The sequence below is a fragment of the Cyclobacterium jeungdonense genome, from assembly GCF_010994275.1.
GTDB lineage: Bacteria > Bacteroidota > Bacteroidia > Cytophagales > Cyclobacteriaceae > Cyclobacterium > Cyclobacterium jeungdonense.
The window spans coordinates 1-115343 of sequence record NZ_WMCD01000009.1 but is presented as its reverse complement, the minus strand read 5'-3'; the positions used below and the strand labels follow the sequence as shown (position 1 = coordinate 115343).

The window sequence follows — 115343 nt, the reverse complement described above, 5'->3', positions numbered from 1 at the left end:
CTCTTGGAGCTGGAAAAGGAGGCGCTGACTTTGATCCAAAAGGTAAATCAGACGGAGAAGTAATGCGATTCTGTCAGGCGTGGATGATGGAAGGATACCGACACATTGGTCATTTTACCGATGTCCCTGCGGGAGATATCGGTGTGGGCGAAAGGGAAATCGGTTATCTTTTTGGAACGTATAAAAAGATCCAAAATGAATTCCAGGGAGTATTAACAGGTAAAGGCCTGGATTGGGGGGGGTCCTATCTGCGCCCGGAAGCTACCGGATACGGTTTGATTCATTTTGCTCATTTTATGTTGACTGAGGCAGATGATTATTTAGAGGGGAAAGTTTGTCTCGTTTCGGGGGCTGGGAATGTTTCTCAGTTTGCCATAGAAAAACTACTCCAGGAAGGGGCTAAAGTTGTGGCATTTTCAGATTCTACGGGCTTTATTCATGATCCTGAAGGAATGAATGAAGACAAGTTAGCCTATTTAAAGGCGCTCAAAAACGGTCAGAAAAAAAGTATTTCGGGTTTTGCCGAAGCGTATCCGTCTGCCAGTTTTACTTCCAATGGGGACAAAAACCTTTGGTCCATTCCGGCTGATTGTGCTTTCCCCTGCGCGACACAGAACGAGCTTGAAGAGGCTGATGCCAAAACGCTCCGTAAAAACGGGCTCATTTTATTGGCAGAGGGAGCCAACATGCCCTGTACTCCAAAAGCAATCAATTACCTGCAAGAATCAAAAGTTCTTTACGGACCAGGAAAAGCTTCCAATGCAGGGGGGGTTGCTGTATCGGGATTAGAGATGAGCCAAAACAGGATGGGCAGGTACTGGACCAAAAATGATCTGGAAATACAACTCCGAACCATCATGAAAGACATTCATGATAAATGCCTGGAAACGATAGCCAGACACGACCTCCACGAACAGGATTACCTGAATGCCGCCAATATCGGTGCTTTCGAAAAAGTTGCAAAATCAATGAACGCTCAGGGGACCGTCTGATTAGGAACCATGGCCGCCTACCGGAAGATCATACACGTGGATATGGATGCGTTTTTCGCCTCGGTAGAGCAATTAGATCGGCCAGATTTTCGAGGTAAACCGCTTGCTGTAGGAGGCAATAGGGAAAGAGGGGTGGTAGCAGCGGCCAGTTACGAAGCCAGGAAATTTGGTGTTAGATCGGCCATGCCCTCGAGGCTGGCGGCAAAAAAATGTCCCAACCTTATATTTGTTCCGCCGCGATTTGAAAGGTACAAGGAAATTTCTCGTTGTATCCGAAAAATTTTTTTAGAATTCACAGATCTGGTCGAACCCCTCTCTCTGGATGAGGCCTTTTTGGATGTTACCCATAACCATTTCGGCCTCCCATCAGCTACCTTGATAGCGAAAGCAATACGGCATAGAATCTATTTCGAAACTGGACTCACGGCATCTGCTGGGATCTCCTATAATAAATTTCTGGCCAAGGTTGCTTCAGATCTCAATAAACCCAATGGGCAGGCAGTAATCCCCCCTGAAAAGGCGGAGGCTTTTTTAGAAAATCTTCCGATAGAAAAATTCTTTGGTATCGGAAAAGTGACAGCAGAAAAAATGAAGAACCTGGGTATTCATTGCGGACTGGACCTCAAGCAATACTCGTTGGAATTCCTTACCCGAAGGTTTGGCAAATCGGGTCTGCATTACTACGATATTGTCAGGGGAATTCATCCCAGTGAAGTAAAGCCCGACCGAATCCGGAAATCCTTAGGTGTAGAAACTACCTTTGAAAAAGACCTGCTTACACTAGAAGAAGTGGTGGCTACCTTAACGGAAAAAATCCTACCTGAATTTTTCCGAAGGATCCACCAAAACCAGACAAAAGGAAGGACGCTTACCTTAAAAATCAAATACGATGACTTTTCTGTACATACGCGAAGCAGGACTTTTGCAGAAGCAATTCCTTTGGATCAAATGGACGGACTGGCGGTAGGACTCGCCCGCCAAGAGTATCTGGCCGGGCCGGTTCGCCTGTTGGGTATCAGTCTTTCCAATTTGATTCGTCCGGATGATCCCGGAGAGCAATTACGAATTGCATATTAACCTGATTCCGAACTCGTTCGGCATCAATCTTGCAGTAATAATTCGAAAAAAACGACATGCAAATGAATACCTATCAAAAATACCTGGACTTCGGATTAAAATATGGCATTCCTATGTCCATCATCCTGGCAACCCTATCCATGAAAAAAGCAAAGGGAGTGGGAAATTTGATTGTTTTCGCTTTGGTCACACCTACCTTACTGGGGTACCTATACAGCCTTAAAAAAGCCAAGGATTCCCTAAATAACCACCCGGAAATGTGACAAAATCATGTTTTCTTTTTTAGTTAAATTGACGGTTCAAATCCGAGTTTATATGCTTTAGCTTTTATCTTTGGTCAACGATTCATTAACAACCATCAAACGACCTAAAACATGAATTCCGAATTGACACCGTTAATACCCGCTAGTACTTTGCTGGAACTACTAGATCAGCCATCCCTTGTGGTAATTGATGCTGGTTTTGGCAAAGAAAAATACCTGCAAAAGCACCTTTTGGGAGCCCTCTTTGTAGATTTAAATCGTGATTTGTCTTCTATTAAGGAAGATCCGGCCGAAGGAGGCAGGCATCCCCTGCCTGATCCTGCTGAATTTGGTAAGACCCTTGGCAAATTAGGAATCAGCCCGGAAAGCCGGGTGGTTATTTACGACGACAAACAGGGGGCCATGTCGGCAGCACGGCTTTGGTGGATGCTAAGAGCAATGGGCCATCAAAACGTTCAGGTATTGGATGGCGGAATGCAGGCCGCCGAAGCTGCAGGCTATCCCATGGGTTCTGGCGAGGAATCAAACTCTCCAACGGTTCCCTACCCCGCAAGTGAATGGCAATTACCTTTGGCAGATTTGGACGAGGTTGCCAAAAAAGTTAATGACCCTGCCTACAGGGTAATAGATGTCCGAGAGTCGGCCCGTTATTTGGGCGAAACGGAACCCATTGACCTGATTGCAGGGCATATACCCGGAGCGATCAACGTGCCTTTTGGAGAAAACCTGGATTCAAAAGGTTATTTTTTACCAGCAGAAACATTGAAAAAGAACTATTCGGAGGTGCTGGCCGCAGGTCCGGCGGAAAACACCCTTGTTCACTGTGGTTCGGGAGTAACAGCCTGCCATACACTACTTGCTCTGGCTCATGCAGGGCTTGAAATCCCCAAATTATACGTTGGTTCCTGGAGTGAATGGTCCCGAAATAACCGGCCTGTGGCAAAGGGCAATGAATAAGTTAGACCTCCGGTTGGTTAATATCATGCAATACAAAATGCCTCTGCGAGAAGGTGGCTCATTACCCGCCTTAGCCCTGGCAGATGATGGGTTTACTTATGTGGTGAAATTTCGGGGTGCCGGGCAGCGTGAAAAGGCCCTATTAGCAGAATTGCTGGGAGGCGAAATTGCCCGTTTGCTGGGATTTAAAGTACCGGAATTGGTCCTTGCCAGGCTAGACCCTGCCTTTGGTCAGACGGAAGGAGATGAAGAAATTCAGGATTTGTTAAAAAGTAGCCAGGGTCTGAACCTGGGGCTCCACTTTTTATCCGCCGCAGTCAATTTTGATCCGGCGGCAGTATCAGTTTCTACAGAACTGGCCTCCGCCATCGTTTGGCTGGATGCTTACATCACGAATGTAGACCGCTCGTTCCGCAATACCAACATGCTGATGTGGCACCGCGAACTGTGGCTAATTGATCATGGAGCATCGTTTATCTTTCACCACACTTGGGACAATTGGGAAAAGCATGCCAAAGGTCCTTTCCCTTCAATCAAAGACCATGTATTATTGCCAGGTGCAGAAAAGCTGGAAGAAGTGGATTCAACTTTCAAACAGATCCTTTCACCGGAATCACTTTGGCGAATCGTTAACTCGCTGCCGGAAGAGTGGCTGGAAGCCATGGGTGAACCAGGCACTGTAGAAATATGGAAACAAGTCTATCTGGATTTTCTATTGCTCCGACTTAAGCATTCTAAAACCTTTGTAAACCAAGCCCAAGATGCCAGAAAAGCACTTGTATGAATTTGCGATCGTCCGGGTAGTTCCCCGGGTAGAGAAGGAGGAATTTATCAATGTTGGTGTAATCCTGTGCTCCATACAGCAACAATTTTTAAAATGTGCCACCATCCTTAACGAATCAAAACTGAAAGCGCTGGATCCCGAAGCCGATCCGGAGACGATCCGAGATCACCTGGACGCGTTTATTCACGTGTGCCAGGGTAAAAAAGGACTCAGCCCTATCGCCTCTCAAAGTATTGCATCCCGTTTTCGCTGGCTAACAGCAGTCAGAAGTTCCATTATTCAAACCTCCCGACCACATCCCGGCCTTTCTCACAACCTGGAAGAAACATTTGAAAACCTATTTAGGGCATACGTTGGCTAAACCAGTAGATAGACTGAATTAGATTACATAGACTTATAGGCTAAAAATAACTATGAAATCGAGCACAACGAGAACGTCACTCGTAGAGATGATTATAAAGCACTGGCCGTTAGGCAGGCTTATGGCCACCAAAAAACAATGATAATCCTATGAAACATATGCCAAATTTTCTGCTCTGCGTATCAGTTTCCATCCTTGCAATATCCTTATGCAGTTCACCTGCAAAAGGCCAAAACCCTCTATTGAATTACTTAGAAACCATTGACCCTGAATGTGCTATTTCCTATTTGATTCAGGATGAAACCGGCAAACTACTGGCCCAAAGGCAGCCTAATAAGAAAGTCCCTTCGGCTAGTATAATTAAAATACCCATACTCCTTACTTTGCTGGAAGCAGTAGATAAAGGAGAACTGGCATTGGATAGTGTCCATGTGTTAAAAAGTCAGGATAAGGTAGGTGGTGCCGGGGAATTGCAGTTTGTGCCGGATGGGACAGAGCTTACCTTTCGGTTTCTAGCCAGGGAAATGATCCGCATCAGTGACAACAGTGCCACCAATATTCTGATAGAACAATTGGGTATGAATCGTATTCAGGATTGGCTTTCGATTCGTGGCTTTACGGATACCCAATTGAACCGCAAAATGATGGATTTTGATGCCATAGAAAGAGGGCATCAAAACTATACCAGCCCCACGGAAATCAACCGAATCCTACTGATGCTTGTTCAAAAAGACAAGCTTCCGGCTAACTCCATCGCAGAAGCCCTTGTCATCCTGAAATCCTGCGAAGATAACGAAACCCTCACCGCTTTTTTGCCTACAAAGCTGGAGGTGGCGCATAAAACCGGAACGCTGGATTATGTTAGAGGGGATGCCGGGATCATTTTTGGGAGGCGGCCATTGATCCTTTCTGTTTTTGTAGAAAACTTCGATGACATTTCGGAGGCAGAGAAAATCATCGCCGAAATCGGAAAACTAGCCTATGAAACGTATGGAAAGTGATTGATTTTCAAAGCGATTGCATTTCCAGGCATGTTATTTGTTCTTTTCAGGATGGTATTCAAAAATTGAAAAGATGAAATCGAGCATGACGCAAGCGACCCACGGAGGGATGATTATCAACCATGCGAGATTCCATGTGACCGCTGAGAAACAATTATAAACAGATGAAAAACGAATCGATCATTCAAACGCTAAATGCCTGCGCAGCAGCCTGTAATCATTGTGCCGATGCCTGCTTGGGGGAGGATCATGTAGACCGTATGGTAACTTGTATCCGCACCGACAGGGTATGCGCTGAAATTTGTTCGGCTACAGCCAAAGTTCTTTCCATGTCTTACGGGCCCATTGACGAATTACTGCAATTTTGTGCGCGGGTGTGCGGAAGCTGTGCTGAGGAATGCGAACAACACAATCACGATCATTGCCAGGCCTGCGCGAAAGCATGTACTGAGTGTCGTGAAGCCTGCCTTCAAATTTTAACCGCATAAGGGCACTTGCTACCGCTACTTACCTGAAAAATTGTGTTAAATCTTCCAAGGTTTGATTGTCTAGGGCTAGCTGTGCTTTAGGCTGTCCGATATAACGGCGAAAGGTAGATTATTGCCTTTTTTGGGTTCAAAAGTAATCATGATACCCTCCCAGTTTAAATTCTATTCACATGTCTTAATATGGGGGACAGATCGCTCTTGTAGGCGATTGGCTACTAAAATGGCTGACGGGACTGGGTTTCTTTTGGCTCAGTATGAATTTTAGGAATCGCTAGTGTTGCCGTTCCGGAAAGTTGGCTATATACCTGACTTTGGCCATCTTGAAAACCACTCCTTGGTTTAATCCAAATAAAACATCTTTCTTCAAAAATGCTTTTCCACCTGGCCTAAAAAAGGAATTGAGGACTGAGCCCCGAATTTGGTTACTGACAATGCTGCTGCCCGGTTAGCGAAAATAACGGCATTCTTCCAGTCCATTCCTGTACACAGCCCGGCGGTTACTGCCCCAATGAACGTGTCTCCCGCAGCGGTACTATCTACAGCATTGACTTCCGGAGCGGGCAGGCTTCCGGTGAAATCAGGAGAGGAAAGAAAGGCCCCGGCAGCCCCCAGGGTAATCACCACTACTTCCACGCCTTTTTCGTGAAAAAAGGCTGCTGCATGTACCGCTGTATCCTCATTCGTTACCCTAATTCCAGTTAAAAACCTGGTTTCCGCCTGATTGGGAATAATGGCATGGAGATCGGCATACATTTTCACAGGTAAGTGATAAGCAGGTGCCGGATTTAAAATCAATTTTTTTCCGGTACTACCGTATTTTTCAACAATGAAAGTTACTGTTTCCAGAGGAATTTCTAATTGCATCAGGATAAAATCTGCCGATTCCAAGAGTCCTGCATGTTCCGATACCTGCGCTGTGCTCAGGGCATTATTGGCTCCGCTTGCCACGAGAATCGTGTTTTCACCAGCAGCATCCACTGTGATTTGAGCCACACCGGAAGGTAACTCCTTATCCTGGACTACTCCCTGAACATTCAGTCCTTCTTTTTTAAAATTTTCCAAACTTTGATCACCAAATAAATCACGTCCCAATCTGGCAACTAAAGCAACATCTCCCCCTAATCTAATGGCTGCTATGGCCTGGTTGGCCCCTTTTCCTCCAGGAAAAATCCTGAAATCTTTTCCCAGGAGCGTCTCTCCCGGGACCGGAAACCGGTCTACCTGGATAATCATATCGGTATTGGAACTCCCAACCACCACAATTTTTTGATTTTGCCCCATACGATGGATTCGTCAGTCAGAAAATGGATGTAAAAATAACAAAGGCAGCCCGGCTGTTGGAATCAAATGGCCTCACATTTCCTGCATCCGGCCATGCCCCAAATTGGCAAAGCGCATTCAGGATTAAAGCTAAAACAAATCTTCATAAATCCCAGTTTAAAAATGGTCCAATTCCTTAAGCCCATAAAAAAAGCCCGAAAATTTCGGGCTTTAGTCGGTTACTTGGACTTTTTAATTCAACTCCTGGGCAGCGGGCATTAATTCTTTATACAAATTACGGGCAGCGGGAAAAAGAATGTTATTTTCCAAATGTATGTGTACATGAAGATCCTTTTCAAACTCATCCAGCATAGCGAATGCTACTTTATATGTTTGGCAAGCATCTGCAGGTGGGGTATACCCCTGACTGAGGGTTGAAATGGCTACAAAGCGTTCGCCTTCTGCTGCGTGATCATCTTCCATCATGGAAATGGGATTGTCTATATGACCAAAATGGGGTTTCGGTAAATCGATCCCCTCGTTTTTCGCTTTTTCCATGGATTGAATAAAAGGAAAAAGGATCAGTTCTTCTTTTTTCATATGCACTGTCAGGGCGGCTGCCGCTGCTGAAAATAACTGATTAATTTTAGCCAGCTCCGGATGTCGATCGCCATGTACTTTTTCTATCTTTTCAAGATATAACGTTAAGGAAGGTAACGTTTCTTCCACGAAACGATGATGCTTTTCCAAAATATGGTTGATGAGTTCTACTGGTTTCATTTGGGAAAACCGGAGATCTTTTGAACTGCTGTCCAAACCTTCGAGTTTCCGCAACAAATCTGCCTCATTCAAACCTTTTTTCTGACAGGCTTCAGAAATACTAATGCCTCCGCCGCAACAAAAATCCAACCCATACTCCGTAAAAATTTTTGCCGTTCTGAAATCCCGGGCTACGATTGCTCCTATTTTTTCTGCTTTTAACTGCTCCATTGTGTGTCGATTTTAAGCCTACGTTTGTTTTCCTATTTGACAAATGTAATGAAAATTCTAATAAAAGACAATTTTATCTTTTATTAGAATTCCTTTTTTTCTCCCTTGGATCGCTTCCGGAAATTTACCCACAGCGAAAGCAGTAACGCCATAAGTGTGAATAGCAGGGTGGAAACTTCTATGAGTTTAGGGGGCGGCTGTAACCCCAAAAGCCGGTTAAAAAGATAGTTGATATACGAGTTTGGTAAATCGCCCACACCGCGCAATCGAAGAATCTCCCAATGCCAGTCGGTAAAGGGGCAATATCCCCATCCATACCAGATCCCAAGAAAAAACCAGGAGGCCAGGGTCAGGGAAATCGTGTACAGGTGCCATTTTCTCGTAAAACTACTTATCCACCCCAGCAAATTGAATAGAATTAAGGCGGTGTGAAATATCAAAAACGCGTAATCAGCAACTGCCAACCAGTTCATAAACAGAAGCATCATCATGTAATCAGAGTTTTTAAATGAAAAAACCTTTTAACGTTTACTAGTAGCGATCAGAAATTCATCCGATTAATTTACGCATTCATCGCCAACTTAAGCGGTTCTGTCCAGATTGATTTTCACCAATCGAAAACGAAGGGTTGTTTTGCAGGTAGCAGAAATGACCCTGCCCGTATGGCGCAGAACTTTGCCGGGGTAAGTGGAGCTAATGATTCCCGGAACGACATCATCATTCGGGGCAATTCTCCCACTGGCGTTTTGTGGAGATTGGAAGGTGTCGCCATTCCTAATCCAAACCATTTTGGGGCCATGGGTACTACCGGAGGTCGCCCAACAGGTAGAACTCCGGAATCGGTCTCTCCTTTGAACAAAACAACAGGAATACCTTTAGTCTGGGCTATGAACTGCACAGCCAATTACAGCCACTACCCATTTATTTTCTGGATATTCACCTGGCGGATGGTTCAGGATTTGAAATTTTTGATCAGGTTCATGTTACCTGTCCTGTGATCTTCACAACGGCATAGGATGAGTATGCACTAAAAGCGTTTCAGGTAAACGGCATTGCCAACTTGCTAAAGCCCATAAGTTCAGAAGCATTGGCAGGAAGCTTACAAAAGTTAAAATCGATTCAGGCATCTGGAAAAAAACATAGTCAGTTGGATGCGTTGCTACAGGAAATCCGGAAAAGGGAAGCTCCCTACCGAAAGCGCTCCCTGGTGTCCTATGGTGCCACCATCAAATCAATTCCTATTCCGGAAGTGGCCTGTTTTTTTGCAGAGAATAAGGCCGTGTATATGGTAGAAAAATCGGGCAGTAAATACGTGCTGGACGAGACGCTGGACCAGTTGCAGGAAGGGGTAGACCCGGAGCAATTTTTTCGGGTAAAACGAAGTTTTATGGTACAGGTGGATGCCATCCGTTAGATGCACTCCTATTCCTGCAGCCGGATTAAACTGGACTTGCATCCAGTTTGTAGCAAAGAATGCATCAGCAGCTCCGAGAAAACGGCGGAATTTAAGAACTGGCTGGGAAACCAAATTGAAAAGTCTTTCCTCAATTTAACGACAAACGAACGAGCGCTGAAAGCCAATAGCCAATGCCTGTTACGTCTGGGGAATACCATTTTCCCGAAGAAACGCCAGCCACATATCGGCCTTCTCTCCTTTTAAAACCCGTGGAAACTTATTTTGTCCCCCTTCTTTTCCCTGAGACTTGAGCCAGTCGTAAAATAGAGTGGAAGGCAATTTGGTTACCGTCACTTTTTTAAGTGCATGTTGTCTTTCTACCGCATAGTCATCATTGAGGACTTTCAATTTTTCATCAATTTTTTCCATCAGTTCCGTTTCATCTACCTCCTCATCGATACCCACAAACCAATGGTGCATAAATAACGATTCGGCGGGAAGGCCCAACACGGTAAACTCGCAGATATCCACATTCAATTCTTCGGAAACCAGCTCTACGGCATGGTTCATATTATCCATGGACAAATGCTCTCCACAGAGATTCAGAAAATGTTTGGTCCGCCCGGTGATCCGAATTTCACTCTCCCCTTTTGAATCAAACCGGATCACATCTCCTATCAAATACCGCCAGGCACCTGCGCAGGTACTGATAAGCAAGGCATAATCGACTCCTTCTTGTATTTGATCGATTTTTAAGGCTATCGCATTGGGGTGGACTTCCCCATTTGCACCAAAATTGGAATCAGTAAAGGGAATAAATTCATAAAATATCCCATTGTTCAACACCAGCCGCATGGACTTCCTGCCTGGAGTGGTCTGGAAAGCTAAAAACCCTTCGGAAGCAAGGTAGGTTTCTAAGTAAATCAGGGGTTTTTTCAGTAATTTCTCGAACCTCTTTCGGTAGGGCTCGAATGAAACCCCTCCGTGGACAAAAATCTGCAGGTTGGGCCAAATGTCATGTATACTGTCCAGCTTGTGGGTGGCAATAATTTTTTCTAAAAGAATTTGTAACCAGGCAGGAACCCCTACGATTATCCCAATATCCCACTTGGGGGCCATTTTGACAATTTGATCAATCTTGTCGCCCCAGTTTTTGTTTTTAGAAATCTTCTTACCCGGCTTGTAAAAACGCTGAAACCAAACGGGCAACCTTCCCGTGGTAATTCCGCTTAGGTCACCGGAAAAGAAAGTGCCATTGAACTCCAAATCTGTACTTCCTCCCAACATCAATATGCCTTTGGTAAACAAATCATCTGAAAGCTCATATTTTGACAACGTAAGAAGTTGTCGAACCCCTGTTTTACGAATGGCTATTACCATGTCTTTGGTAATGGGAATGTATTTTGAGGAGGCTCCGGAAGTACCGGAAGTCAGGGCAAAATAACGGATCGCACCCGGCCAGGTAATGTGCTTACTTCCTTCTTTCGATCGGTACCACCATTCCTTATAGATCTTTTCATAATCGTAAATGGGTACCCTGGAAGAAAATGCGGTGTAAAAATCTTCATTTCCTTTTTTGAATTCTTTGAGAAGGGCATCGAACTGATATTTCTTCCCAAATTCGGTATTTCTGGCCTTAATCATCAGCTTTTTCAACTCCTGCTTTTGAAGTTCCCGGGGAGAGCTATACTCCTGTTCCAGGGACTCTCTCAATCTAATACCCCTTTTTAGCAATGTACCCAGGATAGCCATATCTTCTTTTTAACGGTTTGATCAAACTAAGGGTAATTTGTAATCAAAACAACTTTGCTTAAATGTGCTTCCTCCGTTCGCAAATTACCTATTAGGTCAGATCTCCCCGTTTCAGCGCCTTTACCGCATGGTCCACTGCCCTGGCCGTAAAGGCCATATACGTAAGGCTGGGGTTTTGGGTGCCGGTAGAAGTCATGGAAGCCCCATCTGTGACATAAACATTTGGGCAGGTATGCATTTGGTGAAAGCGACCCAGAAGGGAGGTTTCTGAGTCATTTCCCATGCGCACCCCACCCATCTCGTGGATATCCAATCCCGGAGCCTGTCTGCTATCGTTTTGACGGATATTTTTGCATCCCGCACTTTCCAGCATTTCGGCACCCTGATCCAAAAAGTCCCGCAAGGATCTTTCATCGTTATCATCGTAACCCACGTCCACGCGCAATTGGGGCATCCCCCACTCGTCTTTTTGGGTTTCATCCAGGTAAACCCTATTGGTCAGTTTTGGAATGGTCTCTCCCTGCATCATCATGTATACGCCCCAGGGTCCAGCTTCCGAGTTAGCCTCCTTAAAATCCGGGCCGAAATCCTCGTTTCGAGCTCCTCCCCAGCCTCCCCTGCCGGCAGAGTAGAAACTCATGTAACCGCGTAGAAAGTCCATCTCCTGCTTTTTGACATTTCTGAAATTCGGAAGCATAACGGCAGTCGGCCTCCGTCCGTAGTAGTAAGAGTCCAGATGGCCCTCCATGCTGGCTGAAAGTGACCCGCGGTAGTTATGAAAGGCAATGTGGGTACCCAACAAGCCATTGTCATTGCCCAAACCATTCGGAAAGCGGTCAGATTTGGAATTCAATAAAATCAGATTCGAGTTTAATGCGGAGGCATTTACAAAAATTACCTTGGCGAAGTATTCTGTTGTTACCTTGCTAAGCGCATCAACAACCCGCACTCCGGTCACCTTTCTCCTGGCATCGTCGTAAATCAACGAATGTACCACCGAATGGGGTCTGAGCGTAAGGTTTCCCGTAGCAGCGGCAGCGGGCAAGGTAGAGGCATTGGAGCTAAAATAGGCACCAAAGGGACATCCTCGCTGGCAAAGGCTTCTAGCCATGCATTGTCCCCTACCCTGAGCTGTGTGATGAGCTTGGGGTTCTGTCAGGTGCGCACAGCGTCCAATGACAAACCTTCTGTCAGGATAGGCCTCCAGGATTCGCTCCTGAACCAGCTTTTCCACTTTATTCATTTCCCAGGGAGGTAAAAATTCTCCGTCAGGCAAGGTTTCCAACCCGTCTTTATTGCCACTTACTCCAATAAATTTTTCCACATAGCTGTACCAGGGTGCTACATCCTCGTAGCGTATGGGCCAATCCACCGCAAAACCATCTCTTCCGGGCCCTTCAAAGTCAAAAGGACTCCAGCGCTGTACCTGCCTGGCCCATAAAAGGGATTTTCCACCTACCTGATACCCTCTGATCCAATCAAACGGTTTATCCTGAATATAGGGGTGCTCCTTATCCTTTACAAAAAAATGGTCGGCGTCGTCTTTGAAAGCATAGCAACGGGAAACCACCGGGTTTTCTTTCCTAAGCTCCAGGGGTAATTGTCCCCGAAGCGGAAATTCCCAGGGAGGGGTATGCATGGTAGGATAATCTTCCCTATGGGTCACTTGCCTTCCCCTCTCCAAAACCAATGTCTTTAATCCTTTTTCACAAAGTTCCTTTGCTGCCCAACCTCCACTGATTCCGGAGCCAATGACGATGGCATCGTATGCATGCTCTTTCATATTCTTTTATCTATTCGTACCTCAGCGATTCAATCGGATCCAGGCGGCTGGCCTTGTATGCAGGCAAAAGGCCGGAAAACAGCCCCACGACAATACAGACTACAAAGGCAAAAATAATCCACACCCAGGGAATCAGAAAACCTCCTGGCCCTACGGTATTTCCCACGAGGTTCCCAATACCAATACCCATCAGGACTCCTAAGATCCCTCCGAGCACACAAATCACGATTGCCTCAATCAAAAATTGTTGCCGGATTCTTTTAGGGGTCGCTCCCATTGCCTTTCGAATACCAATCTCCCGCGTCCTTTCGGTAACAGAAACCAGCATGATATTCATCAGCCCGATGGCTGCCCCCAATAGGGTAATAAAACCGATTCCAAATCCACCTATTCTAAGAAAACCGGCTATTTCTTCCAGGCTTTCACCTAAAGTCTGGGACTTTACCACCTCAAAGGAATCCTCCATACCAATGCCGTCCTCCCGGATAGAACGCATGATTCCAGTAGCCTGGCCCATTTCGTATTCCAGCTTTAGAGGATCTTGACCAGCTACCGTGACCGTATACCGAAAGGTTCCCCTTCGATCGAGGTTTCTGGCGTTCAGGATGGGGATTACGATTGCCCTGTCTGGACCGGTATCTCCTCCTACACCTCCTTGTCGTTCCATGATACCGATAATGGTATATCTCCTGCCATAAAAGGTGATGTGCTTTTTGATGGGGTTTTCTCCCTCATCAAAAAGGGTTTTCTGAATTTCGGTGCCAATAATACAAACATTGTTTCCGTACTCAACCTCCACATTACTAAAATTCCTTCCTTCCTCCAGTGCTATCCCTTTGATCAGGAAATAATTTTCATCCCCTCCAATAATCCGGCTGTTTGGGTTGGTTTTTTTGGACCCTCTTGAGACTTCGGCTGACCCAGTGACAGTGGTAGTGATGGTAGAAATACCATTTTTATTATACTTTTCTTTGAATGCCACGGCCTCACGGTAGGAAATAGAAGGGTAATTTTTCGGTGCCACCCCGGAGCTTGTTGCCCTTCCGCCAGAAAAACCCCTGCTCCTGACATCAAAATTATTAGCACCAAATCCGGAAAGACTCTCCTCAATTTGGGCCTTCATGGCATCTATGGCCGTCAACATGCCCACCAGTGAGGTGATGCCGATAGCGATTATCAGGCCTGTCAAAATAGTCCGCAACAGGTTCATTCTGACGGACCGGAAGGCTTCCCGGATATTTTCTATCAAATTCATGTTTTCTCTGTATATGTCCAAAAGAATTTCCCTGGACTAACTATTTTGATAATATTAATCATAAAATAAGTTTGGCCAAAGAATTTCAGAAATTTTAACGTTATCCATTTTATATTTAATGCATGCGGTCCCCTCTGATTTCCAGCGAATTCATAACCTCTTTCTCAAAATCCAGCCATTCTTTCCAGCGCTGTTCTACTTTTTCCGGATCCTGATAGGTCTTGGCCAACTGGATAAAATTCACATAATGCCCTGCTTCTGAAACCATCAGATCATAATAGAATTGTTTCAACTCCTCGTCCTGTAAATTTTTGGAAAGCAATTTAAATCGTTCACAGGACCTGGCTTCGATTAGGGCGTTCATCAGAAGGTGTTCGGTAAGCTGATAGGTTCTGCTACCCCCTTTGTGAATAAACCGTTGCAATTGTACCACATATTCATCTTTCCGAGGGTGTCCGAACCGATAACCTCGCTTCCGGATTTGTTGCATTACGGCTTCGAAATGCGCCCATTCTTCGGCTACTACAGGGCTGAGTACATCCACCATGGTATCAAACTCTGGAAATTTGATAATCAGGGAGATGCAGGAAGAGGCTGCCTTTTGCTCACAATAGGCATGATCCACCAAAATAGCCTCCAGACTGATTTTTGCAATATCTACCCAACGGGGATCGGTAGGCAATTGCAGGTGCAACATTTTTTTTTTCGTAGATTCTTTCCAGTCCATAGTAATGGTTAATCAAAGAAATACCAACTAATTCCCAAATCCAGCATGTTCTTCAATCCGGTGTACCCAGGGGTAACGAAATACCCGTCATTTTCCATAAACCCGGCATTCAGGTGGTTGTACCTGAATAAAACGCGTGTGCGATTAATCCTGAAATTAAAAAAAGCATCGGCCACCGGATAGGCATACACATTGAAATCGTTTTGCAGGTAAAATTGCTGGGTAGCTGGCATGTAGGCAGGGGCATAGTAATCCGACCGGTACCTCCCCTCCAAACCGATTTGCACGTAAATATTCTCGTCAAATAAAGGACCGTCAAAGTAAATACGGGAGTTGATAAACAATTCGGGAATTCTGAATTTATCAGCGGCTCCTCCCGTGATGAGGGTATAGCGGGCTTCGGATACCCAATGAAATTTTTTCCCAATAACAAAATGGCTGTTCAATCCGGGAATAACCATAAATGCCTGTGATGCTGCCTGTTCGGGAACTTGTTCCTCGTTATAAAACACGTAATTATTAATCCGGTTAATCGTAAGATTGGGTCTTAGACTACTTTCCCCTAATTTAACCTTGATCGTCCCCTGAATCTGATCCACCCCAATATTGGAGAAGTTATTGTCCCAGCGGTAATGATTGCCCCGGTATTTTTCCTGGGCCAGCGTAGGTTTGTAAAGGGCTTTGGTATACCGGACATCCAGGTAGGGGGAGATAAACAAACCAGTCAGCCGGTAGCCATCCGGGATCAGGTACTCGCCTTCTGCTTCAAAAACCCAGTTTTCATTTATCTCCCCCCTGAGAGCTCCTCCCAGGTACAACTCGGTAAAGGAGTTGTTGGTAGAAAAAAAGCGACTGGCCATTCTACCCGTTCTGAATTTCAAATAGGCATTGTAGTACACGGGGCCTAAATCCCCCTTAAACCCAAATTCATTTTTCCATTCCGAAAAATGGTTGTGGTTATTGGTCGTATCAGGTTTACTAAAGAGCAGACTGCTGTCCGAGGAATTAAAACGGTTTTCATTAAAAAAATCGGCATCTGATGTTTCCAGATTAGAAAAAAAGGTCACCTCTTGCTTTTTTTTATCGAATACATGGTAGGCCTGCCAGCCTTTCACTATCTCGTATTGCTGATAAAGATGGTATTCCTGCCGTAAATCCTTCGCTCTTGAATTCCGCAGCCAGACTTTGGAATCCTCATAGGTAAAATAAAGCGAAGTCGTATCCACTTCAGGCGGAATGATCCCCCCCTGTTCGTTTACATTGTGCTCCATCCGGGTAAAATTAGCCAGCAACCTGTATTTGCCATTAGGAGAGGAATAATTCGTATGTATCTCGTAGGAGTCGTTAACCACGTTGTTGTCATCCCTTCGGGTCGGGTTGAGCGTTTTCCGTGCCCGAATCGTGCGATAGGCAATGCCTACATTCCAATTCGGACGGATGTTTCTCACAAATTCAACGTCCAGTTGGTTACGATTGCCACCACCGAAAAATGCAGCAATATGCGTATGCGGCGATTTGGTGTCAAAATAGCGAATACTGTCCGCAGAATTATGGTATAGATCGTATACCTCAAACCCGGAGGTTCTTCCAATTTGTTGCGGCACATCGTAAAAAACCGGTCTGGCGGCAGTTCCCAGATTACCAAGATCCTGGTATTTGTACCAAGTGTCGGCCACGGGTTCATAATTGTGGAAGCCTGTAAGGGAAGTATCCAGTTCTATTTTTTTAAACCGGTTGTTTCGGACAAATTTTTCATAAAAGTAAAGGGACGTATTGGGACCGTAAACCATTTTTGTAGAATCGTCCAACAATCCTCTCCTGGACCCCTCTCCTTCCTGCTGATCTTGCTGATCTTGCTGTGCAAATGCAGCAGGACCCCATGCCAGCATAGCTATCAACAGTGCCCAAAAAAACCCTTTATTTCGCGTCACCACCAAATTGTTTTTCGTTTATCAAATGCGCTACCTGATGTAGCAATTGTTCCTTGTCCTGCGGATCCATCAGTACCTCAACAGGCTTGACAAAGATAGGCAGTTCATCCAATACTGACCGGAATTTTCCGTCCTTCATTTTTACCGCATCTTTTTCCGTAGTCAAAATAGCAGGATGGTATCTTCGGTATTTATCATAAACGGTCCGGAAACTGTCAAAGTCTTTCAGGCTGTATCGGTGGTGATCAGGAAATGATATAACTTCCAATACGGTGTGGTTTTTGGAAAGTTCTTCCACCAGGGGAATGGGGTCAACGATACCAGTAACTACAATCAGGTGATTTGGCAAATCCTTCATCTTGGAGCTTAATGCATAAGCCCTTCCGTATGTTAAACCAGCAAAATATATTGGCACTCCCGGTCGCGTAAATTCACGCACCCTGGAAACATAACTTTCCATTTGTTCTGGAGATAATGGTAAGGGACATTTTGTGACCACTACCACATCTGCCCGTGCCGCATTCGTACGACTTTCCCTTAGCCTTCCCAGGGGTAGCAACCGGTCTGTAAAAAAAGGCCTGGAATAGGTGGTCAGCAGAATTCGCATGCCCGGCTCCAGGTATCGATGCTGATAGGCATCATCCAGTAGGATGGCCTGAATATCCCCGCATTCTGCCAGGATCATAGGTATGGCCAAAATTCGCTCTTCGCCTACGGCAACTTTTACTTTCTCCTTAAATTTTGAGTACATCTGAGCGGGCTCATCTCCTATGTCTTGGGGACTAGTCCTATCATCTGCCATAATAAATCCACGGGTTTTTCGCCCGTACCCTCTGCTAAGGACGGCTAATCGATAGTTGGAAGAAAGGTGACGTAATAGAAATTCAACGAAAGGAGTCTTTCCTGTACCGCCTACGGCCAGGTTTCCCACCACTACTGTAGGAACTTCAAAAACCTGACTTTTTTTTAGCCCCAGGTCAAACATCCTGTTTCTGAATGCAGTAGCCGCGCCATAGATACAGGCAAAGGGATACAGCAATATTTCAGAAAAGCGCATTGTGAATTTTTTTGTAATTTTGATTGAAAAACAAAAGCAAATATATGGTTTATTTGATTAAGCATGTCATATCTCATTTGGAATCCATTGCTCCGCCTGTTTATCAGGAGAACTACGACAATTCCGGACTGATAACAGGTGACCGGGAGGCCGAAGTGGCCGGAATTTTGTGTAGCCTGGACGTCACTGAAGCGGTGGTAGAGGAAGCCATAACGAACGGTTGTAACCTAATTGTAGCGCATCATCCGATTGTTTTTAGGGGATTAAAAAGCCTTACTGGCAAAAACTATGTAGAGAGAACGGTCATACTGGCCATAAAAAATGACATTGCCATTTACGCCATCCATACCAACCTGGATGCAGTTTATCAGGGGGTAAATCAAAAAATTGCCCAAAAAATCGGGATGCAGCAAACACAGATCTTGGCACCGAAAAAAGGGCTCTTGACTAAACTCACGACATTTGTTCCTAAAGAAAGCGCAAATGAGGTCCTAAACGCACTGTACCAGGCCGGAGCGGGGACAATTGGGGAATATGCCCATTGTAGTTTTCAGATTCCGGGAAAAGGTACGTTTTTACCCCTTGACGGAGCCGATCCTCACCTGGGTGTCCGGGGCGAGGAAGCAAGGGTGGATGAGCTCCGGGTGGAGCTTATGTTTCCGGAACACCTCCGGACAGGTATTGTCCGTGCCCTGAGGGAAGCCCACCCCTACGAGGAAGTAGCTTATTACCTACATTCCCTTGAAAATGAGCACCAGGAAGTAGGTTCTGGTATGGTAGGCATGCTTCCGGAACCTATGGATGGAAAATCCTTTTTGCTCCAACTGAAAGCATCCATGGGGCTGGAAGTTCTCAAACATACTGCCATTTTAGATAAAAAAGTGCAGCGGATAGCCATTTGCGGAGGGGCAGGAATATTTTTGCTGGGATCTGCCATGCAAGCAAGTGCCGATGTATTTATTACGGCTGATGTTAAGTATCACGAATTTTTCGATGCCGACCGAAAGCTCCTCTTGGTGGATATCGGACATTACGAAAGCGAAATTTACACAAAAGAACTATTAAAAGATTTATTGTCGCAAAAATTTAGTAATATTGCAACCTATTTGACAAATATAGTTACAAATCCGATAAGTTACCTTTAGTACATGGAAAGTCCAGTCGCACAAAAACTAGAAGCCATCCTCAATCTTCAGAATATTGATTCCCGTCTAGATGCTATTTTCAAGGTCAGGGGAGCCCTTCCAGAGGAAGTCCAGGATTTAGAAGATGAAATTGTAGGCTACGAAACCCGACTGAACAAATTCAATACCGATATTGAAGCGAAGGAGGCCGAGATCAAAAAAAATAAAGATGCCATTAAGGAATCTGAAAAACTGATCAAAAAGTACCAGGAACAACAGATGAACGTGCGAAATAATCGGGAGTACGATGCCATCACGAAAGAATTGGAACTGCAGGATCTGGAAATTCAAGTTTCCAAAAAGAAAATTGCAGAAGCTCAGGTACGAATTGAAGAAAAGCAACAAGATATCGCTGATCTAAAAGAAATTCTGGACGACCGGCAAAATGATCTGGACCAAAAGAAAGGAGAATTAGATACCATCGTAGCTGAAAGCGAATCCGATGAAAAAAAGCTAAAAGCCGAACGGGACAAAGCCGCTAAGAAAGTAGAAGATCGCCTCATCAAATCTTATGATAAAATCAGAAACAATGCTAAAAATGGATTGGCAGTTGTTTTGGTAAAAAGAGGAGCATGCGGTGGCTGCTTCAATATCGTTCCTCCACAAAGGCAAGCAGAAATTCGCGAGAGGAAAAAAATCATCGTCTGCGAGCACTGTGGCCGTATTCTGGCAGGGGTGGAAGATGAAATCGTAGAAGAACCGACTCCAAAAAGAAAGCGAAGCAAAGCTTAAAATCACGTTATTACCAAAACCGGAAACTCTCCGGTTTTTTCTTTTTTTAGTTGGATCCAAAACTTTTGTTGTTTCGTATATGTTTATTCCATATATTTCCAACTAATGAAACAACTAGTCTATTCCATATTATTTGTTTGTCTTACGCACCTTTCCACTGCCAAGGAGGGACCGAATAAGACATTTCTTATTATTTTTGATGAGAACGAACTGGAATTGTATCAATCCAGTGCCAAAAAGATGGAGTTGAGTTTTCTCGATGCCTTTAAAACCAAGGTGTATGTGGGAAATTCGGAACATGCCTTGTTCGTTACCGTCCCTTTTTCGGATTGGACGGTTTGCGAGATGGGAAAATCGCTTGTTCGACTATCTGACAAAAGCGAAATTCCATTGGAATTGGTCGCTTTCCGCATTATTGACATGAATGAATGTCAGGAAAATTTTCAGGCACTGCTATCCGAATCCAACGAGCAGGGATCGCAAAAAAAAGTGGCTACCATCAAGCTCAGCTTATAGGGGCTGTCTTTTTTAATGGGGAAGGGTGGTATTTGTCCAATACCATGTTTCCATCTTCCTCCACATGCAATTCGTAGCAGCATAGGTTTTCGTGCCTGAACACATCCATATACCTAAGATCATATCCCAACAACAACGTCATTAAAATACGAATCGCCCTGCCATGCATGCAGATGAGCAGGTTATTTCCCCCTGTCGACATAATGTGATCCATGGCCCGTTTTAATCGCGCCACAACGTCAATAGGCGACTCCCCGCCACCTATTTTATGATCCAGCTCCCCTGAGGACCATTTCTTAAGCATGTTGAGGTAATATTGGTTTTCATCGTGATCCATAGGCAATCCTTCGTAATCTCCCCAAGAGATCTCATTCAGATCGGAAAGTTCCTCCTGATAAATATCCGGAGTCAAAAATTTTTCAATGGACTGCCTGGTTCGTATCAGGGAGGAGTAAAAAACCCGGTCAAACGGAATATGCTTGAAATTTTGAAAGAATAGTTCTGCTTGCTTTTTCCCTGTTTCATTTATTGGGGCGTTTATTCCACTTCCCTGTACCACCCCTTTAAGGTTGTAATCGGTTTGTCCGTGGCGGACCACGTAAATTTTTTTACTGCTCAAGATTCTCTATTTTTGATTTTGGATTCAAAGAAAAAAATTTTATCCCATAAATCATGCTATTTAAGAAAAAACCCGACCTGGATTTTTTAAATCAAATGGGAAAGGACAATATGACCGGATTTCTGGGCATTACCTACACGGCCGCAGGTGACGATTTTCTGGAAGCAGAAATGCCAGTTGAAGCCAAAACCAAACAGCCATTTGGCCTGTTACATGGAGGAGCAAACATGGTATTAGCCGAAAGTCTGGGATCAGTAGCCGCCCTGCTAACCCTGGATGAAGAAGGTGCCTATCCTGTGGGGCTTGAAATCAATGCTAACCACCTGAAATCTGTAAAAGGGGGGAAAGTTACGGGAAGGGTGTCTCCCCTGCACATTGGCAAAAGAACACAGGTATGGGAAATTAAAATTAAAGATCAAGATAATAACCTTACCTGTATCAGCCGCATCACCCTTGCCATTATCCGAAAGTAAATCCGATGGATACACTAAAAGTAGCAAACAATACCGCCCGGGAGCTATTCCTGGAATCCTTTCTGGCTAAAGCCTTTAGCGAGGGTTGCCCGTTCGCTGTCTGGAAAAAACCAGGGCAATCACTGGTGGAGATGATTATGGATAGAGACCCAAAAGCATTTACCTCTCCTGAAGTGGATTTGGACGAATTGCCGGAGGGGTTTATGATTCACCCTTTCCTGAATTCGGAAGTATACGAACCGGTGTACATTAAGGCCTCTCGCTACGAACGGATTTTTCTCGGTGAGTCTTCCACCACTGACGAAGGTGATTGGAGTTCTAATGAAACTATCCTGGAGGGCTCCGCGACTACTGTTAGAAATAAAATTGCCGCACTCCCGGTGGGTCCAAATGGTTCTCCTTCCAAGAAAGCGGACTTTCTGGCTACCGTTGCAAACGCCATTGATCATATTCAATCCGGTGATTTTTACAAAGTGGTGCCCGCCCGTCTGAAAAAATTACGGCTTTCCCCAGAATTTGATTTGGCCCGGGTTTTTCTGGAATTATGTGATGCCTATCCCAGCGCATTTGTTAATTGTTTCTTCAGTGAAACCAGCGGATGCTGGATCGGTGCGAGTCCTGAAACCCTTATTCGGACCAAGGGCGATCTTTTTTACACCATGGCACTGGCAGGTACCCAAAAAGCCCAGGGGGATAACCCTTTAAAAAACGCCGCCTGGACACAAAAGGAAATCGAAGAACAAGCTTTGGTAAGCCGTTATATTGTCAATTGCTTTAAAAAAATCCGGCTTAGGGAATACCAGGAGTTGGGGCCAAAAACTTCGGTAGCGGGCGGTTTACTTCATTTAAAATCCGAATTTCTGGTGGATATGAAGGCGACCAACTTTCCACAACTAGGTTCCGTCATGTTGGGGCTATTACATCCTACTTCTGCTGTCTGCGGCATGCCCAAAGAAAAAGCCCTGGATTTTATAAAAGCAGAGGAAGGTTTTGACCGTTCTTATTTTTCCGGGTTTATTGGTCCGGTAAATCTAAATGGAGAAACCAGCCTCTTCGTAAATCTTCGCTGCGCCAAATTGGAAAACAACGAAGCCCTTCTTTATGCGGGCGCAGGTATTACGGAAGATTCTGTGCCGGAGAAGGAATGGGAAGAGACAGAGCTAAAATGTGACATTATCGGAAAATTCATCCAAACCACGAAGTCCCATTGATACTTCCTCAATTAACTCATTTAGCTTCTATCTGTGCCAAAAGTGGCGTAACGCAGGCGGTATTATCCCCTGGTTCCAGATGTGCTCCGATTTCTCTGGCATTTATCCGTCACCCTGAAATCCACTGCCGGACCATTCCCGACGAGCGATCTGCTGCCTTTATAGCGATGGGAATGGCCCAGCAACTTCAGAAACCGGTGGTATTGGTTTGCACCAGTGGTTCGGCCTCCTTAAATTATGGCCCAGCCATCGCCGAAGCTTTTTACCAACAAATTCCATTACTTGTGCTGACAGCAGACCGTCCGCCAGAATGGGTAGACCAATGGGACGGACAAACCATTCGGCAGGAAAAACTCTATGGGCAACATGTAAAAGAAAGCTTTACCTTTCCGGACGAAGCACAGCTACCGGACCAGTTATGGCATGCCAAACGCATCGTAAAAGAGGCCCTGGTACTGTCCAAAAGTTTCCCCATGGGTCCGGTACATATAAACATTCCGGTGAGGGAGCCTTTCTATCCCTTGCCTGAGGAGAAATATGCTTTTGAAGTGACCGACCTCGAACCACCGCTGGAAATACAAACAGGCCTCAGCACCTTTGGGGAGGAGGCCATACAGAAGATCCGGGCACAATTGGGAAAATACCGGAAAATCCTACTTCTTCCCGGCCAGCAGCGGCCAAATCGGGCAATCAAAACCTTACTGGCTGAAATTATTCGTAAACGACAGGCCGTCCTGGTGACGGATGTGATCAGTAACCAGGTACAGGAAGGAGCCATTATCCACCACGATTTTTTTATTAAAGACCCCGAAACCCAAAAAGAAATGGCTCCAGAACTTATCATTAGTTTTGGAAAATCCATCCTATCAAAGGCAATGAAGCAGTTTCTGCGAAAGAGCCAGGCCACTCACTGGCATGTTCAACCCGCTGGTAGGGTGCCGGATCCCTTTCAAAAATTGGGTCAGATCATCCGTGTTCATCCGGAGTATTTCCTGGAGCATTTCACCAACGAACAAGGACCGGCAGATCCGGCTTTTATTCAAAGCTGGAGTCAAAAAAACGAAGCCCTGCGAAACAGTATTCATGGCCTGCTGGAGAAACAAGCTTTCGGGGAACTGCTAGCACTGAAACGGGTGTTAGTCAAACTACCCTCCTTCGGGAAGGTACATTTAGCCAATAGCCTGGCCGTGCGGAATGTGAATAGATTGGGACTGCCTGAAAAGGACCTGGAAATTATCTGTAACAGGGGTACCAGCGGCATAGACGGCTCCACAAGCACGGCAGTTGGCTGCACGTTCACCACCAAAGAAAACGTGACCCTGATTACTGGTGACATGGCGTTTTTTTACGACAGAAATGCCTTTTGGCATCAGTATCAACTTACAAACTTGCGTGTGGTGCTCTTTAATAACCACGGAGGAGGCATCTTCCGAATGATCGAAGGCCCGGCCGAACAACCGGAGTTAGAGGAGTATTTTGAAACTCACCAAAAGCTTAGTGCAAAACACCTGGCTGCCGAAATGGGATTTGAATACCGGTTAGTCCAGAATGCCGCTGCTTTGGAAGATTGCCTGGAAACTTTTTTCCAAAAATCCCTACATCCAAAAATCGTAGAAATAGAAAGTAGCAGTGAAAGCAATACCCGTACACTAAAAATACTCAAGGAATCCATACAAAAATATCTGATCGATCATGATTTGTGAACAATTATTTTGAAAAATAAAAGTTAGGTAATAAAATACAGATTGTTTTTTTCTAAATTTAAGCCACTGAATAAAATCTCTGAATCATGACTAAACAATATACGGATAAGGAAAAAGCCCCTTTGGGAAATATAGAAGAATGGGAAGACGATTTAAAAGTTCGTTACCCCAAGCCTAAGGCTGAACAAGCCAAAAGCAAAGAGGACTACCGAAACTACCACGATTCGGAACGGGTAGACACGGTACGGGAATTTTACCGTTTAAACCACCACTATCAAACGTATGATTTTGTTACCCAAAAGCAGCAGGATTACCTGAAGTTTGACAAAAAGGAAATGCCCTTTTGGGAGGCGATTGATTACCTTAATACCCTGGTAGATGACTCTGACCCGGATATCAACCTGGACCAGCTACAGCACTTGTTGCAAACTTCGGAAGCCATACGCGCCGATGGGCATCCGGATTGGTTTGTTCTGACTGGATTTATCCACGATATGGGAAAGGTATTGTGCCTCTTCGGAGAGCCCCAATGGGCCGTGGTGGGTGACACCTTCCCAGTGGGCTGTCGCCATTCGGACAAAATTGTGTACCCGGAGTTTTTTGAGAAAAACCCTGACTTCTCAGACGAACGGTTCAATACCCAGTATGGGATTTACGAACCTAATACGGGATTGGAAAACGTCAAAATGTCCTGGGGACATGACGAATACCTGTTCCACATGGTAAAGGATTACTTACCGGAACCGGCGCTTTACATGATCCGGTACCACTCCTTTTATGCCCAGCACCGGGAAGGTGCCTACGATCACCTGCTAAATGATCACGACAAGGAGATGTTTAAGTGGGTGGATAAATTCAATCCCTACGACCTGTATTCTAAAGTGTCCGTACCACCGGATGCAAAAGCACTAAGGCCCTATTACGAAGACCTTGTCGCTAAGTATTTGCCGGCAACCCTTAAATTTTGATTTCCATTTTTCCATAAAAATCAATTCATTGCTGTCCGGAGCGGATCCCGGGCAGCAATTTAATTTTCACCCATGCTTACAGCCCTAACCTTTGTCGGATTCACCTTATTCGTGGCTATTTTTTCCTGGTATAAATTACGAAAAGACGATATTCGCTCCAAAGATGGGTATTTTTTGGGTGGTCGTTCGCTCACGGGAGGCGTTATCGCGGGTTCCATGATTTTAACCAATATATCTACCGAACACCTCATAGGGCTGAATGGCTCTGCCTATAAAAACGGAATGATCATCATCGCCTGGGAAGTGACCAGTGCGATTGCATTGGTGATCGCGGCATTGTATTTTCTACCCATATACTTAAAGATGGGGTTGACCACCATCCCCCAATACCTGGAAAATCGCTATGACAGCAGCACCAAAACATTGGTAGCATTTTTACTGATGGTATCGTTTGTGGTTACCCTGCTGCCCATCGTACTATACACTGGAGCCATCAACCTGGAAAGCATTTTTAATGTTTCCGAGGTTTTGGGAGTTAGTTTATCCGAAGGCATCTGGATCACCGTCATTACCATCGGGGTCATCGGATCGGTTTATGCCATTTTTGGAGGATTGAAAGCCGTCGCCTTATCGGATTCGATCAATGCCATTGGCCTGGTTATCGGAGGGCTGATGGTTCCCATTTTTGCACTATGGGATATCGGAGAAGGCAATATTATAAGGGGCATGAGCAAGGTGTACGAGTATGCCCCGGAAAAATTCAATGTGATCGGTGAAGCAGACTCGGTGCTTCCCTTTGGAACCATTTTCACCGGATTGATGATAAATCAACTCTATTTCTGGGGGATGAACCAAACCATCATCCAACGGGCGTTTGGAGCAAAAAACATGGCGGAAGCCCAAAAAGGCCTACTATTAACGGGAATGTTCAAGATTTTCATCCCCCTGATCATCGTGTTGCCAGGAATCATTGCCTACTATTACTACAGCGATACGTATTATGACAATCAGGATTTTATTTATCCGGTATTGCTAACCAGAGTATTGCCGGTAGGTCTTTTGGGTTTCTTTGCTGCAGTAGTATTGGGTGCCATATTAAGTACATTTAATAGCGTTCTAAATTCCGCTGCAACCATTTTTAGCCTCGACATTTATAAAAAACTGATACATCCGGACTGCACGGACAAGCGACTGGTCAGGGTGGGGCGCTTGAGTTCCCTGGTCCTGGCCTTATTTGCCATAGGCATCGCTCCCCTGGTGGGAAACGCCCCGGAAGGGCTTTACCAGCTCATGCAGCAACTCAATGGCATTTTCTTTATTCCAATTGCCTCCGTTTTGATTGCCGGTTTTTTTATTCCAAAAGTAACGGCTAGAGGGGCTAAAATTGGTCTGATCACGGGGCTGAGCTTTTACCTGCTGACCAGTTTCATTTTGGATACGGGCATTCACTTTATCCATATCTGGGCAATTGAATTTGTAATGAACCTGGTATTGATGATAGGCATCAGTCATTATTTCCCGGGAAAGCCCAATACCTATGTCAGCAGACCTCCGGTGCTGGAAATGAAACCCTGGAAGTATGCCAAACCTGTTTCTGCCGTTCTGTGCCTGGTGACGTTGTTGATTTATATCTGGCTTGGGAGTTAAACTCCACATCTCTGTCATTTAGAATTCCTGAAAGTAAAATCAGATACAATCCTTGATTCCCAAAAAATGGAGATCAAAAGTAAATGGTGTCTAAACAAATTGCGGATTACCACTAAGCCGCCTCTTCACCTTCTCCAGGTGGCGAGGACCTACATTTTATTCTTTTAATTGCTTCTTTCCCTATTTGAACGGTGCTTTTTTTGTTCGTTTTCTTTTTATTTTTACACCATGAATGCTGTGAGAAAGAACCTTCCTACTTTTTTCTTCAGGTATATTTTTACCAATCTTTTGACCATGTTTCTCCTGGGGCTCTCCATGGCTGAAGGAACGGAGAGATACGATGAGACACGGTCTGTTGAAGTTTCCGTTACCGCTATCGAATTCGAAAATGTTGATTTCCCCGCTGCGGTAAGTAGAGTCTCGTTGGGTTCCAGCCAATCCAGGGAAATGTCTCTTCCTCTATATTATCTGAGAAAAGAACCTTTAGATTTGTTTCATAGCATAAATGCCGTCCAATGTAAAGGTTGTTTTGCCTCGGAGGTTTTGGACCAAATCAGAAAAATCGTTTCTCTGGTTATTTGTAGTAATGCCCCCTGATAATACCCCTCTCATTTCTTTCTGGGGCGATTATTTTCAGTCCCCTTTTCCCTTCTAAAGGGAGCCAAAAATTAAATCCGTAAACGTTTCAGATTGGCGGTAGCTAATGGGTACCGCATTCTATACTGTCCGTTTTTGCGTTGTTGTCATTCAATTATTTATCTAATTTACTTTCAGAAATGGATCAAAAAACATCCTGGATTCGGTATTCGATTAAGAATAGCACCTTATTGATCTCGCTGTATAAAATAGCAGGATTCTTTTTAATTGGAAGCGCTTTCGTTTCGTGTAATGAAGGAAGTGGAAAAAACAAAGTGAATGCAGAAGTATTGGAAGTTCCGGTTTTCACCCTCATGCCCAAAGACATTGAGGTGCCTCAGACCTACGTTTGCGATCTTCAGGCAATCCAATTCGTCGAAGTCCGGTCCAAATTGGAGGGGTTTGTAGAAGAGATTTTTGTGGACGAAGGCCAGGAGGTAAAAAAAGGCCAGCCACTGTTTCAATTATCCTCGGCCGAATACAACGAACTGGTGAATTCGGCCACTGCCAAACTCATGCAGGCCAAGGCGGAAGAAAAAGCGGCTAGCTTGGAGGTGGAAAGACTGAAAGTATTGGTGGACAAGAAAATTTATTCCAATTCGGAACTGGAGCTGGCCCAATCCAAAAAAGAAATGGCCACCTCTGCCATACTGGAAGCTGAATCCATCTTGAAAAATGCTAAGGTAGGTCTTTCCTACACGACAATTAAGGCCCCATTTGATGGGATAGTAGACCGGATCCCCTATAAAACAGGAAGTTTGGTAAAAAGCGGTGACCTACTGACGAATATCACCGATATCAGCGAAATTTTTGCCTATTACCGGATCACGGAAAACGAATACCTGGAATATATGCGAGGAGAATTGGACAAGGATGCTGACTCAGAGCAAATGAACGAGCAGGTCCGGGAAACCCTTCAGGACGAACAAGAGGAAATTTCCCTTATTCTCTCAGACGGGGTAGAATATCCCTATAAAGGGAAATTAGAAACTATGGAAGCTGACTTTGAAAAAGGTACGGGTTCCATTGCGCTGCGAGTCCGTTTTCCGAATCCCGATGGCTTGATCAAGCATGGAGCTAGTGGGAAAGTTCAAATGAGCAATGAGCTAAAGGATGTGTACCTGATACCTCAGAAATCGACCTTTGAAATTCAGGAATACAATTATGTCTACCTGGTAGATAAGGAAAACAAGGTGAATGTAAGGAGCTTCCGTCCAATGAGAAGACACGGTCTTTTTTATGTCGCTCAGGATTTTAATACCAATGACAAGGTGGTGTTGGAAGGAATTCAACTCCTCAAGGATGAGGCGACGGTAAAGCCCAATCCAATTGGTGAAGAAGAAGTTTATCGTTCCTTAAACCTACCCCTTTAACAGGTTAAAACCCCATTAATTCATGTTTGATTTATTTATTAAACGACCCATACTTTCTACGGTGATCTCCATTTTGATTACCCTGATAGGATTATTGGCGCTTTTTGGATTGCCTGTCACCCAATTTCCGGAAATAGTCCCTCCTTCCGTGACCGTCACTTCCCAATACCGTGGCGCAAATGCAGAGGTAGTGACCAAAGCTGTGACCACTCCTTTGGAAAGGGCGATAAACGGAGTGCCAGGTATGACCTATATGTCATCTGTTAATACCAATGACGGAGTATCCGTGATAACGGTCTTTTTCAGTGTAGGCACTGATCCGGATCAGGCAGCGGTAAATGTGCAGAACCGGGTAGCCACCGTAGTGGATGAATTACCCGAAGAAGTAATACGCGCGGGTGTAATGACCGAGAAAGAGGTGAATTCCATGTTGCTTTACCTCAACCTCATGACTTCTGACAGCACCCAGAATGAAAAGTTTGTTTACAATTTTGCCGACATCAATATTCTGCCAGAACTAAAAAGGATTGACGGGGTAGGTAGGGCAGAAATCATGGGAAACCGGGATTATGCCATGCGTATCTGGCTCAACCCGGATCGTATGGTTGCTTATAACCTTACTCCACAGGATGTCAGTGAGGCCATACAAAGTCAGAATGTGGAAGCAGCACCGGGTAAATCCGGGATCAGTTCTGACCGGGACCCGCAATCGTTACAATATGTTCTTAAATATACCGGGAAATTTAATACCAAAGAAGAGTATGAGAATATCACCTTGAAATCCTTGCCGGATGGCTCCCTGCTGAAGATTCAGGATGTAGCTGAAGTCGAATTCGATTCAGAAGACTACAACATGGTTTCCATGACCGATGGCAGACCTTCTGCCTCTATTATGATCAAACAGCGTCCTGGATCCAACGCCCGGGAAGTCATCCAAAATATCAAGGATAAGATGGAAGAACTTCAGGAATCCTCTTTTCCACCGGGGATGACGTTTAACATTTCTTATGATGTCTCCCGATTTCTGGATGCCTCCATTTCAGAAGTGGTGAAAACACTGATTGAGGCCTTTCTTTTGGTGTCCTTTGTGGTATTTATTTTCCTTCAGGATTGGAGGTCTACTCTTATTCCTGCCATTGCAGTCCCCGTTTCCCTGATTGGCACCTTTTTCTTTATGGGACTTCTCGGGTTTTCCATCAACATGCTAACCTTATTTGCCATGGTATTAGCGATAGGAATCGTGGTAGACAATGCCATCGTAGTGGTGGAAGCCGTGCACGTAAAAATGCATCAAAATGGCATGAATGCCAAAGAAGCTACTTTTGCTGCCATGCATGAAATCGGAGGTGCCATCATCGCTATCACGTTGGTGATGTCGGCGGTTTTTGTTCCCGTGAGTTTTCTTTCCGGACCGGTTGGGATATTCTACCGGCAATTTTCCCTCACCCTGGCCATCGCCATTGTTATTTCCGGGATCAACGCACTTACCCTTTCCCCGGCATTGTGTAGCCTGCTTCTAAAACCAGTACACCACGAAAAAAGCAAAAGCCTGCTGAGTCGTTTTTTCACCGGATTCAATGAAAAATACGATGCCTTTTCGGGCAAATATGCTGGTCTTATTAGTAAAACAGCCGGAAGAAAGGCGCTTACTTTTAGTATTTTGATCCTGTTTTTTGGTGTTACCTATGGCATGACCTTTATTCTGCCTACCGGATTTATTCCAAACGAAGATCAGGGGATGATTTATGTAAACGTGACCACTCCTCCGGGTTCGACCATGGACCGTACCCAACAGATCATGGATGATGTGCAGGCCTCCATCCTGCCCTTTGAAGAGGTAGAAACCATCTCCACACTGGCAGGATACAGCTTGCTCACAGAAACGGCCGGTGCCTCCTATGGAATGGGCATGATCAATCTGGTCGGCTGGGATGACCGGGAAGCGGATGTCAATGAATTGATCCAAAAGTACCAGGATAGAACAGCTCATATAACCGGTGCTTCTATCCAATTTTTTGCCCCACCTCCCGTTCCTGGCTTTGGTAATGCCTCTGGATTTGAATTGCAAATGCAGGACAAAACCGGAGGGGACCTGGAATTTACCGCCCAGACAGTAGACGATTTTCTGACGGCTATCAGACAAAGGCCGGAAATACAGGATGCCTTTACCAATTTTGACCCCTCATTCCCTCAGTATATCCTCAGGGTAGACCATGATAAGGCCGCCAAACTGGGGGTGGACATCCGTTCTTCCATGCAGACGCTACAGAGCTTTATCGGAAGTTATTACAGCTCCAATTTCATCCAGTTTGGGCAAATGTATAAGGTAATGTTACAGGCATCTCCTGAATACCGAACCAATCCGGAATCGTTGCTTAAAATGTATACTAAAAACAAACAGGGTGAAATGGTTCCCTACTCCAATTTTGTAAACCTTGAGCGGGTATATGGCCCGGAGCAACTCACCCGGTACAACATGTTTATATCCGCCATGGTCAACGGAGACGCTGCACCGGGCTATTCCAGCGGAGATGCCATCCGGGCGGTGGAAGAAACAGCCCTTTCCATTCTTCCCAGAGGCTTTTCGATCGATTGGTCCGGGATGACCAGGGAGCAAATCGCCTCTGGTAATCAGGCCGTGTACATATTTCTGATCTGCCTGCTATTCGTTTACCTGCTCCTTGCTGCCCAGTACGAAAGCTACCTGCTTCCCCTGCCTGTCATCCTGTCGTTACCCGCCGGGGTATTTGGATCCTTCCTATTGCTCTACCTTACCGGATTGGAAAACAATATTTATGCGCAGGTCTCACTAATCATGCTGATCGGACTATTGGGGAAAAATGCGATCCTTATTATCGAGATTGCCGTCCAATCCCGCCAGAAAGGGATGGGAATTTTAGCCTCAGCAAAACATGCTGCCGTCGAAAGACTGCGTCCTATTCTGATGACTTCCTTTGCCTTTATCAGTGGTCTGATTCCGCTTGCGCTGGCCTCTGGAGCCGGAGCAATAGGTAACCGTACCATAGGAACAGCAGCAGCGGGAGGTATGTTTATCGGTACCTTTGTCGGGATCATTCTCATACCGGGCCTATTTGTGGTATTTGAATCCTTTGCCACCTACCTCAAAAAGCAGACCGATCCGGTACCCTCCGATGCCAAGATCCCATCTAGTAGCCTAAAAACTTCGTAAAGACAATGCCTCAGTTCAAATACACTCTATTGTCAAGATACCGGGTACTTTTTGCAATGCTTGGCTTGAGCCTCTTTTCTTGCAAGGTACCATTGCATACAGCAACGGAACACAATCGCCCTCCTGAATATTACCCGGGAACCGCAGCTAGCACCGCAGACAGTTCCAACCTGGCACTGATCCAATGGGATCTCTTTTTTACCGATCCTCAATTGAAAGGACTTATAAATAAGGGCCTGGAAAATAATCAGGACGTAGCCAAAACCCTGTCTCAGCTACGAATAGCAAGAGCAGCCATGAGCAGGGCTAAACTGGGGCAACTTCCTGAAGTCAATCTACAGACAGGTGCCGAAATCAGAAAGTTTGGTGACTACACCATGGATGGGGTAGGAAACGATGATACGAATCGCTCCCCAACCGTTCCGGAAGATAAGCGTATACCTGTTCCCTATTCCGATTTTTTGGTGGGTGCCTCTTTTAGCTGGGAATTGGATATCTGGGGCAAACTCAACATGAAAAAAAAGCAGGCCCAAGCCAGGTACATGGCTTCAGAAGAAATGGCTAATCTTACAAAAACCTGGTTGATCGCAGAAATTGCCAGTACCTATTATTTGATAGTGGGCCTGGACGAGGAGATCGAAACCCTCATTTCAAATATTTCCTTTCAGGAACAAGCCTTTGAGCTGGGGAAAAGCTTAAAAAATTCAGGCCAGGAAAGCCAGCTATCCATTGACCAATTTGAAGCATTAATGCTTAACTCCAAAGGACTGCTCATTCGAAAACGGAGGGAACTCAGACAAGCTGAGCTAAACCTCGCTTACCTCACCGGAAACTATCCGGAATCCATTCCCAGACAGTCGCTTTCTGAAGTAGACATTTTTCCGGAAGTACTTAAATTAGGCCTGCCATCAGATCTGCTGAGAATGAGACCCGATATTCGGGCAGCCGAGCAAACCCTTAAAGCCAATAACCTGGAAGTGGGAATCGCCCGAACGGCCTTTTTCCCAACTTTTAACCTGTACGGCATGGCCGGATTCAATGCGTTTGACTTTAGTAAGCTATTCCTGAACCCAGCATCTATGGCCCACCAGCTAGGAGGAGGCCTGTTGGCGCCGGTATTCAACAGAAACAGGATCAAAGCCGCTTATGAAAGTGCCAGGGCCCGGCAAAAAATAGCCTTATATGACTACGAACAAACCGTTCTCAATGGGTATTTGGAAGTGTTGGCGTTGGTCAATAATTATACCACCTATCAGGAAGAACTCGAGTTAAAAACAAATGAAGTATTGGTACAGCGTAGATCTGTGGACAATGCCAATACCATGTTTAAGGTAGGTTATGCCGACTACCTGGATGTGATCAACAGCCAGTCCAACGCCTTATCATCAGAGCTGGACTATATCAACCTGAAGGTACAACAACTGCAAAGCATCGCCAGCCTCTACCGGGCCCTGGGTGGAGGTTGGCAGCAATAAGCCTGCTCCGGCAAGAGGCAGGCGGTATGGCTACCGAAAAAAGTGTTGCTGCACCTACAGGGAAATGGGTCCTGCCGGATAATGCTGGTAGGAATTTTTTTTGGTTTTTTCCTATGGAAGGGCATAAAATCAATTTAATTCCTGCCTAAAGTTCGAGAAGGTAAACGCCTCATTTTTTAATGGAAAATAGACAATAGCGGCAAACTCCTTTGTCTGAACAAGGTTTTGATAGCAGAAAGGATCCTTTTCCGATGATATTAAAGAATTAATTAGTAGTATTAAGTGCTGACTAAAAGGTGATTTTGTGGGGGATATCCCACTGGATTTGGTAAGATATGCCTGATTTTGTCAGGGTTATAATATGTAATAGGGCATTTGAAAAAACGATTACGAAAAGACAGAGACTGAAATGAAAATATTCATTTGCTACAGAAGCATAGATAAAATTGAAGGCGACAAAACTATCGCAACTCTGTTGAAAAATTCAGAAAATTCTGTTGCTGTCCTAAAACAGACTGAACACCTAAAGAACCTTGGAGTAGCGAATGGAAAGCCAGATGTAGAACTAAAATTAAGGGTTGTGACGGAGTAATAGTTTTAATTACAAAACACCTTAAAAATGCAGACGGTGCAATTTGGGAAATTAAATGTGCAAAAGAAGAAAACATTCCAATTTTAGGAGTTTATATGACAGGTTGTGGCTTACTTGATTCACCAAACGAAATGAATGGTATAAAAAAAGTGACTTGGACTTGGTCTAATATTGCAGACTTTGTTAATGGACTATAAAAAAGCGCCCTATAATCGTGTAGACGGCCCCGCCAGATTCCTCTGACGGAAAGCGCCTCACACACCACCGAGGGTACGGGTCTCGTACTCGGAGGTTCACTGGATTGTAGGTTGCGATTTGAGGTAATAGGAAATCGAGCATCCAAAAATTGTCTCTCGAAGGCCGTCCTGCAAACTATGCGAGATTCAATGTGGCCAATGAGAAAAATTATAGACCCATTAAAGCATGGATTCATACCCCTTTCTTCTCAGGCGTGACAAAGTAATAGTCGGGCTCAGAATCGGATTCTGAGCCCGACGCTGTCAGGACAGGCTACCAGTATGCTTCGGCGCAGGCCATACACCCTCCGGAATAATTTGGTATCTTCGATACCAGGTACGCATGCTGGACTCACACATTGCATTGGCAATATGGCTGGGTGACGAATTTTTTCTCAGCTTTTTGTTCGCTAATCGGCTTCAGTTCCAGCGGACAAATAAAGCCAATCAGTAGAATAACCAATGAGCTTTCGTATCCTTAATCGGCAGTGGCACCCGGCCGACATACCTCAGAATACCGCCACATCACCTATGCTTTAACGTTACCCACCATACAAAAATCAAAGCCCTACTAAAAGTTCTCAATTTGAGAATATTTATATAACTTTGCATTTGTCAGGAAGTAATGGAAAGAATTTTCGCTAAAAGTACCTTACGGAAGTTTTGGGAAAAACACCCGGAATCAGAGCAGTATTTAAAAACTTGGTACGATACTGCGATTGGTTCAAAGTGGCTTACACCCAATGATGTAAAACAATCCTACGCCAATGCCAGCATTTTAAAAGACGGAAGGATTGTTTTTAACATAAAAGGAAATTCGTTCATGTTGGTAGCAAAATTCAATTTTGAGAAACAGTGGGTTTTTATCCGATTTATTGGGACTCATATTGAATATGATAGGATTGATGCAGACACGGTTTAATTGAAAAGCCATGGAACTAAGACCAATAAAATCAGAATCAGATTACCAAAAAGCACTTGAAAGGCTAGGGAGAATTTTTGACGCTCCTACAGGCACCTTGGAAAGTGATGAAGCCGATATCCTAGGATTGATGGTGGATGATTATGAAAAGAAACATTATCCGATTGATGCGCCTGACCCTATTGAAGCCATAAAAATAAGGATGGAAGAGCTGCAATTAAAACAAAAAGACCTGGTAAATGAAATTGGGGGAAAAAGCAGGGTCTCTGAAATACTCAACAGGAAAAGAAAATTAACAGTAGAAATGATTAGGAATTTAACCATCAAACTAAATCTTTCACCTGGGCTATTGATTTCAGATTATCGATTATCAAGGTAAACGACTTTTCTTTGCAGTTTTGAACATCAATGCCCCGGTTCGGAAACCCACAGCTTCCATTCAGAAATTCAAGGGTTCGATTCCTACCCTCAACCCTTCATTGATTTAATTCACCTTTGCACCTTTTAGGTGAAATCGTGCACTTAAAAGGTGCAAAAAGCAGCCAAAAACCTGCCAGGGTTCACTTCATAATCGAAACGTTGCGCATAAAAAACTGACAGGCCGGGTTCAGAACTGCAAAATTCGAGCTCAGAAGTACCCATTTTTTTGGAAAATGGAAAAATTTCGGAAAAATTGTCAGTACTGATTTTTTTTGAAAAGGAGAGTAGTTCGTTTTAAGTAAAAATCTTCGGTTTTGAGCTTTAAAAGCCGACTTCCGAACCGAAATATTCCCTATTTTATATTCAAGCCTGTCAGTTTTTAGTCCAGTCTTCCATGTATTACCCCCGCCGATGAGGTTCGGAGCAGGCTTTAGTGGCTTTGGAAGTACCTGTTTCGACTGTCTTTGAAGCTAATATATCGCAAAACGTAGCCGGCAATTACAACTGCACCCAATTCAGTAAATAGAAATGCACTATTGAGGCTTGAGTAGGTGTTTTTTGAATTTTCATGTATTTTTAGAACGATGATGGAACTGATTCAAAATAAACTTGATGAGATAACAACAGCCTGCAAACAACATCAGGTTAAGGCCATTTCTCTATTTGGATCAGCTGCAAAAAACACTATAAATGAGGGCAGTGATATCGATTTTCTCGTTGAATTTTCTAAGGATATTAACGTCTTGGAATATGCCGACAACTACTTTTCATTGTTTGAGCAGCTACAGCAGATATTAAATAATAAGGTAGATCTTGTCACCAGTAAGTCACTTAAAAATCCAATTTTAAAAGAAGAGATTTACCGGACAAAACTAGATTTATATGCAGCCTAAACTTCTCAAATACATTTTGGAGATCGAAAGTGTTATAGAGGAGATCGAATTCATTAAGAACCCGGAAAGGGTGAAATATATTTCCCTACCCAGCTAAAAGGGATTCCGTTTTCTGAATCCGGATCACAAATAAGCCGGCTCCTGCTGGCTGAGGCAATGAAAGGATCCCAAGCCCCAAATCAAATCCCAGGAATCCACTCCCACCACCTCCCGCTCCGGAAAACAGCCGCTGAGTATATCCAGCGCCTTTTCATCATTTTTATCCCTGTAGGTGGGCACAATCACATGCTTATTGGCTATGTAAAAATTGGCATAACTGGCAGGTAAGCGGGTGTCTTCGTAAATCACAGGAGAAGGCATGGGTAATTCTACAATCTCCAATGAACGCCCATCCAAAAGCCGGAACGATTTCAACAGCTTCAGATTATCTTGCAATACGGCATAATTCTCATCCTTTTTATTAGACTCGACGACCGTTAGCACCTTATTTTCACTAACAAAGCGCGTAATATCGTCTACATGTCCATCCGTATCGTCACCTACAATGCCATCTTTTAACCAGAAAATCTGGTTCAACCCGTAATAATCTTTCAGGTAGGTTTCGATTTCTTCCTTGCTCAAATGTGGGTTTCGGTTGGGATTTAGCAAGCAGGCCTCCGTGGTAATAACCGCCCCCTTGCCATTAAAATCAACCGAACCACCTTCCATGATAATCCCAGGACGAAAACAGGGAAGCCCTAAGTGAAGCGCTACCTTCTCGGGAATTAAATTGTCCAGGTCGTAAGGAGGGTACTTATCTCCCCAGGCATTATATCCCCAGTCCACGATGGCCTTGCTCATGCCTGGATTGGAGGGAATCAGAAAAGCTGGCCCGTGGTCACGGCACCAGGCATCGTTGGTAGGGAAATGATGAAACAGAATGCGATCCATTGGCACTCCGGCCCGGTCAAGATGGTCTTCCGCAAATCGTTGCATATTTTGATCCGTAACCAGGATGTTTACTCGTTCACTTTTAGCCAGGTAGGCCACAAATTTCGCGTAGGCTGGATAAATGAGTTGAATTTTACCTGGCCAGGAAGCTTCCTTATGGGGCCAGCTAAGCCAGGTGGCCCCGTGTGGGTGAAACTCCGCAGGAAAGAAGTATCCCAGATCGGCAGGCCGAAGAGGGTCTTTATCGGAGATGTTCTTAAAAAAGTATTTCGGATCAATCTTCATCCAGAAAGCGCTTGAGAATGGGGTCATAACTATCGATGCGCCTGTCCCTGAGGAACGGCCAGTGCGTCCGGTACCGATCCGATTGGGTCAGGCTTACTTCCACCACCTCAACGTTTTCCTCCAAATGCGGTGCCTGGTAAATTACCTTTCCAAAAGCATTGGTGACAAAAGAGCCTCCCCAAAATTGCAATTCACCTTCAATTCCTGTTCGGTTCACGGCCACCACGGGAACCCCGTTTGCCACGGCATGTGATTTCTGAATGGTTTGCCAGGCTTGGTATTGTTCCTCGTTGGTATCAGCATCCTGGGATTCATGCCAGCCTATAGCGGTGGGATAGAATAAAATTTCAGCCCCCATCAGGCTGGTGATTCGTGCCGCTTCCGGATACCATTGGTCCCAGCAAATCAATACACCTAATTTCCCAAATCTGGTTGAAAAGACTTTATACCCCAAATCTCCGGGAGTGAAATAAAATTTTTCGTAAAAGCCCGGATCATCCGGAATATGCATTTTCCGGTATTTACCAAGGTACTTTCCATCTGCGTCTATTACGGCAGTGGTATTGTGATAGATCCCTTCCGCTCGTTTTTCAAAAAGAGAGACAACCAGCACCACTTCCAGTTCCTTAGCAAGTGCGGAAAAGGTCTCCGTAGAGGGTCCCGGAATTTTTTCCGCCAGAGCAAAATTTTCATAGTTCTCTAAATCACAGAAATACAGGGATCGGAAGAGCTCTTGTAAACAGACGACCTGTGCTCCTTCACTGGCCGCTTTCCTAATGGCCAGCTTGGTTTTTTCCAGGTTTTGATCGGTATCGGCACTGCAACTCAACTGCACCAAACCAATTTTTACACGCTTTTCTTTCATGTGTTTATAATTGTCTTTTAGCGGCCACATGGAATCTCGCATGGCTTATAATCATCCCAGTGTGTGACGGGTACGTCATGCTCGATTTCATCTGTTTATAATTTGCTTTTATTGGTTATAGCCTGTCCCGATACTAAATCGGGAGATTCTCGCATGATTTTTAATCATCCCACTGTGTGACGTTCTCTTCATGTCTGTCTGCAGGCAGGCTCGATTTCAAGGGATTACGAGTAGTTAGTGTACGCGACAATCTTCTTGATATTCTATTGTAACCTCATCAGGGGGCTAACTGTTGCAGTTTGGCCTTATGAATTACAGGGTTGGCATACATGGAAAGGAAATTCTTTACTGCCATTGGATTGTCCATTTCCACTCCCTTTTGAATCCGCTGCTGAAATTCCTCTTTTTCTTTCGGCGAGTAGCGATGCTTGTGCTCGTCCGATTGGTTCAGCAAGTCGAGGGCAATGTAATTGGTAGGCCATAGCCGGTAATTTCGTACGATCACCCTGTCTAGTTCTTCCACCAGTGACTGGAGTTGTTTATTGACACTGCTTTCATTTTCAAAAATAGCATCAATTTCTTCATCCAGAACTTTTCCAACGGATATATGAATTCGCTTTTTTTGTCCCATAATTCCACTCATAAGGGTTCTGAAATCCTCATTTTTTTGCTTTACATAGGTTTCTTCCCTGGCTTTGGCCAGCAGTTCCGGCATTTTCAATACATCGGTAGGATCATTTTCGTAAGATATGGATACCGGTACAATTTTAAGTTTTAAAAAATAATCTTTTAACGAAAGGTTTTCGCATCCTTTTGAAAGCATTTTTAGGATCCCTTTCTGAGTGAGGTCGAGCCCGTCTTTTGTTCTTCCTTCTCTTTGTGCAATCCAAACCGATCTGTTTTGGGAGAAAATCGCTTCCCGGATATACTCAGAATTCAGCTTGGAAAATTCCAACATGGCTTTATTACTTAAACCCCTGTACACGACAAAATTACGGGTGAGCCTTGCAAGGGACTTCAAAAAAGGCTTTTTCACCAAATTATCTCCGATAGCCGAGGTGGTCATCAATAAACCATGTTCGTACAAGGTGGCATTTAAAAGGGAAGTGTCCAGAATAATATCCCGGTGATTGGAAATAAACAAATAGGCCGTATTCGGTTCAAGCTTTTCGAAGCCCGAAGTGGTAAGACCATCAGAAGTGAGGTCCAGAACTTTTCGAACAGAATGATAAATAAAGTTGATTTGAAAATCCCTGATGGAATGTGTTTTTAAAAGTTGCTCAGTCCATTCCCTTTCTTCTTTATCTGGAAAAGTAAAATTCATCATCGCCTTCATCATGGGATGATCGGCGACTTCCTTCAACGCATTGTTGACTTCACTATCATAAAAAGGTCTTATAGAATCGAATTTAGACATATAGTATCTTTTAATAAGGTGCAAATTACGAAAAATGCCCCAAAGGTTCCTTCCTTTCGTCAAACAATAGTCCTGAAACCAAAAAAGCCCCGAACAAAGGGGCCTTTTTTGATTCATTTTCAGATGATTTTCTGTTAGCTTACTAAAAAGATAACGGATTGGGAATTAAAGTTCCTTTACTTGGATATCCTTCCATGAAATTTTTAATCCTCCTCCACTATGTATTTGCAAGGCAATCTGCCCCTCTCCCTCTCCAATTTTTTCATCGGTGTAATCCACCATTTTCTTACCGTTCAGCCAGGTTCTTACCCGGTCTCCCTTAACCCTAATTTTAATATCATTCCACTCTCCGAACTTTAGGTACTTGTCCAATTCAGGGTCTGGCTTGATTAGCCAACCTCTTCCATAAGACTCGTATATTCCTCCGGTATCATTGCCGGGAGGAGCTACTTCCACCTGCCAGCCAGACACTTTTGTTCCTTCGAAGGTGGAACGGAAAAAGATTCCACTATTTCCGTCTTGATCTTGTTTGAATTGCGCCGTTAATTCGAAATCATCGTAATTTTCCTTCGTTCCCAGGTACCCGTATTCGGCATCAGGTCCGCTTTCGGATACTAAAATCCCATCTTCTACGTACCATTTTTCCGTCCCGTAAATCGTCCATCCCGAAAGATCTTCGCCGTTAAAAAGGTCTTTTTGACCGTAAGAGGTAAAAACCAGCCCTAATGCCATGGCTAAAAGCAGACCCGATTTTTTTGCAAGTGTATTCATCATTCTTCTATTTTAGTTTTAAGTAAAAGCTATTTTTTTACACCAATTTCATTTCCACAGGATCCCAGGCTATAAATTCGTCCTGGAAGTAGCTGTCATTACATAGGAGCGCCGGTGCAGCCGCTCTAAAAGCGAAAACGGGATCTTCTGTTACCGTTCCATTTTCACGAATGGCGGTGAAAAAATTTCCAAAGTGGTCATAATGAGCTCCTTTGTATCCAGGCTCTACTTTATATACCATTTCATTAGGAGGCAATATGCGTTTGCGATCAGAAGCCCTGCCACTCATTTGTGCCTGTGCCTCCATAAACGGGTCGTCACTGGAAGCCTGCTGGTTGGTCTTGACCACTACTTCGTCCCACTTGACATCCATTGAGCCTTTGCTCCCAACGATTTTCAGATAGGTCGACCCACTGGTACCATCTACAAAATTACATCGTAGGGATAAATTGAACCCCGGATGCTCCTTGCTGTCGGGATATTGAAACATCCCCAACAAAACATCCGGAACCTCTCTTCCGTCTTTCCAGTATCTTAATCCACCCATGGCAGAAACTTTATTCGGTCCAAGCGAATTGGTAATGAAATGTAAGCTGGTAAACAAATGAACGAACAAATCTCCGGACATGCCGGTACCGTAATCCAGGTAATTCCTCCAACGGAAAAATCGAAGCGGATCAAATTCCCTGTCTGTTGTATTTGAAATATAACGTTCCCAATCTACCGTCTCTTTAGAGGCATCCGCGGGCACATGATATTGCCAGGCTCCCTCAGGAGAATGCCGGGCCCAGAATCCCTCTGCGTAATTGATGTCTCCGATTGCTCCCGCTGCCAGCAACTCTTTTGCTTTTTCATTTCCCAGGCTGGAAATACCCTGGCTACCCACCATGAAAACCTTACCTGAATTTTTCCAGGCATCGATTACCTCTTTTCCTTCCTCTACGGAATGAACCATGGGTTTCTCGCAGTATACGTGCTTTCCGGAATTAAGTGCATCCACACTTATTTGTTTGTGCCAATGATCGGGTGTCCCAATCAGTACGGCATCAATATCGTTTCTCTTTAAAATCTCTTTATGGTCCTTCGTGAGAAACAGGTGTTGCCCCCACTTTTCCTTGGCCGATTCTAATCGACCATCATACAAGTCACAAACTGCTACCACCTCCACATTTTCATGCTGAAGTGCCGTGTTCATGTCCTGGGTTCCCATAATTCCCGCACCTATCAGCGCGATTTTCAACTCTTTGTCCGCAGATTTTTGGGACAAGCGGTTCATCTGCATCACATTTTTCGGATGCGGTGCTCCAAATGCCGTCGGTGCAATAGCAGAGGCGGCGCCAGCCATTCCTAATCTCTTTAAAAACTTCCTTCGATTGTTTTCCATTTTTTTACGTTTGATCTGATCGCTAATAAATCTTAGGTTATGCAGTTACCAGTAATCTCCTTATCTGAATAAATCATTGCGGCGGGCAAGTCAGTAATAGCCTCTCAACAAACTTATGATTGATGCACAATCTCCTGCGCTGTCTATCTTGAAAAACATGCGGGTTACCTTCCGTTTTTCATAGGTTTATAATTGTCTTTAAGCGGCCATATGGAATCTCGCATGCTTTATAATCACCCCATTGTGTGACGTTCTCGTCATGCTCGATTTCGTGTGACCTTCACGATTTAACGTCAAGCTTACCCAAACTGTAACTTACAATTTTTATCAATTAGTCAAACTTACTAAATTTTTTAGATTATCTTTTCTAAAAATTCATTTGTCAGGGACAAAAAGTAACCTCTAGACCTGAATTCGGGGTTTTAAAGTACTAAAAAAAACTGTCATCGGTAGTGCAAGCGAATCAGTCTGAAATGGAGCGTGAGTATAAGGAATTTGAAAAACGGACAATTGAGGACCGCAGATGAGGATGTATGTGGACAGACTGTCTCGGGTGCTGCGAGGGCAATAGGCCGCAGTGACATTAATGTCATCATCGGTGGAAATTGGAATAGATTTGAGCAACGGAAGCCCTGAGAATTTCCACCGTTGAGAAACTGCCACAGCCTTCCTTTTCCCAGTGTACCTGTACAAAAGGGTTTTCAGTGACCATACGGACGGTTTTTTCACAGAAATAACCGTCAGGTTATAGGGAATATTTGATCTTCAGATTAGTTGAAAGCACTTGTTCACTTAAGGCCAGCGCTGGTTTTGATTGGGATCTTGCGAATTTTGCTGGTAGGAATCATTTTCATCCATCATTCGCTGGCGAGGCCATTGAGGGGTTAGTTCTTTCTCTTCTAAACTCACCAATTCCCCATTTTCAAAGGTAGCAAGCATGTAGAATCGCTCACCTTTGTTAACGCGATAGACTTTTTTATCTTCATTGAGCTGGCTAATCACGGCTTCCTTATTTTGTCGAAGAAATTTACTTTCCGACATGCCCAATTGGTAAGGAATTCTCGGTTGGAATATGGCGCATGAGCCAAGTAAAAATATTAAACTTATGGTGCCTATCGATTTTGTCAACATATTCAAAACAAATTTTGGAAAAACGTGCGTTCGCTCTCCATTGTAAGGAATTGATTGCAATAATATTGCCAAAAAAAATTAGGTTTGATCCTAAGGAAATTTGCTACGCACGAAGAAAAAACTTTTGTTGATGAAATAAATTTATCTACCTTTGTATTGAGCGGCACGACCAGCTCCTGCTAAATCCCCCAGGTCCGGAAGGAAGCAAGGGTAGGCGGTTGTAGCGGTGCGATGCCGCTTATTTTTTTATCTTTTTATTAAACGCTCCCCTTCTTTTTGTTACTTTTGAAGTATTATCCATTTTGTCATAAAACCAAACCTAATTTTCGCACATGAAATTCTTTATTGATACCGCAAATTTAACTGAGATTAAAGAAGCCTATGATTTGGGCGTATTGGACGGTGTAACCACCAACCCCTCCCTTATGGCAAAAGAAGGAATCAGTGGAGACGAAAAAGTCAAAAATCATTACAAAGCCATTTGTGATATTGTGGATGGCAACGTAAGTGCGGAAGTAATAGCGACTGATTTCGATGAGATCGTCAGGGAAGGCAAAGAATTGGCTAAAATCGATGACAAAATCGTCGTAAAAGTCCCTATGATTAAGGAAGGAATCAAAGCCATTAAATATTTTTCCAGCGAAGGCATCCGTACAAATTGCACGTTGGTTTTTTCGGCAGGGCAGGCTATTCTTGCTGCCAAAGCGGGAGCCAGTTACCTTTCGCCTTTTATTGGCAGACTAGATGATATTTCGTTTGACGGATTGGACCTCATTGGGCAAATTGTCCATATTTACCAAAATTATGGTTTTGAAACTGAGGTGTTGGCGGCTTCTATTCGACATACCATGCACTTGGTAAAATGTGCCGAACTAGGCGCTGACGTGGTTACCTGTCCGCTAAAAGTCATCACCGGATTGCTGAATCATCCGCTAACAGACAAAGGACTGGCGCAGTTTCTGGCAGACCATGCCAAGGCCAATTCGTAATAGTTTAGAAGGTAATCGTTGACCTGAGATATTTGCCTTTTTTCATAAATTAATTGTTTCGGACATGTACATTATAAAAGTAAAAGGGAAAGCAAAAATCCCGGACTACATACAGATCCGGGATGAAAATTTTGTGTTGGTGGCCTATTTCAGAGCCGATAGACCGTTGAAAAAAATTGAAAAATTCGGCCTTGAGGGAAAAGAAGCCGAATTGGAGCAATTGATAAAGGAGCTTCCTTTTGGCAAACTCAAAAAACTCAGCCTCTAATATGGTCTTTTCGAATGAGCCGGTGGTCAAAGTACAGGGTGCCTGTATTTTTCAGGGAATCAATACCATTTTGAAGGATGTTAACTTCTCCATAGAAAAAGACGAATTTGTATTTCTGATTGGCAGAACGGGCAGCGGAAAGAGTTCCCTGCTTAAAACCCTGTATGCCGACCTCCCCTTAATTATGGGGGAGGCGAGAGTGGCTGGTTTTTCCATCGAAAAAATCAAAAAGAAAGAAGTCCCCTTTTTACGCCGTAAATTGGGCATTGTATTTCAGGACTTTCAATTGTTTCCAGATCGCACTGTGTCTGAAAACCTGTATTTTGTCCTTCGTGCTACAGGCTGGAAAGACAAACTCAAAATGAAAAACAGAATGATTGAAGTGCTGATGGGAGTGGGATTAGGAGGAGCTGCTACGAAAATGCCCCATCAGCTTTCGGGTGGAGAACAACAGCGGGTGGTTATTGCCCGGGCATTGTTAAATGAACCATCCATTCTTTTGGCAGACGAACCCACCGGAAACCTGGATCCGGAAGTGTCGGATGGAATTTTTAATCTGTTTCAGGAAATCAATAAGAAAGGGACTGCCATCCTTATGGCCACACACAATTACGACCTGTTAAAAAAACATCCCTACCGAATCCTGAAATGTGAAAAAGGACAGGTTTTAGATAGCAAATTAACCACGATTTCCTTAGGCGGGAGCGGCCTTTAAATAAAAGGTTTTACCCCTTCTTAATTTTCCCTTTCTCCCTGCCAGGTATGGGTGTATTTGATCAAGAACTACCAATAAATACGCTATAAACATCCGATAACGGAAAGCGAACAGAAAAAGCGTGGGGATAACGAAACTTTGTTTCCGGATTTTGAGTAAATAAAGTAAACTAAACGGTGAATAATCATGGAAATCGAACACTTTTTTCAGTGTCCCTTTTGCTTTTCGGAAATATCCATGTTGCTTGACCCCAGCGTTTCGGATCAGGAGTACATTGAAGATTGTGAAGTTTGTTGCAATCCCATTCAGATCAGTTATGGGATGGAAAATGGCGAACTTCACTGGTTTAATGCATCTGGTGTGGAACAATAAAATTTTCTGATTTTTTGCCTTGAATTTCGTTTTCTTAGACCTATTTTAGAAGTAAAATAACGGTTTAGCTATGATAAAAAAATTACTGTTTGGTCTCATTTTTTATACGGGAATGCAAGCTCAAACTGCCAATGGGCAGGTAGTGGAAGAAATAAAAACAGCGGGTCAGATTTACGTGTACGCTCAGTTACATGGGGATCATGAAATCCTGTTGGATTTTACCTATCCATCCTTAATTGAAAAAGCAGGAGGTCGGGAAGCAATGAAGGAATTATTAAGGCAGATTCAGGAAACCAAGAAAAAACAGGGGCAGCGACTGGCCTCCTTGCAATTTGGGGAAGAAATACGGACTGTTCAGGTAAAGGATGAAGTTCATGCGATCGTGCCTGTAAAGCAAGTCACCAAAGTACCAGGGGGAACCCTGACCACGGAAAGCAATCTGATCGCAATAGGCACCGAAAACCGTGAAAACTGGTACTTTCTTGAGACCACTTCCCTGGAGGAAAATAACATTCAGAAAGTTCTGCCAAATTGGGATTTCCGGCTGGCATTGCCTTATAAAAAGCCGCCGGTTTTTAAAGAAGACAAACGATAAAATGGATTCCGGCAATCTTTAATCGGTCTTTTTCCTTTTGCTTGTCAGGGCATTCCATTCTTCTTCCTTTACTTCCCGAAAGCCATTGAACTGCCCAGCCCCCTGGAGCCACTCTCCCCCATCAATGGTGATTACCTCGCCATTGACAAACGCGGAAAAGGGAGATATCAGGTAAGCCGCTAAGTTAGCTAATTCCTGGTGATCGCCTACCCGTCCCAATGGCACCCTTTTGGCTGGATTAAACTTTTCGGCCATATGGCCTGGCAACAAACGTTCCCAAGCCCCCTCCGTGGGGAAAGGTCCAGGGGCTATGGCATTGCTTCGGATACCGAGGGGGCCCCATTCCACTGCAAGGGAGCGTGTCATCGCCAACACGCCGGCTTTAGCAGCGGCACTGGGAACCACGAAAGCAGAACCGGTAGATGCGTAAGTAGTTACAATGTTTAAAAACACCCCCGACTTTTGATCCTTTATCCAGTCCTGCCCTGCTATCAGCGTCATATTTGAGGTGCCTTTGAGTACAATGTCCAAAATCGTATGAAAGGCATTGGGAGAGAGTCGCTGGGTGGGGCTGATAAAATTCGCAGCAGCGTTGTTTACTACTGCATCAACTTTTCCAAAGTGTGACTTAGCCTTACCATACATTTCCGACACCGCATTATGATCCCGTATATCGCAAGCCAGCGGTAAAACCAGTCCCCCGGTCTCCTTCTCCAATGCATCAGCGGTAGCTTCCAACACAGCTAATTTTCGGCTGCTTATGACCAATTTTGCCCCAAGTGATAAAAAATAACGGGACATGGAAGCACCCAGTCCGGTGCCGCCCCCGGTTACTAAAATCACCTGATTGTCCAGGGCTCCATGTACCAACATTCCTTCCTTATAGTTCATTTTTCGAATTCTTAAAACCTTACATCCCTTAAAATACATATTTTTACACGCTTTAAATCTGGGGAGTGGATATTAATTTAACTTTGAGTAATTTCGTCGTTGAAACACTTCACGCGTTAAAATCAGTTTGAATGAAAAATAAGGTGTCTTTTTTACTCCTATGGGTCTTAATATCCTGCTTACCCGAAGTAAGTAAAGACCTCCAAATCAATCAATCATTTGAAGGAGAGGAGGCTTACTGGGCTTCCAAAAGCCTGGACGAACACCTTTACCTGGTTTTTCAGGATTGGGAGTCATTCCTCGATACTTCCATTACGGATTCTCTCCCGGGATGTCCAACGATCACCCTCGATTCAGCCACCTTTTCCGTGAATCTAAACTACGGGCAACCGCTGTGTGAAGACGAATTTTCCATCAGAAAAGGAGAAATCACCATCCAATACGGGCAACCTGTCCTCGGAATAGGGGATTCCCTTCGATTGAATTATAATGATTACGAAATGGAAGGTTCCGGGGTAACGGGCCAACGGCTTTTTCAGCTAACCGCTAAACAGCCCGAAAGTGTAACGATGAAAGAACTAACTGACTCCCTGCGATTGATTCATTCAGAGGGGTCCTCTACACGACTAAACCCTGCCTATACGCATCAAGGTAAGGTCCAATCGGGGAGAGTGAGCCAAATCACCAGTCAGGGAACCATGGAGGGGCGAAACTGGAGTGGAAACGATTTCACAGTGATTGTAAATCCTGAAAAAAAGATTTCCGAAGTATGCCTCTCCAAAACACTACTCCGGCCAGCTTCAGGGACAGAAACATGGACCATAAACAGGACCGGGGAAAGTCCTGTGTCTCATGAACTGGTTTACTCCGTTACCGAAGGCTGTGAATCAAAGACCACTATTCGGCTGGCAGAAGGGGTGGTTATGGAAAAGAAACCTTGATAGGTCGTACAAAGGTTTTGGGTGAATCCCTTTATCTCTCGCCAAATGGCCGTCGATTTTACCGAGATACAATACACTATTTTATAGCTTTTCCTCCTAATGGCTCCGTATTTTCAATAATCTAACGCTTCGGCTACTGTTTGTGATTTACCTACATGCACTAAAGCATCTCCCGCATTGACTACCGGTTGATTATTGATGCCTATAACATGTCCGGAAAAGGAACTCTTGACGGGAACTTTTACCTGCCCATAGGGGTCGGATATTTTAGCCAATACCTGACCCTTTTTTACTTCATCCCCTGCGGAAACGGAAGCATTGAAAATTCCGGATATTCTAGCCCTCACCCAGCTGCTTTCCTGAATTTTCAAGGTTCTCACCAAGGGGAATTCACCATCAATCATTTCGAGGTGTTTCAATATTCTTCCAGTACCGATGATTCCTTCCTGAATCACCTGCTCATCAAGCCGCATGGATTCCCCGCCTTCAAATACCAGCAGGTGCTTATTATTCTTAAAAGCTTCTTTTCTAAAAGACCGGTCAATATGGGGTGAATTAACAGTGAAATTGGCACCAAAAACTTCAGCCAAATTCAATCCTATGGTATCTTTAAAATCTACCCGTACCTGAGGGTAATTGGAAAGCATCCTGCCTCCTGTATGAAAATCAATACCGTAATCTATCTGTGGTATGATTTCATTAGTCAGAATATTGGCAATCTGAGAAGCAAGGGAGCCTTTGCTACTTCCAGGAAAGCTTCTATTCAGATCCCTGCCATCCGGGAATGTTCGGGAATTGCTCAAAAAACCATACACATTTACCAATGGAATAAAGATCAGCGTACCCTTCTTCGGTTCAAAAATGTTTTCTTCCAGCATTCTTTTTACAGTCACGATCCCATTGATTTCATCTCCATGTACGCCTCCGCTGATCAGTACGACCGGACCAGGGTTACTTGAACTTCTGATAAAAACCGGAAGATCAATCAAGGTATGGGTGGGCAGCCTGGCAATGGCAATTTCTATGTTTAATGATTGGCCGGGTCTTATCCGAATGCCATTGATCACCATTTCTTTCATAAATACTCCTTTTGCTTTTTTTTTCCAAAACAGCTCACGGTAAAAGAACTCGGAGAAAACGAGCTGTCTTTTTTTCTATTTGATCAAATAATCCTTATTTCGTGTCATAATTAAAAAGATGAAGATACAAGAAAATATTTCTTTACGTCGGTACAATACTTTTGGAATCGACAAAAAAGCCCGATTATTTTTTGAAGCCAATCGTTCCGATGAGGTCATTCAGGCTATTTCACATGCCCGATCCCTGGGCAAAAAATTGTTTGTTCTCGGTGGTGGTAGTAACATTCTCCTGGTGCAAGACATCGATGCCTTGGTTATCAAAATCAACATTCAAGGCATCGAAAAAATAGAAGAAGATGCGGATTTCGTTTTGCTAAAAGCTGGTGCAGGTGTAGTTTGGCACGATTTGGTCACCTATTCTTTGGCCTCAGGATTGAGTGGGCTGGAGAACCTGTCCTTAATACCGGGAACCGTCGGAGCAGCCCCCATGCAAAACATCGGTGCCTATGGGGTAGAAATCGAATCGGTATTTGACCATTTGGATGCCATCGAAATTGCCAGTCGCCAGACCAAAAGATTCTATAAAGAGGATTGCGCATTTGGCTATCGGGAAAGTATCTTTAAAAACAAATGGAAGGGAAAATATATCATTACCCATGTGGCCCTTAAGCTATGGAAGAAGCCACGGCCCACCATCGACTACGGTGATATCCAACGTACCTTGCAGGAGCTTGGGAACCTCATTCCTAGCCCCGAAAATATCAGCAAAGCAGTGATAGGGATCCGGCAAAGGAAATTGCCAGATCCTAAAAAAATTGGTAATGCCGGTAGTTTTTTCAAAAATCCGACGGTCCCGATTGCAGACTTTGAGCGTCTACGGGAAAAATTTCCCAAAATTCCAGGGTATGCCTCGGGGAAATTTGTAAAAATACCCGCGGCCTGGCTGATTGAACAGGCCGGATGGAAAGGAAAGCGTTTTGGCAACATTGGAGTACATGAACACCAACCTCTGGTCTTGGTAAATCATGGCAATGGGGAGGGCTCCGATATAATTGCCCTGAGCAAAAAAATCCAATCCGATATTTATGATAAGTTTGGTGTAATTTTGGAAAGGGAAGTTAATCTAATCTCCACCGAGCAATGGATCGAACCTTAATAGCGTTTTATCGAAAAAAGGCACTTGCAATTTTTATTTTTCGATTATTTCTTCTTCCGTCTAAGCCAGGTGAGCATTCCAGGAAATCGTACTTTCACCACGACGCCATTTGCTAAGTCAGCTCGGCTTCAATCGGATTTAAATCAGAGAATCGGTAATTCGGATAGATTTGGGATACTTTTCTGCCAACACACCAAATTTCTCAAGAAAAGAGATGCCTTCGTCTATTCCCAATCCCTTGTAGGCCGCATACGAATACAAATAAATGACTTTGCGAATACCCATAGAATAAATAATCCTTGCACAAGGCAAACAGGGCGCTAAAGTTACATATAGGGTAGATCCTTCCACAGTTGCCTTATTTTTTACCGCATATAGGATCGCATTTTGCTCTGCATGTAGTGCCAATGAGCAACTGCCTTTGCTATCGCGGCTACAGCCTTCGTCGGGAAACTCTTCATCACAATTATGGGTGCCCGATGGCGGCCCATTGTAGCCAATCGAAATGATCCGTGTATCCTTGGTCAAAACCGCGCCAACGTGCTTTTTGATACAATGAGAGCGCTGAGCAAGGCTTACGGCCAGCTCCATAAAAATATCATCAAAATCAGGTTTACTCATGGGATTTTGGGATTTCGGTGTGCTTTCAAATAAGACTTGCGGATACCTACAAAAGTAAAGCAGGGAGTCGGATACCCGCAACAAAGATCTGGCATAAAATTAGCTATTTATATCTTTTAATTCAGAAATTTCATTGGATTAAGAAAAAAAGAGCAAATAAAAGTTTAAAGTGAATTAATTTATTTACTTTTGTACCTTCTATTTTGCTTTTCAAAACCACGTTTATGTATTTCAATGATTAAGATAGTTCTTATAGATGACGATCCAATTAGTATATTTGTAACAGAAAAACTGATACAAAGGAACATCATGCAGCCTTGCAAGGTTTTTTCATTTGATAATGCTATGGACGCATTAAAAGATATCTATCACATAAGCCCCGATTATTTATTCCTTGATCTCAATATGCCTGAAATGACAGGATGGGATTTTTTAGAAATATTTAACCCCGTCAAATCCGATCCGGAAATATACATTCTAAGCAGTTCCGTGGACGAGCGGGATATTATTAAAGCCAATCAATACGAGCAGGTTAAAAAATACCTTTCCAAGCCGTTGATAAAGCAATATATCAATCTTATTTTTGGTAAATACAAAGAGAACCTCTCTTAAATCAGAGCATATAATCTCACTTTTTGGAAACTACTTTTGTGAAAATCGGTTATTAAATAAACCAAAGACACATGGCAAAAGCAAATCCAAATTTAATTCTGGCCTTGAGGAAAACCATCACGAAATTGAAAATGGGAGCGCCTTATCAATGGGGTCACATGGGAGCCTGCAACTGTGGCAATTTGGCACAAGAGATTACCAGAATTACAAAAGGAGATATCCACCGCTTTGCAATGCAGCGGAGTGGTGATTGGAGCGAACAATTAAACGATTATTGTCCTGACAGTGGCCTACCAATGGATTTGATGATCTCAGAATTGCTTGATATCGGGCTAGAAAGAGATGATTTAATGCATTTGGAAAGGTTATCCGATCCCGAAATTCTGAAACATATTCCGTTCGAGGAGCGGGAAAACCTGGCAAAAAACAGAAAAGAAGATCTATTATGCTATCTTAAAACCTGGGTTTCTCTTTTGGAGAATCAATGGGCTGCTTATCAACTAGCTACACTTGCTCCCGTCCGAGAAAAATTAATTCCCGTTGAGGTATTGAGTTACTAATAAAATTTTCATTACTTAGCGCAAAAAACAGCACTCTTTAACATTTAAAGCTTATGAATGAAGATTTTGATGATGATTTCGATGAAGACGATTTCAGTGAGGAATTCAACGATTCAATTGATGAAGAAGATGAAGACACTGGTTTAGAAGACGACATCTTTATGGACTTCGAAGACGATGACTTCGATGATATTGGAGACGATTTAGCAGATGATTTTGAATTCGACGAGGATGACGAGGATGATATTGATTGAATATTCGAATTAAGTGTATTTCGTATCAATATGAATAGCCACCAATAGTTGATTTATTCCTTTTTATTTATTCGCTTTGTTATCCTCATTTTGGATGCTAAATTGCAGCTTTAAACACTGTCATAACCAAAAGTAGTATGTTATTAGAGATATTCAGTTCACCAATTGCTCCCGGAGCACAGGTTTTTTGGTTGATTGTTGCCATTTTGGTAGGTCTGGGAGCAGGCATTTCGGCCATTGATTTCAGAAGTACTGTATTCAAAAAACAAGATAAAGAAGATTAATAAAAGGCCGGTTGTCACAAACCGGCCTTTTTTACTTCTGGTGGATCAGTGCACCTTACCCATCAGACTTCGAATAGGTTTAGAAATCAACATCAACACGAAACCGGCGCCCATAACGGTATAGACAATCAGCATGTATTGATCCGGCATTTCGGCCAGAGCCTCAGAGGTGCCTCCACTTGCGCTTCCGGCAATTCTTCCTGCAATCAGATTACCCATTGCTATGGATAGAAACCACATTCCCATCATTTGGCCGGCAAACTTTTTAGGAGCCAACTTGGTCGTTAAACTCAATCCAACCGGACTTAGACTGAGTTCGCCGAAAGTATGGAAAAGGTACGTTATAACCAACCAAGAGGGGGCAGCTAAATTTCCAGATGCAGCGATTTTAGCAGCAAAATACATAACCAAAAACCCGATACCTAGAAAGATAAGTCCGATTGAAAATTTTAGAGGAGAACTTGGTTCCAGTTTTTTCCTTGCCAGGGCCACCCACATGGCTCCAAAGAACGGAGCAAAAATAATGATAAATATACTGTTTACTGATTGGAAATAACCGGCTGGAATCTCCCAACCCCAAACCATCCTATCTGTAAATCTTTCCGCGAAAAGGTTTAGCGAGGAGCCCGCCTGCTCAAACCCTGACCAGAAAATGGCTGAAAAGACGAAAAGGATCATGATCACAACAACCTTCTTTTTCTGGCCGGAATCCAAGCCGCCAAAAATCAAAACGTAACCAAAAAACAGCAGCGCAACTATCGCGATCAGGGTATTAGACACCCCCGCTAAAGCTACCGGATCTAAGGGGATTACCTGAAAAAAGAACAACGCCAGTACTATAACTACCAGCCCCAAAATTACCCAAACGCGTTTCAATAATCGCTGATAGGCTTGTTTCTCCTGCTTACTGCTATTCACTACAGGCTCTCCCACTCCCTGCAGGTATTTTTTTGTCCATTTATACTGAATCAACCCCATCAACATCCCAAAACCGGCAAGCCCAAAGCCCAGGTGCCAATCATAAATGGCCAATGTACTGCAAGCAATAGGGGCCATAAAAGCACCCAAATTAATTCCCATGTAAAATATAGAAAACCCAGCATCCCGTTTGGAGCTATTTTCGGGATAGAGTTGGCCTACGATGGAGCTGATGTTCGGTTTCAACAGTCCGGTACCAAAAACAATCAAAATCAATCCCAGAAAGAACGAAGGCAGGTCCCAACCTGCTAGCTGACCTTCGGGAGCCGATGTTCCGGAAAGCAAGCTAAAGACCCCTGGCAGGGCCATGGTGAAATGACCAATAGTAATGATGATTCCACCGTACCAGACGGATTTTTTCAGCCCAATCAGCCTGTCTGCCACCCATCCACCAGGAAGAGCTAGCAAGTATACTGCCATGGAGTACAGGCCATAGACAGCACCAGACGTTTGATCATCAAAACCCAACCCACCCGAAGCAATCGGCGCAGTCATAAATAAGATGAGCAAAGCACGCATCCCATAATAACTGAACCGTTCCCACATTTCGGTAAAAAACAAGGTCATCAATCCCTTGGGATGCCCAAATAATTGGGGTCCTTCGTATTCCAGAATATCCTCCGGAGCGTTGTGTTTTCCTATAAACTGGTCCTCTTTTTTCAAGTCTGATTGATTTAAGGTGGTTTTTTCTTAAAAAGGCATGTACAGTAAATACAAGTATAGCATGATCCTAGCATAAAATCAGTATTATTGCAAAAAAACAAACGATAACTTGATGAAGACCGGAGAAATTCAAACCGAAAAAGGCACCATGAAAATCACCTTTTACGAGGAAGATGCCCCCAAAAATGTAGCAAACTTTATTCAACTGGCCGAAAAAGGCTTTTACGATGGATTGACTTTTCACCGGGTAATCCCGGATTTTATGGTCCAGGGAGGGTGTCCCAAAGGAAATGGGACCGGGGGCCCTGGTTACCATGTTGATTGTGAACTAGATGGAGAACTACAATATCATGACCGGGGTGTATTGTCCATGGCACATGCCGGCCGAAATACCGGAGGATCTCAATTTTTCATTTGTCATAACCGAAGCAATACCCAGCACCTGGATCGAAATCATACCTGTTTTGGTAAAGTTACCGATGGGCTGGAAATCCTCGATCAGATTCGTGCAGGCGATAAAATCAAAAAAATCATTATCCATGAATAACTAGGGTTAGACCGAGTCAAAAAAGAGCTCCTGCTACCGTAGCCGTCATTAGGCAGGCGATGGTAGCGGCAAGGAGCGCACGCATACCCAGCCTGGACAGATTCCCCTGCTGTTCAGGCGCTATGCTTCCTATCCCACCAACCTGAATGGCGATTGAGCTGAAATTAGAAAATCCGCATAAAGCATAGGTAGCAATGACGATAGACTTTGCAGATAAATTTCCTGCCGCTTTCATTTCAGCCAATCCCAAATAAGCTACAAACTCGTTAATCACCGTTTTTTGGTCCAATAAAGAACCGACAGCCAAGGTATCTTTCCATTCCACTCCGATAACCCAGGCAAACAACCGAAAGACCTGCCCTAACAAATATTCCAACGAAAATCCAGTAAAGGTGCCGTTTGTAGAGGAAACCACCAGGGAGTTTAGGCCGGTGTAATCTCCGATAATTCCCGAAAGAAAATAATTCAATGCCGCTATCACGGCTATAAAAGCCAAAAGCATGGCACCGACGTTTAATGCCAGTTTTAACCCTTCCGTAGCACCTCTTGACATCGCATCAATTAGATTTACGTCGGTGATTTGTCCACTGATATGCAATTGATCGTTGATCACTTCCTTATTTTCTTCCGGTATCATGATCTTAGAAATGACAATAGCAGCCGGAGCGTTCATAATGCTTGCTCCCAGTAAATAGGTGGCAAAACGGGTCTTCTCTACCGGGTCATCTCCTCCCAAAAAAGCTACATAACCTGCCAAAACCCCGCCAGCGATGGTGGCCATACCTCCAGTCATCAAACACATCAATTCGGATCTGGACATGGTAGGAATAAATGGCCGTACCAGCAATGGAGCTTCCGTTTGACCCAGAAAAATATTTCCAGCTGCCGAAAGGCTTTCTGCACCTGATAATCGCATGGTTCGTGCCATCACCCAGGCGATCCCAAAGACTACTTTTTGCAAGACCCCCAAGTAATACAGGCCTGCAGACACCGTGGAAAAGAAAATGATTGTTGGTAACACCTGAAATGCAAAAATGAAACCAAAAGAACTGGTAGCCAACTCACCAAATAAAAATTCGGCACCCTGTTCTGAAAAACTCAAAAAGGTAACAAATCCCTCGCTAATCTTGCTGAAAATACGCGCCACAAATGCAACCTTTGTAATCAGTATACCGAAGACTGCCTGCAAGGCAATTCCTATACCTACTAATCGCCAATCAATCTTTTTATAATTAGCTGAAAAAAGACTGGCCATGAGCACCAGTACCACTATTCCCAAGACACCTCTAGCGTAATCCATATCTGGACTTTAATTAGCAGAAAAAATGCTCCGGAATCACGGCGTCCATTCCAAAAGTCCAATACCCGTTGCTACGATCCGCAAAAACCAACGGGGATTGGCGCCAGCAAATAGCACTATTTCGATTAATTTCTTCTATTAATCTCATCCCTTAGTCGCGCTGCCCTTTCATAATCCTCATTGCTTATGGCTTTTTCCAATAATTGATTTAGTTTATCCAGACTAAAGTCCTTTAGAGAAGCTTCCTGGGATTTGCCCTTTTCCTTACGCGGATCTTTACTGGAAGCGCCTCCACCAGAGGCCTCCTGTTCCCTTTTTTCATCTTCCTCGGTAAATTCTATCGCCGCTTCGGACATCACCGTACTGGCACAATATATCGGGGCATCAAACCTGACTGCTATGGCTATGGCATCAGATGGCCGGGCATCAATTTCCACTTTTTTAAGGGAGCTTTTACACATGATTTTTGCATAAAAAACACCTTCTCTCATGTCTGAGATCAAAATATGATCTACAGAAAATTGAAAATTGGACGCAAATGATTTGAATAAATCATGGGTCATCGGCCGGTTGGGAATGATTTTTTCAATTTCTATGGCGATAGCCTGTGCTTCAAACATCCCAATAACTATTGGTAATTTTCGCCTTCCCTCCGATTCCCCCAAAACCAAAGTAAATGATCCCGATTGGGTGCTATTGGAAGATAAACCCAAGATTTCTAACTCAACAGTATTATCCACGGTCTATTATTTTAATGCTTTAATCGCTTCAGTTAATTTTGGGACGACATCAAATGCGTCCCCAACAATACCATAATCAGCCACTTTAAAGAAAGGTGCTTCCGGATCCTTATTAATAACCACCATGTACCTGGAAGCGTTCACCCCTGCCAAGTGCTGTATCGCGCCAGAAATTGCTACGGCAAGGTACAACGAGGGGGCTACTTTCACTCCGGTCTGCCCCACGTGCTCGTGATGGGGTCTCCATCCCAAATCCGAGACTGGCTTTGAACAACCTTTTGCAGCTCCCATGGCGTCCGCCAGGTCCTCTATCAGCCCCCAGTTTTCAGGGCCATTGAGCCCCCTTCCACCAGAAACTACAATATCAGCTTCCGGCAGCAATACTTCACCAGTTGCTTTTTCAGTACCGGTTATTTTAGCCGAGAAAGCCTCACTGGGAAGATCGATCGTAACCTTTTCAACAGGAGCCGGCGATCCGTCTGTTTTCACAGGCTGGACATTTTTCTTTATCGCCAGTATTTTATTTTCTGTATGGATGCTGGTATCCACAAAGGCTTTTCCAGTGAATATGCTTCTTCTGACAACAAACCCCTCGGTCAAATCCGGCAAACCCACCACGTTGGTAACCAGGCCAGCCTCCAATTTTACCGCTAAGCGGGCCGCCACGGCATCACCGAGAGAGGACTTTGCTAAAACCAGCGTTTTCGCCTTCACCTTGTCGAAAACCTGAGATACTACTTCTGCATGGGCCTGAATCACTCCTGCGTTCAAACGATCATCAGTTACCTGAACAACTCCGGTAGCTCCCGCTTTACCCAGAAGCTCTGATTCTCCTTCCACGGATTCTCCAAGACTTACAACCTGCACGTTATCACCGGTAATTCCCCCCAGAGCCGCTGCATAAGAAACTGCCTCCAAAGAGGAATTTTTGATTCGGCCCTGATCTTTCTCTATATATACTAATATTGACATTTTCTTTCGTTAATTAAAGTATTTTGGCTTCATTTTTTAACAAATCAACCAACTCTTCTACCGTGTCTACCAACTTCACTGCTCCTTTTGCAGGAGGTAACTCGTATTTGGTCGCTTCGGTCTTGCTTTCCGACCCTACCGGATCAATTGCCGTTAATGGTTTGCTTCTGGCTGTCATGATCCCTCGCATATTCGGGATTTTCCATTCCGCAATGGGTTCCTGACAACCCGCAACAAACGGAAGGTCTACAGTAATAAACTCCTTACCCCCTTCAATTTCCCGTGAAATAGTGGCTGTGTTTCCTTCTACATCCAATTTCATAACCGGAGATACAGAAGGGATACCCAACAGTTCTCCCACCATACCATGGACCATTCCTCCGTTGTAATCAATGGATTCCCTTCCCATAAGAATCAGATCGAAGGCTTCATCTTTTGCAAATCGGGCTATCTGATTGGCCACAAATGCCGCATCCTGTGGAAAGGCGTTTACACGAATGGCTTCATCGGCCCCAATGGCCAGTGCCTTCCTCAACGTAGGCTCCGTCTCAGATTCTCCCACGTTTAATACTGTGATCGTACCTCCGGTTTGCTCCTTCAGCTCAACTGCTCTCGCAAGGGCATAATCGTCGTAGGGACCAATAATAAATTGAACACCCGTTTTATCGAATTGGGTGTTATTATCGGTGAATTTAATCTTTGAAGTGGTATCCGGCACATGCGTGATACAAACCAATATTTTCATCTGTTTAATTTGTTTTAAGCAGTCAGATGGAATCTCGCATGCTTTATAATCATCCCACTGTGTGACATTTTCGTCATGCTCGATTTCATGTATTATTTTTAATTAAATTTGTTAACTAGGAACCAAACGCAAAACTATGAATCATCATGACCGAGTCCGGGAACTGCAGTTGTACATGGAAAAAGAACCCGAGAACCCATTTAATATTTACGCTTTGGCATTGGAATATCAAAACCAAGACAAAGAAAAGGCTTCTTTTTATTTTAACAAACTATTACGTGAACATAAAAGCTATCTTCCTTCCTATTATCACGCAGCCCGGTTGTTTTCGGACTTAGGAATGCTCGAAAAGGCGGAAAGCACCTATTTGGAAGGAATCGAACTTGCTAAAAACCAAAGCAATGCTCAGGCCCTTAAAGAACTACAAAATGCTTATTTAAACTTTCAATTTGAAAACGATTAACAGCAGATTTCTACCATAGGGAATGGGTAAAACCCTTTATTAACCTAAAGCACCCAGCCGGAAACTAATCCTCCGAAGGCGGGTTGATCTGAAGCACCAACTTACCCATTTGGTCGCTATTTTTCATTTTTTCAAATGCCAGCAGGGCACTGCTCAGAGGGAAAACGGCATCCACGGTAGGTATAAGCCTATGATGACTGACCCAAGCTAGCATCTCCTGAAAATCCTTGTCTGACCCCATGGTAGTCCCTTTTAGCGTCACTTGTTTCCAAAATAATTTTCTGGCATTCAGCTCCTGAATATTTCCCAACGTAGCTCCGTAAAACACGATTCGTCCGCCCGGTCGCACCACATCCATCAGATCGTTTACCGTAGGTCCCATCGCACTGTCAATGATCAAATCAAAACCATTTGTATTGGCCATTGCCTCATCTGTCCAGGACTCAGAATGGTACAAATAACCCGCCTCGGCTCCCATAGCCACCGCTTTTTCCAGCTTCCAGGTGGCACCACTGGTAACGAAAACCCTGGCACCTTTAGACAGGGCAAATTGAGCAGCCATTTGGGCTACTCCCCCTCCAAATCCGGTAACCAATACCTTATCGTCTTTTTTCACCTGCCCCTGAACCATCGTCGCTCTGAAGGCTGTCACACCACACAAGGGTAGCGCTGCAGCCTTGAGGTAATCCAGATGCTCAGGTTTCTGGTGAACCCTATCTGCCGGTACACAGCAATATTCCGCAAAAGTGCCGTGTTCAGGCATTCCCAAAATGCTAAAATCCGAGCCCTGAGCAGCGGGATCTTCTCCCCAGTTTTTTGCAGGATTGATTAGAACCTCTTTCCCGAGCCAGGATTTATCCACCTGTTTTCCCACTTCAACCACCTCTCCTGCTCCATCCGAACCTAAGATGATGCCGTCCTTTAAATTGGGGTACTTTTGCTCTCGGCACCATTGATCCCGGTGATTTAATGCCGCAGCACTGATCTTCACTTTCACCTCCCAGGCTTCAGGTATGGGCTCTCGAAGCTCTACTAAGGCTATTCCATCTTTATGACTACTATCCAGTACAATGCATTTCATGAGTTTGGTATCTACGGTTAAGGAATTTTTCGCAATGATTTGCTAAAACGGGGCTTTGTCGTCACCTTCTGGAAAAGGGTTATCTCTCTGGGCGTCTCCGTTTGCCTTGCTACCCATTCTCACCATGCCGGCATCATCAAAGCCCTGCCCTCCTGCACTACTAGGAAACCTGCTTCCGTATAGTGCATCCTGAGGCTGGTAGGGAACGTTCATGTCCAGGTCGGTAAATTTGGTGTATTTTCCAATGAATCTGAGCTTGACGCTTTCCAGGGAGCCATTCCGGTGCTTGGCAATGATTACTTCCCCTACTCCGGAGGTACTGTTGCCATCCTCATCTTCCGTAATCCCATAATACTCCGGGCGGTATAAAAACATAACTATATCTGCATCCTGCTCTATGGCTCCGGATTCCCGGAGATCGGAAAGCTGAGGCCGCTTGTCGCCACCCCGTGTTTCTACGGCTCTTGACAGCTGCGACAATGCAATTACGGGCACATTCAACTCCTTGGCGATTTTCTTTAGCGCTCTAGATATACTTGAAATCTCTTGTTCCCGGTTACCTCCCTGATTTCCCTTGCTATCTCCCGACATCAGCTGTAAATAGTCGATGACAATAAGTTGTATGTCATTCTGGGCCTTAAGGCGTCTGCATTTTGCTCGTAGCTCCAGAATGGAAAGTGCAGGTGTATCGTCCACAAACAAGGGTGCTGCCGTAAGTTTACCTGTTTTATGTATCAATTGCTGCCATTCGTAATCGGCCAGGTTTCCTTTTTTTATTTTTTCCGAATCGAGTTCTGCCTCTGAACTTATCAGTCGGTTTACCAACTGAAGGGAAGACATCTCCAGGGAAAAAATGGCCACCGGTCGGTCATGGTCTACGGCGGCATTTCGTAAAACAGAAAGTACAAATGCCGTCTTCCCCATGGCAGGCCTGGCCGCAATGATCACCAAATCAGACTTCTGCCAACCGGAGGTAACCCTATCAAGGCCTGTAAATCCGGAAGGAACTCCAGTAAGCCCGTCTTTTTGTCCCTTTTTGCTTTCCAACTCCACGATGGCCTCGCGCATGATGGAACGCATGTCCATGTAATTTTTCTTGATGTTATTTTCAGAGATTTCAAAAAGAGACTGCTCCATCTTGTCAAGCAGTTCGAATACGTCTGTAGTATCCTCAAAAGCTTCTTTTTGAATTTCTGATGATATACGTATCATATCCCGCTTCATGGCCTGCTCGGTGATGATCCGGGCGTGATATTCAATATTGGAGGCAGACGAAACCTTAGAGGTAAGTTCGGTAATAAAATAAGCGCCCCCTACCAGTTCCAGTTTTCCATTTTTGCGAAGTTGGTTGGTGACTGTCAATAAATCGATAGGTTCTCCGGCATTGAACAAATCCAAAATTGCCTCATAAACCAATTTATGGGCGTCTTTATAAAAACTATCCGAAGAAAGTATATCCACCACTGCGGTAAGCGCATCCTTTTCCAGCATCAGGGCCCCCAGTACCGCTTCCTCCAGATCTATGGCCTGTGGTGGCAATTTTCCCAGGGCTCCGAAAGACTCAGACGGCCGTCTCCTCAATCCCATTTTTCGCTCCGATTTACTACTGTCGTTTTCAGCCATATTTGCAAAAGTACCCCTTTCAGGACAAAGTTTTTGAACAAGTTATGCACTTTATTATCCACAAATCGCTAACCGCTATGTAGACAACTATTTGGTACCAACATTTATTCCAAAGTCTCTCTAATTTTATTAAAAAATAAAATACAGGTGCACCACCAAAACCGATTGGATATTTAAAGCCATAAAATTCCCTATATTTGTGTCTTGAAAATTATTTTTAAAGAATGAGGAAAATAAGAGATGCAAACTAACTTGTTTTCGTTTCCTGCCTCTCTTCACTCCCATGTGATCCTTCTTTTATACCAAATGCGCAGCCAACCATGGAATTGAATTTAAAATCACCCATTGCTTTTTTCGATCTAGAAGCCACCGGAATCAACGTGTCTACAGATAGGATTGTAGAAATCTCGATTCTGAAAGTATTCCCTGGGGGACAAGAAGAAATCAAAACAATGAAAATTAATCCCACTGTCCCGATCCCACTTGAATCTTCCCTTATTCATGGGATATACGATAAGGACGTGGCCGATTCGCCAACCTTCAAAGACGTCGCCCGAGAATTGCATCAATTTTTTGAAGGTGCTGATTTGGCGGGCTTCAACGTGCTTAAATACGATATCCCTTTGCTGGTAGAGGAATTTTTACGGGCAGGAATAGATTTTGACATTGAAAAAAAGAACCTATTGGATGCCCAAAAAATCTTTTTCATGATGGAAAAAAGAAATCTGGCTTCAGCGTACAAATTCTACTGCGGGAAAGTTTTGGAAAATGCCCATAGTGCCGAAGCCGATACTCTGGCAACCTATGAGGTTTTCAAGGCCCAAATCGACCGATATGCAGGTGAAGAAATGGAGGATCTGCAGGGCAATACCGTGGGTACCATGGAAAATGACATGAAAAAAATCCACAACATGATCAACGAGAAAATGGTGGATTTAGCGGGCCGATTCGTTTTCAATGATAAGGGAGAAGAGTGTTTTAACTTTGGCAAACAAAAGGGCAAACCCGTCGCTCAAGTTTTAAAAGAAGAGCCGGGTTATTATGACTGGATGATGAAAGGAGACTTTCCACTGGATACCAAGAGAAAACTGACCCAGGTAAAGCTTAGGGGATTCAATCAATGATTCTGATTTCCGCTGTCCCCTATTGCCCAAGCAACGACTTCATAGGCGAGGGATATAGTGAACAGAGGTAGTCCAGGTCCTCCTTTGCCAGTAATCGGATACCCTGAGTATTTTCAAGGGCTTGCTGAGGGGTTTTGATACCGGGAATGACCGATGAAACACCTTCAAAACTCAAAATGAAACTCATAGCCAACACCGTTTTTGACAGTCCATACTTGTCGCATAAGTGCCAAACACCGCTTTCCAGCGTATCGAGAGCGGTCGCCAGCAATGCCGGTGGTAACCTAAAAACCCGATGATCGTCTTTCGGAAAGCGAGTAGATTTTGAAAATTTCCCCGTTAACAACCCAAATTGTAGCGGCATTCTTGCCAGTATACCATAACCCAGCTTTTGGGATTTTTCCACAATTGGCAGGGCCTCCTGATTCATAATATTCAACACTAATTGCATGCCGTCCGCCATCTTATGTAAAAACAAGTATTCGGCTTCTGCCTGTGGCGAAAAGGTATTTAACGATACTCCCCAATAGCGAATCTTGCCACTTTCTCTGAGTTTTTCCATAGCCTCCACACATTCCCCTTTTTCCAAATCTGCAACTTTGGCCGTATGTAGCTGGTAGTAATCAATTACCTCCCGATTTAACCTGCGTAAGCTCCCCTCACAAGATCGAATTATGTGTGCTGCGGAATAATCCGTATAAATGGCTCCGTTGGTATCCAGCCGATGTCCCAGTTTACTTGCCAGAATCACATCCTTTCGATTGCCCAAGACCTTTCCCAACAGACTTTCGGAATGACCCAAACCATAAAAATCTGCCGTATCGAAAAAATTTACCCCCAAATCCAGGGCCTTTGCCAACGCTTTTTCCGAAACGCCATCGTCTACACTTCCCCAACCGATTGGGATGTCTCCGGCCATGGAAGGCCCGCCGATTCCCCAAGCTCCAAATCCAATTTCACTGACCCGTAGTGAGGTGTTTCCAAATTTCCTATACTGCATAATTACCGGTGTAGTGTCGTTTTAAATAATGCTGAAATTTCCAATTGCAAGGTATGAATCTAACCAAAAATCGGCATAAGGCTTACATTCCGTTCATTCTTAATTGGACAACCTCTATACAAATATAAAATTTGTTGGTATTTTTGGTGGGAAACCTGACTCGCAAAGGCTTAAAAAGGTTTGATTTCGACCCAATCTCATCCCATCGAAGTAAAATGATTCAAATTTTACCTGCAGGTATTGACCAGATTCCTCTGGTGCAAAAAATGGCAACAGAAACCTGGCCATCTGCTTTTGGAAAGATCCTCAGCCAGGAACAACTGGCTTACATGATGCGAGAAATGTACAGTACTTCCGCTCTTAAGGAACAGATGGAGAAAAAAGGTCATCGCTTTTTAATTGGCTATGAAGAAAGAAAAGCACTTGGTTTTACCTCGTTTGAAACCAATTACCTTGAAAAACCTCACTTGAAAATTCATAAATTATATATTTTACCTGAGGCACAAGGCAAAGGCCTGGGGAGCAGGTTTTTGAAGGCACTTGAAACAAGGGGCCAAAAGGAAGCTATGAAAAGCCTGGAGCTTAACGTTAATAAATACAATAAACAAGCATTGGATTTTTACTACAAAATGGGATTTAAAAAGTTCAGGGAGGAGGTTATTCCAATTGGAAATGGTTTTGTGATGGATGATTTTTCACTGATAAAACCCATCTGAAAGTTCCCTATCCATGGTTATTCGGCAGATCAATGTCCCTGGCTTTTGCGTTGATGTCTTTAATTACTTCATCCAGTTCATCTGCTGAAAACAGAATATGATCCAACAGCTCTTTTTTATCAGCGGGAAGATCTTTCATTTCAATTCCCAATAAATTCACCAGTCCCATCAACCGCGCAAGCGGTGCTCTTACCACATGGGATTGGACCCATGCAATGTCCTTCAAACGTTCGTTTTGTTGTTCTATGGTTTCTATATATGCTTTTTTTAGTGTAACATCGTTGGCCAAAACCAGTTTGGCAGGCCAGCCATCAAAATTGATCAGGTTTGAACTAATTTCTACTGTAATTACCTCTCCTCCTTTTTTAGTGTGCAGGAAAGTACCTGAGTTCCGCAGTCCAATGACCGACCGCCCTTCCTCCAGGGATTTGTAAAGCTTTCTCTTTTCTGTTTCAGGCCGGATATCCTCTATGGTCATGGATAGAAATTCCTCCCGGGAATACCCGTAGGACTGAATAGCAGCCTCATTGACATCCAAAAAACCAAGGGATACTTTGTCATATACCCACATTGGCAGAGGACTAAGGTGAAAAAGCTCCTTGTATCTGAGTTCAGATTCCTCTAAGCGATTGAAAACTTTCTTTCTTTCAATACTGTAAATAATACTTCGGGATAGGATATCCGGATGAAGTTCATCTTTGATAAGGTAGTCGGACATACCCAAAGCAATGGATTTGACTGCAAAATTTCTATCCGCATAGCCGGTCAAAACTACGACCGGGATTTTTCCGGCCAGACCAAGGATTTCTTTGATTAATTGTTCGCCACTTTTATCAGGAAGGGACAAATCCAGTAAAATGAGTTGGTAATCCTCCATCTTTTTTTCGGAGGCACTTTTGAAAGTAGCCGCCTTTTCAATGATAACGGATGGGAATTTTTCTTCTATGGCCTCTGATACCAACAAAAAATCACCTTCATTATCTTCTATAACCAAGATTTTAAGGCTTTCATAAGCAGGTGACATGGACTCAGGATTTTGAGGGAAGCTGAGCCAGGGAAAACCAGAATTTTTCAATCTTCACAAGAATATCCTGATAACTTTCCGAGCCTACAGGCTTGGTAATGTAACTATTGGCATGGTTTAAATAAGATTCCAAAATATCGTTATGACTTGATGAAGTAGTCAACATGATCACCGGAAGCTGTTTTAGTCCTTCCGAGTTTTTGATAAAACGCAGCACTTCCTGTCCATTTTTTTTGGGTAAATTAATATCCAGTAAAATAAGGTCAGGAACCTCGGTTTGATTTCCATGGATGCAGGTCTTTAGAAATTCTACGGCCTCCTGACCATCTTTGGCGCAGGTGATTTGAAGCGGTAGGTTTAGGTCCTCCAATGCCTCGGAAATTAACAAGATATCCCCTTCATTATCTTCAATTAAAAAAAGTTTTCGCATATTCATTTTTTAAAGTTTTTGTTGGTCTTTTTAGGTACCCAGAAAGTGCCCCCTCATCGTACAGGAATAAAATACAATTCTAGTTTAATTCCAAAGAATACCACGTGAATTTTAAAACATTATACTAAAGAAGTTGAGTAAAAACAGGTGATATTTAGGAATGTGGGAAAAATCCTACAATTTTTAGTCCACTTTTTCAGGTATTGTAAAATAAAACGTACTACCCTTTCCTACCTCTGATTCCAACCAAATGGTGCCCCCATGATGCTCTATTATTTTTTTGCATAGGGACAAGCCAATACCGGTTCCGGGAAACGCATCCTTGCCATGCAAACGCTGAAACAATAAAAATATTTTTTCATGATAAGCTTTGTCTATTCCCAGTCCATTATCCTGTACATAAATCACGGTCTCTCCATCTTTCTTTTGACTACTGATCACTATTCTAGCCTTTTGTGAAGGAGGCTGGTATTTGATTCCATTGAGAATCAGATGCTCAAAAACCTGAATCAACGTCCTTTTATCACCCCAGATTCGGGGCAAATTTCCAAATTCGATTATAGCAGAAGTCTGTTGTATAAATTCGCTGTTCACACGCAAGGCATCTGTTACTAACTGAGAGGTTTCAAGCCATCGAAATTGGGCATTAGTTTCGTTTTTCCCGATGGCACCATATTCCTGCAAATCAAGAATCTGCTGCCTCATTTGTATGGCTCCATTTAGGGCAAATAGAACGTATCGACTGGCTTTATCATCCAGTTCTGATCCGTAGGACTTGTACAGTTTATCCATGAATCCAATCACCATGCGCAAAGGCTCCTGTAGGTGGTGGGATGCAATAAAAGCATATTGCTCTAACTCCGCATTAGTTGCTTCCAGGTGCTTTTTACTTGCTTCCAACGATCGGTTTAATTCCTTTAGCGAACTATTGTAAGCATATTGGGTGGAAATATCTCTCATGGCCCCAACCATCCGAAGCGGCTTACCTTCCGGGTCCCGGACAACCAAGCCCTTGTCCTCGACTCTCAGGTAGCTTCCATCCGCCTTCCGAAACCGGTACGCCTGGGTCCAGGTTTTCTTTCTACTATCAATTATACGTTCGATACTACCAGTAACCCCAGCATAATCATCGGGGTGAATGTAATCGGACCAGGAACTACCATCCATTTCTTCTTGCTGGTACGGGTGTCCAAAAAGTGTTTGGTAACCTTGACTCCAAACCACAGTGCCTTTTCGTAAATCGGCATCCCATATCGCTTCAGAAGTCGCTTCCGTTACGTATTGAAAACGTTGGTTACTTTGCTTAAGAGATTGAATAGAAAGGTAGTTTTCCAAAATGATGGCAAGGATTTTACCAGACCTGTTGATAAAATTCAATTCCTGAGATTCGGGAGACTTTACCTTTTTATAGTAGATGGCAAATGTCGCCAATACTTTTCCTGAAGCGGACAAAATGGGAGTGGACCAGCAGGCTTTATATCCATGCGAAATTATGGTTGACTTATAAGGTTCCCAGCGATAATCGGTCGAAATGTCCTCCACAATTACCGCTGTCTTAAAGAATGCTGCAGTACCACAAGAACCAGCTTTGGGACCGATGCTGGCCCCTTCAATTTCCCGAAGATAATCCTCAGGAAGGCCTTTGGCTGACCAGCAGTATACCTTACCATCACTCACTTTCATAATGGAACAGACCGTTTCTGGGAAAATCTGTTCCAAACCTCGGATAAACTCATCCAAAACCTCTTCCAACCGGTAATAGGGCAGGGCATTTTTTTCCAAAACATTTCGCTCCAATTGGTCAAGTTCCTTAAAAATCATCTCCCTGCTAATATCTTCCGCAATACAAGCTAAGTGCTTGTTTTCCAAGCGAAGCAAAAAGACATTCAGCCATACCCGTCTACCATCCTTCCGCAAAACTTTCAGCACAACAGGAGAAAACCTGGACGAAGCAGCAGTAATCAAGCTTGAAAATCCGGTATTGCTCTCGTTCTTTTCAAAAACGTCATCCCAGGTGAAGCCAGAAAAATCTTCCTCACTACATCCAGTGAAATGTAAAAAATTAGAATTCCCTTTTTTCCAATTTCCCTCCGGATCGATAAATGCAATTCCGAATGTGGCCTCCTCAAAAACAGATAGCAGATTTAGGAGGTACCCTTTATCTTGTATCATTTTGTGAACATTTACTTATATTTTAAGGCAACATAAAACGTACTACCTTCTCCTTGTACGGACGTAGCCCAAATTTCTCCTCCCACATCTTCCACGATTTTTTTACATATGGCCAGCCCCATTCCGGTTCCTCTCCTGATAAAGCCGTGGTCGTATCGCTGCAAAATATAAAATATACTCTGAAGATACTCCTGAGATATCCCTCTCCCATTATCTTTTATCGCCAGGGTAAACCTATCCTCAGTCCGGGAGGCACTTATGGAAATTCTCAAATCCCTTTCAGGGTCTCCAAACTTAATGGCATTATTAAGTAAGTGATCAAACAACTGAGTAAAACGTCTATAGTCCCCTTTCACAATGGGAAGTACTTCTTTTCTAAGGTCAATATTTCCCTCTTGGATTTTTTTTGAGTTCAGGTGAATAACCTTTTCAAGAACCTCATTCAAATCTACATCTTCCATGGGAATACCTTTTTCGGAAAGCTGAGAAAAGGAAACCAAATCATGAATAACATTCTTTATTCTTATAAAATTATCCAGTGTCAATCGCAAAAAAGCAATTGACTTTTCTGGTAAGGTTTCTTCATTTTTTCTAATAAATAATTCTAAAAAGCCTTGACTCTGTCTTACTGGCTCTGCCAGGTCATTGGATGCAACCAGGATAAACTGGTCCAGTTGGTTTTTTGAATGCTCCGATTTCAGTCGCTCCTCTTCCAATTTGAAATTTGCTAACTCCAACTCTTTTACTTTTTTATCCAAAAAACGGTAATGCCTGTCAATCAATAAATATAAAAATAATCCCGTTAGCACCACATAAAAAACCCCTTTAGCAGTTTGCAAATAGCCTAATTGGGCGATATCTATACCACGCCAAAAAAAAAGGATCAGTCTATCACTTCCAAAAATCCATAGAACACCGACCAACACATAAATAATTGAAATTTTTTTACTCACTTCCATCTTAATGATTGGTTACCTCCAAACAAAATTCTCATCCCTCTTCTGAACCCCTGGTAAACCTACAAAACACTTTTCAATCGGATTCTGAGTTGTATCTATAATTAATCCAAAGTAAGCAAGTATTTTTCTTTTATTTATATTAAAGGAAGATAAAATTCCGGTAACTTGTTATCATGAAACAAGGAATTTCTAAACCATGCTTATTTTGAATAGAATTGCTGCAAGTTCCATTTTTAGCTTTCTGGTGATAAGTGTTTCCTGCCATACCCAGGTGGAAAAAATAGTCCCGGAAAGAAATAACATCACTTTATCCGTTTACGCTTCCGGGAAGGTGGTTAGCAAAGATCAATACGAGGTAAAACCAAATACCGCAGGCTATATTAGGGAAATCCATGTTAGCGAAGGGGATTTGGTTCAAAAAGGAACGGTATTGTTTTCGCTGTCAAACGAAACCACTCTCCTGAACGAAGAAATAGCATCCCTATCAAGATCCTTTTCGGAAAGACAAAACAACCTGGAAAGACTTCAAGAGCTGGAAGTTCAGATTGAACTGGCCAAATCCGAAATGGTGCATGATTCGATTTTGGTGGAGAGACAAATAAGACTTAGGGAAAGTGGAATAGGCACGGACCTGGAACTGGAGCAACGCCTCTTGTCCTATGCCCAACGTAAAACAGCGTATACTGGATTGAAACTCAAAAAGGAAACCCTTGACAGGGAATTGGACCATAACGAAAATACGGCTAAAAAAAATCTGGAAAAAGCTTCCGCTTTGGCAAATGATCTGGAAATTAAAAGCAATATTGACGGGAAGGTGTATTCCTTGCTTAAGGAAAAAGGGGAATTGGTCAACTCCCAAAATGCCCTGGCCATAGTTGGCAATTCGGACGAATTTTTGTTGGAATTACTGGTAGACGAGTATGATATTTCTCAGATTCAACCAGGCCAGGAGGCAAAGATAAGCCTGGACAGTTACCAGGATCAGGTATTTGATGCCAGGATTACCAAAATAAATCCCATGATGGATTCCGGGAATAAAAGTTTTTTAGTGGAGGCTTCTTTTGTCACTAAACCTCCAACTTTATACCCCAACCTAACTCTTGAAGCCAACATTATAATAGAGGTAAAGGAAAACGCGCTTTTGATCCCCAGTTCCTATATTTTTCAGGGTAATCAGGTTATCTCGGCCGAGGGTGATACCCTGCAAGTTACAATTGGGATAAAAAATTACAGCGAAACTGAAATCATCAGCGGAATAGACGGAACCACCGAACTGATAAAACCATGAAGTACGGTTTGTTATTACATATTGCGCGTTCTCTCATGCTGGCAAGATTCAAGCAGACAATGGTCGCGGCAGTTGGCGTAACGTTTAGCATTACCATGTTTATAGCCCTGCTTGGGTTTATGAATGGACTTAACCAGATGTTGGATGGGCTGGTGCTTAATCGTACACCCCATATTCGGTTTTACAATGAAATCAAACCTAACCCGGATCAACCCATAGACCAATCGGAAAAATATAAAGATTACGCCAACACCATCCGGTCGATCAAACCAAATAGCAGCCGACTTCGCATATATAACAGTAGTGCCATCATCCAAACCTTAAAGGAAGATCCCAGGGTTTTGGGTGTCGCAGCAAAGGTTTCTACTCAGGTTTTTTTTAATGTTGGCTCAAGTGACATTACTGGTACGGTAAGCGGGATTGAAGTAGAGGCTGAGAACGCGTTATTCGCATTCTCAGATTATGTCACTGCCGGTACACCTATGGATCTGACTCAAACTAACAATAGTATCATTCTGGGGAAAGGAGCAGCTGAACGGATGCTGGCTGAAATCGGCGATGTGATACAAGCTACTACTTCCAGGGGAGACCGAGTACAATTAAAAGTAGTGGGGTATTACCAATCCGGACTAGGGGAATTGGATAACATCCAAAGTTATGCTTCCCTACAAACGGTCCAGAAAATGCTGGGAGAGCCCCCTTCATACATAACTGACATACAAGTAAAACTTCATGAATTGGATCTCGCTCCTTCCATGGCCAATGATTACGCAGCGCTTTTTAAAATCAACGCCGATGATATTCAAACGGTCAACGCGCAGTTTGAGACAGGAACAGAGATAAGGAATCTGATCAGTTATGCAGTTGGGATTACGCTATTAATTGTATCAGGATTTGGAATTTACAATATTTTAAACATGATGATTTATGAAAAAATGGATACCATTGCCATCTTAAAAGCGATTGGATTTTCTGGAAGAGATGTAAATATTATTTTTATTAACATCGCTTTGATTATTGGTATAGCAGGAGGTACCCTGGGCTTGGTACTTGGCTATTTTGCAGGGGTAGGCATTGACCAATTACCTTTTGAGACTGAGGCATTGCCCACCATTAAAACCTTTCCTGTGGACTTTAATCCGCGTTATTACCTTATCGGAGGAATATTTAGTTTAGTAACAACCTACTTTGCTGGCTATTTCCCCGCCAAAAAGGCAAGCGGCGTTGACCCGGTAGATATCATCAGAGGAAAATAAAATGAACGATAGGACGGTACTGGAGGCACAGAATATAGATAAATATTTCTACAGCCCGGTAAAAACACAAGTACTCAAAAAAATATCTTTTTCGATCAATCGGGGGGATTTTGTTTCAGTAATGGGCAAATCTGGCTGCGGGAAATCGACGCTCCTTTATATCTTATCCACCATGGATACCAGCTACCAGGGAAAGCTATTGATAGACCAGGAAATAATAACAGGTAAACCTGCAGGCTATCTTTCCCGAATCCGAAATGAAAAAATTGGCTTCGTTTTTCAATTTCATTATTTGCTCACCGAATTCTCAGTATTGGAAAACGTCATGGTACCCGGCTTGAAATTGGGTAAATTGAACCGGGAGCAGCTCGAGGAAAAGGCCATGGAAAAGCTTCGGATTTTTGGAATGGAAGAACATGCTCTTAAAAAGGCAAATCAGCTTTCAGGTGGTCAAAAACAGCGCGTAGCCATAGCAAGAGCCCTGATTAATGACCCGCTGATCATTATGGGGGACGAACCCTCGGGTAACCTTGACAAAAAAAACAGCGATATCGTCTTCGGGATTTTTAAAGAGTTGGCGACAGATTTTAACCAAACCTTACTTATCGTTACCCACGATCCGGAATTTGCCGAGAAAACTGATCGGACCATCGTGATGGAGGATGGACGCATTCTTTCCTAATAACACCATTACATTTTGATAATAATCACACATTTATGTGACATTCGTCATGCAGAATGGAATGGTTTATATATACATTAGTAGTGAGTTAGATGCAGTTTCAATATTAAAAAAAGCGCACTATGAAAACTCCAGCCAAAATTAAAAACAACTTCTGGCCCAGAGTATTTTCGGATTTTTTTGAATCAGAAAATTTGCCAGATTGGAGCAAGCGGTTTTACGATTGGGATGAAAAATACCAAATCCCTTCTGTAAATGTTAAAGAAAATGAAAAGGACTTTCAGTTGGAAGTAGCAGCCCCCGGTTTTGATAAAAGTGATTTCAAAATCGATTATAGCAAGGGAATACTGACACTAATGGCCGAAAAGGAAGAAAAAAAAGAAGATGAGAAGGGAGAGATGAAACGAAAAGAATTTTCCTACGCTGCCATCAAAAGGTCATTCAATCTCCCCGAAATAATTGATGAAGAGAGAATCAATGCGAAATACGAAAACGGGATTTTGCATATTCACTTACCCAAGGTAAGCGAGGTTGAGGCTCCACCTGCAAAGAAAATTAAAGTTGGTTAGGTCTAGTAAAAAGGCTCCGATCGTCTGATCGGGGCTTTTTTTATTTCAAAAATCCCTCTCACTCCAAACTATTTTATTTGTAGATTAATCCTGAAGCCGCACCCAATGGTAACCTGGAAAACCCAATTTTATCGGCGCAAACTTTTTCCCGTAAACAGCGAAATCAGACCTCAGAAAGGTAAAAATTACGTCGAAAACCCGGCTCCTCACAAGGCATCTGTACCTTTTTTCAGGTAAAAGTAGGATATGGCGGCAGCTCCGGTATCTGCCAGCGGAAAGGCATACCAGATTCCCTCCAATCCAAAAAATAAGGGCATAATTATTACCAACGGAATCAGGAAAATCCCCTGCTTACTCAATGCCAATAACAAAGCAGCTTTCGGTTTGCCTATGGCCTGAAAATAAGCACTTCCTATCAAACTGAATGCAAGTAAGGGTGTGGCTAAAAAAGATTTTCGCATAGCAGGAATGCTCTGCATAATGAGATCTTCATCTTCAGTAAATACCTGCACCAAAGAACCCGTAAAGCTCATAATCAGGACAAAGATGAGTAACGCGATTAGACTTGAAGACCTCAAGGCCAGGCGTATGGTCTGGTGAACCCTATCGTTCAATTTGGCTCCGTAATTATACCCGGCGATGGGCACAAAGCCCTGAGTGATCCCCAACACTGGAAAATTGGCAAACATCATCACCCGATTAATTACTCCAAAAACAGATAGCCCCATTTCTCCTCCGTACTTAAAAAGCTCGTTATTCAAAACGATCGCCAGTATGCTTACCGTTCCCTGCCTGGCAAGTGTAACTGCCCCTAAAGCTGTAATTTCCCGGGCAATTTCCAGATCCGGTTTAAACCAGGAGCTTTTCACTTTCATTATGGATTTTCCAAACAAAAAAAACCACAAGGTATAGACTGCACTGGCAATGTAGGATATCGTAGTGGCCCAGGCAGCTCCTTTCAATCCCATATCGAGCCAAACGATAAAAATAGGATCTAGAATTATATTGAAAACAGCGGGTACAATCAAGGTGTACATGGCTACTTTAGGGTAACCTTCCGCCCGAATTACATTATTGCTCATCATCGCCCAGGCTAAAAAGGGGATTCCAATCAAGATAATGGAAAAATACTCTTTGGAAGGCTCCAATACCGCTCCCTTTCCACCAAAAAGTTGCAAGATTTCATCTGAAAATAAATAACCCAGCCCCACAAAAAGTAAGGCCAGTGTTAGTGTCATCCCTATTTGATTTCCAAAAGTGGAAAAAGCCCTGGCGTCATTACCATCACCAAAAGCCCTGGAAATCACGGATGCGCCACCTACTCCAATGGACATGCCTATACTTGAAATTAAAAAAGTAATTGGCAACACCACCGTAATGGTAGCAATACCAAGTGAACCTACAAAACGACCTACGAAAATCGTGTCTACGATCCCATATATAGATAAAACCAAAATACCAACTGCAGCGGGCACCGCCTGCTGTAGCAATAATTTACCCACAGGTGCCTGACCAAAAGTATGGTTGTTTTTTTCCATAGAATGTGGATTCCCTTAAAACAAGGAATTCCTGAAAATGATTTATCCCGGCAAAGTACCGATTTTATCCCAATGGATAAACTTCATTTATACAAAGTAACTAAAAAGTTTTGGTGAACTGAATTTTAACTTTTAGCTGTAAATCCCGGATAACTTTGAAGATTTCTTTGATGGTAACGGCTTGAACCTTCGTCAAAGTGGTTATTTTAATGTAATTTACCGGATCTCTTTCTTCCCGGATTACCGCTATGGCCTGCTTTTCCAGTCGCAATCCCATCAGATAATAATACCCCTGATATAGTTCCTCCGATTCTTTTTTAGTGAATACTCCCTTTTCTGTTAAAAGCTTTAGCCTTTTCCCTGTATTGGTTTCAAACACACGGTTTGCAAGGGCATATAGGCGAATGGTATCCACCATCGGTGTCATGGCCTTTTTAATATCGAAAACCTGTTCCTCTTCGACTTTGAACGTACGGATATTTCGAAACCAGGTTAGTTGGGTATCGTATTGCAGGGCATTTTGAGCCATATTATAAAAAAAACGCTCAAGGGGGTGTTGCAATTGCTCGTCCATAAAATCCTTCAAATTTTCCAGCAATGAAAAATCCCCATAAATGGGACGGCAATCAAAGAATGTCCCGTAACTCATCACTGTTTCCATGCTGGATTCCTGAAACCAACTGGCGTAATTGGATTTCCAATGAGACAGCGAGTGAGTCCATTTAGGATTGCTTGCCATAAACCCCCCTTTGCAATAATTAAATCCTATAAAGTCGAGACGCTCCGAAACTCCCTGGGCAAAATCCAAAAAAAACTCCCGGACCAACTCCCGATGCTCATTGGCTTTGTCCTCGTAAATAATGGCATTATCCTGATCCGTTTTTAGCGTTTGCTCTTTCCTTCCCTCGCTTCCCAATACGAAAAAAACAAAATTGGCAGGAGGAGTGCCTTTTTCCTTAATAACCTGTTCGATGACACGCAAAGCAATCGAATCGGCAATAGCTGAAATAATTTGATTAATGATTTCAGCCCGTACACCACGCTGAATCAATTGATAAACGATCCGGGGCACTTGTTTCCATTTTTCCTTAAGTTCCTCCTTGCCCAAAGCCAATTTGACAGACTGAATAAAAACAAATGGTGATTGGGATTGGACGGTCAGGATTTTATTCCGGCTAATCACCCCTACGTAAGCTTCGCCCTCCTTGACCAGCAAGTACCTGGTTTTCGTTCGAAACATGAGTAGTAACGCCTCGTATACCAAGGTGTCTCTGGAAATAGATACCAGAGTTGGATCCATGATTGTGCGTACAGGGCTCTCAGGAGAAACTCCGGAGGCCAATACATTGTCTCGCAGGGTAATGTCAGTAATCACTCCGTAAATCAGTCTTTTACTGTCTCCCACAAAAAGACAACTTGACTTTTCATCCCGCATGGTTCGGGCTGCTTCAGAAACCGGAGTGTCCGGTAAACTTAAAAGGATCTCCTTTAAGGGTATTTCTCCAATGGTTTTGACATAAAAGTCATCAATAGGTGTCAGTGGCTCCTCAGACATGAAAACTATTTTTTTGTAAAGATGATCAATACACCTGAGTAAAAGAAAACTAATTGTGAATTAGAGTTTGTAATTAAAAAAAACCACCTTACATTTGCACAAGCTTTTGAAAAGCACTCCGAAACAGGCTGAAAAGCCTGTTTCTATTTGTGGGGATTTTAGGTCGGGAAGGTTTCAGGTTAACCACGGGATGGATTTAGGATAAAAGTTAATTGTAATAAAGGTCCTGTAGCTCAACTGGATAGAGCAACTGCCTTCTAAGCAGTAGGTTTCAGGTTCGAGTCCTGACAGGATCACAGAGATTTATCACCGTACCTCTTATTGGTCCTTCTTGGATCTATAAAAGCCATTGATTCCGTAGCTCAGCTGGTAGAGCAATACACTTTTAATGTATGGGTCCTGGGTTCGAGCCCCAGCGGGATCACAAATAAACTAAAACCTTGCCCTTCGGAGCAGGGTTTTTCAGTATCAATACTCGCCTGAGCGAAAAGTTTATCCCGATGTTTTTCTTTTGAAAGAGGCGGTCCTAAAAGTCGTAACAGCCTTGCTTAGTTTTATACCATTTTTTTATTTTCCCAATCGAAAGTATGATTGAATATAAAAAAAGCAGCTGCAAAAGATTGCAGCTGCTTTTTTTATATTTCTGAATTGATCCCTATGATTTCAGAAACTGTCTTAAGACATAATGAAGGATGCCGCCGTTTTTATAGTATTCAACCTCGATGGCCGAGTCTAATCTGGCGATAACTTCAAAATTGACCACGCTTCCATCCTCCTTTTTTGCACTTGCATTCAGTACTTTTAAAGGAGTCAAACCATCTTTGATCCCAAGGATGGATATTTCCTCTTTTCCGGTTAATCCCAATGAGGCTGCCGATTGCCCTTTGGCATACTGCATGGGAAGCACGCCCATCCCTACCAGGTTGGACCGGTGTATCCTTTCATAACTTTCAGCAATCACCCCTTTTATCCCAAGTAGGGTGGTTCCTTTTGCAGCCCAATCCCGGGAAGATCCACTTCCATACTCTTTACCAGCCAGCACTAGCAGAGGAACCTTGTCCATTTGGTACTGCTGGGAGGCATCGTACACCGTCATCTCTTCACCCGAAGGCATGTGCAGGGTGTGCCCGCCCTCTTTGGTTACGAGTTGATTTTTGATTCGTACGTTGGCAAATGTTCCCCTGACCATCACTTCGTCATTTCCTCTTCTGGAGCCATAGGAGTTAAACATGGTTTGCTCTACTCCTTTTCCTATCAGGTATTTACCGGCAGGAGAAGTGGGGGAAAAAGAACCTGCAGGGGAAATATGGTCCGTGGTAATGGAATCTCCTAATTTGAGAAGAACCCTGCCTCCTAAAATATCGTCGGCCTCATGCACTTCCTCCGAGATTCCCTGGAAAAAAGGAGCTTCTTTGATATAGGTAGATTTATCTGACCATTGATACACTTTGTCTTTTGGCGCTTGAAGTGTTCTCCACTGTTCATTCCCCTCAAATATCTCACCGTAATTTTTTTTGTAATCATTAGGAGAAAGCACCCTGTTGGACACTTCAAAAATCTCTTCATTGGAAGGCCAGATATCTTTCAGGTATACGGGCTCCAGGTTGGGATCATAACCCAACGGTTCATTGTTCAAATCCACATCCACCCGACCGGCAATAGCATATGCAACGACCAGCATAGGAGACATGAGGTAGTTCATTTTCACCTGAGGATGAACTCTGGCCTCAAAATTCCGATTCCCGGAGAGCACTGATGCAACGACCAGGTCATTTTCTTCTACTGCTTTGGCTATATGAACCGGCAAAGGGCCGGAATTACCGATACAACTGGTACAACCATAGCCTACCACATGAAATCGCAGGGCTTCCAAATCATCTAATAACTCCGAGTGTTTCAGGTAATCCGTAACTACCTTGGATCCGGGAGCCAGGGACGTCTTCACCCATGGCTTTACATCCAGGCCTCTTTCTCTGGCTTTTCTAGCTACCAGACCAGCTCCAATCATCACGCTGGGATTGGAGGTGTTGGTACAGGAAGTAATGGCTGCAATGACAACCGACCCGTCGTGAAGGGCAAATTTTTCGTTGTTCAACTCGACCACAACGGTCTTTAACCCATTTTTTACTTCCGTTTCGATTTCAACGTCCTTCTCAGCAGGGGACACATTGTCTTCAACCGGCTGATTTCCGCCGCCTTCACCGAACCATCTTCCTACATCTCTTTTGTCTATAGGAATATAATCCCTTCCGTGGACCTCTTTTAATAATGACCCAAATTTATCTTTAAACTTTCTAACCAGGATTTTATCCTGAGGCCTTTTCGGACCGGATACGGTAGGCTCCACCGAGCTGAGATCAAGTTCCACGACAGTGGAATAATTGATATCATCCTCGTTGGCACGCCAAAGCATATTTGCCTTTGTATACTCTTTTACCAACTGAATCTGCTCTTCGGGTCGGTTGGTCCTGGACATGTAGTCCAAGGTTCGGTCATCTATAGGGAAATAAGTCACTGTACACCCAAATTCGGGAGACATGTTGGCAATGGTGGCTCTGTCCGGAACAGATAGGTTATCCAATCCTGGACCAAATACTTCAACAAACTTGCCTACCACTCCCTGCTTCCTAAGCAATTCAGTAATGGTTAGGACCATGTCCGTGGCGGTAGTACCTAATGGTAGCGCTCCTGTAAGCCGTAGACCAACTACTTCCGGCAAAATGAAATAAATGGGCTGTCCAAGAAGCGCAGCTTCAGCCTCAATACCTCCTACACCCCATCCTACGACACCAATTCCATTGACCATTGGGGTATGTGAATCGGTTCCAACCAGGGTATCAGGAAAAACATTTCCGTCTCTTGAGATCACCCCCTGCGCGAGGTATTCCAGATTAACCTGATGGCAAATACCCATTCCGGGAGGAACCACAGAAAAATTGTTAAATGACTGCTGAGCCCACTTTAAAAATTCATACCGCTCACCGTTACGCTCGTATTCTACGTCAACGTTTCGTTTATAAGAATAATTGGTGCCAAAAAAATCCACCTGAACGGAATGGTCTACTACCAAATCGACCGGAATCAACGGATTGATTTTTTCGGGGTCTTTTCCTTTCCTTACTGCCTCGGCTCTGAGCGAGGCGATATCCACAACTGCGGGAACCCCTGTGAAATCCTGCATCAAGACCCGCGCCGGTTTGTAAGGGATGTCTTTATCAGAGGCCTCGGGTTTCCAATTCAGCAGTGTTTCTATATTTTCTCTGGTAATAGCGAAATCATCGAAATTTCGCAATGCATTTTCCAGAAGAATACGGATGGAAAAGGGTAATTTATTGATAGCGTATCCTTGATTCTGTAGGGCTTCCAGACTCCAATAAGTCAGATCGCCCTGAGAAGATGGTAACTTCTTTTTTATTTGATACGGATCATAAGCCATGAGATGTGTTGGTTTAATGAAAAAAAGGATTTAAATGCTGTAATGGATTCGGTTTTCCATTGCCTCTAATATACGTTTTTTTATCAAATTTCAAAGGAAAACCGCTACAGTCCTGATTACTACTTCAATAGAATTACTCTGTTTTATCTTGGGCTTTGTCCCGTTTTCGGAACGCTCCCCGAAACAGCCAGTGATACCGCATGGCTTCCAAGGTCTCGTTTAGGCGGACGGTGCCCGTGTCTAAATTCACCATGGTACTTTTTAGATAGGTAGCAAATTCCTCGTCGTTGAGCAGCATCCCTACCGCATTATCGGTTTGGTTCAGGTTTTCACTGACCTCTTTGAAACTTTCTGCAGCGCTATTAACTTCCTCGCCAGTAGCTTCCAACCCTTGAATCGTTGTCCTCAGACTTTCAAAAATGATGGTATCATTTACCAAGTCGTCAATAAGCCCTCCTTTTTGGTTAAGACCTCTGGAAAACGCTGCCAATTCGGAAGTCATTCGGGTACTGTTCACAGCCGTTTGCTGCAAGTTGCTCATCATCAATTTAAAATCTTTTACCAACATGCTATCAGTAAGTACGGCTCCTACTATTCCTTCTCCATTGGCAATTTTCTCTGTTAACACTTTTAAATCTTCGGTTATGGATACCAGATTTTTGTTGTTTACTTGCAATGTTTCCATCATATTGTCGGTGTCTAATGGCATCACCGCCGTCAGCCTGTCTCCTTCCTCAACAGAAGGACCCTGGCCCGTGCCTCCATAAATCACGATGATCTTATTGCCTATGAGGCCATCAGAACTAATAGTTGCTTTGGAATTCTTCTTGATATAATCTTTTGCTGATGCCTCAATATTCATTTCAATTTCGACCTGGGAATCCCCATAAAAGTTGATCTTCTTTACCGTTCCGATTTTAACCCCCGAAAACCAAACGTTATTTCCAGTTTGAAGCCCTCCCACGTCATCAAAAACTGCAAACACCCGAATGCTTTTCACAAAGGCTTTTTGTTGCGCCCCTAAAGTAAGTATACCGGTAACCAAAATGATGATACCTATCAGCACAAAAATGCCAACAGTAACCGATTTTTTATTGTCATTTCTCATTGCTTAATGAAATTATAGTCATAAAATGATTTAATTCTGTAGTCCTCCGCATTTTCAAATACGTCTTCAAATTTACCACTGGCACCAAAAGCACCATCCAATAAAACGGCCACGCGATCACCGGTTTCTTTGGCACAAGTGAGATCGTGGGTGATGATGATGGAGGTAGTCTTGTATTTCTCATTTACCTGATTAATCAAGTTATTGATATCCATACAGGTAATGGGATCCAAACCTGCAGTTGGTTCGTCATATAACATGATTTCAGGCTGAAGTATGAGTGTTCTTGCAATCCCGATCCTTTTCCGCTGCCCACCTGAAAGTTGGGAAGGCATTTGATTTATGGTTTGAAGTAGCCCTACACTGTCCAATACCTCCTCCACCATTTTATCCTTTTCCTGTTTGCTCAGGCCCTTTACATTTCTTACCAGCGGAAACTCCAGATTTTCCCTGACTGTCATGCTGTCATAGAGGGCACTTGCCTGAAACGAAAAACCGATTTTTAAACGCAACTCATTGAGCTCCTTCGAATTCAGGTTTTTAACTTCCTGCCCCAAAACCTTTACTGATCCTTCATCCTGAGTCAACAGCCCTACCATGATTTTAATCAAGACCGACTTTCCACTACCTGATTTACCTAACACGACCAGGTTTTCACCCCGGAATAAATCCAGGTCTACTCCTCTGAGCACATGCAAATCATCGAATGATTTTACCAGGTTTCTTACCTGTACTACCGATTCTATCATGTTACTGTTGTCTAAAGAAATTAGTTACCTGCAAGGAGAGTAACTCCTCTATGAAAATTAAAAACATGGCCATTACCACGGCAGAATTAGCTGCCTTACCTACACCTTCGGTCCCTTTTGTGGAATTATATCCCTTATAACAACCAACGATACCAATGGTAAACCCAAAAACAACGGACTTTACCAGAGAAGACGTGATGTCCAGGAATGATAGGGCGTCAAATACCTGCACAAAAAACGTGCTTAAACTTGTCATCTCGTTTGCGTGAACGTTAACAAACGCTCCTAAAAGAGCCACAAAATCGGTGTAGAGCACCAATATGGGAATCATAAACGTGCTGGCAAGCACCCGCGATACCACCAAAAATTTAAAAGGATTGGTTGCAGAAACTTCCATGGCATCAATTTGCTCGGTCACCTTCATGGATCCGATTTCCGCTCCTATACTGGAACCCACCTTTCCGGCGGCAATCAGGGCCGTCACCAAGGGGCCCATGGCCCGGATTACGGCGATGGAAATCAAGGCTGGAAGCCAGGAAGTAGCTCCAAATTCAGCTAATGAAGGCCTGGATTGGTTCGTGAATACCACTCCAACAATGAACCCCGTCAAAGAAATCAACGGTAGCGAATTGTAGCCTATCTGATAGCATTGCCTGATTACTTCCTTGAATTCGTAAGGGGGAAACCAAACTTCTTTGAAAAATCTTTTGACAAACAGATACGCACTCTCCAGGCCCGTAAAAAACCTATCGATTCGCTTGCTGATTACTTTGTCTTTATTGGTGGACTCTCCCGACATGTTCTGAGGGTTTAATTTAGAATTGCAATTTGACAACAAAATTCAACCAATGCGTCTAATTGGCCAAAAATTCCGCAATATTTTCATCTTTTAGTGGCTTTATTAAAAAACCACTTACCTGTTTGTAAGACTTACTTTTCTGCAGGTCATCAGGATCCAGAGATGAGGTAAGCATTTTGACATCAATTTCAATCCCTTTTTCCTCCATTAACTTCAAAAAAAACCAACCGTCCATTTCCGGCATATTGATGTCCAGCAAGACCACATCTGCTGTATTTTCTTCCAACCAACCCAAGGCCTGGTACGGGTTTTCAAAAAACACAAGCTTAAGCTTATCGTTTACTTTAAGCAAAATCCTTTTGTTGATCATGTGTTGCACTTTATCATCATCCACAAATACGATTGTTTGCTCTTTTTGCTCCGCCTTTTTTGTGCTTAGGTCCTTTTCCATCAATAATTTGTTCATGTTTTGAATCTCGGAATCCAGGCTTTCTGCTGCCTCTCTTAACATCCCGAGGGCTTTACCTGAAATTTCCTTTTCCCCTACCTGGATCAATCCCAATATGTTGGTCAAATGTGACCTTATCTTGTGAGAGTTCATAAAAGAATACTCTCTGAGTTGCTGATTTTGCTGCTGAAGGGATTCGGATAATTTCCGAATCTTATCTAATGATCGGTGAACTTCCGAATGATCCAGCACCATTACCAGTACCATTTTCTCCTTATCCCTGTTAATAAAAGGAATACCAAATAGGTCTACATACCTGGGCTCGTAAAGCTTGTCGATCATGACAATGTTTCTGAACGTACAATTTTCACCTTCCAGCACTTTTATCCCGATTCTGGTATTGAAAAATTGGGACTTGAAACTCCTAAAAGGATCGGATCGGTCCTTTACAGCGTAGATGGAATCCGCCGCCTCATTAGACATTTCCAACCGTTGGTTATCCAGGGAAAACACCCAAACACAATTCGGAAGCTTATTGAAGATCTGATGAGACATGCCCCCGTACAGTCCCCGGTTCCTTGTATTAATTTTTTTGTAGGTATATGAAATGGCAATCAGCGCCAAACTTGAAATAAATCCATAAAGCTTTATGAATTGCCAGGCGCTTTCCTGGAAGGAAACCCAATGCAAACTTCGGACCAGATACGGCGATACAAACAATGCCAATCCCCCAGTTAATCCAATTACCCAAACAGAATGAATTGTTGGTTTCATCTTCGACATCAAAGAGCTAAAGGTAATCAATTTCGTTAAAAATCTAAAGTGCTACACCTATCTGGAACAGATTTCCGAAAAAGGACAAAGCCTGCATTTCTCCAAATCATCTGTTTGGTCAAAATTTTGGCCGGGATTAACTATTTCTTCCAGTAGTTGGGTAAGCTGTCCCACGAAATCATCCCTGTAATCCGCAAAATCATGTACTTCTTGCTTTTTCCCTGGCCCCAGCACCTCCTGCAAGTATGGTGAGAACGGTTCCTGAAAAATATCCCGCAAGCTATATAAGGCAGGTTTCAGGGGCGATTTATTGTCCGGATGCCTGGCCTCATAGAGCAAGCCATAAAATAGGGTTTGCATCACTGCCTTGTTTCTGGATTTATCCTCCCTGTCAAAAAGACTTGAGATGCCCTTAAAGTCCTTCTTGTCATTTCCCGATTTGTAATCAATGAGCCGGATGGTAGCTCCTACCCGATCTACCCGGTCAATAATGCCCGATAGGGATACCCCCCTAACACCTGACCGGGTGGCGACGGGTAGCTGGGTGGAATATTTTTTATTTCCTTCCAGGGATATAATTTCAAATGGAGTCGTGTAGCGGTCTTGTTCCAATACGCCCGCCAGGTATTTTTGTAACACGTCCCGGGCAATGGTCAATTGACCGGTTAATTTCAATCCTGCATCCTCATCCAGAAAATACTGGGTTCGAATGGCCTTTTCCACCGCAGGACTGATGTAATCCATCAACCCTTCGATATCCGATGCCTCCACCCAATTTCTACCTTTTCTGGCTATGAATCCTGTATACAGGTTTTCGAGAGACTGGTGAACCAAATTTCCAAAAATAGCAGGATCAACGGCTTCCTGAACCTCATCCGGTACTTCCACAGCGGCGATATAGGTCAGAAAAAATTTAAGACGGCAGTCCAAATACATATTTAAAGCAGATGGAGAAAACGAAGTAGCCGTCTGGCCATCTCCAGGGCTGTCTGTGTACCTTTGCAATACACGCAAAATGGATGGGGATTTTTGAATCAGAATGGGATTTGCTTTGGTGAGATTTACCGGAACATGAACCAGGGTATCCTCTTTCTGAATTCCACTGTGTTCCATTTCAATCTGCAACTGATGTATGTACCGGCTTTTTTCTCCCACCTGCCCCTGGGATCCTGCAGTAGAATAAATCAGGTGCACCTCTTCTGCACGGTGCAATAATCGGTAGAAGGTGTAGGCATAAATAGCATCGTTCTGTTCCTGCACCGGCATACCAAAAGCCTGACGTAAATTGAAAGGAACGAGTGAATCCATGGATTTGGATGGGGGAAAACTACCTTCATTCATGGAGCAGATGATCACCCGCTTAAAATCAAGGTTTCTTGTTTCCAAAACCCCCATCAGCTGAATACCTTCCAACGGTTCTCCCTGAAATGGCAACCTGCTCTCCGCAAAAACCTGCCTGAAAAGCTTCGTGAAAAACCCCACACTAACCTCTTCCTTTATCTCTTTATCAAAGACCTCTTTTAGCCTGTTCATTTGTTTGAAACACTGATAGAGATAGGTTCGCTCCATGCTTTTCTCTTCCAGCGGTGCCGCTAATGTCCGTATCAGTTCCAAAAGCTGCTCCATAATGGTTTCCGCTGTATACAACTGAAAAACAAGTGAAAACACTTCTCCTCCTTTCCGGAGATCCTTGGCTGGAAAATAGATCGCATTGGTTCGCAGCAAATCGTCATAAACCTGCTGCGTAAATTCTGGAGCAATTTCGGTTAAAAACACATTGCTCAGAAGGTCCTTGACCGGTTTGTGGTAAAACTGTAACTCCCCATCCTCCATTTTCGAATAGCGCTGCAATTCCAAAACCGCTTCCAGGAAAGTATATACCGGTGTTTGTCTGACCGGGTAGCCCATGGTTACATTGACCCGATTGATCTTATCAGGTAAGACGTTTAGCAAGGGAAATAGTAATTGTTCTTCTGGTAAGATCACCACGGTTTCTTCCCAGTCTTCATCCCCTTTTACCTGCTCCAGTAATCCCGCCACCAGGTTGGCCTGATTGATCTTCAGGGGCACATTGTAGGTGTTAATTTTTGCTTTGTGCTGCTGCAAGTGATTGGGAATGTGTTCCGGAAAAGTGGGGCCCAGAATAGGATCCTTTCGGTACTGTCTGAAAAAGAGTCCCGCCTCCTGCTCCGGCCGATCCAGGTAGTAGGTGTCCAAATCCCAAAAAATTTTGGCACCAAAATGGGTCACCAAATACTTAATCAATTTTTCTTCCGTGGTAGTAAAGGCATTAAATCCTACGAAGACCAATTGTTCCTCCATCGGAGTTAAGGCTTCCAAGTCTGTAGCCACGTCGCGGTAAATTTTACCACCATAGGCCAGTCCCAGGCTTTCAAGGGAAGCATTGAATCCCGTGTAGAGGGGATAAAGCATGTCCCAGAATCTTAAAAATTTTTCCTGATGGGCACGGTCTCTTCCTTCAAACGAAGCCCAGAATTCACGGATCAATTTCACCTGTTCAGGACTCAGGAAACTCCAGTCGCTTTCGAGGACTTTCTGCTCTTTCAGATTGGTAAATAACTTTTCGGGGTTTACCATAAACTGGTCCAGGTCATTGAAATCCTTCAGAATCATTTCCCCCCAGAAAAAAAACCTGTCAAAACTTTCTTGCCTATCGGTTAACGCCTGAAAAACACGGTACAATTCGTAAATCAAGGTTAATTTGTCTGCGGGCCTTTTTTCTGCCAATTGGTAAAACAAATCCTCAATAGTGATCACTTCCGGCATCCAAAGGGGTCTATCAACCAGGTGACTCAGGTACTTGATAAAAAACAGGCCTGCACGTCGGTTTGGTAAAATCACTTTTACTCCCTTTAGGTCTCCTTTTGATTGCAAAAGCGTCTGTGCTGTTTCTTTTAAAAAACTATCCATTTAACTGATCCTGATTATTGATCCGGTTTCTAAGTAACAGAGAAAGCCCGTCACAGCTTTTCCTTTCTCAATCTGCCGAATAAGTTCCATATACCCTTTTACCTGTTCTTTGTGTGATTGACTCTCTTTTCCAGTTTTGAAGTCAACGACTTCCACCGCGCCTTTTTTGAATACAAGTCGATCAGGTCTTTTACTTCCTCCTCCTGGCATTAAAATACCTTGTTCTGTTAAAATCTCATAGCGGTCATCAAACCAGCTGTTGAATTCCGGTACCTCGCACAGGGTTGCAAATTGCTGTTCGAGTAGAACCATTTCATGCTTATTGATGGCCCCATCAAAATACAAGGCTTCCAACTCCAGGCTAAAATCCATTCTGGTACTGGCCTTTTCAATGAGCGTATGGACCATTCGGCCAAAGTCGCGTTTGGCAATCATCCCTGTCTCGTCAAAATCTCCAAACACCTGCCTAACCTGCAGGCTGTCTCTCCAGGGGCGGTATTTCCAGGCCATGATCTCCGGCCGGTCAGTGGCTGGTTTGACTCCGGGATCCGACGATGGCCAGTTTCCCAAATCAAGGGTAAGCGTTTCGGAATCAAAGTAGGCTTCCAAATCCAATTCTCCCTCAGTACCCCGTTGGTTCAGGGCAAGAAACAACAGGTCGTCGACCTTTCCGATACCATTCCTTTTTTTGGATTCCTTGTGGGGCACCAGGCCCCAGATAACTTCCTCTGCCCGCGTGAAGGCAACATAAAGCATATTAAGTGTATCCAAGTGGCTCAGCAGGCATTCTTCCCTATAAGCCGGTGCAAAGGCAGAATTTAATAAATTCTGCCTAATCGTGAGCGGCATGATCACCGGGGGTAACGCCTCGTCCCAGCTGTAAGGAGCCCATACGATAGGATCTTTCGCAGTATCGAAGATCTTCCAATCCAAAAAAGGCAATAAGACTACTTTAAACTGCAGGCCTTTGGACTTATGAATTGTCAAGATTCGGATGGCATCATGCGTATCTGGAAGCTTTACGGTGCGTTTATGCCCCTGTTGCTCCCACCATTCCAGAAAACTGCCTAAATCAGCCCTGTTTTTACCTACAAAATCATATACAGCTTCCTTTAATCCCGATAAATATGCCCGTTCGTCCAGTTCTCCGTTAAACCCCAAAAGCTCCACGAGGGCTTCCAGTAAATCCATAAGCGGAAGTTTTTTTAGCTTGTGGATATTTTCAAAAAAGGTCCTTTCCAAACCAGAATGCGGCTCTGGCAAGGTTCCTTGAAGAAAAAATTCCTGACCTAATAGCAGGTTTTTGGCTCTTGCCCACTGCACCCAGAGATTTTTTCCGGATAAACCATCGTTTGGATTACTTACCAGTTTTAAAGCGGCCAACAAGCACCTCACTACTGCCGATTTATGTAAAAACAGCGCTTCGTCCGAAATAACCTCATACTTCTTTTCCTGCCCTGGAATTTCATAAGCCATAAAAGCATCCGCAATGTTAGCAGCTTGGTCATTTTTTCGTACCAAAATGGCGATATCCTTTTGACGATATCCTTTTGATATCAATTCATCGACCATAGCCGGAAGCGCCTCCAATGCGGCGTCTGAAAAGTTTTGGGGCTTCTCAGGTTCCAAAAATTCCAGACGGACTTTTCCTGACTGCCCTTTTGAATCCTGTTTTAAAGAAACTTTCTGACTGATTTCGGCATAGGCCGTGGAAATCAAGTCCCCCATACCTGAACCCAACTCCTCAGTTAAGGATGCCGCCAGTAATCGGGATAGCCTGGAAAACAATGAATTATTGAAAAAAACCACCTGGGGCAAACTCCTAAAATTGGTGTCCAGGTTTTTTACTTCCAATCCAAAATGCCCGGTATCGTTTTCCACCTGCTCCATTAACAAGCGCATTTCGCCTCCTCTCCATCGGTAGATAGACTGCTTCACATCCCCTACCACTAAATTAGCCTTTCCCATAGAAAGGGAATTGAGAAGCAGCGGGCGAAAACTTTCCCATTGAAAGCCCGAGGTATCCTGAAACTCATCCAACAAAAAATGCCGGAAGCGGTTGCCCACTTTCTCATAAATAAAAGGAGCTTCGTTTTCAGCCGTAATGGAGCGAAGGAAATCATTTGCCTCTGAAATAAGCAACATGTTTTCCTCTTCCTTCAAGGCTTCCAGTTCCTCCAACAGATACCCAAATAAACCAAATACGTAGAGGTTTTTTGTCATGGCATCTAGTGTGGTCCATGTTTTTAATAGGGGTTCAAATCTGGAAAAAAGTTCTCCCAACCCTTCCTGGTAAGCCGCTTGAATGGCCGATTTCTTTCTACTCGTTTTGGTATACCATTCCTCGGGATTCTTAACTTTTATTTTCTGGAGATCGGTGAGTTCTGGTATGGGAGAAGCGGGATCCCCAAGTTGGTCCAATTTTTTGACAAATGACTTACTTCCTCCATGGAAGTCCTCCCATTCCAATCCATGATTTATCCGGATCTGATTGGCCTCCGCTTTCATTCCTTCTGCCTGACGAACAACCACTTGTTTTTGCTGGTACAAGTGAGAAATTAGCTTTTTCAGGTTATCTGAACCATCCAGGAAATGGCGTACCTCCTTTTGTACCATTTTAAAATCTTCCTGAAATATTTTTCCGCCCAGTTCATGGATTAATTTTTTGGTGTCCCAGGAACTCCCCTCTTGAATTTTATGCATGGAAAAGGCTACCAGCCAGCGATGTAAATCCGGCTCTTCCACGACACGCATCAGTAGCCGGTCCACAATTCGTTCCATAATGCCCTCCTGGTCCAATTCCACATCGTACTTGGCTTGCAAGTCGATCTCCCTTGCGAAGGCCCGAATTACTTGTTGAAAAAAACTGTCGATGGTACTGACTGAAAAGGAACCATAGTCATGCAGAATGGCTGTCAGTGCCATAGCAGCCCGTTGGGATAATTCTGAGGGTTTCAAATTCCATCTTGCCATCAAGTCACGATCCATGGGCTGGGTTTCGTCGGCCTTATTTTTTATTCGCTTGAGCTCTTGAATGATCCGCTCCTTCATTTCCTGAGTGGCTTTGTTGGTAAAAGTCACAGCAAGGATCTGACGGAAAGCCAATGGATTTTCCAGTGCTAATTTGAGGTAAGCAGTTGTCAGCGTATACGTCTTTCCAGATCCTGCAGAGGATTTATAAATGTGAAAAGGGGTTGGTGATGCCATAAAAAAGAAGATTACGCAGGTAAAGCTACAAGATTCGAATGCAGTCAAATGAGAAGTTGAAGTTAAAAAGAAAAAAAGCTTGGGGAAGTTATTTTTTGGATATTTTTGTCGCGTACTGCTTTGTTTGATGTCTATTGCGATTTAAATCTTTCCGACTATGTTTTTTTATTTTTCCCAGCTATTTAGTTTCCTTATTATGCCCTTTACAATTTGCTTGGGGATGTTGGTGATCGGGTACCTATTAATTCACAGAAAATTAGGAAAACGTCTTATTCTCGGGGCCCTGCTATTGTTTTTGTTTTTTTCCAACGGTTATATTTCCAATCGACTGATGCACGCCTGGGAGCCGGAGCCCAGGGAACTTGCGGAATTGCCCGTCTATGAGGTAGGAATTGTGCTTACCGGGATTACGAACATCGATAAACTACCCAAAGACAGAACCTATTTCAATAAAGGGGCAGACCGGGTTACCCAAGCTCTTCAATTATATAAAATGGGGAAATTAAAAAAGATCCTGATTTCAGGGGGCCTGGGGTTTGATCCCATACACCCAAAAAGTGAGGCAGAATCCCTGGCCGAATTTTTGGTATGGGCAGGGGTGAAAAAATCCGATCTTATTTTAGAAACAAAGGCTGTCAACACGAGGGAAAACGCTGTTTTTACCCAGCAAGTCCTGGAAAAAAATGGGTTCTTATCTAAGGAGTCTGAAAGGTTTTTATTGATCACTTCCGCCTTCCATATGAAGCGCGCAAAGGCCTGTTTTCAAAAAACAGGCCTTTATCCAGACACTTTCCCGGTAGACTTTTACGCATCGGAGCTGCACTTTACCTTACAATCCGTTATTCAACCCAGTGTCCAATCTATTTTTATTTGGCATAAGCTTGTTAAAGAATGGGTAGGTCTTATCGCATATAAATTAGCTGGCTATATCTAGTTGGGTTCTCCGGATAAGTAATGAAATGAACTACCAGGTGGAAGCCTTCAATTTTGGCATGGCCCGAACAACATCGCTGACACTTATCTGCCCAACCAGATTTCCATCTTTAACCACGGGAAACCGTCGGATCCTTAAGGTCAAAAACCGGTCAGCAGCATCGAATATAGTAATATCCGGAGGCATGGTGATAACGTCCCTGGTCATGTGTTCTTCTACTGCAGCAGGAAATCTAGGTGTATTGGTATACTGACCTTTTATAATCTCCTTCAGGCAATCTCCTTCCGAAATGATCCCTACCAGTTTACCGGTCTCATCTACTACGGGTGCACCTGAAATCCGCTTTCTTGTCAGCACTCTGATCACATGGTCAATGGTATCTTCGGGATGGAATGTGACCAGATTGGTGGACATGAAGTCGCTTACCAAAATGGGCTGATTACTTGGTTTAATGGGGGCTTCCCTAACCCCCTGGAAACTTTTTACCATATCGTTATAGGGTTTATTGAACAAATAATATACCCATATATCATCACTTTCACAAATTTTGAGGATAATTAACTTCTGAGATCTAACACAAAATTTGTTAGGTAGACAGGGATTTCCAGTAAAAATCACCTCCTATTTATCCCTACAGAACCTTTTATTCCCGCCAGGCAGGTCTTCTCGGCCAACCTTGTATAAATCGAGAACAGGGGGATGGGCACAGGGAAATCTCATTTATCAGAAGAAGGCCTTGCCAAGACCCTTAGGATACCAGGCATCTGATTTCTGTTACCTACTCCCAAATCAAAAAGAAGAAAAAATTCACCTCAGATCATCCAATGTGTTTCGGAAAGATTGAACCAGCGCCGGATCTACCGTCAATACCTTTCCTTCTGTTTGATCAAGCAGGGAAAGCCGAACCTCACTTTTTTGTTGGCTCCCCTCTGAAGGTCTGAAATACTTACAGGAACTGTGTACTTCCCGAAGAAACCCACTTTGATTTAAATGAACCAGGTCTTCGGCAGTCAATCCGCCACCGGGAAGAACGGTAACCCGATTGGCTGCTCGTGTCAATAGTTCCGTTAACACTGACAAACCTTCAGAGACCCTGTTTTTACCACCCGAGGTAAGGATCCGCTTAAATCCAAGGCTCACAATTGATTCCAAGGCAGTAAATTGATCCGGCACCTTATCAAATGCACGATGAAAGGTGCACGGCTTATCCTGGGCTGCTTCAAGCAGCCTTTTGCAGGCATCAACATCGACTTTTCCGGTCGAATGAAGGGCGCCAAAAACAAACCCGTCCGCACCAACGTCTCCTAGAATTTTTATATCCGCCAGCATGGCTTCCAGCTCGCCGGGAGAATACATAAAATCCCCTCCCCTTGGTCGTATCATTACAAAAACCGGAACCGGAACCTGCCTTTTGATCACTTTCAGCAAGCCTGCACTTGGCGTGGTCCCCCCTTCTCCGAAATCAGCGCACAATTCCAGACGATCCACCCCGTTGGCAGCAGCTAAAATTGCTGCTTCATGGGTGTAAACAGGGGCCTCAAAAAGAATTCTTTTGCCAGTCATACCACTTTATTTAAACCAGCTTCCGGAATCTACTAACTCGCTGCCGTTTTGATGGTGCTGTGCAAAATTGAATCCGGGGCGAATGGCATGGGCGCCAAAACTTCCTTCCTTATTCATGGCCAAAAAGCCAATTTGAGTATTATCCAAATCCTTGCTCTTGGCCACTGCCCTTTTGACTGCCTCTTCACAGGCTTCCTGAGGAGTTCTACCCTGCCGCATCAATTCCACAATCAAAAACGCGCCACAGATACGGATGACTTCCTCGCCCAACCCGGTGGCCGTAGCCGCTCCTACGGTATCATCTACAAACAAGCCTGCCCCAATGATCGGACTATCGCCAACTCTTCCGTGCATTTTATAGGCCAAGCCACTAGTGGTACAGGATCCTGCCATGGAACCATCTTTATCCAGCCCTATCATGCCAATGGTATCGTGATTTTCAATATTGATAATAGGCTGGTAATTGGCCTCTTCTTTCCAACGGTTATAGGCCTCCTTCGCATTTGGGCTCAGCTTTTCCTCCTCCATTGGCACCCCTTCTGATAGGGCAAACTGTCTGGCCCCTTCTCCCACAATCATAACATGAGGTGTTTTTTCCATTACTTTTCTGGCAAGAGAAATCGGGTGTTTTACCTGCCTCACAAAAGCCACAGCTCCACAAGAACCGTCTCCTTTCATGATTGAAGCGTCCAGGGTCACAATACCTTCACGATCCGGTAAGCCTTGTAGCCCTACGGATAAATTTCTCAGGTCATTCTCTGTGACCATTACCCCTTGCTCGACTGCATCCAGGATGGTGCCTCCACTTCCAAGAACTTCCCAGGCTTTGTCATTTGCTGCCATCCCGTGATTCCAGGTAGATAAAATCTGAGGTTTGAATTGTGCGGCGGTATATTCAGTTGAACTGACTAAAGGGCTTTTAGGAAATCCTGTCAGGGGCAGTCCGGCAATGGTGGACAATACCGAAAGTTTAATAAATTTTCTTCTTCCTTCCATGATATTTTCGGTGAGTTGAAGTAATATGGTTAAAGTTCAGAACAAACATGATAAAATATTTTCAAAAAATAGCTTGGCTTTATATATTTTTATAAATAACTTAAGTTTTATGTAGGTGAAATATGTCCTTTAAGTGTAGGTTTGCCGAGTTTCTGTACAAAATACATTCGGTTCATTACCCTTGCAATTAGCTCTTAAAAGCTGAATATTTTTTGAGTTAAGTTTTACCTATTAAATAAAATTTTTTATTAACTTGCATTAAAATTAATACAATGAATTTAATAGACCCAAACATAGTACTGGAAAAAAAAGAGGGGGTAGTAGAGATAAAAAACTACATCAATAAACTGAGAATAGTAAAAGAACTGTACACTCTGGGAAACAACACGGCCAGCAATATTTGCCAGCTGGTAGGGATTAGTCTACCTACCGTAAACCTTTTGCTGACGGATTTGCTGGAAGAAAATATTGTAATTAAAGAGGGGCGCGGACAGTCTCAGGGAGGGAGAAAGCCGGATTTATACGGACTGGCACCCGACTCATTTTATATTTTGGGCATGGATTTAAGTCGATATGGCGCAAAAGCAGCAATATACAACACCAAAAATGAGAAGGTCACGAAGATAAAGACCGTAAAACTTCCCTTGAACAACGAAGGAGCTACCCTTGACAGCATCCATCAATTTGCCATGGACGTGATTCAGTCTTCCGGTATTCCAGATGAAAAAGTCATTGCTGTAGGTATTAGCATGCCCGGTTTGGTGGACAGTGTGGCGGGGATAAACCATACTTACCTAAAATCAGGCAAAAAAACCCTGAAAGAGCAATTGGAAGCAAAATTTGAGCGAAAGGTCTTTATTGAAAATGATGCCCGGGCCAAAACCCTTGCTGAGTTTAAATTTGGTAATAAAAACACCCATAAAAATGTATTGGGAATATTTGTGGATTGGGGTATTGGTCTTGGAATCATTATTGATGAGAAACTGTACCGGGGATATTCCGGCTTTGCCGGAGAATTCAGTCACTCTCCATTATTTGATTCCAAAGAAATTAGCTGTAGTTGTGGCAAAAGGGGGTGTTTGGAGTCGGTCGCTTCCGGAGGAGCAGTAGTGCGGCTGGCCAGGGAAGCAATAGCATTGGATAAGGACTCCATACTTGCCAGAATGTCTGAAGGAAAGGAAGATAATCTCGAACCATCCATTGTGGTGGAAGCGGCCATGGCTGGTGACCAGCGTGCCATTAGTATTTTATCCGATGTCGGTCTTGATTTGGGTCGGGGAATTGCTATTCTCATTCAGTTAATCAACCCCGAACTCATTATCTTAGGTGGGGCCATTGCAGACGCCAATCAGTACATCACCACGCCTATCCAACAGGCCTTAAATATTTACAGTATGGCCAAATTAAGAGAAAAGACGTCCATTGAGCTTTCCCGGCTGGGTAAGGAAGTTGGACTTCGTGGAGCCATTGCCATCGTCAACGAGCATATATTTGAAGACACCATTAATTCTCATTAGATAAACAACAATAAAGATAAAAGCATATGTTAGCAAATTACCCACTTTCAAAGACTGAAGAGGCTTTTTTTAAGGATTCTGAAACAGAAACGATCACTACCAAAATCCCTTACCTCACCGTCGATAATTTCCCAAAATTGGGATTACTTACTGCCTGTAGGTTTTTAGAATGGGTTTCTACCAATCCGGAAGGGGTGATCAGTTTGCCGACCGGTAAGACCCCGGAGTATTTTATCAAATGGACCCAGTTTTTACTGGAAAATTGGGACAAGAAAAAAGGCTTGGACATTCGGGAAAAATACGGGTTGAAGGAGTGCAAAAAACCGGTATTAAAGGACTTGCAATTTGTACAAATTGATGAGTTCTACCCTATTTCCTCCCAACAAAAAAACAGTTTCTACCACTACGTAAAAAAGTTCTACATCGAAGGATTTGGTCTGGATCCTAAAAAAGCCCTGCTTATCAACTCCGATGAAATTCCTTTGGCAGAGGGGAAATCCTACAGGGAAATCTTCCCTGACTCCAAAGTAGATTTATCCCTGCGGTTTAGGGAATATACCACGCCGTTGGAAAAATTACAGCAAGAATCCATTTACCTAATCGACCAGTGGTGCGGTGAATACGAGGCCAAAATCCGGGAAAAGGGTGGTATTGGTTTTTTTGTTGGTGGGATAGGTCCCGACGGTCACATTGCCTTCAACACCAGGGGATCGGATATATTTTCTACTACGAGGCTTACCGAGACCAACTTTGAAACCCAGGCAGTAGCAGCCGGCGACTTGGGCGGAATCGAAATATCTGCCAATAGGTTGGTGATTACCATTGGTCTGGACACGATTGTTCACAACCCGGAGGCGGTGGCCATTATCATTGCTGCGGGAGAAGCTAAAGCTCCCATTGTGAAGCATTCCCTCGAAAAATCCATGACCAACGTTTATCCGGCAACTGTCCTGCAAAAACTTAAGAACGGTAGGTTTTACATGACCAAAGGAGCCGCTTCTAAGCTGACAGACAGTATCGACCAGTATTATTTTACGGGAAACTGGAATTCCACCAAAACAGAAAGGGCGGTTCTGGACCTTTGTAAAAAACTACAAAAATACGGGCATAGAATTACCCTGGAGGACCTGAAAAATGATAAATATACCAGTCAAATCCCTGACCTGAATGAAAACACGGTAAAAGAGGTAATTAAAAGTATCAGTGCAAAGATTGACAAAGGTATGGAAGAAGAGAAAAATGAAGTTTTTCTCCACACGGGTCCACACCACGATGATATTTCGCTGGGAATACTACCTCAAATCACCAAACAACTCCACGAAAATAGCAATCAAGCCCATTTTGCGGTTTTAACGTCCGGATTTACTGCGGTAACCAATTCATTTGTCATCGAGACTTTGAAAAGCGCCAAGAAATTTCTGGATGAGGGACGTATCCAAATGGTGAAATTTGATGACTTCTACGAATCAGGATACAAGCTTAAAATGGACAAGGATGTCTACCATTACCTGACCAACGTAGCCTCGGAAAATGCCGAAGAGCGGTTGCGAGGATTGTGTCACCGGGTTGTACGCGCCATTGTTTTCACCTTTGGAATCAAGACCACCATGCAGCTGCGCGATCAGATCAATGAGATCATCTCGGTTCTTAAAAATTCCTATGACGGGGAAAAGAACCCCAAAAACATCCAGACTTTAAAAGGGATGATCAGGGAGTTTGAGGAAGAGTTGGTGTGGGCTCACTTTGGGGTACAGGTGAAAAATGTACACCATCTGAGGCTTGGCTTTTATACCGGAGATATCTTTACCGAGCAGCCGGATAAGAAACGAGACGTGGAGCCTATACTGAACATGTTGCGGGAGATTAAACCCACGAAACTAAGCCTTACCCTTGACCCGGAAGGAAGCGGACCCGATACGCATTATAAAGTATTGCAGGCAACGGCAGAGGCTGTCAGGCAATGGAGTCTTGAAGAGGATTTAACAAATTTCAAAATTGTTGGATACCGAAATGTATGGTTTAAATTTGATGCCGCTGAATCAAATGTGATCGTGCCTGTTTCGTTAGGAGATATGTCCGTTATGGAGGATTCATTTGCCAATTGTTATTTAAGTCAGGTAAATGCTTCTTTTCCAAGTTATGCGCACAACGGGAAGTTTAGTACTTTAGCAAGAAGGACCTGGGTAAACCAATTGAGTGATGTACAATTACTGCTGGGTAAAAATTATTTCTACCAACACCAAACAGCAAAGGTTCGCTCCAGTCACGGTCTGATATTTTTCAGGGAGATGGACGTTGAATCATTTTTGATGGAGGCAAGGGAACTGGAAAAATCCACTGAAGGAATGTTGTAAGCATTTTGTAAAAAAACTAACCATCCGCAGGTTAGGATGAAAACCTGTGGATGGTTTCCCTTTTTTGATCAAACCGGTTGTTTCAGGATTAGGTCAATTCAGATAAACTGCCGGAAACTCCGGCTTCACAATTAACTAAAATCGGGCGATGCCCGAAAATCATTCAGAAAATGAAAGCAAGCAATTTGGTTCTTGGATTGGATATCGGAGGTACAAAGATCAGCTCAGGGATGATCCGGGATGGGAAAGTTTTAGAGAGAAAAGAAAGCCGTACTCCTGCCAGTTTACCTCAGGAAGATATTTTAGATGCGATTTCCTCACAAATCGAAAGTTATACTTCTTTTGGCTTCAAATCTATAGGGATAGGAATCCCTGGCCTGGTAGACCCGGGGGAGGGTGTGGTTTACAATCTTGCCAACATTCCATCATTTCAAAAAGTTAATTTAAAGGCTTACCTGGAAAAAAAATTCAACGTACCGGTGGCAATAAATAACGATGCCAACTGCTTTGCCCTGGGAGAATACAAATTTGGGCCGGCTCATGAGCACCGGCATGTAGTCGGTATCACACTGGGCACAGGCATCGGTACCGGAATCATTGCCAACGGCCATCTATATACCGGAAGGCTTTGTGGTGCAGGAGAATGGGGCGCGGTTCCCTATCTCGACCAGACCTTTGAAGATTACTGTAGTAGTAAATTTTTTAAAAGAGAATACAAACAAAGTGCAAAAAAGCTTTCTGTGAAAGCGGAGCAGGGAGATCAAGAGGCTCTTGATATTTTTAAAGAATATGGCAGTCACCTCGGCCAACTGATATACAGGCTTCTTCTGGCTTATGCCCCTGAAGCAATTGTTATTGGCGGTTCCATACGAAAAGCCTACCCCTTTTTCCGAAAAGGGCTGCAGGAGACCATCGGACAATTTCCCTACAAACCCATTTCCGAAAACCTGAAGATCTACGTGTCCCAACTGGAAGACTCTGCCATCTTGGGTGCCATTTCTTTGGTAGAAGAAAATCAATTTCTTGTTAGCAGCGAAAATACCGTCGATAAAAGTACTTCTTTGGCCTAACCTTTTTCGGAATATTAACTTCTGGAAAAGGAAACAACTCTTTTTGATTTAAATAAGGTGTTGAGGATTACATTTTATTTAAATACCTTTGGTTTTCAGGCAAGTATTCGGTCATGACTAAAAAAATACACGTTGTTTTTCTGATTCTGATATTGGGGTCTCACCCAAAACTGGCAGCCTTTGCGGGAAATCAGCACTCCCCACAGCAACAACAGGAATTAGATTGGATGATAGACCACCTGTTTTCCATTACGGAGGTGATGGTAACGGATGTCGCAAGCCCCCCCGGTGCAGCCCGTTTTTACAGTTATTCGTTACTTGCGGCCCATCTGGTATTCCAAAAAGGTCAGGACAGAAACGAAGATCCGCTTCTTCGTCATCTGGAAGCATCTTATGTAGCATCGATACCCCTTCCTCCCGAAAGTAAGGCAACTTTCGACCCCGCCTTTCCCGCCATTTATGCCATGTTGGAAGTGGGCAAAAACATCATGCCTTCGGGCAAGCTTTTAGAGGCCGCTCAGGAGAAACTGGTAAAACAGTTTGTCAAAAATAAGTATGTAAAGAAAAGGGAGCTTTCAGAACTCATCCCCTATGCCGAAAGTGTCGCAGAGTGGGTATTGGGTTATGCCAGGGAAGACGGCTACCGCTTTCTCAGTACCCGAAAACGCTACAGTCCCTCTGCAGAAGAAGGTGGATGGTACCCTACTCCCCCCGCCTACCTCGCCGCAATAGATCCGGAATGGAAAACCATCCGTCCATTTTTTATTCCCGATGCTGCAAGTTTTGCTCCCACACCACCTGCCCCATACGACTTACAAAAAGGCAGTTCTTTTTACCAGCAACTTCGGGAAGTGTATGAGGTAACCCAGCAGCTAACTATCGAACAAAAACTAATAGCTAATTTTTGGGACTGCAACCCGTTTAATGTCACCTACAGTGGCCACATGGCCATCGGACTAAAAAAAATCTCCCCTGGTGGGCATTGGATGGGCATTACCGGTATAGCCTGTCAGAAAGCTGCACTGGATTTGAAAAGCAGCATTTACATTCACTGTCTGGTAGCCATGAGCCTTCACGATGCTTTTATCAGCTGTTGGGATGAAAAGTACAGGAGTGACCGAATTCGACCAATCACGGCCATCAACGAAAACATCGACGAATCCTGGAGACCGCTACTTCAGACCCCACCCTTTCCAGAATACACCAGCGGTCATAGCGTAATTTCAAGAACAAGTGCCGTGATCCTAACTTCTTTTTTTGGGGATAATTTCCAATTTATCGATACATCGGAAGTCTTTTTTGGCTTGCCTGAACGCAGCTTTGATTCCTTTTTGCAAGCTTCTGATGAAGCTGCTATTTCAAGGTTATATGGAGGTATTCATTTTAGGGATGCCATTGAGGAAGGCGTCAACCAGGGAGATAAAATTGCCCGGTATATTCTGGAAAAGGTAGATTTTTCAAAGAATATACTGCTATCTAAGGATCAATAAAATTTTACTGCTTTTAACCCGTATTCCTAACAAATAAATTCCTTTCTTTTTTATATATTCATGGAAACCATTAATTCCATGAAATCGAGCACGACGGGAACGTCACACAGTGGGATGGTTATCAATCATGCGAGATTCTCCCGATTCAGGATCGGGACAGGCTATCTGACCAATAAAAGAAAATTATAAACAGATGAAAAGAAGAGATTTTCTGCAAACCACTGCTTTGTTAGGGGGTGCCTTGGCCCTGCCCGCTAAGGCATACCCAACCCTTTTACCAGGCAAAAAACCCCAACATGTATTGATAATAGGAGCCGGATTTTCCGGGCTTGCTGCCGCTTATAAACTCAAGAAAGAGGGTATAAAAGTAACCATTCTGGAAGCTAGAAACCGGGTCGGAGGAAGGGTATTTTCTCATCAACCCATTAACGGAGAATCCCAGACTATTGAACTCGGTGCTGAATGGGTGGGGGCGTCTCATGAAAGAGTGCTCGAGCTTTGTAACGAGTTTAACCTGGAACTATTTGACAACCGGTTTGAAACGGATTTGATTTACAGGGGGGAGCATACAAAAGCAGGGGGATGGAGCCTCTCGCCTGAGTTGGAAACATTCTGGCAGAATAAACAATCGTATTGGGACCGCCTTTCCTCGAAGGAAAAGGAAAAAATGGATCGAATGGATTGGTGGCGATTCTTATCCAGAAAGGGATTTACTGATAGGGATATTGATATCCGGGAGCTTCTGGATAGTACGGATTTTGGAGAATCAATCCGAAAAGTATCAAGCTATTGTGCCTTGGCGGAATACGCTGAAAGCAGCGAAAAAAATGAAATGGACTTGAAAATAATAGGTGGAAATGACCAGCTGGCAAAAAAAATGGCAGTGGCAATTGGTGATGAAGCAATTCTACTCGGGAAAAAGGTAACCCGTGTGGATCAATCAAAAGAGGGCGTAACCCTTACCTGTTCGAATGGGGAGGTATACCAGGCGGACCGACTTATCTGCACGGCTCCCACCTATATGGTATTAAAAATAAACTGGCAACCCGGATTGCCTGCTGGTATGTCCGAGGCTTTACACGCACTTCAATATGCCCGGATCGGCAAATTCCCGATAGTTTTTTCCGAACGTTTCTGGGGAAGAGAAAATTTTGATTGTATTACTGATGGTGTTGGCCATTATTTCTATCACGGCACCAAGGACCAACCAGGGAAAAAGGGAGTTTTGATAGCCTATGCAGTAGGAGACAAAGCAGAGGTACTGAATTCACAGCCAAAAGAAGCACGGATGCGGTTGATTTTGGATTCATTACGACCTGCCTTCGGAGACCTAAGTTCGATGGTATCAGGAGAAACCAGCTATTACTGGGGTAAAGATGCCTATTCTTATGGCGCCTATGCCCAATACGGGCTCGGGCAGTGGTTTGACCTCATGCCTGAATTAAAAAAACCTTTCCGGTCAGTTTATTTTGCCGGAGAGCATTTGGCAGAATGGCAAGGTTTTATGGAAGGAGCCATTAATTCCGGAGAAGAAGTAGTGGAACAAATGCTATCCTGAGTTACCCTTCCTTTATATCCAAAGGTGCAAAAATCGTCTCAAACCCTTCCCCTTTTGGAGACGCCGCCATGATACCTACCTGAAGGGAAGCACTTGGAGGAAAATAAGCCAAGCGCAGCATTTCAAAGTTCTCTGAATCCACACTAAAAGAAATTTCCACATGATCCCTGGCTCGCTTAGCCCTAACCCAAAAATCAATAGGCACTTCTCGTAATTCCCTAATAGACCAATCCGAAAAATCCCTGGTCACGACGGCACTGGCCTTAGCTGTACTGCTTACATATTCGATCCCTGCCTTTATCCAGGTGGTATCGTCTAATCGCAACATGAGTCCAGCCTGATCATACAAATCCTGATAGTTACCGGAAAATCGTAGCTGGCAAGTAAACGAACCCTGAAGTTCACGATAATAAAAATGCCCATCGTTTTTGACAAAATCATAGTGCGTGATCCGCCAAAAATCGGTTTGTCTATCGGTAAGCAAGCGTAGCCCCTTTTCCTCCACAGACCATTGCCGAGGCTCATTCATCCATTGAAATCCGTCCCATTGATTTTCAGGCATATTATAAGAATTTTGTGAGCTCCTGGTAGTGACTGCCAGGAAATTCAGGCTATTTTCTAGTTAAAGTTACCTCGATTTCCTGGTAGTACAAAACCGTCTCGCCTTCAAATCCCGAATCAGTACCTACTATCAACCAAAGGTTTCCATCCCCATCAGCAATAACTTCCTGTGGACGACCTGCATTGTCCCGGGAAATGATTTCGTAGACAAACTCGTCGCCTTCTATGCCAATGGTCCCCAATCCATACATATCATCTCCATCCTGTGATTGATTTCCCTTATCAATATTCATCCGATAATAGGTAGTGGACGCCTCCTCCACCGGTTCAGGCGTGGGCTCCCGGTTCACCGCTCCTGCTTTTAAAAACACGGAGCCACCAGGGCTTCCGCCTATCCCTACTGAGCTTTCAGGATAGCTGGATGCTAGCTTGACATTAAATACAACCTCATAAGCAGCTCCAGCCTCCAATCCGGATATTTCTTTTTTTAGAAACATAAACAAATCATCGCTTCCGTTTTGTCCCTGAATGCGTATGGCCTGACCGCTTTCTCCCGTTTCTTCGGGCAAATTATCCAAACTAACCTCCAGTTCAAATCTGTCTCGGGCATCGACAGGTAAATCAGCAAATCCACCTTCCCATCCGTTCATACCCGATTCGAAGGTATCGGATATCACCTGTTCAGAAGGTTCAGGTTGAGGCGCTTCTTCCACACATCCGGAGGCTATCATTAACAAGCAAAACCCCATACATCCTATATGAAATACTTTTGCTGTTTTTTGAAATTTTTGAGGTTCATTTTTTTTATAAGTTCTCATAGTTACGTTAGTTTAAATGGTCAAAGAAAAGCACGAACATTGAAGTCTCATTCTGCTGAACCAGTAATGCCGTTTCAGATACAACTACCAACAAATCGTTGGTTTTCGTCAACGCTTCACCTTCAGTGCTCTGTTATGATGAGGAAACAAACTCCCATTTTAACTGTACCAAAAACAAGGTACTGCCTTGTGTTTTCTTTCAATTAGTATGACGCAAGAATCAAACCAGACGCTACAATTTGTTTTATGGCATGATTTTAGACAATTTTTTCTTTGAATCAAACTAGAAAATCATGCAGATCCAACCGCAACTTCAGGTATTCGTTTACAACTTTAATTTAGCCAAAGATAAAGTTGATAAAGGGTCTAACCGAGAGACACCTAACACCTCAGGAAGTGGTCCCAGGCCACCTAAAAGAAGCGAATACCCCGATCAGGAAAAAAAATCCAAAGAAAAAAGTAAAGAAAGTAAAGAAAAGAATTGAAGGCTTTTCTTCGGATTGAGGTAATAATTGCCCAAAGATCAGTGAAGTCAATCCTTTTCCTGAAAATTTCATGCTCCAGATAAGAAGTCAAAACAAAAAAATTCCGGGCCCATAAGGACCCGGAATAGCATTTTTAAAGGGATAAAGCCCGAGAATACCTCCTATTTTTCTACGGAGTTTCAGCTGAAAAAAGAATATTTAGCCGTTACGTAACGTTTATTACCATTTTGCCCAGGGATACAACTATTTTTAATAGTCGATCGTGGATGTTTTTGCGGGATGTAGCGAAGGATTCCTTATTGTAGCAATCTGTAAAATCGCTGAGGTGCAGGAGTAATTTATCTCCCCCGTCGATCAACTCCACACTGATTTTTAGACCGCTACTGTACTCCAGCTGTACAATATCCAATTGCCGGAGCTCTGGCTCACTTTTTCTTCCGGTTAGTTTATTGAAAAATAATTGCTTTTTGTAGTCAGAAATACTAACCAATTCCTCATGCATGGCATCGGAGGGAGGTTTGGAACGGAATCGATCAAAAATCTTTTTGTTTTCCCCTTCTGAAGTAATGTTGAACGTTTTTTCACCGTATAGCTTGTACCTGATCTGTAAGTCCACGTGAAAATCAAATAAGGTTTTTTCTTGCTGCTTTAATTTTTTGACTAGTGAAAAAATCAGGCCTAGCTGCTTGGCTACATTTTTCTCTTTTTCCAAATCCATGATCACATGGTTTCTCTCATCGAAAGCAAGGAATTGGGTATACTCATCCTCCATTGTCATGATTCTTTCCCTCAAATCCTCGTAACCGGAATGAGATTCTTTATAGGCCCCGTTGTTTTTGGTGACAATTTTATCGATTTGCTGCGATAATACGATCCCTTTGATAACGAGCTTGTCTTTCTCCCCACCAAATTCAGGGTATCCATCCTCTGTTAAAAAGGTGTGAGCAAAAAGAGCTGCCTGTTGATGCGCGGTAAAAACAAGAAACCTGCCTTCCGGATTGGGATATCCTATGATGGTTCTATTGAGCGAATGATCAAATCCAATCACAAAATCGTAATCCTGACCTTTGATTTTTTCCAATGCAGGAAGCAAAAATTTATAATTTAAATTCTCATCCGGATTCTCGTCGGGGGAATAATAATGGGATTCCAGATCCCATTCATTGAGATACTTCGCCCCTTTCTCAGGTTCTGGCAAGTAAATCAATCCTTTGGGCATCACATTAACTTCAACAGGCTGGTCGTTTTCCATTGGTACGTATTTTCAAATTTGAGGATGTACTTTAGTTGTGTACATTACCGATGTGCAGGCCCGAATGATCAGGGTAGTTTCTCCTGAATTTCCGGGCGGAAGGAATATGCTACAAAATTATGTTTTATAAAACGACAAAGCAAGCGTGAAACCCATGCATTATAAAATTACCCCTGATTCCAGGTGATTTTTCTTACTAATCTCCCTCTTGCGTGACTATTCCTTCCTCACGAATATCATAAGTATCGCCTCATCCCTTTTTTCAAAAAGTTCACTACCGATCAAAGGGAGTAAGCTAGTAATTTCTGATAGAGTGGCTCACATTCATGGTACAAAGGCAATAACTGCACCGGAAATTCTTCTAACTTTTCAGTATACTGCTGAAATCCGGTAGATCGGTGGACGTTCTGGTACCAGTAGCTGGCCCAGCACCCATCTTCTGGAAGGGGCCCGGGTTTCCAGGCGAGCATATTTGGATCGAAGGGGATATTACACTCCATACATAACTGTCGAAGTTGCTTTTCCGGATCAAGAAGGAATTTTTTGGCCTCCACTACCACAAAGGGGAATTCATTTACCTTCAAGTATTGCAGGAGCCTCCATTGCATGGCGTACCCCACATCCTCCATTACGGGTTTTGCGATCACCTTAGAGAAAGACAAAAGCATTTCCCTAGGGTTCCGGGTTAGAATTACGTTCATTCCCTGCTGCATAAAAGCCCAATCGAGTTCAATCAGGTGGTGAGTCATGTTTTTAAAAAATAGAACGGGCTTTCCGCTTTTGGACAGCATGTGCTGTACTACTTTCTGGCCATCATTTTCCATTTCCTGCAAAATAAGCTCCGATGCGGGATGATAGGGCCTGGCAGGTGAGCGGCTCAGATAATGGGCATAAAGCGGTTCATCTTCAACCAAACAGTCCTTCCGTTGGGAAAAACTGTACATCAGGGCTGTAGAGATGTTTCGTGGCCCGGACCATAGAAATAGTCTTTTAGTGGGAATAGGCGTGCTCATGGTTGAATTGCCTGTAAAATCAGTTCTTCGTACCAAGTGCTCAACTGACGGGTAACTGGCCCTGCTTCTATTCCTCCTATTGGTTTTCCGTCAATATTGACCACCGGAGTGAGCCCTCCAAAGGTACCCGTGACAAATGCCTCATCCGCACCGTAAACATCAAACAGGGAGAAATTTTTTTGATAACAAGGTACTTTTTTCGATTCACAGATCTGTATAACGTTTGATCGTGTGATGCCATTCATACAATATTGCCCGGTAGAGGTCCACACTTCCCCCGCTTTTACCATGAAAAAATTGGTAGCATTGCACGTGGATACGAAACCGTTTACATCCAGCATCAAGGCCTCATCTGCGCCTGCCTCAATCGCCTGAATTAACGCCTGCACTTCGTGAAGTTTACTATGACAGTTTAACCTCGGATCCAGGTAATCAGGACTCCCTCTTCTGAAAGTACTGGTAAAAAGGCGAATCCCCTGATTTTTACTTTCGGATGCCGCTTGCTTGTGCTCGGCGATAATTACCAGGTTTGGGCCGGAAATCGTAAGTCTGGGATCCTGAGAAGGCGTCTTCTTAATCCCCCGGGTTACCATTACCCGAACGTGAATGTGATCATGCATGTCATTCACCTCAAGGGTCTTTCGAATATCGTCAATCAACGCTTCCCTTGAAAACGGAAGGTCAATACCGGTTACTTTTGCAGATTGCCACAGCCGGTCCAGATGCTGGTCTATAAATACCAATTTTCCCTCATGCACTCTAAAAGCTTCCCATACCCCGTCTCCCACCAAGTACCCACTGTCAAATACAGAAATTTTGGCCTGATCCCTGGCATGAAATGTGCCATTAATAAAAATCTGTATGTCTTTGTTTCTGGGATCTTCTTTCGCCTGATGTGTACCCTTAACCATTATTTCTATACTATTTTACTAAACTAAATTTTAGAAAGGCTTGCTGGCTTTGCAAAAAGAAAAAAATCAATCTACCACCATTACCTCCAGGCTATTTAATTCCGGATTGCCTCCCCGGTTTCCACAGCCGGCTGCCAAGTAAAGATCTCCCTCAATATCCACAACGGGAAACCCATGTCTTCCTCTTTCCAGTCGGTTCAAAAGAGTCCAACCCTTTGTCGGGTGAAAATATTCGACTTCATCGTGGGCTTTTACCTGAGCATCGCTTTCGCCTCCAATCACCAAAAAACCTTCTTTATAGGCAATCGTCGAACTGCCGGCACGCTCGGTCGGTAGCGGATTATCTTCCAGGGTCGTCCATTTCCCGTTGTCAAAATCGTATACATCTACCTCTTCATAGGTCAGCTCAAACCCGTGTCCCTCCTTAGCAAAGGACCTTCTTCCACCAACTGCATACAACAGGTCATCCACTACTACCGCCTGAAAATGGTCCCTAAGCCGAGGCATTGACGGAAGTGTTTTCCACTCACCCGTCTTTGGGTCGTATTCGTCTAAATAATCTCTGTTTTCAGCCCAATGACCATCTTGCGCTCCACCAAGCAAGTAAAACTTGTCACGGTACACTACTACTCCGGCTGCACCCCTTCTGCGGTCTTCCGGGATTTCATGACTTTTGGTCCAGGTATCGGCCTGGGGATCGTAAATGTAGACGTGACTTACCGGTGTTTCGTGGGGGTATCCCCCGGTAAAGGCGCCCATGACGTAAATTTTTTCCTGATAAGGTACCGCCTGAAAGTGATGCATTTCAAAGGGAGCAAAACCTTTTGTTTGCCATTGGCCGGTAGACGGATCAAATTCCTCCACCGGTTTGTCCCCTCTTCCCCCCATCAGGTATAATTTGCCTCCAATGGCTGCACCGGCACATTCGTGCCTGGCAGTACAGGTTGTTTCAGGTTCAAGGGTCTCCCAGTTTTGCGCATTTGCTGGAAGCAAAAAGACCAGCATTAGGCCCTGAAAAGCGATTGTTTGAATCCACTTCATAGTTGGTTGGTTTGGTTTGTTGTATTTATACATGTGAAAGTACAAAATTACCGGGTTTGTAAGCGATAAATGGCGAGGCTTTTTTATCTCCCTTTAGGATAGAACTTTTCTTAGAATCACCCCAACCGTTTTTTAGCCTGGTTGCCCGAAATGCTTCCCTGCTTTGGATAGTTTTGAAGAACGGATTTTGTAAATCTAATTTTCAAGCAAAAATCGTTTGAATTCCGCGTAGTCGTTGGCCATTTTATCCGCTTGCTTTTCCTGCTTCATAAAGGCTTGTAGGCGTTCCGGCAGGGGTAATTGGATATTCAACGTTTCTTCCACCACGTTTCGGAATTTTCCGGGATGGGCTGTCTCCAGGAAAACACCCTGAAAGCGGTCCGGAGCAGCTTGCATGAAATCTTTCAACCCCAGGTAGGCAATGGCTCCATGGGGATCCATAATGTAGTCGGTTTGCGCACGGACCTTTCGCATGGCCTCCCGCGTCATATCGTCGGTATAAAAAAAGCCTTTTACCCGTTCCTTGAGTAAGGATTCATCATTTCCAAACAAAGCAAGTAAGCGGTAAAAATTGCTGGGGTTGCCGACATCCATGCTATTACTGATGGTCTGTAGGGAAGGCTTTGCAGAAAAGGCCGTTCCATTCAGGTAATCCGGCACCACTTTATTGATATTCGTAGCGGCTACAAAATAGTCAATAGGTAGCCCCATTCTCTCTGCCAGTATCCCTGCAGCGAGATTGCCAAAATTACCGCTGGGCACCGCAAAAACCGTTTTATGATTATTCTGAGGCAAACGGGACCAGGCATAGAAATAATATAGGCACTGTGGAATCCACCGGGCGATATTAATGGAATTAGCAGATGTGAGCAGCATCTTACCGTTCAGTTCCGGATCCAGAAATGCCCTTTTTACCATTTGCTGACAATCATCGAACACGCCGTCCACTTCTATGGCTCGAACGTTTCCGCCAAGCGTGGTAAACTGTTTTTCCTGAAGTTCGCTTACTTTGCCAGAGGGGTAAAGGATGACCACTTCCACTCCCTCCACGCCAAAAAAGCCGTTAGCTACCGCACTGCCGGTATCTCCCGAGGTAGCGACCAGCACCTTTATTTCCCGTTTGTCCTGAAGCATGCTCATCAGCTTGGAGCAAAACCGGGCGCCAAAGTCTTTAAAGGCAAGGGTGGGTCCGTGAAACAATTCCAAACTGTAAATTCCTTCTTCCACCTTTACCAAAGGTGCATCAAATACCAGCGTATGGTCTACCAACTCTTTGATCTGGGACGGGCTCAGGTCATCGGAGAAAAGTGCCTCAATGATTTCGTAGCCCATTTCCCGGAACGAAATCCTGGATAATTGCTTAAAAAAACGTTCGGGCAACACCGGTACTTTTTCGGGCATATACAGCCCCTGGTCAGGTGCCAGGCCTTTGATTACGGCCTCTTTTAAGGATACTTTATGATTGGAATTGTTGGTGCTAAAATAGTTCATGGTAAAGCTACCTGTGGGTAATATGGATCAAATTTCCTCGTCAATAATATAAGCTCCTCTGGTGTTAATGGCCGAAACATACAAATCAATAGGAAGTTGCATGGCGTCAAAGACGCGCTGTGCCATACGGCTAACTTCCCAGGCAATTTCCTCGGAAGGAGACAAAATGAAGATGGTGGGTCCGGATCCGGAAATACCACAACCTAAGGCACCTGCAGGCTTGATCCCTTCCTTTACTTCATCATAGCCTGGAATCAACACCGATCGGGAAGGTTCGGCTATTACATCATTCAGGGAGCGACTGATAAGCGCCATGTCTTCCTGAAAAAGTCCGGCTACCAATCCCGCAATATTTCCGGACTGCGTAGTTGCATCCTGAAGAGATACATTTCTTCTCAGCACGCTTCTGGAATCGGAGGTATTTAACACCAGGTGTGGGTGGACCAACGTGCAATACAAGCCTCTGGGTACGTGAAGGGGAATGACGTCCAGGGGATGGTATTCCCGTATCAGTACAAACCCTCCCAACAAGGCCGGAGACACATTATCTGCATGCCCTGCCCCGCAGGCAATCCGTTCTGATTCGATGGCAAAGGGTAATAAGTCTTTTTTCTCAAAGGGGTTGCCAAGCAAGGTGTTGGTCGCCACCAAAGCGGCAACCGCACTGGCTGCACTTGAACCCATTCCGCTTCCCAGAGGCAAGCCTTTGAAAAGCTCGATTTCCACCCCGCCCTTAAAATCAAGCGCATCTAACATGGCACGAATAGCTACCGAGCAGGTGTTTTTTTCGGCTTCATAGGGAAGCTTTCCCTTGTCACCCTCAATTTTAATCACCCGAATACCAGGGGTATTCGATAGGTACACGCTGACTTTATCCCCAAGGTCTTCAATGGCAAACCCCAGTATATCAAACCCGCAAGAAACGTTGGCTACCGTAGCCGGTGCAAATGCAGTGACTTTTTGCCTTTCCATATTATCTCGAATAATTTCCTAACCTGATGATGTCTGCAAATACACCGGCTGCCGTTACATCAGCTCCGGCTCCGGGCCCTCTGATGATCATCGGAAACTCATGGTACCTCTCCGTGGTAAAGAGGATCATGTTATCACTTCCTACCAGGGAATAAAAAGGGTGATTGCTATCTACTGACTTCAACCCCACGGTCGCTTTTCCATTTTCAAGTACGGCCATGAACCGGAGTTTTTCCTTCTTCTGATCTGCTTCGTCTAAAAGTTGTTTGAAGTGGGCGTCGTGCTCCTCTAATTTTTTCAAAAAGGCTTCCACCGATTCGATGTTCGCACAATCATCCGGAACCATACTTTGTACCGAGACATCATCAAAATGCAACTCTTGCTCGGCTTCCCTACCCAAAATAAGAATCTTTCGGGCTACGTCCATTCCACTCAAATCATCTCTGGGATCCGGTTCGGTATACCCCTTTTCTTTCGCTTGTGCTACCACCTTACTAAACGGAGTGCCTTTACTAAGCTCACTAAAAATGTAATTCATTGATCCACTCAGCACGCCTTCAATTCGGATCACCTTGTCTCCACTTAGAATCAGGTCATGCAGGGTATTGATAACCGGAAGCCCGGCCGCCACGTTGGTTTCGTAAAAGAACTTGATGTTTCGCTGATCGGAAAGTTTTTTCAGGGATTTATATTTTTCCAGGGTACCGGAATTGGCTTTTTTATTAGGGGTCACGATGGCCACTTTCGATTCCAGCACCCGCTGATAAGTATCTGCTACTTCCTGGCTGGCAGTGCAATCCACCAAAACAGAATTGGAAAAATTCATGCTGTTCATGGTATTCAGGAAAACCTGAAGGTTCATGGGTAAATCTTTTTCCGAAGGGACGGGCAGGGTAGAAAGGTCAAAACCATCTTCATCGAAAGCCATAAAACGGGAATTGGCCAAACCGTGAATTTTGATATCCAACATGTTATCTTCCTGCAATTTGGCCAGTTGGTTATGAATCATTTTAATAAGCGTTTTCCCTATCAATCCCACTCCTATCAGAAACACGTGCAATACCTTATTGTCCGACAAAAAGAATGCTTCGTGAAGGGCGTTGAGTCCTTTTTGAAGATCGGATTGTTTGATAACGGCCGAAATATTCAGTTCCGAACTTCCCTGGGCGATCGCCGAAACGTTGATATTATTTCTTCCAAGAGCCTGAAATAACCTTCCGCTGGCCCCCGGGTGATGCTTCATGTTTTCTCCTACTACGGCTATTACAGCCATATTGGGCATAATTTGAACTTTATCCATCTCCCCGGCAAGGATTTCGTACTGAAATTCTTTTTCCAGCACCTCTCTGGCCATGTCGGCATCATCGCTTTTAATGGCGATGCAGATACTGTGTTCGGAGGAGGCCTGACTTATCAGCACCACATTTACTTGCGCATGAGCCAGGGTTCCAAATACCCTGCTACTAACTCCCACGACTTCCACAAGTCCAGAGCCTTGTACATTTAGTAAAGAGATGTGACTTAAAGAAGAGATCCCTTTGATCAATTTGGTGGTTTCAGAGGTTTCGCAAATAAGCGTTCCTTCTTCTTCCGGGTGAAAGGTGTTTTTAATGTAAATGGGCACCTTTCGCTTCATGGCCGGTTGCATGGTAGCCGGGAAGACTACCTTGGCGCCAAAATGAGAAAGCTCCATCGCCTCGCTGTAACTGAGCTGAGGTATGGTGATGGCCGAATATACCAATTTCGGGTCGGCGGTCATGACCCCTGTCACATCGGTCCAAATTTCAAGGCTATCCGCCTTTAGGGCTGCGGCAAAGATGGCGGCAGTATAATCCGATCCACTCCTTCCCAGAGTGGTGGTTTCTCCCTTATTAGTAGAAGCGACAAAGCCGGTAATTACCAGCAAACCCTTATTTTTGGAATAAAAATCGTATATCAATTGGTTGGTCGTCGGGAAAATTACTTTGGCATTTCCAAACCGGTCATTGGTTCGGATCAAATCCCTGGCATCCACAAAATGGGTATCCAGATCAATTTCTTTTAATGCCTCTGCTAAAATAAAGGCCGAAATCCGCTCACCAAAGCTTACTACATAATCCGACGTTCGGGGCGAAAATTCTTTGATCAGAAAAATGCCATGATACAAATCTTCCAGTTCGTTGAACCGAACTTTTACGTAAGTCAAAACGCTGGACTGCTTCTGCACAGGAATCAATTGTTTGACCAGTTGCAGGTGTCTTTTTTCCATACCACGCAGCAAGGGCTGGTAATCGGGATCATTTTGTCTGGCGAGGTGTGCACAGGTCAATAGATTTTCCGTTACCCCTCCAAAAGCAGAAAAAACAACTGCCAACTCTTCCTTTTGGGATGCCTTTTTTATGATGGATAGCACGTTCTGTATGCTATCCAGATCAGCGATTGACGAACCTCCGAATTTAATTATTTTCATTGCTACTTATTTCGGTTAAAATGTAAGAGAAAAGGCTGTGGAAGACCTTTTTTGGGATTAGGACACTATGGATCTGTACACGGGATTACCCCGTGATGGAGGTGGTAGTGGTACGGCTAAAAAAAATACTGCAGTCGGCCAACCGAAAAGCTCCGGTTGTCAAGGAATTGAAAATACTTCTTACTGCGAAAACCATGCGTTTTTGTTTGAAGCCACAATTCTAAGGACAAATTTTATATATCACAAGTTTTTTAGACTAGAAATGCCCACAGGCTTATATATAAAAAACCGGTTGCTAATCAGGGGTTCATGCTACCTTACCATTTTTTTATCGCTCCTCCAATACTCTCCTTGATGTCGACTTCATTGGGATCTCCTTTGTATTTAATACGGCCTCTGGTCGCGGCTGTCCCTTTAAGGGATTCCAACACTTCAAAGGATCCCGATGCGTTGGTATTGGTACGCACTTCCGCATTATTCACCACCAGGTTTTCGCCATCGATTTCTGCATTGGTAAAGGCATTGTAATCCAGGTTATTGGCTTTTCCCTTAACATACATTTTGGAGTTGGTCTCAGCTCTCAAAAATAGGTCCTCTGCATTGACTTCAGCTTCCAGATAGCCATTACTCGCAACCTGCAGACGTATAGATTTGTGCTCCAATAATCCGTTAATAATAGCCTTAGCTCCGGTGTCCACTTCCACATCATCCAATTGATTATAGGTAATTACCACTTTTACAGAGCTGGATTTCGGATTGGTTCCGGACACACTCACTGTAAGCTTCCTTTTGTTTACCTCTGCTACTATGTTTTCCGGATCTATCCCCGATGCCGTGATGGTAATCTCATATTCATCTCCCGGTACCAGTTCTGCCTCAATAGAATTACTCAGTGCTAGCTGATCAAAGGCGTTCAGGGTTCTGGTTTCAGATACCGTTTGCGCTTGCGCCAGGAAACCAACCAAAACCAATGGAAAAACTGCTAGAAATCGTTGCATACTCGTATCCATTTTATTTATTAATAAACTCCACCATATAATTTAAACGTCATATTTCTCAGGGAAGCATTCGTAGCTGCGTAATGCATGGCCTCAGCAATTTCTGAAGGCTTTACCCACTGACCAAAGTCTGCTTTGGGCATGGACTTCCTATTTTGTGGGGTATCAATGATACTGGGCACGAAAACATGCGATCTCACTTTGAGGTCTGCTGTTTCATCGGCCGTAAATTCAGCCAGATCGATAACCAGACCCTTACTTAGTGCATACGCCAGAACGTCTTTTCCTTCGTCAGGCTGCAGGGCAGGTTTGGCCCCGACAAAAAGAAACGTGCCATTATTCGCCCTTTTCATAATGGGGAGGAAATACTTGACCATATTAAAGGCACTGAAAAAATTAAGACGAATCATATGATCCAAATCCTTGGTGGTGGTGGTTTCAATTCCTCCCATGCCAAAACCGCCTACCAGCAAGGCTACGCATTCCAGGTCTCCATATTGCATCTGGTATTCTTTGCTAAACGCTTCCACCGCGGACTCATTGGTAACATCTACCTGATACATATCATCGGCATCCTCCACCTCATGCCCACTGTCTGGCTCGATCACAGCGATGACTTTAAAGCCCTCTCGTTTGAATTTATTCACTACTGCCCGTCCTAAATTCCCTGCACTTCCCGTAATGATAATATTTCTATTCATGCTATTATTTAGTTTGGTTACAATCTGGTACTTTTGCGAGGCAAAAGCCAAAACATAAAATTAAGATTTATTTTTAAGAAACATGGTCGAATTAGGAAAAAGCAAGTTGGAGGCAAACGAACGAAGAAAACGGATCGTTTTTGTAGTAAAAATTCTTGCCTACCTTATTTTTACGATTCTCCGGGAGACACTTGATTGGAAAGAGGATCCACTACTGATCCGGTTTTCTTCAATGATGGATGCCTTGGTCTTTCTCCTGGCAGGAAACATACTGATTTCCCTGGGAAGACTGTTCTTAGTGCGCTTTTACCTGAGAAAAACGAAATCCGATTCCCTGCACTCTAATTTTGTACTGGGAATCAATCACATTGCAAACATGCTAAATGTAATCTTTTTCCTTTTTGCTGTGATGATCTTTTTCCAAATCAAACCGATCGAATTTCTCGGGAGCATCGCCCTGGTGGCTGCCGCCATTGCCATTCTATCCAAGGATTACATCACCAACATGTTCAACGGGCTGATTATCATGTTTTCGGACCAGATCACGCTGGGAGATTTCATTCAGGTTGGAGAAAATAAAGGAAAAATTCAAGATATTACCTTGCTGAATGTAGTACTTATGAACGATGATGGCGATTTGGTCCTGATTCCCAATAGTCTGTTACTTTCCCTTCAGGTGGTCAATCACAGTCGCCAAAGCGTGCGGAGACTCACCTTTGAATTTGAAATCAGCAATCGCCCTGGCCTTAACGTAGACCGCACCGAAGAAAAACTAAGGCATACTCTAAAACCTTTCCATCAGGAAATAAAACCAAATGGCCTGAACCTGAAGGCCCTAGATATCAGCAAGGACACCGTTAAATTGAAACTACAAATCCAATTAAACACGCCTTCCAAACTAGCGGAAAAGAAAATCAGAAGACTTGTCAACCAAACCCTCATTGATTTGGAACATGAAGCAGGATAAGGTCAACTTCTATGACATGGTCTACCAGGTGGTAAAACTGATTCCGGAAGGAAGGGTCAGTACGTATGGTGCCATTGCAGCCTATTTGGGAAGTAAAGGGAGTGCCCGTATGGTCGGCTGGGCCATGAATGCCTCACACCAGCAGGAAAACATCCCTGCCCACCGGGTAGTAAACCGATTTGGGATGTTAACAGGTAAAAGCCATTTCCCCGACAGCAGCACCATGCGAAGGCTCTTGGAAAAGGAAGGGGCAACGATCGAACAAGATCAAATCAAAGACTTTGAACGTGTCTTTTGGGATCCTGCCAAACACCTCATCCCTTAAAATTAAGCTACCCGTT

Annotated in this window: 106 protein-coding genes, 2 tRNA genes, 1 other RNA gene and 2 pseudogenes (1 of these 111 running past the window's edge); 57 read left to right on the top strand and 54 right to left on the bottom strand. The window is 43.8% G+C overall.

The genetic code is table 11. From position 1 onward, the window contains the following. The 8 genes from gdhA to GKS34_RS23855 form a co-directional block, all read left to right on the top strand. Positions 1-992, top strand: the 3' portion of a protein-coding gene (gdhA, locus tag GKS34_RS17235; RefSeq protein WP_163386221.1) for an NADP-specific glutamate dehydrogenase. 358 nt of this gene lie to the left of the window's left edge; the window shows 992 of its 1350 coding nt (coding positions 359-1350); its start codon lies beyond the left edge, outside the window; it ends in the stop codon at positions 990-992. 9 nt (positions 993-1001) lie between these two features. Then, entirely contained in the window at positions 1002-2069 is a 1068-nt protein-coding gene (gene dinB, locus GKS34_RS17230; RefSeq protein ID WP_163386220.1) for a DNA polymerase IV, read from the top strand. Positions 2070-2131: 62 nt separating this feature from the next. Continuing rightward, positions 2132-2332 carry a hypothetical protein gene (locus tag GKS34_RS17225; protein WP_163386219.1) on the top strand — a complete coding sequence of 67 codons (201 nt, stop codon included), beginning with the start codon at positions 2132-2134 and terminating at the stop codon, positions 2330-2332. A gap of 111 nt (positions 2333-2443) precedes the next feature. Continuing rightward, positions 2444-3289, top strand: a complete 846-nt coding sequence (locus tag GKS34_RS17220) for a sulfurtransferase (RefSeq protein WP_163386218.1) — start codon at positions 2444-2446, stop codon at positions 3287-3289. Then, complete coding sequence (locus tag GKS34_RS17215) at positions 3282-4073, top strand: HipA family kinase (RefSeq protein ID WP_163386217.1); 792 nt, start codon at positions 3282-3284, stop codon at positions 4071-4073. Before GKS34_RS17220 ends, GKS34_RS17215 begins: the two co-directional genes overlap by 8 nt. Next, on the top strand, positions 4051-4434 hold the full coding sequence (locus GKS34_RS17210) for a DUF3037 domain-containing protein (RefSeq protein WP_163386216.1): 384 nt from the start codon (positions 4051-4053) through the stop codon (positions 4432-4434). Before GKS34_RS17215 ends, GKS34_RS17210 begins: the two co-directional genes overlap by 23 nt. A 242-nt stretch (positions 4435-4676) precedes the next feature. Further along, positions 4677-5435 (top strand): serine hydrolase, encoded by a 759-nt coding sequence (locus tag GKS34_RS17205; protein ID WP_163386215.1) that lies wholly within the window; start codon positions 4677-4679, stop codon positions 5433-5435. 164 nt (positions 5436-5599) lie between these two features. After that, on the top strand, positions 5600-5923 hold the full coding sequence (locus tag GKS34_RS23855) for a four-helix bundle copper-binding protein (protein ID WP_494337704.1): 324 nt from the start codon (positions 5600-5602) through the stop codon (positions 5921-5923). Positions 5924-6286: 363 nt separating this feature from the next. Here GKS34_RS23855 and rbsK read toward each other — a convergent pair whose 3' ends face one another. From rbsK to GKS34_RS17190, 3 genes are all read right to left on the bottom strand, one after another. Then, on the bottom strand, positions 6287-7204 hold the full coding sequence (gene rbsK / locus GKS34_RS17200; protein ID WP_163386214.1) for a ribokinase: 918 nt from the start codon (positions 7202-7204) through the stop codon (positions 6287-6289). A gap of 231 nt (positions 7205-7435) precedes the next feature. Further along, positions 7436-8173 carry an iron-sulfur cluster repair di-iron protein gene (gene ric / locus GKS34_RS17195; protein WP_163386213.1) on the bottom strand — a complete coding sequence of 246 codons (738 nt, stop codon included), beginning with the start codon at positions 8171-8173 and terminating at the stop codon, positions 7436-7438. Between the two features lie 83 nt (positions 8174-8256). Further along, positions 8257-8664, bottom strand: a complete 408-nt coding sequence (locus GKS34_RS17190) for a DUF2784 domain-containing protein (protein ID WP_205602097.1) — start codon at positions 8662-8664, stop codon at positions 8257-8259. Positions 8665-8805: 141 nt separating this feature from the next. On the opposite strand from GKS34_RS17190, the pseudogene GKS34_RS17185 reads away from it, so the two are divergent. Next, positions 8806-8988 (top strand): annotated as a pseudogene (locus GKS34_RS17185) (hypothetical protein); the annotation flags it as partial. Between the two features lie 245 nt (positions 8989-9233). After that, on the top strand, positions 9234-9587 hold the full coding sequence (locus tag GKS34_RS17180) for a LytR/AlgR family response regulator transcription factor (RefSeq protein WP_163386212.1): 354 nt from the start codon (positions 9234-9236) through the stop codon (positions 9585-9587). Between the two features lie 180 nt (positions 9588-9767). On the opposite strand, the gene GKS34_RS17175 is transcribed toward GKS34_RS17180, so the two are convergent. The 6 genes from GKS34_RS17175 to lpxK form a co-directional block, all read right to left on the bottom strand. Next, entirely contained in the window at positions 9768-11321 is a 1554-nt protein-coding gene (locus tag GKS34_RS17175; protein ID WP_163386211.1) for a GH3 family acyl-acid amido synthetase, read from the bottom strand. 91 nt (positions 11322-11412) lie between these two features. Beyond that, positions 11413-13104 carry a GMC oxidoreductase gene (locus tag GKS34_RS17170; protein WP_163386210.1) on the bottom strand — a complete coding sequence of 564 codons (1692 nt, stop codon included), beginning with the start codon at positions 13102-13104 and terminating at the stop codon, positions 11413-11415. Positions 13105-13114: 10 nt separating this feature from the next. Beyond that, entirely contained in the window at positions 13115-14359 is a 1245-nt protein-coding gene (locus GKS34_RS17165; protein ID WP_163386209.1) for an ABC transporter permease, read from the bottom strand. A 115-nt stretch (positions 14360-14474) separates the two neighbouring features. Further along, positions 14475-15086, bottom strand: coding sequence for a MiaE family protein (locus tag GKS34_RS17160; RefSeq protein WP_205602096.1), 612 nt, complete (start codon positions 15084-15086; stop codon positions 14475-14477). A gap of 8 nt (positions 15087-15094) precedes the next feature. Then, entirely contained in the window at positions 15095-17017 is a 1923-nt protein-coding gene (locus tag GKS34_RS17155; RefSeq protein WP_317167984.1) for a putative porin, read from the bottom strand. Continuing rightward, the gene (gene lpxK / locus GKS34_RS17150; protein WP_163386208.1) at positions 17004-18074 is read right to left on the bottom strand and encodes a tetraacyldisaccharide 4'-kinase; all 1071 of its coding nucleotides are present in this window, start codon (positions 18072-18074) and stop codon (positions 17004-17006) included. The genes GKS34_RS17155 and lpxK overlap by 14 nt, the downstream gene beginning before the upstream one ends. A gap of 44 nt (positions 18075-18118) precedes the next feature. On the opposite strand from lpxK, the gene GKS34_RS17145 reads away from it, so the two are divergent. The 3 genes from GKS34_RS17145 to GKS34_RS17135 all read left to right on the top strand — a co-directional run bounded on the left by GKS34_RS17145 (position 18119) and on the right by GKS34_RS17135 (position 20506). After that, positions 18119-19219, top strand: coding sequence for a Nif3-like dinuclear metal center hexameric protein (locus tag GKS34_RS17145; RefSeq protein ID WP_163386207.1), 1101 nt, complete (start codon positions 18119-18121; stop codon positions 19217-19219). Between the two features lie 3 nt (positions 19220-19222). Further along, positions 19223-19990, top strand: coding sequence for a zinc ribbon domain-containing protein (locus GKS34_RS17140; RefSeq protein ID WP_163386206.1), 768 nt, complete (start codon positions 19223-19225; stop codon positions 19988-19990). Positions 19991-20095: 105 nt separating this feature from the next. Further along, positions 20096-20506 carry a hypothetical protein gene (locus GKS34_RS17135; protein WP_163386205.1) on the top strand — a complete coding sequence of 137 codons (411 nt, stop codon included), beginning with the start codon at positions 20096-20098 and terminating at the stop codon, positions 20504-20506. Here GKS34_RS17135 and GKS34_RS17130 read toward each other — a convergent pair. Beyond that, a complete protein-coding gene (locus GKS34_RS17130; RefSeq protein WP_163386204.1) occupies positions 20496-21125 on the bottom strand; it encodes a histidine phosphatase family protein in 630 nt (209 codons plus the stop codon). The genes GKS34_RS17135 and GKS34_RS17130 overlap by 11 nt on opposite strands. Positions 21126-21178: 53 nt before the next feature. On the opposite strand from GKS34_RS17130, the gene GKS34_RS17125 reads away from it, so the two are divergent. The 13 genes and pseudogenes from GKS34_RS17125 to GKS34_RS17070 all read left to right on the top strand — a co-directional run bounded on the left by GKS34_RS17125 (position 21179) and on the right by GKS34_RS17070 (position 36864). Then, on the top strand, positions 21179-21598 hold the full coding sequence (locus GKS34_RS17125; RefSeq protein WP_163386203.1) for a hotdog fold thioesterase: 420 nt from the start codon (positions 21179-21181) through the stop codon (positions 21596-21598). Positions 21599-21603: 5 nt separating this feature from the next. After that, complete coding sequence (locus GKS34_RS17120) at positions 21604-22809, top strand: chorismate-binding protein (protein ID WP_163386202.1); 1206 nt, start codon at positions 21604-21606, stop codon at positions 22807-22809. After that, positions 22806-24512 carry a 2-succinyl-5-enolpyruvyl-6-hydroxy-3-cyclohexene-1-carboxylic-acid synthase gene (gene menD / locus GKS34_RS17115; RefSeq protein ID WP_163386201.1) on the top strand — a complete coding sequence of 569 codons (1707 nt, stop codon included), beginning with the start codon at positions 22806-22808 and terminating at the stop codon, positions 24510-24512. The genes GKS34_RS17120 and menD overlap by 4 nt, the downstream gene beginning before the upstream one ends. An 86-nt stretch (positions 24513-24598) precedes the next feature. After that, positions 24599-25480, top strand: a complete 882-nt coding sequence (locus GKS34_RS17110; protein WP_163386200.1) for an inositol oxygenase family protein — start codon at positions 24599-24601, stop codon at positions 25478-25480. A 72-nt stretch (positions 25481-25552) separates the two neighbouring features. Next, entirely contained in the window at positions 25553-27127 is a 1575-nt protein-coding gene (locus tag GKS34_RS17105) for a solute:sodium symporter family transporter (protein WP_163386199.1), read from the top strand. A gap of 228 nt (positions 27128-27355) precedes the next feature. After that, a complete protein-coding gene (locus GKS34_RS17100) occupies positions 27356-27724 on the top strand; it encodes a hypothetical protein (protein WP_163386198.1) in 369 nt (122 codons plus the stop codon). Between the two features lie 179 nt (positions 27725-27903). Beyond that, the gene (locus tag GKS34_RS17095; protein WP_163386197.1) at positions 27904-29136 is read left to right on the top strand and encodes an efflux RND transporter periplasmic adaptor subunit; all 1233 of its coding nucleotides are present in this window, start codon (positions 27904-27906) and stop codon (positions 29134-29136) included. Between the two features lie 22 nt (positions 29137-29158). Then, positions 29159-32326 (top strand): efflux RND transporter permease subunit, encoded by a 3168-nt coding sequence (locus GKS34_RS17090; protein WP_163386196.1) that lies wholly within the window; start codon positions 29159-29161, stop codon positions 32324-32326. A 5-nt stretch (positions 32327-32331) separates the two neighbouring features. Then, the gene (locus GKS34_RS17085) at positions 32332-33801 is read left to right on the top strand and encodes a TolC family protein (protein WP_163386195.1); all 1470 of its coding nucleotides are present in this window, start codon (positions 32332-32334) and stop codon (positions 33799-33801) included. Between the two features lie 546 nt (positions 33802-34347). After that, positions 34348-34590 (top strand): annotated as a pseudogene (locus GKS34_RS23820) (hypothetical protein); the annotation flags it as partial. A 664-nt stretch (positions 34591-35254) separates the two neighbouring features. Beyond that, positions 35255-35551, top strand: a complete 297-nt coding sequence (locus GKS34_RS17080) for a type II toxin-antitoxin system HigB family toxin (RefSeq protein WP_163386194.1) — start codon at positions 35255-35257, stop codon at positions 35549-35551. Positions 35552-35561: 10 nt separating this feature from the next. Further along, entirely contained in the window at positions 35562-35930 is a 369-nt protein-coding gene (locus GKS34_RS17075) for a helix-turn-helix domain-containing protein (protein WP_163386193.1), read from the top strand. Positions 35931-36555: 625 nt separating this feature from the next. Further along, positions 36556-36864, top strand: a complete 309-nt coding sequence (locus GKS34_RS17070) for a nucleotidyltransferase family protein (protein ID WP_163386192.1) — start codon at positions 36556-36558, stop codon at positions 36862-36864. Between the two features lie 123 nt (positions 36865-36987). Here GKS34_RS17070 and GKS34_RS17065 read toward each other — a convergent pair whose 3' ends face one another. The 6 genes from GKS34_RS17065 to GKS34_RS17040 all read right to left on the bottom strand — a co-directional run bounded on the left by GKS34_RS17065 (position 36988) and on the right by GKS34_RS17040 (position 43557). Next, positions 36988-38079 (bottom strand): agmatine deiminase family protein, encoded by a 1092-nt coding sequence (locus GKS34_RS17065; protein ID WP_163386191.1) that lies wholly within the window; start codon positions 38077-38079, stop codon positions 36988-36990. Further along, positions 38069-38944 (bottom strand): carbon-nitrogen hydrolase, encoded by an 876-nt coding sequence (locus GKS34_RS17060; protein WP_163386346.1) that lies wholly within the window; start codon positions 38942-38944, stop codon positions 38069-38071. Before GKS34_RS17060 ends, GKS34_RS17065 begins: the two co-directional genes overlap by 11 nt. 277 nt (positions 38945-39221) lie before the next feature. Beyond that, the gene (locus tag GKS34_RS17055) at positions 39222-40361 is read right to left on the bottom strand and encodes a 1-acyl-sn-glycerol-3-phosphate acyltransferase (RefSeq protein WP_163386190.1); all 1140 of its coding nucleotides are present in this window, start codon (positions 40359-40361) and stop codon (positions 39222-39224) included. A 165-nt stretch (positions 40362-40526) separates the two neighbouring features. After that, positions 40527-41093 carry a 3-keto-disaccharide hydrolase gene (locus GKS34_RS17050; protein WP_240459356.1) on the bottom strand — a complete coding sequence of 189 codons (567 nt, stop codon included), beginning with the start codon at positions 41091-41093 and terminating at the stop codon, positions 40527-40529. Between the two features lie 76 nt (positions 41094-41169). Next, on the bottom strand, positions 41170-42516 hold the full coding sequence (locus tag GKS34_RS17045; protein WP_163386188.1) for a Gfo/Idh/MocA family protein: 1347 nt from the start codon (positions 42514-42516) through the stop codon (positions 41170-41172). Between the two features lie 792 nt (positions 42517-43308). Next, entirely contained in the window at positions 43309-43557 is a 249-nt protein-coding gene (locus GKS34_RS17040; RefSeq protein ID WP_240459342.1) for a hypothetical protein, read from the bottom strand. Between the two features lie 244 nt (positions 43558-43801). Here GKS34_RS17040 and ffs point away from each other — a divergent pair. The 6 genes from ffs to GKS34_RS17010 all read left to right on the top strand — a co-directional run bounded on the left by ffs (position 43802) and on the right by GKS34_RS17010 (position 46586). After that, an RNA gene (ffs, locus tag GKS34_RS17035) (signal recognition particle sRNA small type) lies at positions 43802-43894 on the top strand. An 85-nt stretch (positions 43895-43979) separates the two neighbouring features. Beyond that, a complete protein-coding gene (gene fsa / locus GKS34_RS17030) occupies positions 43980-44636 on the top strand; it encodes a fructose-6-phosphate aldolase (protein WP_163386186.1) in 657 nt (218 codons plus the stop codon). 64 nt (positions 44637-44700) lie between these two features. Continuing rightward, positions 44701-44904: a fructose-6-phosphate aldolase gene (locus tag GKS34_RS17025; protein ID WP_163386185.1), complete on the top strand. Its 204-nt coding sequence runs from the start codon at positions 44701-44703 to the stop codon at positions 44902-44904. 1 nt (position 44905) lies between these two features. Further along, on the top strand, positions 44906-45619 hold the full coding sequence (locus GKS34_RS17020) for a cell division ATP-binding protein FtsE (protein ID WP_163386184.1): 714 nt from the start codon (positions 44906-44908) through the stop codon (positions 45617-45619). Positions 45620-45805: 186 nt separating this feature from the next. Further along, on the top strand, positions 45806-45991 hold the full coding sequence (locus GKS34_RS17015) for a CPXCG motif-containing cysteine-rich protein (RefSeq protein WP_162340046.1): 186 nt from the start codon (positions 45806-45808) through the stop codon (positions 45989-45991). 70 nt (positions 45992-46061) lie between these two features. Next, on the top strand, positions 46062-46586 hold the full coding sequence (locus GKS34_RS17010; RefSeq protein ID WP_163386183.1) for a hypothetical protein: 525 nt from the start codon (positions 46062-46064) through the stop codon (positions 46584-46586). A gap of 18 nt (positions 46587-46604) precedes the next feature. Here the strand turns inward: GKS34_RS17010 and GKS34_RS17005 are convergent, their stop codons facing one another. Continuing rightward, positions 46605-47477 carry an SDR family oxidoreductase gene (locus tag GKS34_RS17005; RefSeq protein WP_163386182.1) on the bottom strand — a complete coding sequence of 291 codons (873 nt, stop codon included), beginning with the start codon at positions 47475-47477 and terminating at the stop codon, positions 46605-46607. Positions 47478-47608: 131 nt separating this feature from the next. On the opposite strand from GKS34_RS17005, the gene GKS34_RS17000 reads away from it, so the two are divergent. Next, positions 47609-48418, top strand: coding sequence for a hypothetical protein (locus tag GKS34_RS17000; protein ID WP_163386181.1), 810 nt, complete (start codon positions 47609-47611; stop codon positions 48416-48418). A gap of 113 nt (positions 48419-48531) precedes the next feature. Here the strand turns inward: GKS34_RS17000 and GKS34_RS16995 are convergent, their stop codons facing one another. Beyond that, positions 48532-49497: a succinylglutamate desuccinylase/aspartoacylase family protein gene (locus GKS34_RS16995; protein ID WP_163386180.1), complete on the bottom strand. Its 966-nt coding sequence runs from the start codon at positions 49495-49497 to the stop codon at positions 48532-48534. 118 nt (positions 49498-49615) lie between these two features. On the opposite strand from GKS34_RS16995, the gene murB reads away from it, so the two are divergent. Continuing rightward, positions 49616-50653, top strand: a complete 1038-nt coding sequence (gene murB, locus GKS34_RS16990) for a UDP-N-acetylmuramate dehydrogenase (protein ID WP_163386179.1) — start codon at positions 49616-49618, stop codon at positions 50651-50653. Positions 50654-50791: 138 nt separating this feature from the next. Here murB and GKS34_RS16985 read toward each other — a convergent pair whose 3' ends face one another. Continuing rightward, positions 50792-51274: a deoxycytidylate deaminase gene (locus GKS34_RS16985; protein WP_163386178.1), complete on the bottom strand. Its 483-nt coding sequence runs from the start codon at positions 51272-51274 to the stop codon at positions 50792-50794. Between the two features lie 234 nt (positions 51275-51508). Between GKS34_RS16985 and GKS34_RS16980 the strand changes: the two genes are divergently transcribed. The 4 genes from GKS34_RS16980 (at position 51509) to GKS34_RS16965 (ending at position 52984) form a co-directional block, all read left to right on the top strand. Continuing rightward, positions 51509-51886, top strand: a complete 378-nt coding sequence (locus GKS34_RS16980) for a response regulator (protein WP_163386177.1) — start codon at positions 51509-51511, stop codon at positions 51884-51886. 71 nt (positions 51887-51957) lie between these two features. Further along, positions 51958-52446 carry a hypothetical protein gene (locus GKS34_RS16975; RefSeq protein ID WP_163386176.1) on the top strand — a complete coding sequence of 163 codons (489 nt, stop codon included), beginning with the start codon at positions 51958-51960 and terminating at the stop codon, positions 52444-52446. Between the two features lie 53 nt (positions 52447-52499). Further along, positions 52500-52700, top strand: a complete 201-nt coding sequence (locus GKS34_RS16970; RefSeq protein WP_163386175.1) for a hypothetical protein — start codon at positions 52500-52502, stop codon at positions 52698-52700. A 137-nt stretch (positions 52701-52837) separates the two neighbouring features. Then, positions 52838-52984, top strand: coding sequence for a hypothetical protein (locus tag GKS34_RS16965; protein ID WP_163386174.1), 147 nt, complete (start codon positions 52838-52840; stop codon positions 52982-52984). A 45-nt stretch (positions 52985-53029) separates the two neighbouring features. Here the strand turns inward: GKS34_RS16965 and GKS34_RS16960 are convergent, their stop codons facing one another. Next, positions 53030-54529, bottom strand: a complete 1500-nt coding sequence (locus GKS34_RS16960) for a peptide MFS transporter (protein ID WP_435380167.1) — start codon at positions 54527-54529, stop codon at positions 53030-53032. 208 nt (positions 54530-54737) lie between these two features. On the opposite strand from GKS34_RS16960, the gene GKS34_RS16955 reads away from it, so the two are divergent. Then, on the top strand, positions 54738-55172 hold the full coding sequence (locus tag GKS34_RS16955) for a peptidylprolyl isomerase (protein ID WP_163386172.1): 435 nt from the start codon (positions 54738-54740) through the stop codon (positions 55170-55172). A gap of 16 nt (positions 55173-55188) precedes the next feature. Here GKS34_RS16955 and GKS34_RS16950 read toward each other — a convergent pair whose 3' ends face one another. The 4 genes from GKS34_RS16950 to GKS34_RS16935 form a co-directional block, all read right to left on the bottom strand. After that, the gene (locus GKS34_RS16950) at positions 55189-56472 is read right to left on the bottom strand and encodes a NupC/NupG family nucleoside CNT transporter (protein ID WP_163386171.1); all 1284 of its coding nucleotides are present in this window, start codon (positions 56470-56472) and stop codon (positions 55189-55191) included. A 125-nt stretch (positions 56473-56597) separates the two neighbouring features. Beyond that, positions 56598-57212, bottom strand: coding sequence for a bifunctional nuclease family protein (locus tag GKS34_RS16945; protein ID WP_163386170.1), 615 nt, complete (start codon positions 57210-57212; stop codon positions 56598-56600). Positions 57213-57218: 6 nt separating this feature from the next. Further along, positions 57219-58184 carry an electron transfer flavoprotein subunit alpha/FixB family protein gene (locus GKS34_RS16940; RefSeq protein WP_163386169.1) on the bottom strand — a complete coding sequence of 322 codons (966 nt, stop codon included), beginning with the start codon at positions 58182-58184 and terminating at the stop codon, positions 57219-57221. A gap of 13 nt (positions 58185-58197) precedes the next feature. Next, a complete protein-coding gene (locus tag GKS34_RS16935) occupies positions 58198-58929 on the bottom strand; it encodes an electron transfer flavoprotein subunit beta/FixA family protein (RefSeq protein ID WP_163386168.1) in 732 nt (243 codons plus the stop codon). A 136-nt stretch (positions 58930-59065) separates the two neighbouring features. On the opposite strand from GKS34_RS16935, the gene GKS34_RS16930 reads away from it, so the two are divergent. Then, positions 59066-59392, top strand: a complete 327-nt coding sequence (locus GKS34_RS16930; RefSeq protein ID WP_163386167.1) for a tetratricopeptide repeat protein — start codon at positions 59066-59068, stop codon at positions 59390-59392. A gap of 64 nt (positions 59393-59456) precedes the next feature. Here the strand turns inward: GKS34_RS16930 and GKS34_RS16925 are convergent, their stop codons facing one another. Further along, complete coding sequence (locus GKS34_RS16925; protein WP_163386166.1) at positions 59457-60473, bottom strand: quinone oxidoreductase family protein; 1017 nt, start codon at positions 60471-60473, stop codon at positions 59457-59459. Positions 60474-60515: 42 nt separating this feature from the next. Beyond that, complete coding sequence (gene dnaB / locus GKS34_RS16920) at positions 60516-62096, bottom strand: replicative DNA helicase (protein ID WP_163386165.1); 1581 nt, start codon at positions 62094-62096, stop codon at positions 60516-60518. Positions 62097-62416: 320 nt separating this feature from the next. Here dnaB and GKS34_RS16915 point away from each other — a divergent pair, with 320 nt between their 5' ends. Beyond that, positions 62417-63220 (top strand): 3'-5' exonuclease, encoded by an 804-nt coding sequence (locus GKS34_RS16915; RefSeq protein WP_163386164.1) that lies wholly within the window; start codon positions 62417-62419, stop codon positions 63218-63220. Positions 63221-63239: 19 nt separating this feature from the next. On the opposite strand, the gene GKS34_RS16910 is transcribed toward GKS34_RS16915, so the two are convergent. After that, the gene (locus GKS34_RS16910; RefSeq protein WP_163386163.1) at positions 63240-64220 is read right to left on the bottom strand and encodes an aldo/keto reductase; all 981 of its coding nucleotides are present in this window, start codon (positions 64218-64220) and stop codon (positions 63240-63242) included. 266 nt (positions 64221-64486) lie between these two features. Between GKS34_RS16910 and GKS34_RS16905 the strand changes: the two genes are divergently transcribed. Further along, the gene (locus GKS34_RS16905; RefSeq protein WP_205602095.1) at positions 64487-64936 is read left to right on the top strand and encodes a GNAT family N-acetyltransferase; all 450 of its coding nucleotides are present in this window, start codon (positions 64487-64489) and stop codon (positions 64934-64936) included. A 7-nt stretch (positions 64937-64943) separates the two neighbouring features. Here GKS34_RS16905 and GKS34_RS16900 read toward each other — a convergent pair whose 3' ends face one another. The 4 genes from GKS34_RS16900 to GKS34_RS16885 form a co-directional block, all read right to left on the bottom strand. Then, a complete protein-coding gene (locus tag GKS34_RS16900) occupies positions 64944-65960 on the bottom strand; it encodes a response regulator (RefSeq protein WP_163386161.1) in 1017 nt (338 codons plus the stop codon). Positions 65961-65964: 4 nt separating this feature from the next. Further along, positions 65965-66396, bottom strand: coding sequence for a response regulator (locus GKS34_RS16895; protein ID WP_163386160.1), 432 nt, complete (start codon positions 66394-66396; stop codon positions 65965-65967). A 177-nt stretch (positions 66397-66573) separates the two neighbouring features. Continuing rightward, positions 66574-68562 (bottom strand): ATP-binding protein, encoded by a 1989-nt coding sequence (locus GKS34_RS16890; protein WP_163386159.1) that lies wholly within the window; start codon positions 68560-68562, stop codon positions 66574-66576. A gap of 11 nt (positions 68563-68573) precedes the next feature. After that, a complete protein-coding gene (locus tag GKS34_RS16885) occupies positions 68574-69521 on the bottom strand; it encodes a sensor histidine kinase (protein ID WP_163386158.1) in 948 nt (315 codons plus the stop codon). Positions 69522-69726: 205 nt separating this feature from the next. Here GKS34_RS16885 and GKS34_RS16880 point away from each other — a divergent pair, with 205 nt between their 5' ends. The 4 genes from GKS34_RS16880 (at position 69727) to GKS34_RS16865 (ending at position 73316) form a co-directional block, all read left to right on the top strand. Further along, positions 69727-70809 carry an efflux RND transporter periplasmic adaptor subunit gene (locus GKS34_RS16880; RefSeq protein ID WP_240459341.1) on the top strand — a complete coding sequence of 361 codons (1083 nt, stop codon included), beginning with the start codon at positions 69727-69729 and terminating at the stop codon, positions 70807-70809. Beyond that, positions 70806-72065: an ABC transporter permease gene (locus tag GKS34_RS16875; RefSeq protein WP_163386156.1), complete on the top strand. Its 1260-nt coding sequence runs from the start codon at positions 70806-70808 to the stop codon at positions 72063-72065. The genes GKS34_RS16880 and GKS34_RS16875 overlap by 4 nt, the downstream gene beginning before the upstream one ends. 1 nt (position 72066) lies before the next feature. Further along, entirely contained in the window at positions 72067-72747 is a 681-nt protein-coding gene (locus GKS34_RS16870) for an ABC transporter ATP-binding protein (protein WP_163386155.1), read from the top strand. 122 nt (positions 72748-72869) lie between these two features. After that, the gene (locus GKS34_RS16865; RefSeq protein WP_163386154.1) at positions 72870-73316 is read left to right on the top strand and encodes an Hsp20/alpha crystallin family protein; all 447 of its coding nucleotides are present in this window, start codon (positions 72870-72872) and stop codon (positions 73314-73316) included. Between the two features lie 206 nt (positions 73317-73522). Here the strand turns inward: GKS34_RS16865 and GKS34_RS16860 are convergent, their stop codons facing one another. Together GKS34_RS16860 and GKS34_RS16855 are read right to left on the bottom strand one after the other, a co-directional pair. After that, on the bottom strand, positions 73523-74854 hold the full coding sequence (locus GKS34_RS16860; RefSeq protein ID WP_163386153.1) for an MATE family efflux transporter: 1332 nt from the start codon (positions 74852-74854) through the stop codon (positions 73523-73525). Positions 74855-74954: 100 nt separating this feature from the next. Next, positions 74955-76409, bottom strand: coding sequence for a DUF294 nucleotidyltransferase-like domain-containing protein (locus tag GKS34_RS16855; RefSeq protein ID WP_163386152.1), 1455 nt, complete (start codon positions 76407-76409; stop codon positions 74955-74957). Positions 76410-76631: 222 nt separating this feature from the next. Between GKS34_RS16855 and GKS34_RS16850 the strand changes: the two genes are divergently transcribed. Further along, a tRNA-Arg gene (locus tag GKS34_RS16850) sits at positions 76632-76705 on the top strand. A 55-nt stretch (positions 76706-76760) separates the two neighbouring features. Further along, a tRNA-Lys gene (locus GKS34_RS16845) sits at positions 76761-76833 on the top strand. A 231-nt stretch (positions 76834-77064) separates the two neighbouring features. Here GKS34_RS16845 and acnA read toward each other — a convergent pair. The 7 genes from acnA to GKS34_RS16810 all read right to left on the bottom strand — a co-directional run bounded on the left by acnA (position 77065) and on the right by GKS34_RS16810 (position 89861). Beyond that, positions 77065-79845, bottom strand: a complete 2781-nt coding sequence (gene acnA, locus GKS34_RS16840; protein WP_163386151.1) for an aconitate hydratase AcnA — start codon at positions 79843-79845, stop codon at positions 77065-77067. 133 nt (positions 79846-79978) lie between these two features. Next, positions 79979-80953 (bottom strand): MlaD family protein, encoded by a 975-nt coding sequence (locus GKS34_RS16835; protein ID WP_163386150.1) that lies wholly within the window; start codon positions 80951-80953, stop codon positions 79979-79981. Beyond that, positions 80950-81702, bottom strand: a complete 753-nt coding sequence (locus GKS34_RS16830) for an ABC transporter ATP-binding protein (protein WP_163386149.1) — start codon at positions 81700-81702, stop codon at positions 80950-80952. The genes GKS34_RS16835 and GKS34_RS16830 overlap by 4 nt, the downstream gene beginning before the upstream one ends. A gap of 1 nt (position 81703) precedes the next feature. Beyond that, positions 81704-82501 (bottom strand): MlaE family ABC transporter permease, encoded by a 798-nt coding sequence (locus tag GKS34_RS16825; protein ID WP_163386148.1) that lies wholly within the window; start codon positions 82499-82501, stop codon positions 81704-81706. Between the two features lie 55 nt (positions 82502-82556). Next, a complete protein-coding gene (locus GKS34_RS23485) occupies positions 82557-83723 on the bottom strand; it encodes a response regulator (RefSeq protein WP_240459340.1) in 1167 nt (388 codons plus the stop codon). 57 nt (positions 83724-83780) lie between these two features. Next, the gene (locus GKS34_RS16815; protein ID WP_163386147.1) at positions 83781-86654 is read right to left on the bottom strand and encodes a PD-(D/E)XK nuclease family protein; all 2874 of its coding nucleotides are present in this window, start codon (positions 86652-86654) and stop codon (positions 83781-83783) included. Then, on the bottom strand, positions 86655-89861 hold the full coding sequence (locus tag GKS34_RS16810) for a UvrD-helicase domain-containing protein (protein WP_163386146.1): 3207 nt from the start codon (positions 89859-89861) through the stop codon (positions 86655-86657). A 196-nt stretch (positions 89862-90057) separates the two neighbouring features. On the opposite strand from GKS34_RS16810, the gene GKS34_RS16805 reads away from it, so the two are divergent. Further along, positions 90058-90795 carry a YdcF family protein gene (locus tag GKS34_RS16805; RefSeq protein ID WP_240459339.1) on the top strand — a complete coding sequence of 246 codons (738 nt, stop codon included), beginning with the start codon at positions 90058-90060 and terminating at the stop codon, positions 90793-90795. Positions 90796-90825: 30 nt separating this feature from the next. Here GKS34_RS16805 and GKS34_RS16800 read toward each other — a convergent pair whose 3' ends face one another. From GKS34_RS16800 to GKS34_RS16790, 3 genes are all read right to left on the bottom strand, one after another. Then, on the bottom strand, positions 90826-91284 hold the full coding sequence (locus GKS34_RS16800) for a CBS domain-containing protein (protein ID WP_163386144.1): 459 nt from the start codon (positions 91282-91284) through the stop codon (positions 90826-90828). Between the two features lie 318 nt (positions 91285-91602). Beyond that, positions 91603-92358, bottom strand: coding sequence for a copper homeostasis protein CutC (locus GKS34_RS16795; protein ID WP_163386143.1), 756 nt, complete (start codon positions 92356-92358; stop codon positions 91603-91605). A gap of 6 nt (positions 92359-92364) precedes the next feature. Further along, a complete protein-coding gene (locus tag GKS34_RS16790) occupies positions 92365-93354 on the bottom strand; it encodes an isoaspartyl peptidase/L-asparaginase family protein (RefSeq protein WP_163386142.1) in 990 nt (329 codons plus the stop codon). A gap of 272 nt (positions 93355-93626) precedes the next feature. Here GKS34_RS16790 and GKS34_RS16785 point away from each other — a divergent pair, with 272 nt between their 5' ends. The 5 genes from GKS34_RS16785 (at position 93627) to GKS34_RS16765 (ending at position 101343) form a co-directional block, all read left to right on the top strand. Beyond that, positions 93627-94871, top strand: coding sequence for an ROK family protein (locus tag GKS34_RS16785; RefSeq protein WP_163386141.1), 1245 nt, complete (start codon positions 93627-93629; stop codon positions 94869-94871). Positions 94872-94897: 26 nt separating this feature from the next. Then, on the top strand, positions 94898-97225 hold the full coding sequence (locus GKS34_RS16780; RefSeq protein ID WP_163386140.1) for a PIG-L family deacetylase: 2328 nt from the start codon (positions 94898-94900) through the stop codon (positions 97223-97225). Positions 97226-97395: 170 nt separating this feature from the next. Then, positions 97396-98295, top strand: coding sequence for an ROK family protein (locus GKS34_RS16775; RefSeq protein ID WP_163386139.1), 900 nt, complete (start codon positions 97396-97398; stop codon positions 98293-98295). Between the two features lie 113 nt (positions 98296-98408). Beyond that, positions 98409-99785: a vanadium-dependent haloperoxidase gene (locus GKS34_RS16770; RefSeq protein WP_163386138.1), complete on the top strand. Its 1377-nt coding sequence runs from the start codon at positions 98409-98411 to the stop codon at positions 99783-99785. A gap of 193 nt (positions 99786-99978) precedes the next feature. Next, the gene (locus GKS34_RS16765) at positions 99979-101343 is read left to right on the top strand and encodes an NAD(P)/FAD-dependent oxidoreductase (protein WP_163386137.1); all 1365 of its coding nucleotides are present in this window, start codon (positions 99979-99981) and stop codon (positions 101341-101343) included. A gap of 1 nt (position 101344) precedes the next feature. Here GKS34_RS16765 and GKS34_RS16760 read toward each other — a convergent pair whose 3' ends face one another. Continuing rightward, positions 101345-101905 carry a DUF1349 domain-containing protein gene (locus GKS34_RS16760; protein ID WP_163386136.1) on the bottom strand — a complete coding sequence of 187 codons (561 nt, stop codon included), beginning with the start codon at positions 101903-101905 and terminating at the stop codon, positions 101345-101347. 49 nt (positions 101906-101954) lie between these two features. After that, the gene (locus GKS34_RS16755; protein WP_163386135.1) at positions 101955-102722 is read right to left on the bottom strand and encodes a hypothetical protein; all 768 of its coding nucleotides are present in this window, start codon (positions 102720-102722) and stop codon (positions 101955-101957) included. 293 nt (positions 102723-103015) lie between these two features. Here GKS34_RS16755 and GKS34_RS16750 point away from each other — a divergent pair, with 293 nt between their 5' ends. Continuing rightward, positions 103016-103207 (top strand): hypothetical protein, encoded by a 192-nt coding sequence (locus GKS34_RS16750; RefSeq protein ID WP_163386134.1) that lies wholly within the window; start codon positions 103016-103018, stop codon positions 103205-103207. A gap of 205 nt (positions 103208-103412) precedes the next feature. Here GKS34_RS16750 and GKS34_RS16745 read toward each other — a convergent pair whose 3' ends face one another. The 9 genes from GKS34_RS16745 to GKS34_RS16705 all read right to left on the bottom strand — a co-directional run bounded on the left by GKS34_RS16745 (position 103413) and on the right by GKS34_RS16705 (position 114035). Beyond that, positions 103413-104459 (bottom strand): hypothetical protein, encoded by a 1047-nt coding sequence (locus tag GKS34_RS16745; RefSeq protein ID WP_163386133.1) that lies wholly within the window; start codon positions 104457-104459, stop codon positions 103413-103415. 281 nt (positions 104460-104740) lie between these two features. Beyond that, complete coding sequence (locus tag GKS34_RS16740) at positions 104741-105472, bottom strand: sulfotransferase-like domain-containing protein (protein WP_240459338.1); 732 nt, start codon at positions 105470-105472, stop codon at positions 104741-104743. Further along, positions 105469-106383, bottom strand: coding sequence for an aminotransferase class IV (locus tag GKS34_RS16735; protein ID WP_163386132.1), 915 nt, complete (start codon positions 106381-106383; stop codon positions 105469-105471). Before GKS34_RS16735 ends, GKS34_RS16740 begins: the two co-directional genes overlap by 4 nt. A gap of 66 nt (positions 106384-106449) precedes the next feature. Then, complete coding sequence (locus GKS34_RS16730) at positions 106450-107424, bottom strand: Kelch repeat-containing protein (protein WP_240459337.1); 975 nt, start codon at positions 107422-107424, stop codon at positions 106450-106452. 195 nt (positions 107425-107619) lie between these two features. Then, positions 107620-108915, bottom strand: coding sequence for a threonine synthase (gene thrC, locus GKS34_RS16725; RefSeq protein ID WP_163386131.1), 1296 nt, complete (start codon positions 108913-108915; stop codon positions 107620-107622). Positions 108916-108942: 27 nt separating this feature from the next. Then, the gene (locus GKS34_RS16720; RefSeq protein WP_163386130.1) at positions 108943-109887 is read right to left on the bottom strand and encodes a homoserine kinase; all 945 of its coding nucleotides are present in this window, start codon (positions 109885-109887) and stop codon (positions 108943-108945) included. Between the two features lies 1 nt (position 109888). Further along, positions 109889-112336 carry a bifunctional aspartate kinase/homoserine dehydrogenase I gene (thrA, locus tag GKS34_RS16715; RefSeq protein ID WP_163386129.1) on the bottom strand — a complete coding sequence of 816 codons (2448 nt, stop codon included), beginning with the start codon at positions 112334-112336 and terminating at the stop codon, positions 109889-109891. Positions 112337-112653: 317 nt separating this feature from the next. Beyond that, positions 112654-113334: a GIN domain-containing protein gene (locus GKS34_RS16710; protein WP_163386128.1), complete on the bottom strand. Its 681-nt coding sequence runs from the start codon at positions 113332-113334 to the stop codon at positions 112654-112656. A 20-nt stretch (positions 113335-113354) separates the two neighbouring features. Then, a complete protein-coding gene (locus GKS34_RS16705; RefSeq protein ID WP_163386127.1) occupies positions 113355-114035 on the bottom strand; it encodes an SDR family NAD(P)-dependent oxidoreductase in 681 nt (226 codons plus the stop codon). Between the two features lie 82 nt (positions 114036-114117). On the opposite strand from GKS34_RS16705, the gene GKS34_RS16700 reads away from it, so the two are divergent. Continuing rightward, positions 114118-115002 carry a mechanosensitive ion channel family protein gene (locus GKS34_RS16700; protein ID WP_163386126.1) on the top strand — a complete coding sequence of 295 codons (885 nt, stop codon included), beginning with the start codon at positions 114118-114120 and terminating at the stop codon, positions 115000-115002. After that, positions 114989-115327, top strand: a complete 339-nt coding sequence (locus tag GKS34_RS16695) for an MGMT family protein (RefSeq protein ID WP_163386125.1) — start codon at positions 114989-114991, stop codon at positions 115325-115327. The genes GKS34_RS16700 and GKS34_RS16695 overlap by 14 nt, the downstream gene beginning before the upstream one ends. Positions 115328-115343: the final 16 nt, after the last annotated feature.

Excerpts from the sequence above, each read along its gene's own strand:
- dinB (WP_163386220.1), top strand. The coding sequence starts at position 1,002 with ATGGCCGCCTACCGGAAGATCATACACGTGGATATGGATGCGTTTTTC.
- GKS34_RS17225 (WP_163386219.1), top strand. The coding sequence starts at position 2,132 with ATGAATACCTATCAAAAATACCTGGACTTCGGATTAAAATATGGCATT.
- GKS34_RS17220 (WP_163386218.1), top strand. The coding sequence starts at position 2,444 with ATGAATTCCGAATTGACACCGTTAATACCCGCTAGTACTTTGCTGGAA.
- GKS34_RS17215 (WP_163386217.1), top strand. The coding sequence starts at position 3,282 with ATGAATAAGTTAGACCTCCGGTTGGTTAATATCATGCAATACAAAATG.
- GKS34_RS17210 (WP_163386216.1), top strand. The coding sequence starts at position 4,051 with ATGCCAGAAAAGCACTTGTATGAATTTGCGATCGTCCGGGTAGTTCCC.
- GKS34_RS23855 (WP_494337704.1), top strand. The coding sequence starts at position 5,600 with ATGAAAAACGAATCGATCATTCAAACGCTAAATGCCTGCGCAGCAGCC.
- rbsK (WP_163386214.1), bottom strand. The coding sequence starts at position 7,204 with ATGGGGCAAAATCAAAAAATTGTGGTGGTTGGGAGTTCCAATACCGAT.
- ric (WP_163386213.1), bottom strand. The coding sequence starts at position 8,173 with ATGGAGCAGTTAAAAGCAGAAAAAATAGGAGCAATCGTAGCCCGGGAT.
- GKS34_RS17190 (WP_205602097.1), bottom strand. The coding sequence starts at position 8,664 with ATGATGATGCTTCTGTTTATGAACTGGTTGGCAGTTGCTGATTACGCG.
- GKS34_RS17175 (WP_163386211.1), bottom strand. The coding sequence starts at position 11,321 with ATGGCTATCCTGGGTACATTGCTAAAAAGGGGTATTAGATTGAGAGAG.
- GKS34_RS17170 (WP_163386210.1), bottom strand. The coding sequence starts at position 13,104 with ATGAAAGAGCATGCATACGATGCCATCGTCATTGGCTCCGGAATCAGT.
- GKS34_RS17165 (WP_163386209.1), bottom strand. The coding sequence starts at position 14,359 with ATGAATTTGATAGAAAATATCCGGGAAGCCTTCCGGTCCGTCAGAATG.
- GKS34_RS17160 (WP_205602096.1), bottom strand. The coding sequence starts at position 15,086 with ATGGACTGGAAAGAATCTACGAAAAAAAAAATGTTGCACCTGCAATTG.
- lpxK (WP_163386208.1), bottom strand. The coding sequence starts at position 18,074 with ATGCGCTTTTCTGAAATATTGCTGTATCCCTTTGCCTGTATCTATGGC.
- GKS34_RS17145 (WP_163386207.1), top strand. The coding sequence starts at position 18,119 with ATGGTTTATTTGATTAAGCATGTCATATCTCATTTGGAATCCATTGCT.
- GKS34_RS17140 (WP_163386206.1), top strand. The coding sequence starts at position 19,223 with ATGGAAAGTCCAGTCGCACAAAAACTAGAAGCCATCCTCAATCTTCAG.
- GKS34_RS17135 (WP_163386205.1), top strand. The coding sequence starts at position 20,096 with ATGAAACAACTAGTCTATTCCATATTATTTGTTTGTCTTACGCACCTT.
- GKS34_RS17125 (WP_163386203.1), top strand. The coding sequence starts at position 21,179 with ATGCTATTTAAGAAAAAACCCGACCTGGATTTTTTAAATCAAATGGGA.
- GKS34_RS17120 (WP_163386202.1), top strand. The coding sequence starts at position 21,604 with ATGGATACACTAAAAGTAGCAAACAATACCGCCCGGGAGCTATTCCTG.
- GKS34_RS17110 (WP_163386200.1), top strand. The coding sequence starts at position 24,599 with ATGACTAAACAATATACGGATAAGGAAAAAGCCCCTTTGGGAAATATA.
- GKS34_RS17105 (WP_163386199.1), top strand. The coding sequence starts at position 25,553 with ATGCTTACAGCCCTAACCTTTGTCGGATTCACCTTATTCGTGGCTATT.
- GKS34_RS17100 (WP_163386198.1), top strand. The coding sequence starts at position 27,356 with ATGAATGCTGTGAGAAAGAACCTTCCTACTTTTTTCTTCAGGTATATT.
- GKS34_RS17095 (WP_163386197.1), top strand. The coding sequence starts at position 27,904 with ATGGATCAAAAAACATCCTGGATTCGGTATTCGATTAAGAATAGCACC.
- GKS34_RS17090 (WP_163386196.1), top strand. The coding sequence starts at position 29,159 with ATGTTTGATTTATTTATTAAACGACCCATACTTTCTACGGTGATCTCC.
- GKS34_RS17085 (WP_163386195.1), top strand. The coding sequence starts at position 32,332 with ATGCCTCAGTTCAAATACACTCTATTGTCAAGATACCGGGTACTTTTT.
- GKS34_RS17080 (WP_163386194.1), top strand. The coding sequence starts at position 35,255 with ATGGAAAGAATTTTCGCTAAAAGTACCTTACGGAAGTTTTGGGAAAAA.
- GKS34_RS17075 (WP_163386193.1), top strand. The coding sequence starts at position 35,562 with ATGGAACTAAGACCAATAAAATCAGAATCAGATTACCAAAAAGCACTT.
- GKS34_RS17070 (WP_163386192.1), top strand. The coding sequence starts at position 36,556 with ATGATGGAACTGATTCAAAATAAACTTGATGAGATAACAACAGCCTGC.
- GKS34_RS17065 (WP_163386191.1), bottom strand. The coding sequence starts at position 38,079 with ATGAAGATTGATCCGAAATACTTTTTTAAGAACATCTCCGATAAAGAC.
- GKS34_RS17060 (WP_163386346.1), bottom strand. The coding sequence starts at position 38,944 with ATGAAAGAAAAGCGTGTAAAAATTGGTTTGGTGCAGTTGAGTTGCAGT.
- GKS34_RS17055 (WP_163386190.1), bottom strand. The coding sequence starts at position 40,361 with ATGTCTAAATTCGATTCTATAAGACCTTTTTATGATAGTGAAGTCAAC.
- GKS34_RS17050 (WP_240459356.1), bottom strand. The coding sequence starts at position 41,093 with ATGGCATTAGGGCTGGTTTTTACCTCTTACGGTCAAAAAGACCTTTTT.
- GKS34_RS17045 (WP_163386188.1), bottom strand. The coding sequence starts at position 42,516 with ATGGAAAACAATCGAAGGAAGTTTTTAAAGAGATTAGGAATGGCTGGC.
- GKS34_RS17040 (WP_240459342.1), bottom strand. The coding sequence starts at position 43,557 with ATGTCGGAAAGTAAATTTCTTCGACAAAATAAGGAAGCCGTGATTAGC.
- fsa (WP_163386186.1), top strand. The coding sequence starts at position 43,980 with ATGAAATTCTTTATTGATACCGCAAATTTAACTGAGATTAAAGAAGCC.
- GKS34_RS17025 (WP_163386185.1), top strand. The coding sequence starts at position 44,701 with ATGTACATTATAAAAGTAAAAGGGAAAGCAAAAATCCCGGACTACATA.
- GKS34_RS17020 (WP_163386184.1), top strand. The coding sequence starts at position 44,906 with ATGGTCTTTTCGAATGAGCCGGTGGTCAAAGTACAGGGTGCCTGTATT.
- GKS34_RS17015 (WP_162340046.1), top strand. The coding sequence starts at position 45,806 with ATGGAAATCGAACACTTTTTTCAGTGTCCCTTTTGCTTTTCGGAAATA.
- GKS34_RS17010 (WP_163386183.1), top strand. The coding sequence starts at position 46,062 with ATGATAAAAAAATTACTGTTTGGTCTCATTTTTTATACGGGAATGCAA.
- GKS34_RS17005 (WP_163386182.1), bottom strand. The coding sequence starts at position 47,477 with ATGAACTATAAGGAAGGAATGTTGGTACATGGAGCCCTGGACAATCAG.
- GKS34_RS17000 (WP_163386181.1), top strand. The coding sequence starts at position 47,609 with ATGAAAAATAAGGTGTCTTTTTTACTCCTATGGGTCTTAATATCCTGC.
- GKS34_RS16995 (WP_163386180.1), bottom strand. The coding sequence starts at position 49,497 with ATGAAAGAAATGGTGATCAATGGCATTCGGATAAGACCCGGCCAATCA.
- murB (WP_163386179.1), top strand. The coding sequence starts at position 49,616 with ATGAAGATACAAGAAAATATTTCTTTACGTCGGTACAATACTTTTGGA.
- GKS34_RS16985 (WP_163386178.1), bottom strand. The coding sequence starts at position 51,274 with ATGAGTAAACCTGATTTTGATGATATTTTTATGGAGCTGGCCGTAAGC.
- GKS34_RS16980 (WP_163386177.1), top strand. The coding sequence starts at position 51,509 with ATGATTAAGATAGTTCTTATAGATGACGATCCAATTAGTATATTTGTA.
- GKS34_RS16975 (WP_163386176.1), top strand. The coding sequence starts at position 51,958 with ATGGCAAAAGCAAATCCAAATTTAATTCTGGCCTTGAGGAAAACCATC.
- GKS34_RS16970 (WP_163386175.1), top strand. The coding sequence starts at position 52,500 with ATGAATGAAGATTTTGATGATGATTTCGATGAAGACGATTTCAGTGAG.
- GKS34_RS16965 (WP_163386174.1), top strand. The coding sequence starts at position 52,838 with ATGTTATTAGAGATATTCAGTTCACCAATTGCTCCCGGAGCACAGGTT.
- GKS34_RS16960 (WP_435380167.1), bottom strand. The coding sequence starts at position 54,529 with ATGACCTTGTTTTTTACCGAAATGTGGGAACGGTTCAGTTATTATGGG.
- GKS34_RS16955 (WP_163386172.1), top strand. The coding sequence starts at position 54,738 with ATGAAGACCGGAGAAATTCAAACCGAAAAAGGCACCATGAAAATCACC.
- GKS34_RS16950 (WP_163386171.1), bottom strand. The coding sequence starts at position 56,472 with ATGGATTACGCTAGAGGTGTCTTGGGAATAGTGGTACTGGTGCTCATG.
- GKS34_RS16940 (WP_163386169.1), bottom strand. The coding sequence starts at position 58,184 with ATGTCAATATTAGTATATATAGAGAAAGATCAGGGCCGAATCAAAAAT.
- GKS34_RS16935 (WP_163386168.1), bottom strand. The coding sequence starts at position 58,929 with ATGAAAATATTGGTTTGTATCACGCATGTGCCGGATACCACTTCAAAG.
- GKS34_RS16930 (WP_163386167.1), top strand. The coding sequence starts at position 59,066 with ATGAATCATCATGACCGAGTCCGGGAACTGCAGTTGTACATGGAAAAA.
- GKS34_RS16925 (WP_163386166.1), bottom strand. The coding sequence starts at position 60,473 with ATGAAATGCATTGTACTGGATAGTAGTCATAAAGATGGAATAGCCTTA.
- dnaB (WP_163386165.1), bottom strand. The coding sequence starts at position 62,096 with ATGGCTGAAAACGACAGTAGTAAATCGGAGCGAAAAATGGGATTGAGG.
- GKS34_RS16915 (WP_163386164.1), top strand. The coding sequence starts at position 62,417 with ATGGAATTGAATTTAAAATCACCCATTGCTTTTTTCGATCTAGAAGCC.
- GKS34_RS16910 (WP_163386163.1), bottom strand. The coding sequence starts at position 64,220 with ATGCAGTATAGGAAATTTGGAAACACCTCACTACGGGTCAGTGAAATT.
- GKS34_RS16905 (WP_205602095.1), top strand. The coding sequence starts at position 64,487 with ATGGCAACAGAAACCTGGCCATCTGCTTTTGGAAAGATCCTCAGCCAG.
- GKS34_RS16900 (WP_163386161.1), bottom strand. The coding sequence starts at position 65,960 with ATGTCACCTGCTTATGAAAGCCTTAAAATCTTGGTTATAGAAGATAAT.
- GKS34_RS16895 (WP_163386160.1), bottom strand. The coding sequence starts at position 66,396 with ATGAATATGCGAAAACTTTTTTTAATTGAAGATAATGAAGGGGATATC.
- GKS34_RS16890 (WP_163386159.1), bottom strand. The coding sequence starts at position 68,562 with ATGATACAAGATAAAGGGTACCTCCTAAATCTGCTATCTGTTTTTGAG.
- GKS34_RS16885 (WP_163386158.1), bottom strand. The coding sequence starts at position 69,521 with ATGGAAGTGAGTAAAAAAATTTCAATTATTTATGTGTTGGTCGGTGTT.
- GKS34_RS16875 (WP_163386156.1), top strand. The coding sequence starts at position 70,806 with ATGAAGTACGGTTTGTTATTACATATTGCGCGTTCTCTCATGCTGGCA.
- GKS34_RS16870 (WP_163386155.1), top strand. The coding sequence starts at position 72,067 with ATGAACGATAGGACGGTACTGGAGGCACAGAATATAGATAAATATTTC.
- GKS34_RS16865 (WP_163386154.1), top strand. The coding sequence starts at position 72,870 with ATGAAAACTCCAGCCAAAATTAAAAACAACTTCTGGCCCAGAGTATTT.
- GKS34_RS16860 (WP_163386153.1), bottom strand. The coding sequence starts at position 74,854 with ATGGAAAAAAACAACCATACTTTTGGTCAGGCACCTGTGGGTAAATTA.
- GKS34_RS16855 (WP_163386152.1), bottom strand. The coding sequence starts at position 76,409 with ATGTCTGAGGAGCCACTGACACCTATTGATGACTTTTATGTCAAAACC.
- acnA (WP_163386151.1), bottom strand. The coding sequence starts at position 79,845 with ATGGCTTATGATCCGTATCAAATAAAAAAGAAGTTACCATCTTCTCAG.
- GKS34_RS16835 (WP_163386150.1), bottom strand. The coding sequence starts at position 80,953 with ATGAGAAATGACAATAAAAAATCGGTTACTGTTGGCATTTTTGTGCTG.
- GKS34_RS16830 (WP_163386149.1), bottom strand. The coding sequence starts at position 81,702 with ATGATAGAATCGGTAGTACAGGTAAGAAACCTGGTAAAATCATTCGAT.
- GKS34_RS16825 (WP_163386148.1), bottom strand. The coding sequence starts at position 82,501 with ATGTCGGGAGAGTCCACCAATAAAGACAAAGTAATCAGCAAGCGAATC.
- GKS34_RS23485 (WP_240459340.1), bottom strand. The coding sequence starts at position 83,723 with ATGAAACCAACAATTCATTCTGTTTGGGTAATTGGATTAACTGGGGGA.
- GKS34_RS16815 (WP_163386147.1), bottom strand. The coding sequence starts at position 86,654 with ATGGATAGTTTTTTAAAAGAAACAGCACAGACGCTTTTGCAATCAAAA.
- GKS34_RS16810 (WP_163386146.1), bottom strand. The coding sequence starts at position 89,861 with ATGGCATCACCAACCCCTTTTCACATTTATAAATCCTCTGCAGGATCT.
- GKS34_RS16805 (WP_240459339.1), top strand. The coding sequence starts at position 90,058 with ATGCCCTTTACAATTTGCTTGGGGATGTTGGTGATCGGGTACCTATTA.
- GKS34_RS16800 (WP_163386144.1), bottom strand. The coding sequence starts at position 91,284 with ATGGTAAAAAGTTTCCAGGGGGTTAGGGAAGCCCCCATTAAACCAAGT.
- GKS34_RS16795 (WP_163386143.1), bottom strand. The coding sequence starts at position 92,358 with ATGACTGGCAAAAGAATTCTTTTTGAGGCCCCTGTTTACACCCATGAA.
- GKS34_RS16790 (WP_163386142.1), bottom strand. The coding sequence starts at position 93,354 with ATGGAAGGAAGAAGAAAATTTATTAAACTTTCGGTATTGTCCACCATT.
- GKS34_RS16785 (WP_163386141.1), top strand. The coding sequence starts at position 93,627 with ATGAATTTAATAGACCCAAACATAGTACTGGAAAAAAAAGAGGGGGTA.
- GKS34_RS16780 (WP_163386140.1), top strand. The coding sequence starts at position 94,898 with ATGTTAGCAAATTACCCACTTTCAAAGACTGAAGAGGCTTTTTTTAAG.
- GKS34_RS16775 (WP_163386139.1), top strand. The coding sequence starts at position 97,396 with ATGAAAGCAAGCAATTTGGTTCTTGGATTGGATATCGGAGGTACAAAG.
- GKS34_RS16770 (WP_163386138.1), top strand. The coding sequence starts at position 98,409 with ATGACTAAAAAAATACACGTTGTTTTTCTGATTCTGATATTGGGGTCT.
- GKS34_RS16765 (WP_163386137.1), top strand. The coding sequence starts at position 99,979 with ATGAAAAGAAGAGATTTTCTGCAAACCACTGCTTTGTTAGGGGGTGCC.
- GKS34_RS16760 (WP_163386136.1), bottom strand. The coding sequence starts at position 101,905 with ATGCCTGAAAATCAATGGGACGGATTTCAATGGATGAATGAGCCTCGG.
- GKS34_RS16755 (WP_163386135.1), bottom strand. The coding sequence starts at position 102,722 with ATGAGAACTTATAAAAAAAATGAACCTCAAAAATTTCAAAAAACAGCA.
- GKS34_RS16750 (WP_163386134.1), top strand. The coding sequence starts at position 103,016 with ATGCAGATCCAACCGCAACTTCAGGTATTCGTTTACAACTTTAATTTA.
- GKS34_RS16745 (WP_163386133.1), bottom strand. The coding sequence starts at position 104,459 with ATGGAAAACGACCAGCCTGTTGAAGTTAATGTGATGCCCAAAGGATTG.
- GKS34_RS16740 (WP_240459338.1), bottom strand. The coding sequence starts at position 105,472 with ATGAGCACGCCTATTCCCACTAAAAGACTATTTCTATGGTCCGGGCCA.
- GKS34_RS16735 (WP_163386132.1), bottom strand. The coding sequence starts at position 106,383 with ATGGTTAAGGGTACACATCAGGCGAAAGAAGATCCCAGAAACAAAGAC.
- GKS34_RS16730 (WP_240459337.1), bottom strand. The coding sequence starts at position 107,424 with ATGAAGTGGATTCAAACAATCGCTTTTCAGGGCCTAATGCTGGTCTTT.
- thrC (WP_163386131.1), bottom strand. The coding sequence starts at position 108,915 with ATGAACTATTTTAGCACCAACAATTCCAATCATAAAGTATCCTTAAAA.
- GKS34_RS16720 (WP_163386130.1), bottom strand. The coding sequence starts at position 109,887 with ATGGAAAGGCAAAAAGTCACTGCATTTGCACCGGCTACGGTAGCCAAC.
- thrA (WP_163386129.1), bottom strand. The coding sequence starts at position 112,336 with ATGAAAATAATTAAATTCGGAGGTTCGTCAATCGCTGATCTGGATAGC.
- GKS34_RS16710 (WP_163386128.1), bottom strand. The coding sequence starts at position 113,334 with ATGCAACGATTTCTAGCAGTTTTTCCATTGGTTTTGGTTGGTTTCCTG.
- GKS34_RS16705 (WP_163386127.1), bottom strand. The coding sequence starts at position 114,035 with ATGAATAGAAATATTATCATTACGGGAAGTGCAGGGAATTTAGGACGG.
- GKS34_RS16700 (WP_163386126.1), top strand. The coding sequence starts at position 114,118 with ATGGTCGAATTAGGAAAAAGCAAGTTGGAGGCAAACGAACGAAGAAAA.
- GKS34_RS16695 (WP_163386125.1), top strand. The coding sequence starts at position 114,989 with ATGAAGCAGGATAAGGTCAACTTCTATGACATGGTCTACCAGGTGGTA.